We start from the raw sequence: 115,343 nt of genomic DNA on the forward strand, positions 1-115,343 counted from the left end.
CAGGTAATACAGCGGCGATTCTTCGAGCACCACCCGGGAATTCCCCTGTGGTGCATCGTTTTTCCATTTGATCAGCCGGATCGCGCCATCTGCTATTTCAATCCCCGTAATATCGCCATCATTAAAACAGCAACAGCCCGTATTGAAATAGGAGGGATGTGCCATTGTTTTTACCACCTGTTTACCGGCATATTCTGCCTGTCTGGCTGCTAATGCCTTTTGTAAGATGGCTATCTCGCCGGTGTCTCCCTGGGCGCGGGCTTTATCCAGTTGTTTCGTGAGCTTGTCGATATGATCCAGTGATGCAAACACCGGTTTGTGGGTGTGCCCGGAAATGAGGAAGGTTTTCTCGTACCGGATACTCCATTCGTACATCATGATATTGTGGCGGTCGGCCAGGTCAAAGGAATCGGAGAGAGTATCCATCCGGATATCAAAAAAGCGCTGTACGGGTGTCCATATAGCGGCTACAAACCATTTGCTGAAAGCATTGCCGTCGCTGCGCAGGTCGCCCTGGTGGCCATGTGTGAGATAAATTTTGTAGTCGTGGTCCTGGTAGCGGGTTTGCAGGATAAGTCCTTCATAAACTCTCAGTTTCTTCCCGAAGATTCCTTTCAGAAATTGCTGCCGGGGTATGGCATAATGCCATTCCAGGTCATGATTCCCGAATATCCGGAAATAACGTTGCTGCTGCAGGAACCGGGCTTCTTCCAGCAATGTGTCGCGGTTTTCCCGGATCACGGTGGCCGGCGTGCATTCCCACAATTCCTCGCAATCGCCCAGGTTAATAAACGTGTAACCTTTGTCGTAGTAATAACGGAGCGCAGCCACATAATTGGCCTCTGCGGCCATAAAGTCGTCCGCACCATCTTTACCTCCTTTATGCTGATCGGAGAAAATAATAAAGCGGCTATGCTCGTAGTCAAAAGGAACGACCAGTCCTTTTTGACGGTTGCCTTTGAGGATTTCCTCATGAAGCTGGGATAGGGAGGTAAATACCTGGGATTTGTCCGGCTGGGAAGAAAATCTGTTTGAAAGCCAGATAATAGGACGCTGGAAGAATTTTTTCACTGGATGCGGCACGCTGTATTTTTTTAGAAAGGTGGCTGAGTACCTTACCACGCACAAAAATGAGCGATTATCAATAACCGCTCAGATTTTTTTATTTCAATAAAGCCAGACCTGTTACAGTTTAGCTTTTTACTTCTTTCTTTACGTTAACCGCACTTGGACCTTTCTGTCCTCTTTCCACTTCAAAAGTTACCTTGTCTTTTTCTTTAATAAGTTCAGTCAGCTGGTTAATGTGAACGAACACACTATCCTGTGTCTGCTGATCGATAATAAACCCGTAACCTTTGGACTCATTGAAAAATTTCACCACACCTCTGCGGATCAGTTCTGCTGGTTCTTCCGGCAATTGTCTGCCTGGTCCGAGCTGAATGTCTTCCACATTGATTTCCCTTTTCCTGCTTGGATCGGGCGGAGTAGAAGAGATATTACCATTCTCATCTATGTAAGCCATCATGTCTTCCAGACTCTTTCCTTTTCCGCTTTCTCTCTTTCGTTCTTCCTTTCTTTCCTGTTTATCCAGTCTTTGTTTCGCTTTTTTCTTTTCTTTTTCTTTTTTACCAACTGTTTCCTGGGATCTAGCCATATTTATGTATATATTTTGATACCTTACAAAGATCGGCTTTTTTTGCGTAAAAGGCCCGGAATATAAAGCAGCACAGCCTTTATGCACACACATTTTGCCCCAGGACTCCCCATAGCGGCTATTCTATATTTTTTGCACATTGAAAATAATTCGCATCACGTTGCAGATTATCATGATATTTTATTTGTGACCAGGGGTAATTATGGTGTCATGGGATTTCCATAGATTAGCAAACTGGTTTTAGTGCGCAACAAAATTAACCACCTGGAAGTGGACCCGTCTAAAAAAATTTAAAACGCTTATGATGAAGAAAACGGCCCTGGTTTTCCTTGCTGCTATGGCAGGAAAACAGGCAATGGCACAGGTAGACGCCGGCCTGTTCCGCTATCCTGATGTATCCCGGTCGCAGATCGCATTTTCCTATGCCAATGATATCTGGATTGTCCCGAAAACGGGTGGCACCGCCATCAAATTGATTTCTCCGCCCGGAGTGGAGGCCTTCCCGAAATTTTCCCCGGATGGCAGTAAACTCGCTTTCAGTGCCAACTACGATGGCAACGCCGACGTATACGTATTACCGGTAGCTGGCGGCGTACCGCTGCGCCTCACGGAGTACGGCGGCAGCGACCGCGTAGTGGACTGGACACCCGACGGCAAGCAGGTGCTTTTTGCCTCCGGCCGGGAAAGCACAAAAGAACGCTTCAACCAGTTCTACACCATCCCGGAAAGTGGTGGCGCCGCCACCAAACTGCCACTGGCCTACGCAGAGTTTGGATCATGGTCGCCCGATGGCGCCAAAATGGCCCTGGTTACCCGCTCCCAGAGCTTCCGCAACTGGAAAAGATACCGCGGAGGCATGAAAGCAGATATCCATGTGTTTGATTTTGCCAAACAGCAATCGGAAAACATCTCCGCCAAAAGTGAAGCGGGCGACGAATTTCCCATGTGGCACAACAACTTCATCTACTTCCTGTCCGACCGCGGCGCAGAAAAAAGGATGAACCTCTGGCGTTTTGATGTCAATACCAAAGCCTATGAGCAAATTACCAGCTACAAAGATTATGACGTTCACTTTCCCTCCCTGGGACCGGATGATATCGTATATGAAGCCAATGGCAAATTGTTTCTCCTGTCGCTGAACACGCAACAATCTACCGAAGTGAAAATCAATATCACTACCGATCTCGCGGCACTGAAACCACGCACACAACGCACCGCTAAATATATCCAGTCCACCGCCATCAGCCCTGATGGCCAGCGCGCGCTGATAAGCGCACGCGGCGATGTTTTCTCCGTACCCGCTGTAAACGGCTATGTGAAAGATCTTACCCGCACCAGCGGCGTGGCCGAACGCTTCCCTGTATGGGCGCCGGATGGCAAAACCATCGCCTGGTGGAGCGATAAATCAGGTGAATATGAACTGTGGCTGGCTACCGCCGGTAAGGAAAATGAAGCTAAACAGATCACCCATTACGGCCCTGGTTTTCGCTACCGCCCGCACTGGTCGCCCAACAGCAAACAACTTGCGTTTATAGACCACGACCTGAAAATATGGGTACTGGATGTGACCACCGGTAAAACCACGGCGGTCGACAAAGCCCTTCACTACTCACCCGATGTGCTGGATGGCTTCCGCTTCAGCTGGACTCCCGACAGCAGGTGGCTTACCTATAGCCGCGACATGGACAACGGCCATGAAGCCGTTTTTCTCTTCGATACAAAAAATAACCAGCGCCACCAGGTCACCAGCGGCTTCTACGACGCTGCCCGGCCGGTGTTTGACGAAGAAGGCAAGTACCTTTATGTGCTTACTAACCAGTCGTTCAAACCTACTTACAGCAGTATCGACAATACCTTTATTTACGCCAATAGCACCGTGATCGGGGTTATTGGCCTGCAAAAGGAAACGCCTTCCCTGCTGGCTACCCGCAATGATGCGGTGAATGTAAAGGAAGATAAAAAGGAAGCGGAAAAGCCGGCCGCAAAAAAAGGAAAAGAGAAGAAGGAGAAACCTGCGGACGATAAGAAAGAGACGGCCACCAACATCGACCTGGACAACATGGAAGCCAGGATGGTACTGCTGCCGGTACCAGGCGGCAACTACTCCCGCCTCGGCGCCGTAAAAGGCAAAATCCTGTTTGTGAGCAGCACACCACCCAGCGACGAGGAAAGCGGCGGTGAAGCCACTTTACAATACTATGATATCGCTACCAAACAGGTAAAAACCATCATCAAAGATCCGGGCCAGTACGAACTTTCCGCCGATGGCAGTAAAATACTGGTCAATAACGGTCCCTATGGCGTGATCGACGTAGCCGAAAATCAGAAGATCGACACCGCTATGCAGGTGGACGACATGGAAATGACCGTGAACCCGGTAGAAGAATGGAAACAGCTGTTTATGGACACCTGGCGCCTGGAACGCGATTTCTTCTATGATCCCCATATGCACGGTGTAAACTGGAACGATGTAAAAGATAAATACCTGCACCTCCTGGAAGGCGCCCGCACCCGCGAAGAAGTAAGCTTTGTGATTAATGAAATGCTCGGCGAAATGAATGCGTCGCATACCTATAATTTCGGCGGCGATATTGAAGATGGCAAACATGAAAATGTAGGCTACTTGGGCGTGGACTGGCAGGCAGATGGTAAATACTACAAAGTTAAACGCATCATCCGCGGCGCCGCATGGAACGCAGAAGCCCGCAACCCGCTGGACGAACCCGGTGTAAACATCCGTGAAGGAGATTATATCCTGGCAGTAAACGGAGAGCCGCTCACCACGGCGCAGGAACCATACAGCGCATTTCAGTCGCTCGCAGGAAAAGTTGTAGAACTCACCTGGAATAGCCGTCCTTCCCTGGAAGGCGCTAAAACTACAATCGTAAAAACCATCGGCAGCGAATACCGCCTGCGCCACCTGGCCTGGATAGAAAGTAACCGCAAACGTATTGCGGATGCCACCAACAACCAGGTTGGATACATCTTTGTGCCAAGTACCGGCATCGACGGCCAGGATGAACTGATCCGCCAGTTTAATGGTCAATGGGATAAGGCGGCCCTTATCATTGATGAACGCTTCAATAACGGCGGGCAGATCCCCGACCGTTTTATTGAAATGCTGAACCGCAAACCGCTGGCTTACTGGGCTACCCGTAACGGTACGCCCATGCAATGGCCTTCTTATGCGCATTTCGGTCCGAAGGTAATGCTGATCAACGGCTGGAGCGGTTCCGGCGGGGATGCCTTCCCGGATTACTTCCGCAAGGCAGGACTGGGCCCCATCATCGGTACGCGTACCTGGGGCGGCTTGATCGGTATCAGCAACACCCCCGGCTTAATCGACGGCGGCATCATCACCGTACCATCGTTCCGCATGTTTAATAACGACGGTACCTGGTTCCGCGAAGGACACGGCGTAGATCCTGATATTGCGGTAGATGAAAATCTCGGCGATATGGCCAAAGGCATTGATCCGCAGCTGGAACGGGCCATCACCGAAATAAAGAACCTGTTGCAAACAAAGCCTTACAAGGCGCCTGCACAGCCTCCTTATGAAGTGAGATAGCGGCTTTATATAACTGACCGGTGGCTGTTTACTTAAAGCAAACAGCCACCGGTTTTTTTATTTACGCGGCTGGAAGTTCCATCGCAGTCCGCCACTGAAAAAGTAATTGGTCGCAAAACGATGCATCGGTTTATCTGCAAACATCTCAGATAAATTTTTCTCCTTAAAAGTAGCGCCGCTGTAAAGGATACTGCCCCCCGATGCCACAAAATCGATATGCCGGTTCAGGTGCCAGGTATTCTCCAGTCCTACACTTATTTCAGCATAACCCATCAGCCGTTTTTTATCCCGCGCATTCTCCACATCATACGAAGAACCGCGCATACGGAATGCCAGCGCCAGGTCCGTTTGTTTATTCAGACTGCTGGATACACTGATCTTCTCCGGGAAATTAACATCTATCCTGTACCTGCCGGCTGTTTGGTACTTAATGAGTAATGCAGGCAATATCATAGGCGTGCCAAAACTATTGGTGAGCATAGCGCCTATACCATAGGAGAACCGCTTGTTATGTTGTTTTATAAATATTACGCCTCCGTTAATAAAAATATCTTCCCCGTTGATCTTTTTCATATCAGTGAAAACCCCGGCAGATAACATACTCAGCATACCCCAACGGTTACCGATACTCCGGAAATGCAGGAGTGCCAGCTGTGTTTCCAATAGTTCTTCCGGAAAGATCCGGTGATCATAATCTTCGCTGACCAGTTTGGTATAACTGCCGGAGGCCGCGAGGTTCCAGGTACGCACCTTTCCCGTAGCGGTATCCACCTGGTTGCTCAGCATAAATACAGCGCCAAAATTATAGCGTTGCTGCGAGGTAGTGGACCTTGTTTTCACACTGTCTTCCGGCCTGATATAACGGGAGGGAGGTAAGTAATCCACGCTGATCCCAATGCCGGGACCATTGAGGGAAGTGGCGCCCAGCTGGGCCCAGAGGCGTTGCAGAGGCGCAAAGGCGAATAAGGCGAGTAACAAACAGGTATATATTTTCTTTTGTTGCGCTGGCTGTTTATGTATGCGTTGTTGATTCGTCATGAGTGATATTTATTGCTTTAGAGGAAGACACCATACACCCCATATACCCCTATGCCTTTACCGGTATTTTTTCGGGAGATAAAAAACACAATTGCCCCATCCCGTAAAATACAGGCGTCATTACAATGTCATAATTGGGCGGCAGTATTTCCGTATAACCATCACAGTAACTAAATTCAAGGTATACCACGTAGAAGAGCGTACGAAAAAATCTGTGAGCCCATTTGTCTTTTTTAACCAAACATACAGTGCAATGAAACCAAAATTATCGCTTGCGTTCGCATTCGGATGCCTCACCCTCGCGTCTTGTTCAAAGAACTATTTTGCCTCCGGCGAATCTCCGAAAGACAGCCTGTCGCCCGCCACCGTTAAAGCTTCCGGCATTACGGATGTTGCCGTGGCATTGGGCAGCAACGCCTGGTTAACACAAAGCAGCGCTGGTGCTGCAGAAGTAGTGGTGGACTATGGCCTGGCCAACTGGACCAGCAGCAGTTCTGTATTCAGCGCTTACTTTCGCACCAGCGCCACGGGCAACCTGCACCTTGCATTGCGTGGTAAAGTACCGGGTGGCAGCAGCCAGCTGAAAATAACAGCCGCGGGCCAGTCGAAAACCATTACCGCCTCCGGCGGCAACTACCACACCATTGATGTGGGCGATTTTAACCTAACGGATACCGGCTATGTGAAAGTTGATTTCCAGGGTGTATCCAAAACGGGCAGCTACTTCGCCGACCTGTCCGACCTGTACATCAGCGGCGCCGCCACCAGTGGCCGGCTCAACTACATTCAAAACGATGTATACTGGGGCAGGAGAGGTCCCTCTGTACACCTCGGCTATACGCCGCCGGCAGGTAAAAACGTTGAATGGTTTTATAATGAAGTAACCGTACCCACCGGCCAGGATCCGGTTGGATCTTACTTTATGTCCAACGGCTTTAGCCAGGGATATTTTGGCATACAGGTAAACAGTACTACGGAAAGAAGGGTGTTGTTTTCAGTTTGGAGTCCTGCCGATACAGATGATCCCAATAGCATCCCGGATTCACTGAAGATTGAATTATTGCGCAAAGGCCCTAATGTACAAACGGGTTCTTTTGGCAACGAAGGTGCAGGCGGACAAAGCTACCTGGTATACAACTGGCAGGCAGGAACTACTTATCGCTTTTTAACGCATGCCGTGCCGGTGGCCAATAACAAAACGGAATTCACTTCCTGGTTTTACGCCCCTGAAACCGGCGCCTGGCAGCTGATTGCCAGTTTCAGACGTCCGCAAACCAATACATATCTGACCGGGCTGTATTCTTTCCTGGAAAATTTCTCCACCGAAACCGGTTACATCGGCAGGAAAGCACAGTACGGCAATCAATGGGCAAGAGATACCAATGGCACCTGGTATGAGTTAACAAAGGCACAGTTTACAGGCGATGCTACTGCTGCATCCCAGTCGCGTATGGACTTTGCCGGTGGCGTGGAATCCACAAAGTTCTACCTGCGCAACTGTGGCTTCTTCTCTAACTTTGTAAAAATCAATACGCCGCTTACCCGTACCCCATCGGGTACTGCGCCGGTAATTAATTTCAATACCTTACCATAACAAATAAAAAGGGGCTGTGACTGCAGCCCCTTTTTTCAAACAATAGTAACCCTCAACGTGGCGGAGTATTATTCACGCTCTCCACCTTATCTTTAATTTCCTTTGAAGACCGGATGCTCAGCGCTTCTTTCCAGAAGATGTTAGCATTTACAGTATCTTTCCTCTCCAGGTAATAATCTCCCATACTATCATACGTATTAAAGCTTTCCGGGTAATAATCTATGTTCAGCTGAAAGAACATTTTAGATTTATCAAAATTTTTCTGTTGCAGGTGGTGGTAGCCAAGTTCATTAAAGGTAGGTTCGTAGGGGCGTACCCGGTAGCCCATGTCTTTCGACAAAATATCGAAATGCCTGGTGATAAGTGTTTTTAACGAATCCACCGGGCAGCTGTCATCAGTATAGAGATAAGTAGGAAAGCGGTGATGAGGAAACAGGAACCTTAATCCGTCGTATTCTCCCACGAGTGGTATCGAGTTATGGTCATCATCTTCATAATATTTATAACTCCACCTGAGCTGGTTACCGGGAAATTTTCTCAGGAAATCGGTTAAGTTAAGAATAGCGCTGGTATGAACAGATCCCCGATCGTTATCTTTTCTTAATTGTACAGTATCCAGTCCGGGCTTCATGGTATGGGCTACTGCGAGGTATAAGTTTTTGCCTTTAAATGACTGCTGCAGTTGCCTGTTGGCTGCTGCAAGCACCTGGCCTTTATTCCAGGAAATGCTCGGATCAATGGCGATATAACCGTTAAACAGCGCAGGATGATACAATAGCGTGTTCACCACCATCAGTCCGCCGAGGGAGTGTCCTATCAGCGTACGGTAGGGGGCCGTGGCGTATTTTTTATCGATATAGGGAATGAGTTCTTTACCAAGAAATTCCGTGAAAGCCTCGCCACCGCCGGAACCCGGATACGCGGAGTCGCGTGTGGGTGTGAGGTCGCGCATCCGGTTACCACCGGTATTCGGAATGCCAACAATGATCATCCGTGGCAGTGCCGTATTCCCATTAATGGCGCTTAGCTGCAGGATCATTGATTGCAGGGAGGAAAAGTGAAAATCACCGTCCAGCACATATACCACCGGGAACGCCGGCTTTGCAGAATAGCTGGTATCAGCCGAAGGCGTATAGATCCATAAGGGCCTATTTTCTTTTAGCACATCAGAATATATGCTATCGGGTTGCCCGAAGGAAACCAGGCCTTGGTTTGTTTGTGCCATCACACCTGCACCACCACCACATAGCACCAGGAAGGCCAGGAATACCAGAAACACCAGGAATATTTTTTTCATACCGGGTTATTATTTCCCGAAAGATGGAATTTTCCCGGCACGTATTTCCGGAGTTGTGATGCAGGCGGGGATTAATGTGACGGAGTGGGTGTTTTGCGTGATAAAGCGCGCGAAGGTTGTCTTTCTCAGGATTACACTGATTTTATTGATTTAGGGGATTTGAATACTTTGGATTTTTAAATGATTTTGGGAGATATAAGCGGGTATATCAATTATATTTTTCAAAAATCATTTCAAAAATCTTTTAAAAGATCCGCTTATATCTTCTTAAATCACTTAAAAATCCAAAGTATTCAAATCCCCTAAATCAATAAAATCAGTGTAATCCTGAGCCAAGACAACCTCCGCTAGGCTTTGCGGAAAACGACGATGCCGTTATGTCCGCCGAAGCCGAAGGTATTGCTCATGGCTACGTTCACCGTTTTTTCTATGGCGGTTCCCAGTACGATCTGTAAGGTGGAAGGGATGGCGGCATCCAGTTCCTGTGTATTGATGGTGGGAGGGATGATGCCTTTCTGAATGCTCATGACGCTGGCGATGGCTTCTATGGCGCCGGCGGCGCCAAGCAAGTGGCCGGTCATGGATTTGGTGGCGCTGATGTGCAGGTGCGACGGTGCGGCTCCGAACATTTTGCCGATAGCGGCTATTTCGCTCAGGTCGCCCACGGGTGTGGAGGTGGCGTGTGCATTCAGGTAATCCACTTCTTCTTTATTCAGCCCGGCGTCTTCCAATGCCAGCTGCATGGCCCGCAGGGCGCCCAGTCCTTCCGGATGGGTGGCCGTCATGTGATAGGCATCGGCGGTCATGGCTGCACCGGCTACTTCGGCATAAATGCGTGCGCCCCTGGCTTTGGCATGTTCATACTCTTCCAGTATGAGTGCGCCGGCGCCTTCTCCCATCACAAAGCCATCGCGGTGTACGTCGAAAGGACGTGAGGCGGTGGTGGGATCATCATTGCGCACCGACATGGCTTTCATGGCGCAGAAGCCACCTACAGATGCCGATGTAATGGGCGCTTCGGAGCCGCCGGTTACAATTACCTTCGCCTTACCCAAACGGATATACGTTAACGCATCCATGATAGCGGTATTGGAAGTGGCGCAGGCCGATACCGTTGTATAATTAATGCCCATCAGGCCATATTTAATGGAGATCATGCCTGATGCCATATTGGTGATAAGCTTGGGCACAAAATATGGGCTGAAACGGGGATTAAAATCGCCGGAAACATATTCAGTAACCTGTTCTTCGAACGTTTGCATACCGCCCTGCCCGGAGCCCCAGATCACACCGGTATCAAAAGGATCCATGGTGCTGAAGTCCAACCCCGAATCTTTCACCGCCTGGTCGGCCGCTACGAGCGCATACTGCGTAAACGGGTCCGTTTTGCGCACTTCTCCTTTGTCGAGCAACGCGCCGGGGACGAAGCCTTTCAGCTCGTGTGCAAACTGTGTGCGGAAGCGGCTGGCATCAAAGTGACTGATGGTGGCAGCGCCGCTTTTACCGGTAACAAGACTATTCCAGAAATCGGTAACATTGTTACCAATAGGGGATACGGTACCCATTCCTGTTATGACAACTCTTTTCATAGCTGGTTATTTATGACGCAGGTCGTCCAGCAGCTGCTCCGCAATGTGGCGGAAAGCCGATGGTCCCATCACCCTCGATAAAAGAAGGGAGGCCTGCAAATTGGATATGATAATGAGCGCACGCGTGTTGGCGGCGCCTTTAAAGTGAATGCGTTTCTTTTTCCGGCCTTCTTCGAGGCACCGCGTAAGCCAGGCGAGAATGCCGCTGGCCATTTCCTGTACTTTCGCCTGCATAGCCGGTTCCAGCGTCTCAAAATCCGGAGCGAGAGAGCCCATCAAACAGATATTACCTTCTTTGCTGTGCCGGCGGAATACTTCCGTCAGCTTCACCAGTTGTTCTTCTTCCGGTAAACTTTTCCACTTGTTCGTTTGCGCAATAAATTTCGCAATGTCCTGGTCTACTATTTCCACACCCAGGTCGGCTTTCGCCGGGAAATGATAATGCACCGCCGCATTTTTTATCTCCAGCGGTCCTGAAATGTCTTTGTAACTAAAGGCATTAAATCCTTTGGTCCTCACCAGGCGGTCGGCCAGCGCCACTATTTTATCTTTTGTTTCAGACATACTTTGCCGTTTGCGGCACAAATATACTTACTTAGTAGTAAGTAAACAAATGCCTTAAAAGAAAGCGGGGAGGTTTGAGATCAAACCTCCCCGCCGGAATTACTTATAGGGGCATTTGTGTTATTCTGCCTTTAAGCTGCTGACGGGATTCATCAGTGCTGCTTTTATGCTCTGGAAGCTGATCGTGAGCAGGGCAATGAGCATGGCGGCCACACCAGCCAGCACAAATACCCAGTAATGGATAGAGACGCGGTAAGGGAATTTCTGCAACCACTGGTCCATGGTGTACCACGCCACCGGGAAGGCAATCAGCGCGGCAATGCCCACCAGCTTCAGGAAATCGGCAGAAAGCAGGCGCGTAATGCCGGATACACTGGCGCCAAGCACTTTGCGGATGCCTATTTCTTTGGTTCTGCGCTCAGCGGTATATGCGGCCAGTCCAAATAAGCCCAGACAGCTGATCACAATAGCCAACGTGGCAAACAGCCGGGAAAGCTGCTGCATCAACGTTTCATTGGTAAACATCTCGTTAAACTGGTCGTCCACAAACTGGTAAGTAAACGGATAAGCCGGATTCAACTGCTTCATCACATCGCCGATTTTATGAAGCGCTGTTTCCTTATCTGTACCCGCATTCATGCGCACATACAGGAGGTTGGCGCCATCAGGGACACAATAGAACACCACAGGATCAGGTGAGCCATACATATTGCCATATACATAGTTTTTCACTACACCCGCTACACGGGAATGAATGACAGAATCGGCGCTGAATGGTGTGTTAATAGTTTTGCCTACAGCGCTTCCTTTACCCATCAGCTGTTCCAACGATTCGGTGATCAGCACATCCATGCCATTGGCAGCAGCCACCGGTTTAAAGTCGCTGCCAGCCACTATCTTCATGCCGGTAGTTTGAATAAACTCCGGGCTTATGCGCCGCTGGGAAACAAGGATTTTATCAGTAGGCGATTTTCCGCTCCAGCTGATATCGTCGGTGTTGTTGCCGCCGTATAAAGTAACCTGGTCCGCCAATGCGGCATTTTCTATCACGCCGGTAGCCAGCAAGGCTGTTTTAATGGCGGCAAAGTTCTGCTTCATCGTTCCCTGAAGCTGCATGGAAATAAGATTATCTTTATTAAGACCGAGGTTCCGCTTCTTCACATGCTGGATCTGCTGGTAAATGATAGCCGTGCAAATGATGAGCGTAATGGAAACACTGAACTGCGCAATCACCAACCCTTTACGGACAAAGGCGGCACTGCCGGTCTTCGATCTAATACCTTTTAACACAAAAACCGGGTTAAAGGAAGACAGGTACAGCGACGGATAGCTGCCTGCCAGTACGCCGCAAATCAGCGTAATCCCCAGCAACCAGATAAGATGCATCGGTTCATTCAGCCCCACGCTGAGGCGCTTATCTACCAGCGCATTAAATGCGGGCAGCACCAGGAATAGCAGCAGCACCGCCATCACCGCTGCCAGCATTGACATAAACAATGCTTCACCGATAAATTGCGTGATGAGCCTACTTTTTCCGGCACCCACTACTTTGCGGATGCCCACTTCTTTTGCACGTTTTTCACTGCGCGCGGTAGACAGGTTCATGAAATTAATGCAGGCAATGAATAAAATGATCCAGGCAATCAGGGAAAACAGACGGACATACTCTATGCGGCCACCACTTTGTTTTCCATCAGTGAACTGATCGCGCAACCGCCAGTTGTTCATACTGAACAGGAAGGCCTGGTTAATGGCGCCGGGATTGTGCGCTGCAATGAAGTTTTGAAGTTTATGGTTAATAGCGGTCAGATCTGCATGGGGAGCCAGTTCGGCATATGTGTCAACAGAATTGGCGCCCCAGTTTTTCAGATAAGGATTTTGGTTGAAAAAGATCTCAAAAGGAGCTACCCATTCAAATTTCAGTGTGGAATTTTCCGGGATATCTTTTATTACCCCGGATACCACATATGGCTGCGCATTATCGACCGTAATGGTTTTACCCACTATATTCTTTGTGTCGCCAAAAAATTTCCGGGCGGTTTTTTCAGTGATCACAATGGAGTATAACTGCGGAAACGGAACAGCAGCATTGCCTTCTGTAAAAGGAAGCGTGAAAATATTAAAGAGGCTGGCATCCACATAAATACCGCCGGCATACATTTTTTTATCTCCGAACGTGAATAACAGGTTGGTCGTCTGTTCTGAGGTACGGCAGGTTTGCGTAATACCCGGTATTTCTGTCTTCATTGCATCGGCCAGCAGGGCAGGCGTAGAGGTAAATGTGCGGATGTTACCATCATAATTCCAGTTTTCCCACACCTGGTATATCCTGTCTTTTTTTACGTGAGAGCTGTCGTAGGTAACTTCATCTTCTACCCATAAAAAAATTACACCGGCGCAGACCAGGCCAATGGCCAGTCCGAAAATATTCAGAAAGCTGTAAGTTTTGTTTTTCCAGAGATGTCTGAATGAGATCTTAATATAATTTTTTAGCATCATCATTTGTACACATTTGGGAGTAGTGCGACTAGCTCCGGCCAAGATAATGCCATAGCATTTTATATTGATAATGAGTTATTTGGATAATTAAGGTTGTCCGTTTTTACGGGAGAAGTGTTCATTTCCGGACAGGCAGCAGCACTTATTGCCAGGCGGCAGCAACTATATGCCCGGGTTCATTGTTAATTTATCCTGGTTCACACCCTCATTTGCCCGGTTCACCTAAAAATACTGGTTATGGTGAACAAGGGAATTTACTTTGCCATAAATATAAACGTCGACCTTATGAAACGGTATAAAAAATGGAAAGTAATACTGCTGGTGGCGATTGGCTGTTTTATCGCCGTACAGTTTATCCGGCCGCGTATTACCCATCCACCCGTTACAGGCGAACCGGATGTTCCGCCGGAAGTCAGCGCTGTGTTGCGGAAAGCCTGCTACGACTGCCACTCAAATGAAACACACCTGGCGTGGTTCGACCAGATTTCGCCTGCTATCTGGCTGGTGGCCGGTCATATCACGGAAGGCCGGCGGGTACTTAATTTCTCCAGCTGGGACAGTATACCGAAAGACCAGCAAAAAGGGAAACTGTTTGAATCCCTCAACCAGATGCAGTTCAATGTAATGCCACTGTCGCAATACACGGCTCTCCATCCCGCGGCACGCCTTACAAATGATGAGATCAGCATCCTGAAAAACTACCTGGCCACACAACTTGCTCCCCTGAAACCAGACAGTAATAAAGCCGCCGCCGCCAACCTTCAATATGCCGCCTGGCATCCGGATAGCCCTGTTGTAAAGGTATTGCCCGTGCCTAACGGTATCACCTATATGCCGGAGTATAAGAACTGGGAAGCTATCAGCAGCACACAGCGACTGGACAACGGCACCATGCGGGTCATCACCGGGAATGACATCGCCGTGAAGGCCATCCGGGAACACCAGACCAATCCCTGGCCCGATGGTACCGCTTTCGCAAAAATAGCCTGGGATGAACTTCCTGATGCCGCCGGGAATATTACGCCGGGGGAGTTTAAACAGGTAGAATTTATGATTAAAGACAGCCATAAATATGCTTCCACCAAAGGCTGGGGATGGGCGCGCTGGAAAGGAACCGCGCTGAAGCCCTATGGTAAAAATGCCATGTTCACCATGGAATGTGTTAACTGCCACCAACCTATGCGCAACAACGATTTTGTATTCACTACCCCTACGCAGCACACGGCTGCCTCACTGCCGGATACACTGGGCCTGAAGCTGAATGAATGGAAGGTGATCGCCAGCGGTATCCAGAAAGATCAGACCATGAGTACCCTGTATGGCAACGAACGGGCAGTAGCCAGTGCAAGAAAAGGTGCAGCCACTTATCCGGCAGACGCCCTGCTTACATTGGTCACCTGGAAACAACAACCGGACGATCATTGGTTCGGCGCAGTCATTCCGGGTATCGTGGCATCCGTAGAACAAGTGCAGTTCCAGCCGGGTAACATCTCCCCGTTATATAAAAAATATAACGGCAAAAACCTGGTGGCCGACAAAACCAGTGAAGAGGAAATAAAAAGCAGGATCGCCTACATTACCCGCCAGCGGGCATCTGTAATGCCCTAAGAAGTTTTCTTTGCTTTTTTAAGGGCTATCTTGTATTTATCTGGGGTACCGGAAATGTTGATGTTCATAAAACGCACCTTTTTATCTTTATCCCGGTATTCAATTTCATCGACCTGGTCTACGTTCACTTCTTCCTGCTTCCGGCCAAACAGCGCCTGGAAGCCTACCTGGGTCACCATCTTCATCGGGATGCGGAGGTAGTAGTTCATATTCATGTCCAGCGACTGGTTGCCCGAAACCTCGATATAGCCGAGCGAAGAATTGATGTTCATATTCGGGATAACGAGCGTTCCGTTTTTCAGGGTTAGCTTATTGCGCAGGGTATCAAAGCGTACCATGCGGAGGTTCTTATCTTTAAAGTAACCGGCCATGGCCTGCATAGGACCAAAATCCAGCAGGGTGCCATTGGTGATTTCAATATCCATCTGCGATTCCGTTTCACTCAGCACCGGCGTAAGATCGGGATGCATGCGCACATAGCTTTTGATATTCCCGCTCAGTATACCTTTCAGGTTGTTGTTGAGTACAAAGTCCTGCCCGAAGTTATCAAACTTGATGAGCAGTTTGGAGATGTCCACATTTTTGAGATAGATGCCGCTGCGAAAATACAGTTTCTTCGGGTCAGCTGCATTGAACATGCCACGCATGGCAATATGTCCGCCGGCAATATTCATCGCAATAGTGTCTACTTTTATTTTCTGGTCTTCCCGCATATGAATATTCGCAAGCACATTTTTCAGCCACAGCTTCTTGTATTTGATCTTCTTTACATCCACCTGTGTTTCAAATTCTGAAAAAGGAATATTAAATACATTGAAGCCGGTGGCATGGAGCGAGTCGTTTTCTTTTACAGTGGTACGCCGCGCAGGTGCAGCGCCGGCCACCGGGTGCTCACTAAAATCATAGTTCATCAGTTCATCAATATCCAGCATATCAGATTTAAACCGGAAGTAATTGCTGCGTTTTAACTGGCGTTTACTTTTGCCGGTAGCATAGCGCATGTTCAGGTTGAAATCGGTACGGCCTACTTTACCGGTGAGCGTATCTACCACAATAAAGCGGTTATTGCCGTAGCGTATACGCCCGGTCACATTTTCCACTTTGAAAGGATGTTGTTTCAGTGTGCCGGAAATATTGGCGATGCGGGCATCTATCCGTTTAAAAGCAGTATCATATTTTATGCTCATTTTACTCCGCAGCCACACATTGTTGGCTTCTTCATACCAATATCCCTGCGGAATGAATTTGTGTCCACGTTCACTTATCAGGTCATTTACGGCCAGGCGGTCCGACTTAAAATCGAATGCTACTTCCGTGTTTCCTTTTTTAATTTTATCAAACCAGATGAGATAGTTATTTAACCTTCCTTTGAGTGCAAAGCTGGTGCTGTCGATGTTTCCACTAAAGTTAGACACTCGCAGGCTGGTGTCGTTGATCATCACCGCCGCGTTAAAATCATGCAGGGCATGCGGGTATTGCTGGAATTGGGCGTACAGCTTTTCTACCTTGAAAGTTCCTTTGGGCAAGGGATTGGGATGCAGTAATTCTTTTACCGACGTTTCAAACGCCAGGCCGATATTAAACCCGGTAATTACTTCTTTGGATAAAATGGGGTGGGTGGAATCAAATTTATATAATTCTCCCAGCTGCAAACGCTTGCTTGAAGCACTGAAATTCACGGCCACCGGTTTATCCTGCTGGTGAAACAGCGCCGGTACATCACTGACACCGCCCTTCGCCAGTATATCGGAGCTGCCTATACGAAAAGCAATGGAATCCAGCTGCAGCCGTCCCTGCTGAATTTGGGCATGCACATTCATATTGCGTACCGGCAGGTGATAGCCGGGGATACGGAATTCAAGGTTTTTAACAGTGAGCTCACTTTGTACGCCGTCTTTCAGTTTTGCCAGGCTCTCCTCCGGTATGCGCATATCCACTATTTCCCGGAAGTTCATATTCAGCTTGATTTCACCGCTGATCTGTTCAAGGTCTTTGATGCCGAGGAACTCGCCCACGAAGCGCAGGTTCAACTCTGAATATAACTGCATCAGGATTTGCGGATCGGTGAAATTTTTCATCACAAAGTTGCCTTTGAATATGCCGCTTCCCGGTTTGGCGTTGAAGTTCAGTATATGCAGTTCGGATGTTTGCAGGTTATGTGAGGCGCCATTGGTATAAAACCCTTTGAAGCCCAGCTGGTCTACTTTCCGGTCGATCTTCTTATTCAGGAACCATACATTTTCGCAGCCAAAATTAAATTCCATTAAAGGCATGATGCCTTTGCCAATAGCGCCTTTGATAATGCCATCGAAAAAGACGCGGCCATCATGACGGTATTTATCCAGCATCATAGCCACGTTTGCCGGCACCATGGCCAGCAGGAGATTCAGATCCGGCTTATCGCCTTTCACTTTCAGGTCCACAAAATGTTCGCTGACTACTCCCTGCAGTTGCAGCGAGGCCTGTTCCAGCCGGATAGTGCCGGGAGGCAGGGTCAGCTGTTTTTGCTGCTTGTCGTAAACAGCTGCCAGTTTAAAGTTCAGTTGTTTGTGCCGGAAAAGGGTGGTATCGGATTTCCCGGTGACGTCTATTTCCAGCTTACTGTCCATATCGATGGCGACACGGGCGGAATCCATCGCGAAAGCTGTTTTTATCTTATCTATATGAGTGTTCACTTTCAGGCCGGATATGCCGTCGAAGTAACTGACATCAATATTTTTCAGGATTATTTTTTTCAGGTCCAGGCTAAGGTCTTCGCTGGAGTCGGCCGGCGCAGCCGGACCGGTACTTTTGAATTCGTGGGCTTTGATCAGGTCTACATCGCCGTTGGCATAACGGGCCACATGCACACGGCCATTGGCCAGCACAATAATGCGGGCGTTGTAGCGCTGCCGGAGGATATCCGGTAAGCTGAAGCCCACGTACAGGCGTTCTACCTGGTACAGTGGTTGCCCCTGCATTTTTTTATCTGCAAAAAAACGAACGTCGTGCAGGGCAATAGAAATATATGGGAAGTTGCTGAATGGAGAAATACTACTTTTTGTGATGACCAGCTCCCCCGCAAACTGCTTATTCAATTCCTTCACCGCCAACTGCGTAAGCCGCTCCTGTTGACTGTATAAGATACCGCCGGCTATTGTCATCACCAACAAAAAAACGCCTGTGATGATCAGGAATAGCCTGATTACTTTTTTTCCCCGCTTCATGTAAATGCCTTTCTGAACGATAAAATTATGAAAAAATATAGCAGATATTTTTCATCTCTTAAGAACGGCCAACGATTTTTATTATTTTTAACGATTCATAAAATCTGGTTACATGAAAAGATTGATAGCCCTGTTGTTGCTCGCAGGAAGTACGCATGTTACAATGGCCCAGCAGAAAAAGCTGGATAAGTTATCCGGAAACCCCGTATTCCCGGGCTGGTACGCCGATCCGGAGGGAGTGGTATTTGGTAAGGAATACTGGATTTATCCTACTTATTCTGCTGCTTACGAAAAACAGGTGTTCTTCGACGCTTTCTCGTCACCCGACCTGGTTAACTGGACAAAACACCCGCACATCCTCGATACCGCTTCGGTGAAATGGGCCAAACGCGCCGTATGGGCGCCGTCCATCATAGAAATAGCGAATAAGTATTACCTGTTCTTTGGCGCCAACGATATACAAAACAACGAAGAAACTGGCGGCATTGGCGTGGCGGTGGCCGACAATCCTGCCGGTCCGTTTAAAGACTATCTTGGCAAACCACTGGTGGATAAGATCATTAATAAGGCGCAACCCATCGACCAGTATGTGTTTCACGACAGCGACGGGAAATATTACCTGATCTATGGCGGATGGGGACATTGTAATATTGCACAGCTGAAACCCGATTTAACCGGCTTCATTCCCTTTGCAGACGGTACCACCTTTAAAGAAATCACTCCCGAAAAATACGTGGAAGGCCCCACCATGTTCAAAAAAGATGGTAAGTACTACTTTATGTGGTCTGAAGGCGGCTGGACAGGCCCGGACTACAGCGTGGCCTACGCCATCGCTGATTCCCCGATGGGCCCGTTCAAAAGGATCGGCAAAATCCTGGAACAGGACGCCACCATCGCCACCGGCGCAGGTCATCACTCGGTTATCGGTATTCCGGAGGAAAACCGCTGGTATATTGTTTACCACCGCCGTCCATTAACCGAAAAAGCGGCCAATTCCCGTGAAACCTGCATCGACCGGATGTATTTTGATAAAGACGGTTATATCAAACCGGTGAAAATCACCCGCGAAGGCGTTAGCAAAGCGGTGATCCGCTAAACATTTCCCTATTGCGTAAATAAAATTCCGGATACGATTACATTGCCGGTCTTGCCTGCTCCAATTTTGCACCATCAAAAAAAAGCAAAATATGATCAGGCAAACCGGCTTAGTTTTTTTATTTATCGTACTCCTTTTTTCACCTGTATGCCTGCGGGCAGAAGAGGAGAATGCTGGTACCATCAGGGGAAAAGTGATCACCACCGATGGTAAGCCTGCCAGCGATGTCGTCATCCTCTTACAGGAAACGAATGAAACCGCGATATCGGAAACGGATGGATCTTTCGTGTTTAACCGCATAAAACCGGGCAGTTATCACCTCACCGTAACACTGATGGGGTACACCCCCATAGAGGAACAGGTAGTGGTAAATGCCGGGAAAACCACTACCATCAGGTTGCAGCTGGCCGTTACCAGCAAAGCCCTGAAAGAAGTGGTGGTGACGGGTAACCATAACAAACTCATCAAAACCTCCAGCTATGATGTGGCAAAAATGCCGCTGAAAAACCTGGAAAACCCACAGGTATACAGCACTATCACAAAAGAACTGTTATTGCAGCAGGTGGTATTTTCAGTGGATGATGCCCTGAAAAATGCACCGGGTCTTACCCGTATGTGGGACGCCACGGGCAGAGGCGGCGATGGTGGCGGTTATTATAACCTCCGCGGGTTTATTACCCAGAGCAAATTGCGCAATGGCCTGGCAGGTAACGTGACCGCTAAAATTGATGCCTATAACCTGGAGCAGGTGGAAGTCATCAAGGGGCCGTCTGCTACCTTGTTTGGTAACAGTCTTACTTCCTACGGCGGCCTCATTAACCGCGTTACCAAAAAGCCTTATGATCATTTTGGCGGAGATATTACCTACGCAATGGGCAGTTACGGGTTTAATCGCGTAAGTGCAGACGTAAATACGCCGCTGGACAAGGAAAAGGACGTATTGCTGAGAATCAATACCGCCTATAATTACGAAGGCAGCTGGCAGGATTATGGCTTTAACAAAAACTTCTCCTTCGCGCCCAGTTTATCCTACAGGGTCAACGACCGTCTGTCTTTCCTCTTCGATGCAGAATATTCCACGGGCCAGAATACCGGTTTGGGTGTGTTTTTCTTCCCGTATATGCAACCCATGGCTGATCTGGGCACCAACCGCGCCGATGAGTTGAAGATAGATTACAAACGTGCCTATGCAAAGAATGACCTGTACCAGACTTCACGTAATACCAATATTTTCGGGCAGATGAAGTATAAGTTGTCTGACCAGTGGTCCATGAGCACCAACATCAGTTCTACCAACAGCTTTTCAGATGGGCCTTCTCCCTATTTTTATCTCCTGTCTGATGCCGCAGCTACCGGCGTAGCAGGCGCCAAAGGAAGTAATTATATTTCGCGCAACGACCAGTTTACAGATAACAGCAGGGATGCTATCCTGGAAATACAACAGAACTTTAACGGGGATTTTAACATCGGCAGCCTGAGAAACCGTTTCGTAGGCGGATTGGATTATTTCCATCATAACGCCAACCAGTTCTTTGGTGGTGGTACCTATGATACCATTCCTTCTCACGGCGATATCCCCACCTATTCCAATTTCAATCGCCGTAACCTGGATACGCTGTACAATAATCACGGTTTGGCATTTACTTTTCCTATCCGGAACCTTACCAATACCTACAGTGCTTACGTATCGGATTTGTTGAACCTGACCGATAACCTGATGATCATGGCCGCCATCCGCGTGGATTATTTTGATAACAAGGGTAGTTACAATGATGTAAAAGGTATTTATGAAGGAGGTTATAACCAAACCGCTTTCTCTCCAAAACTGGGTATCGTGTATGAGCCTTTGAAGGACAGGATTTCGATATTCGGTAATTATCAGAACGGGTTTACTAACCAGGTAGGCACCAGTGCTGCGGGGAAAGCGTTTAAGCCGGAGCAGGCCAACCAGCTGGAAGGAGGTGTGAAATTACAGTTGTTGAATGGCCGTATTAACAGTACGCTCAGTTACTATAATATCAAAGTAAAAGATGTACTCCGTCCGGATATGGCGAACCCCAATTTCTCTGTACAGGATGGAACGCAGGTGAGTAAAGGATTTGAGGCAGAAGTAATTGCCAATCCTTTCCAGGGCTTCAACATTGTGGCGGGTTTTGCCTATAATGATTCCAAATATGAGGCCGCCGCTAAAGATGTGGAAGGAATGCGTCCCGGTACTGCCGGTGCGCCGTCTGTGGCTAATCTGTGGCTCAGTTATCGTATATCCGCCGGCGTAGCTGACGGTCTTGGTTTTGGTTTTGGCGGTAATTATGCCAGTGACAATAAAATAGTGAACGACAGAACGGTAGGTACTTTTATATTGCCATCGTACACCGTGTTAAACGGTAGTATCTTCTATGATCAACCCCGTTTCCGCGTAGCGGTTAAAATGGATAACATTACGGATAAGCATTACTGGATTGGCTATACTACTGTAAACCCACAGAAGCTGAGAAGCTTTACCGGAAGTTTGTCGTTTAAATTTTAATAAGAAAAGCCTGGGCGGTGTATCCTCACAGTCCGGGCTTTTTCAGTTATGCTGCCACACCGGCGCGACGATCCCCCTGTATTTCGTAGTGGTGAAAGCGTAGTTTTTTACGATAATAAACAAATACCACTGTAGCCACGGCGCCCGCCAAACCTGCTACAAATACCGTTAACCGCGGACCTATAAAATGCGCCAGCAGCCCGGTGAGCAAACTGCCCACGGGGATAATGCCCTGAAAAGCCATGATATAATAACTGATAGCCCTTGCGCGCATGGTGGGAATAGCATGTGTTTGAATGTATGTGTTAATAGACGCGGTTTGCGCCATCATACCGACGCCGGAAAGCGCCATAAATACCAGTGCCAGCGGCAACCAGCCCGACAGCGACAATAACAGTACGCTGAGCGAAAAAATAAGACTGGCAGTAATGAGGAGCTTTACAAGATCCTTGCCCGGCTTTAGTTTGGCCATGTAAATGGCTGCGGCAATAGATCCAAGACCTGCGGCACTTTCAAACCAGCTGAATGTTTTGGCGTCGCCATTGAAAATGTCTTTGGCAAATACCGGCATCAGGGTATTGAAGGGAATCACAAACAGGCTGCTGGCTGAAAGCATGAGCAGGAGCGACGATAAGTCTTTATCACCGGCGATATAATGAAAACCCTCTTTTAGTTCGGCCCATATGCTCCGGTCCGACCGGATCACCGGCGGCAGTACAATTTTCATCATCCATAAAGAGATCAGCACCGGCACATAGCTCAGGAAATTGCTGACAAAGCAGATATCTTCCCCGAAAGTACTCAGGATAATCCCTGCCAGCGCAGGCCCCGCAATGCGGGCAAAATTAGACATCGTGGAATTCAGCGCAATGGCGTTGGGGAGGTCTTCCCTTTTTTCTACCATTTCCACCATCAGTGATTGCCGGCAGGTAACGTCAAAGGCGTTGATAACGCCTTGTATCAGCGATAATAAGATGATGCCTGGTATATTGTAGTAACGCAACAGGATCATGAGCGCCAGTGCGCCTGCCTGCAGCATGGAAATGATTTGCGTGATCATCAGGATCCGGTAACGGTTATGGCGATCGATATAACTGCCGGCGTATGGCGACAGGAGCAGGGAAGGAATTAAGCTTACAAAGCTCACTACCCCCAGCAATACTGCCGAGTTGGTGAGGCGGTATACCAGCCAGCATACGGCTGTTTTCTGCATCCAGGTACCTATGAGTGAAACTGATTGTCCGTAGAAGAATAACCGGAAATTCCGGGATTTTAAAGCACGAAAAGCATCCATTTAGAAATCATATTTAGGGTATTGATCCGTTATTGAACTGGTGCAAATTTCGGTAAGTGAAGTATATTTGTTAAATAGATTGTTTTAATGATATCCATTGATAAAAACGATTAGTGCATGGAACTCCGTCAACTGATGTATTTCGTGAAGGCCGCAGAGATGGCGCATTTTACAGAAGCGGCAGCGGCGCTGTACATTACCCAGTCTACCTTATCGCAACAGATCAAGCAGCTGGAAAATGAACTGGGCATGTTATTGTTTGACCGGATCGGCAAGCATGTTCACCTCACAGAGGCAGGCGGGGTTTTCCTGCTGCATGCGCGGCAAATCCTGCTCGATGTGGAGAAAGGCAAACAGGCGATCCAGGATTTGCAGAATATGCTGAGCGGCGAATTACGTATAGGCGTTACGTATGCCTTTACTTCGTTCCTGTTGCCGGCGCTGGCAACTTTCCCGGTAAAATATCCCGGCATCAAAATATTCGTGGAGTATGGTACTACTGAACAGCTGGAGAATAAGCTAAGAGCGTCTGAACTGGACCTGGTACTGGCTTTTCACCAGGATGCGTTTTATAAAGACCTGGAAACTCGTGAGCTGTTCCGTTCCCGGATTGTAGTGGCGGTGTCTAAAAAGAACAAGCTGGCAGGATTAAAAAAGATCAACCTGCAAAGTTTAAATGGTATGGATTTGATCTTTGCCTCGCGGGGTTTCAGCGCCCGTGATTCGCTGGATGAAGTACTACAGAAGAATAAAATTCAGCCTTCGGTGAAGATTGAAATGAATGATGTGCATTCTATTTTATCACTGGTAGAGAAAGGACATTGGGCCACCTTACTTAACGAAAGGGCCTTACTGGGATGGAAAAACCTGGTGGCTATTCCTATTGAAGGAAAAGAGTTACAGCGCCGGGCGTATATCATTTGGCAAAAAGAAACCTATCACAAAAAGGCGGCAGATCTGTTTATAAAAGAATTACTGAAGGAGTTACCACCCACAGGGAAGTAAGGCGGCGCCATATGGCACTCAGCAGCAACATAAGTGCTGCCGCCGGGTGACCACAGGTAAGGGGTTATTGTGCGGTTCGCAGTTCTGCGATATTGCATTTATAATATTTTTCAAATACATCTGACAGTTCTTCCCATCCGCTATATTGGGTGAGACTGGCAATATGCGTGAGTGTACGGTTTGTTTCAATAAGCATTTTAAATACAAAGGCCATTTTTTCCTGCAGGATCAGTTCTTCCACGGTGATAAGGAATTCCTGTTCAAATGGCGCTTCCAGGAATTCAGACGCCACGCCAAACCGGTCGCAGAGCGCTTCTTTGCAGGTCGCTTCCGCCGGATGATGAATAATGTAATTGGCTATTTCCCGCAGCTTTTCGCGGTAGTGTTCCATCAGCATCAGCGAGGGAGGGCCTTGCAGGTAACGGAGATAGGTAGCGTAAAAGTCGATGGCATTACGCCGGAAGAAAACATCCGCTGTTTCGCCCACTGCTTTGAAGCTGCGGATCCGGTGCATGATCTGGTAGTTCACTTCATTAAGATGATAAGGGGCTTTTTTAACGGGCTGTTTGTCTGCCGCCGGTTCTTTCAGATTCAACACCTTGAACAGGGGAAATTCAGAGACCAGGTGTTTCGCCGACGGCAGGTGCAGATTTACGTGAAAGTTGATCGTAAATTCCTTTTCTGTGATCAGGGTGGTGGTGTGAGTGGCGCCTTCCCGGGTATTCATTTCCTTTTTGCCCAGTTTCATTTTCATGGGAAAAGCCGCCGCATTTTCAGCAAAACCGGAAATACAAACAGGCAAACAGGTGTTGTCCGGCGCTACTGTGGTAAGTTCCACGTCCTGTTTCAGATGAACCAGGGCGTAGTAGACAGACAGCTCATTGAGCGCTATCTCCTGATCCATGATCACCCCGTTTTCATCAATATCGGCAAAGCATTTGGCATTAGGGATCAGTTGCGACTGCAGGTAGCCGGGAACCTGTTCGTACGTGGTGCAAACTCTTTTCCCCGGATTGATCAGCAGGTACTTGGTTTTCGGTTGACTCATGGTTATTTTCCTTTGATATTGCCTGTTATTTGAAATGCAATGTACTATCCGCGGTAAAATAATAATCGGTATTTGTAGTGGCTTTTATACCTTCCAGGAGGAAGCCTATCGGTGTATTTTTATCCAGCAAACCGGTGAAGGTTCTGCTGGCAAGCTCGGGATGATCCAGGGTAGCGCGAACGCCGTACCACCGGAAGATGGCATTACATATTTCGTCCAGGTGGGTATCAGAAAAGCAGTAAAGCCCTTTCTGCCAGCCCAGTTCTACAGTAGCGTTAAAAGGTTGTGTATCCAGCGTAGCGGCCTCTTTGTTGAAGATAGCCTGCTGTCCGGGTTTCATGGTAACGGTTTTTTTACCGGCTTTCATCCGCACTTTTCCGTCTACCAGGGATACTTTCACCATGCCACTGTCGTAGCTGTTGATATTAAAGCTGGTACCCAGTACTTCCACAGTGCTGTTGGGAAGATGTACGAGGAAAGGTTTACCGGCGCGCTTCGCGATATTCAGGTATGCTTCTCCATTCAGGGTAATTTCCCTGTCGGCGCCCTTAAAGGTAGCCGGGAAATCCATGGTGGTAGCAGCATTGAGCGTAATTACGGAACCATCCGGAAGCGCTACTTCATAGCTTTTCCCGTGCGGCACTATCAATGAGTGGATGCCTTGCGGCAGGTCGTCCGATGCGTTGAGATAAAGGGTATTGTTTTTATTGGGAATCGTTTTACCGCCAATAGTTACGCTGCCGGCTGATTGGGTCAGGTTGATGGTGGGCTGGCCGGTGATTTCCAGCAGCACATCTTTATTGATGGCGGCCACCGGCGCTGGTTTGGGAGAGGTGAAAAAGTCCCATTTCCAGGCCGAAAATGCCACAAGGGCCATTACCGCTGCTGCAGCTGCCCAGGGAAGTATGGTGCGGTACAGCGGCTTTTTCTGCTTAAAGTCAATCACTTCCAGCCATGGGGCAGGAGGCGCAGGGATGTGCATCATGGAGAGTTGTTCCCACTTCTCCCTTACTACTTCATCTTCTTCGATAAGTTCTTCCAGCAATTGGTCATCTGCTGCGGAAATTCTTCCCGCAAGCTTTTCCGTCATTAGCCTGTATATTTCTTCTGCGCTGTTCATGTACACTATTAACCGTTTATTTAATCTGGCGGGGTATTAAAAAAGGATTTTTTTTAAGGATGCCCTTAAAGTTTTCAGCGCGTTGGCTACCTGTTTTTTTACAGTTTCTTCAGTGGTGTCCATGAAGGCTGCTATTTCTTTTCGCGTTTTATGTTCCTGGTAAGCCAGCCGGAATGCCATCGACTGGCGTTCCGGAAGCTGACTGATGGCGGTTTCCAGCTGCTCTTTTAGCTCGTTGTTTTCCAGCCTGCTTGGAGGAATGGTGTAGGTTTCAGGCAGCATGATTTCCTTTAACCTTTTGTTCCTGGTGGCATCTTTGGCAATTTTATTCAAACAGCGGTTACGTACGCTGACGAAGAGAAAGTTTTTGAGAGAACCAGTGGCGCTCAGGTCGATCCGCGCGCTCAGGTCCTTTTGCCAGAAATCGACAAAAAAGTCCTGGACCAGCTCCTGGGCCTCAGTTTCGTTTCTGAGTATTGTGTATGCAGTCATATACAACCATTGACGGTAGCTCTCATAAAAATACTGGAAAGCGGAAACACTGCCCGATTTCAGTTGTGCAAGCAATTCAATATCGTTGATAGATGCACTCATGCTGGGATTTAGTTGATAATCGCAGGCCTGGCAACGGCTGCTGTTGTCAAATGGTTACTGATACGCGGTTAGGAAATACGTCAGACAGGGCAGGAAACAGCATGGCTATTTTAAGCAATGAGGAAAAACCACCCGTAAGACAACTGATTTTGATACAATAACATGCACACTACAGAATATATTCGATCAGGGGGTATGGGCGGATTTTTAATTAGAAGTAAAGTTTGTTAATGAATTGTTATTCCGTCATTTCCGGAAGCTGTCTCAGGTGTTTGAAAACAGGGAATGGGGAGGGGACAGGAGGAGGAAAACGGGGTCATCTTGTGCAGCCTGCACAAAATGACCCGCCGTTACTATTTCTTTTTGGCGCCCCTTTTCTTGGGTTTGCCATATTTCAGCATCATCTTTTCTTTGTGGGTCACCTTTTTGTTGGTCTTCATATTTTTAGCCAGCTTCTGGTGAAAAGCAGGGCCTACGTCTTCCCGCTTGGGCGCCTTTACCAGCGTATTCCGCATATGTACCTTCGGCTTTTCATCTTCCGTTAGTACATCAGAAATTACCAGGTCTTCCGGTAATGGCTGTACAGGAATAGCATAGTTCATCAGGCTTTCTATCCGCGCCAGGTCTTCTGTTTCTGCGTCTTTGGTAAACAAAATTGAAATACCTTTTTTATCGGCTCTACCGGTTCTGCCTATACGATGAATATAGTTTTCCGGTACTTCCGGCGTATCAAAGTTGATCACATGCGTTACCTCTGCAATATCCAGTCCGCGGGCAATGATGTCTGTGGCAATCAGGAAACGGTATTCGTTCTGCTGAAATTTGCGGACGGTATTAAAACGGTGATTCTGTTCCTTGTTGGAGTGAATAATGCCTACCTGGCCGGGGAATTCCTTTTCCAGCTGCTCATGCAGATCATCCGCCAGTTGTTTAGTAGCGGCGAAGATGAGGGTTTTGGTCATGGTTTTATCGTCCGTGATCAGCATTTCCAGGAGGTTCACCTTTGTATAAAAGTTGGGAACCCGGTACACGATCTGGTCGATGTTTTCCAGTGGGGTACCGGTTGGCGCTGCTTCTATCCTTACCGGGTTATTAAAATGCGTTTCAATCATTTTCTCCACGTCTTCCGTAATGGTAGCGGAAAACATAAGGTTCTGCCGCTTTGGGGGCAGCAGGTCCATGATATTCCTTAACTGGGTCCGGAAACCGAGGTTCAGCATTTCATCTACCTCATCAATAATAAGACGCTTTACCAGCTTCACTTTCAAAGCACCGCTGAGGATAACGTCGTAGAGGCGCCCGGGGGTAGCCACGAGGATATCCAGTTTGTCCTGCACCGCCTCCATCTGAGGATTCATATTCACGCCGCCATAGATGCCCAGCACGGATACATTCATGTAGGTAGTGAGCTTTTTAACGGATTCCACCACCTGTACTACCAGTTCACGGGTAGGCACAATGATCAGTACAGTGGGATATTTTTCTTTCGAAAATTTAAACTGCCGTAAGGTGGGCAACAGGTAGGCGAAAGTTTTACCGGTACCTGTTTGCGCAATCCCGCACACATCCTGTCCGGACATGATAACGGAAAAGGCGCGCTGTTGTATGGTGGTAGGTCTTTTATAACCTAATTCGTCTATCGCGTTTAATAATGGGGTATTCAGGTTTAAATCACCAAAAGTCATGATACTACTATAATATGAACCGCAAAGGTAAAGAATTACCAATTATGGATTTGCCCTTTGTAATTCTTATTTCAATACATTAGCATAAAAAAAGCTATGAAAAACCTCCACATACCGGCTATTAGTGTTCAAGCATATGGAGGCCCTGAGCAGTTGCAACTGCAGGAGGTGCCCGTTCCGGTGCCTGCAGAAGACCAGGTGCTGATCAAAGTGGTAGCCAGCGGTGTAAACCCGATTGACTGGAAAATAAGAGAAGGATTTATGAAACATCCGTTGCCTTACATCCCGGGCGTAGAAGCCTCCGGTATTATCACTGCAGTAGGTGAGAGTGTTTTCGGCAAGAAAATAGGCGATGAAGTATACGGCTCTGTGGATGGTTCCTATGCTGCTTATGCTATTGCGCAGGGCGAAGGTTTATTCCGTAAGCCACCCGGCGTATCATTTGAAGAAGCAGCTACCATGGCGGGCGCCAGAACGGCCTGGGGCGCAATGTTTGATGTGGCCGGCCTCGTAAAGGGACAACGCATTCTTATTCATGCGGGCGCAGGCGGAGTGGGGCATTTCGCCGTACAAATGGCCTATAATGCAGGCGCATACGTAATTGCCACGGCCAGTGCAGAGAATCTGGATTTCGTTACCTCGCTGGGCGCCAATGAAGTGATTGACTATAAGGCAGCGCCTTTTGAAACCCAGGTGGCGCCGGTGGATATTGTATTTGATACTGTTGGCGGAGATACTACGGAAAGATCGCTGGCGGTGCTTAAACCCGAAGGCGTGTTATTGTGTATTGTGCAAATGCCTGATGCCGGGAAGGTAGCTGCAGCGGGCGTTCGTGCGCTGTGGGGCGGCACCAAAACACTCGCTTCCATGAAGGAGGTGCATCAATTGCTGGATAAAGGATTGATCCGGCCTTACGTGCGTAAGGTATTTCATTCCCTGTCGGCCGCCGCTGAGGCACAGGAATACAGTAAAAACGGCGGTAGCGGAAGGGGAAAAATAGTACTGAAGATAGCGGACGAATAAACGTCAGCCGGGGGCATCCTCCGGCTGAGGTTTATTATTTGCCGAGTATTTTTTTCCGGTGCTGAATGCCCCATTTCTGCAGGGCAATGATCACACTGTCCAGTGTAGCCGCATAAGGCGTTAAAGTATATTCTACCGATACGGGCTGTGTATCATACACGGTTCGCTTCACCAGCTTATGTGTTTCCAGGTCTTTCAGCTCTTTGGAAAGCACCTTCGACGTTATTTTAGGAATGCTGCGCTCAATATCCCGGAAACGTTTATGACCCCGGGAAACAGCGATGATTATGGGCAGTTTCCATTTTCCGCTGATCACATCCAGCGCGTCCCTTACCGGCATAATCACTTTATGGCAATCGGTATGGGCGCTGCTTTCCGCTTCCGGCCGGCCACAATCAATCGTGAGTTCTTCTGTTTTCATCTGCATACGGTTGGTTACCTTTTGTAAAGCACTTACTTTAAGGAAACTGGTTACTTTCTGATAGCAAATATATTAACTTTGTTGGTGGAACTTAAATTTAAATTAATGAAAGTAGAAATATGGTCTGATATCATGTGTCCGTTTTGTTACATCGGCAAGCGGAGATTTGAGGCAGCGCTGGAGAAATTTCCGGGGAAAGACGACATCACGGTGGAATGGAAAAGCTTCCAGCTGAACCCTTCCCTCAAATCGCAGCCGGGAAAGGATGTATATGACTATGTAGCAGAAATGAAGGGGCAGTCGCGCGAATGGTCGTTAACCGTACACGAACAACTGGCAGGTACCGCCCGTGAAGCGGGTCTTACCTATAATTTTGATAAAGCAGTTATCGCCAATTCTTTTGATGCCCACCGCCTTATTCAGCTGGCGAAACAGCAAGGCCTCGGCGATGCAGCAGAAGAACGCCTGTTTTACGCCTATTTTACGGAAGGTAAAGATGTGAGCGACCATGCCACCCTGCTGGAACTGGGCCTGGAAATCGGGCTGGATAAAGCTACTGTGGAGGCTGTACTGGAAACATCAGAAATGGCCGCCGCAGTGAACAGGGATGTGGACGAAGCACAGCAACTGGGAATCCGGGGTGTTCCGTTTTTTGTACTGGACCGCAAATATGGCGTGTCAGGCGCGCAACCGGTAGACGCTTTCACACAAACACTGGAACAGGCGTTTGCAGAATGGAAAAGCACACAGCCGGTAACTGCACTGGATACCTTATCAGGCCAGGTTTGTACGCCGGAAGGAGATTGTCAATAGTTTGATTTTTTATAAGGTAATTGGCTAGTCGATTTTTATAGACGGGCGACTGTAATAAATAGAAATGGCGCAGGAGATTAAATCCTGCGCCATTTCTATTTATTGATCTGATTATAAAGACTTCAATATCGTCATAAAGATATGCGCTTGCTCCCTGGTTTTAATAACCTGGTTGAGTGAGCTTACCCCTCCGGACTTTAGGGTAACCTTGATTTTCTGATCTTCACATTGCTTTGCTTTGAGAAGAAGAGCATCTATTTTTTTTCTGGTTTCTTTGTCCAGACTAAAATCCGGCCTTAGTATTTCCGTTTCATAACAATCGCTAAAATTTATCCTTAAATTTAGTGCCATTACTTTCCTTTTCTGCAAGAAATCAAATTTTTACTTTCCAACTGTTAACCCCACCCAAACACGATCATCCTGATTCATTATTATCCTCGCATTTCTTCTTAGCTTTACACCTCAAATATCCATTTATGGCGCTTCTGAAAAGAATCAACCCTTTTTCCAGGCAAAACGACGACACCGGCTTTGGTACTAATGCAAATGGCTATGGCGGCCGGTTTATTAACCGCGACGGAAGCTTTAACATCCGCCGGGAAGGCCGTTCGTTTATGCAACGTTTTAATATTTATCACGCCTTATTAAGTGTACCCGCCTGGCAGTTTGCCCTGGTGATCCTGCTTTTTTATTTCTCCATTAACCTCCTGTATACCGGTATTTACTGGTGGATAGGCACGGAAGGATTTCAGGGGATTATCGGTAAAACCAGCTGGGAAAGGTTTAAAGAAGTCTTCTTTTTCAGTACAGAAACCTTTACTACCGTAGGATATGGCCGTGTTAACCCGGTGGGCGACGGCATCAACTTTGTGGCGGCCATTGAAGCAATGACAGGCTTCCTCTCTTTTGCGGTCGCTACGGGTCTTATCTATGGCCGCTTTTCAAAGCCACGCGCACACCTGTTATTCAGCGATCATGCGCTGATTGCTCCTTACAAGGATAAAACAGCCCTAATGTTCCGCTTCGCTTCTTACAAAGAAAATCATACCCTCACCAACGTAGAAGTGCTGGTAACAGCGGGTGTCCAGGTGCAGGAAAACGGAGAGGCGGTATACAAATTTTATAACCTGGCCCTGGAACGAAGCAAAATTGAAACACTGTCGATGAACTGGACCGTAGTGCATCCCATCGATGACAACAGTCCCTTCCTCGGTTTCACGGCCCAGGATATGGAAGTGGCTGATGCGGAAATTTATGTAACGGTAAGAGGCTTTAATGATGTGTACTCCAATACGGTATTACAGCGCACGTCTTACACTTACCAGGAAATTATTTATAACAGGAAATTTATACCGATGTACCGGGAAAGTGATAACGGGAAAACAACAGTGCTGGAGCTGCACCACCTGAATAAAACAAAAGAATTGAAATAGTTTATACCCGGATGCAGTGATCATCACTGCATCCGGATCATATCATTAGTCTTTACGGGAAATCAGCAATAATCCCAGGAAAGTAAACAGCCCGTTGATGATCAGCAGTTCCAGTCCTATCTGGAATTTACCAAAAATGTGCGATTGGTACAGATCCACCACCAGGCAAAGCAATGGCGCAGCTACACAAACAACCGGCACCAGCGCATCCTGCACTTTACGTTTGGTTAAAATGCCAAAGGCAAAAAGCCCCAGCAGCGGTCCATAGGTATAAGTAGCTACTTTCAGGATAACCCCTATCATGCTCTGGTTATTCACCCATTCAAATACCATTACAAAAAGGAGGAAGATAAACGCCATCATCAGGTGAATACGCTGACGGTACTTTTTCTTTTCTGCTTCGGACCAGTCGGTGCGCTTTTGCATGTCCAGGATGTCGATGCAGAGCGAAGAGGTGAGGGCCGTCATAGCGCCGTCGGCGCTGGGGAACAACGCGGAGATAAGCGCAATGATGAAGATCACCGAAACTACCGGTGGCATATGATGCAATGCCAGTTCCGGGAATAATTTATCGCCGGTGGCTGTTACCTGTTGCTGCGCGCCGTATAAATGAAGCAAACCACCCAGGAAGAGGAACAGGCCTATTACGATCACCATAATAAAAGCCAGCGATACCATGTTCTTCTTGGAATCTTTTAAAGTTTTTACAGAGATATTTTTCTGCATCATCTCCTGGTCAAGACCGGTCATGGTGATGGTGATGAACGCACCCGCCACAATCTGCTTTATGAAAAAGAGTTTGTCGTTTGGATCGGTGTTAAAAATTTTTGTCAGCCCCCTTTCACCCATAGCAGTGAAGCTTTCACCGAGGCTAAGGTTCATGGTATGCAGGATATAACCAACACAAATTACCAGTCCGGCCAGCATACAGGTTGTTTGCAGGGTGTCGGTATATACAATTGTTTTTACGCCGCCCTCATAGGTATACAGCAATATCATAAATAGGATGATGATGGTAGTTAACCAGAAGGGCACGCCAAAACTGGAGAGGATGGCGTCCTGCAGTATTCTCACCACCAGGTATAGCCTTGCGGTAGCGCCAAGTGTGCGGGAAAGGATAAAGAAGGAGGCCCCGGTTTTATAGGAGCTTTTGCCAAAGCGGCTGTCGAGGTAATTATAGATAGAAGTTAATTGCAGCCGGTAATAAAGCGGTATCAGCACATAGGCAATGGTAATGTACCCGATAAAATAACCCAGGGTGATCTGCATATAAGAAAAGGCGTCGCGTCCTACCGCGCCGGGCACACTTACAAAAGTAACCCCGCTCAATGAGGTGCCTATCATTCCAAAGGCCACCAGCATCCAGTTACTGTTGCGGTTACCGATGAAAAAGGAGTCGTTGTTGGAGTTCCGGCCTGTATACCAGGCAACTACCAGCAAAATGATAAAGTAGGCAATGACGAATGAGAATAATAATCCTGGAGACATAAATCAAAAATCAAATTTAATCAAGATACTACTTTCCCGCTAAGGAGCAAAGGAGCAAAAGAACAAAGGTAATCAGTATATCCCCAATCCCGAAAAACACAAAATCCGCTTAGATCTCCCCGAATCATTTAAAATCCAAAGTGATCAAATCCCCCAAATCAATATAATCAGCGTAATCCTGAGAAAGACAACCTCCGCTCAAATTACTTGACAAAGGCAAATTAATTGTTTGCTTTTGTCAAGTAATTATCTACTTTTGTCTGGAAAACAAGTAACTATGACTGTCGAATCTCCGGTTGTAGGCGATATCCGCCGCTTTAACCGTTTCTATACCGGCATGATCGGACTGCTGAACCAGCATATCCTGGACAGTAACCTGTCGCTCTCCGAAGTAAGGGTTTTATTTGAAATAGGGCAGCTTGGAAAATGTACCGCCGGGCAATTGATTGCCATCCTGAAGATTGATGGAGGATATCTTAGCCGCCTGCTGAAAAAGTTTGAAAAGAACGGGTGGCTGAACAGGCAGCAGTCTACCGCCGACGGACGTACGTTTTTTCTTTACCTCAGCGCTGCCGGTAAAAAAATGCTGGCCGGCCTGGAAGATAAGTCTAACCGGGAGATCCGGCAGATCACCGGTCATCTCTCCGAAAAACAACAACACCAGGTAGCCGGTGCTATGAAAACCATTGAACAGGTATTGTCAGCACAGCCGGGTGAGCAAACTTCGGATATCCATATCCGTTATAACCTGCTGCCGGGGGATGTAGGATACCTCATCTACCTGCATGGGCAGCTGTATGCAAGGGAATCGGGATATAACCTCGAGTTTGAGGCATATGTTTGTAAGACATTCTATGAATTCCTCCCTACCTATAACCCGGCCAAAGACCGGATGTTCCTTGCTACTGTAAACGATCAGATTGTTGGTTCAGTGGCCATCCTGGGATCTTCCCGCCACCTGGCGCAGTTACGGTGGTTCCTTATCCATCCCGACTTCCGGGGCAAAGGACTTGGAAAAAAACTGCTGCAGGAGGCCATTGCCTTCTGTAAGGAAAAACATTATCAGAAAGTATACCTGATGACGACCAGCATGCAGGAAACCGCCATTGCCCTGTATAAGAATGCCGGCTTCCGCAAAACGGGCGAAAAATATCTGCAGCTGTGGGGACAGCAACTGTATGAACAGCGTTACGACATGGATTTATTTTAAGCATACGCAAGGTATGCCCGGATTTACCCTCTGTTATGCATATTTATGCAGCAGTACAATCTGCCCCAGGTGATACGCATCATGCTCCGCTAGTCCCTGTAAATAATAAATGGCCTTGTTTTCTGTTCCGGGAAAGGTGTCAAACAATTCTTTCTCCGGGAACTTCCGGATGGTAGCGGCTATTTGCTCAAAGGAATGGGTCAGCCGGTGAATAGTAGCCTGCCAGTTTTCTTCCCCATGGTTCTCCGGCATATAAAAATCAGGCAGGTCGCCATCCTGCTCCGGCGCTTCATTGTGCATGTATCGCTGCACCCGCTGGTGCCAGAATATCACATGATTGACAATCTCCCAGATGTTATTGGATTCCCCGAAAGATTTTACCGCCTGCCGGGCGTCAATGCGCGAAAGATGTTCCTGGAAAGTAACGTCGATCCAGGGGGTGCCATTGTAAAGATTTTCAAGCGATACGGCTAAATGCTCCAGTAATAAAGACATACAATAGGATTTTTATTTTAAAAGATATCCGGCTTCAAACACCGGTAGCCTTCCCGTTAATCGTAATTTACTGAATTCTTTCCCTTATTTTTAAAGAATATAAAAACCATCGTTATGGATCAGCAGCAATTGGAAACCAACAAAAATGAAGATGCTATGCGGATGGCAATCAGCACCATGAAACAACGCCTGGGCGTAATAGAACAGGGCGGAGGAAAGAAAAGCCTGGAGAAAGTGAGACAAAGAGGTAAGCTCACTGCCAGGGAACGCATTCAATACCTCATCGATAAAGATACCCCCTTTACCGAAATCGGCGCATTCGCCGCGTACGACATGTACGAAGAATATGGCGGATGCCCCGCCGCAGGTACCGTAGGAGGAATCGGATATGTAAGCGGCCGTCAATGTATGATTGTAGCCAACGACATGACCGTAAAAGCCGGGGCCTGGTTCCCTATGACCGGCAAAAAGAACCTGCGTCTCCAGGAAATCGCTATGGAAAACAGGCTGCCGGTAATTTACCTGGTCGACAGCGCCGGCGTATTCCTTCCCATGCAGGATGAAATATTCCCCGACAAAGAACACTTTGGCCGCATCTTCCGCAACAACGCCCGCATGAGCGCCATGGGTATCACACAAATTGCTGCGGTAATGGGTAGCTGCGTGGCCGGCGGCGCTTATCTGCCCATCATGAGCGATGAAGTGCTCATGGTAGAAGGCAACGGCTCCATTTTTCTCGCCGGTCCTTACCTCGTAAAGGCCGCCATCGGGGAAGATGCAGATGCGGAAACGTTAGGAGGCGCCGTTACCCATACTGAGATCTCCGGCATCGCCGATTATAAATTCAAGTCTGATGAGGAATGCCTCGACCAGATAAAACGCATTGTAAGCAAACTGGGTCATACCGGTAATGCCGGCTTCGACCGGATAGCGCCGCAGCCACCGGCAAAGCCCGCCGATGAACTGGACAGCGTGCTGCCGGCCGACAGTACCCGGCCCTATGATATGCTGGAAGTAATAGACCGCATTGTAGATGCCAACACACTCGACCAATACAAACAGGACTACGGCAAAAGCATTATCTGCGGCTATGCACGTATCGATGGCTGGGCAGTAGGCATTGTTGCCAACCAACGTAAAATCGTAAAAAGTAAAAAAGGCGAAATGCAAATGGGCGGCGTTATCTACAACGACAGCGCCGATAAAGCAGCCCGCTTCATCATGAACTGCAACCAGAAAAAAATTCCACTCGTATTCCTCCAGGACGTAACAGGATTCATGGTAGGCAGCAGAAGCGAACATTCCGGTATTATCAAAGATGGCGCAAAACTGGTGAATGCCGTTGCTAATTCCGTGGTGCCCAAAATTACCATCATCGTTGGTAATTCATATGGCGCGGGCAACTACGCCATGTGTGGCAAAGCCTATGATCCACGCTTTATATATGCCTGGCCATCCGCTAAAATTGCGGTGATGGGAGGAGAGCAGGCCGCCAAAACATTATTGCAGATCCAGGTGGCTTCACTGAAAGCAAAAGGGCAGGTGATCACCCCGGAAGAAGAAGCCCGCCTGCTGAAAGAAATTACCGATAAATATTACGCACAAACCACTCCTTACTACGCTGCTTCCAGGTTATGGGTAGATGATATCATTGATCCCGCCGATACCCGGATAAGAATTGCGGAAGGTATTAAAGCTGCCAACAACGCACCGGTGGATCAGCCTTTTAGTGTAGGCGTATTCCAGGTGTAAAGAACGGAGGGGAAAGTGTTCGATCCCCTCCGCACTTTTCCTTATCTTCGCGCTTCTTTAAAATTGAACATGGCTGAACTGGTAGTATATACAGATGGTGCATCCCGCGGTAATCCCGGTCCGGGTGGGTATGGCGTAGTACTTATATGGGGAAATGTCAGGAAAGAATTATCCCAGGGATACCGCAAAACCACCAACAACAGGATGGAACTGCTGGCCGTTATTGTTGCACTGGAAGCACTGAAGAAAGATGGCGTAGCCGTCACCATTTTTACCGACAGTAAATATGTGGTGGATAGTATTGAGAAAGGATGGTTATGGGGCTGGGTAAAAATTAATTTTAAAGATAAAAAGAATAAAGACCTCTGGTTGCGCTTTATCCCCTTGTTTAAAAGACACCAGGTAAAAATGCAATGGGTGAAAGGCCACGCCAGCAACCCTTTCAATAACCGTTGTGATGAACTGGCCACACAGGCCGCCGACAGCGGTAACTGGCTGATTGATGAAGGTTTTGAAAAAGGATTGGCTTAAAGAATAACACACTCCTTACCGAACCAACCGGCAATCATAATTGTAATATAAGCGCAAACTTATATTCCAATGGTGCTCCCCTGGTTCACAGATACGTTGCAGAAATATCCCGAAATAGCAGTGATGCTAACCCTTCTGACGGGCTTCCTGATAGGCAGGGTGCATATAAAAGGTTTTACACTCGGCACTGTTACCGGTGTTTTATTAGTAGGCATTGCCTTAGGGAGCTTCCACATCAACATACCCTCAGAAACAAAATCTATTTTCTTTCTCTTCTTTTTGTTTTGTACCGGCTATGGTATCGGTCCGCAGTTTTTCCAGGGACTTAAAAAAGATGGATTGCCGTTGGCGCTGTTCTCATTTATAGTATGTTGCAGCAGTTTGTTGTTTTGCTGGGGACTGGCCTCCCTGCTGCGTTTTGAAACAGGTACCACTGCAGGGTTAATGTCCGGCGCCAATACCTGTTCCGCTATTATTGGCGTGGCGTCAAATACCATCGGAGAACTTAATATTACCGACGACGAAAAGAATACGCTCATCAACCAGATCCCGGTCGCTTATGCAGTCACCTATATTTTTGGTACCGCCGGTACCAGCTGGTTTCTTGCTGTAGTAGGGCCGTGGTTTATGTCCGGCAGCCGCGCAAAGCTCATAGAAGAAACCAGGGAAATGGAAGCGAAAGTAGCGGATACCAGTGCAGAAGGAGAGGAGAATATTACCAATGCCTATGATCAGGTGGCTTTCCGCGCTTACCTCGTTAGTGCAGAACTTACCGGCGATGGCAAAACTATCCGTGAAATAGAAAACATACTCCACGACAAGAAAAGGTTCCTCTATATTTTACGGGTAAGACGGGAAGGAACGCTCATGGAAGCTTCCCGTGATTTTATAATAAAGCCGGGAGATATTATTGCGGTCAGTGGCCAGCGTGCAGCGGCCATTGCGTCAGTATCTTTGTTGGGAAAAGAAGTAGCCGATGAGGAACTGCTCACGTTCCCGGTACAGTCAATCACATTGATCATTACCAGTAAAGACGCCAACAATAAGCCGCTGAAAGCATTTTCAAAACATCCCGAATTTCATGGTATCAGCGTGCGTAAAATTCTACGTTCCGGTATCGAGATGCCACTGCATGCATCTACCGTTATACAAAAAGGAGATATGGTAGAACTGGTGGGCATCCAGGAAGACCTTGATAGGGCGGTTGCGTTGTTAGGTTATAAGGAAAGCAGTGGGGTGGAAACAGATATTGTTTATCTCGCGGCAGGCATTGTTGCGGGTGCTTTATTTGGCAGTTTGAGCATACATATCGGCAATGTGCCTGTAGAGCTGAGTACCAGCGGCGGGGCGCTGATAGCAGGCCTTGTTTTCGGCTGGATGCGTGGCATTCATCCCCGGTTTGGCTACATCCCGGCTGCCTCGCAATGGGTGCTGACCAAACTGGGACTGCATGTATTTATTGCCATTGTTGGGCTGAGCGCCAGTGAAGGATTTTTGCAGGGATTGAAAGAAGAAGGCATCACTCTTTTCCTGGCGGGCGTGGTGCTAAGCCTGCTGCCCATGGTGCTGGCACTGTTCCTGGCGAAGTATGTATTTAAATTCCACCCGGCCATTGGTCTTGGGGCCTGCGCGGGAGCGCATGATGAATCTGCACCGCTGCTGGCCATACAGGATGCCATCAACAGCAAAGTGCCTGCGCTGGGCTATACCGTGGCATATGCAGTAGCGAATATTACACTCACTACCTCAGGGGTCATCATCGTGCTGCTGATGCACAAAGGCAGTTGATGTGCTCCGCTCATCACATTTTTTAACAATGAAATCCACGTCTGTATTGAAAACCTGTTCTGATGAAAAATCTTTTCCTCAACATTTTTAACAATTCTTTTGTTTTTAATTATGAAAGCATATAGCTTTGCGTCCCATTAGTCTATAGGAATTATAGGATAATAGAACGGAATTAATTTAAAGAATTGCTTATGGAGAATATTACCCAACCATATTGTTTAAGCAACTATTGTTGTTGCCATCATTAAGACGTAAGAAATATTTGTCTGCTTAACCACAGCAGGTTACAACGATCAATAACTGTTTCCGGAACTCCGTCTGTACCGGCGTTAAAAACAAGGGGATACAAAGCTGCAATGCCTGTTCAATAACAGACAGGGGCGGGTATTGCCAGGAAAAACCAGATCACTGCAAAACTCTCAACATTTTACTATGTTACAACGACTACTCCTCTTTCTACTGCTCATTGGACCCATGGCAGTATTTGCACAAACACGTACGGTGACCGGTCGTGTTTATTCCGCGAAAGATAATTCGCCCTTACCGGGTGCTTCGGTGGTGATTAAAGGCACTACCAGCGGCACGGTGAGTGATCCTGAAGGTAACTTCAGTCTCCAGGTAACTGATCCGGCCGCTACTACGCTTGTGATCCGCTACATTGGCCTGGAACAACAGGAAGTACCCATCAGCACATCTCCTATCAATGTATCACTCCGTTCTTTGGGGAAAGACATTGATGAAATTGTAGTGGTAGCTTATGGTACTGCTAAAAAGAGTTCCTACACCGGTTCTGTTTCGCAAATTAAAAGCGAGGAACTGGTAAACAGGCAGGTATCCAGCGTTACCAAAGCATTACAGGGGCTTGCAGCTGGTGTGCAAAGCACGTCTACCAGCGGTCAGCCGGGCTCTGATGCCACCATCCGCATCCGCGGTATTGGCTCCATCAATGCTTCCGCCGATCCGTTATACGTGGTAGACGGTGTGCCCTACGGAGGCAGCCTGAATGCGATCAATCCCTACGACATTGAATCCATCAGCGTACTGAAAGATGCTGCCTCCAGCGCGCTGTATGGCTCCCGTGGCGCCAATGGCGTGGTGATTATCACTACCAAGAAAGGCAAGAAGCAGGGAAGTAATATAGACGTTCGCGTTAGTCAGGGTTTTTCAAAAAGAGCCGTCGATAACTACGACCGGGTAAGCACCGATCAGTATTTTGAAATGTACTGGGAAGCTATCCGTAACGGTGGCCTTACCAGCGGCTTATCACCCGCTACCGCAGCCACCCAGGCCAGCAGTAGTCTTATCAGAAGGGTAGGGATTAACCCGTATGGCACCGCATTCCCGCAGCCTGTTGGCACCGACGGCAAACTTGTGGCCGGCGCTAAAGCCCTGTGGGACGATAACTGGGACGATGCCATGCAAAGAACCGGGAAACGTACCGAAGCAGATGTGGCCCTCAGCGGCGCTACCGAAAAATCGAGGTACTATGTTTCCGGAGGATACCTGAATGACCAGGGTATTTATCTTGCTTCCGGTTTCAAACGCTATAACCTCCGCAGCAATATTGATATTGATGCCAAGAAATGGTTAAAGGTAGGACTGAACCTGAATGGTACGCACTCCGAACAGGATGCACCTCCTTCGGAAGACAGCCGCTCCGATAACTATGTAAACTATGGCCGCCTGATGTCAAATTTCTATCCTATTTATGAGCGCGACCGGTCTACCGGCGCCTATATCCTGGATGCCAACGGCAATAAGATCTTTGACTATGGCAGTTACCGCCCCAGTGCAGCCAATACAAACACCAACCTGGTAGCCACATCCGCTATAGATAAACACCGCCTTACCCGCGACGACTTATCAGCCCGCCTGTACGGCGAAGCCACCATCTGGCGCGGACTTAAATTCAAATCAAGTTACAACGCCGATTATACCGCCAAACAACAATATGATTATACAAACCCAACCCTGGGCTTTGATGCAGAAGTGGGCGGAACAATAGAACGGTTGAACACCCGCGTATTCAGCTGGACGTTCAACAACATCTTCACCTACGAAGAAACATTTAATGAAAAGCATCACCTGAACCTGCTGGCAGGCCAGGAAGCTTATAAATACACCACTACCTTTTTAGATGGTCAGAAATCCGGCTTTTCCCTGCCAGGACTGGAAGAGCTATCGGATGCCTCTCTCATTAAGGATTTGCAGGGATATACAGATACGTACACGCTCTCCAGCTTCCTGGGCAGGGCTGAATACGACTATGTGGGGAAATATTTCTTATCGGCTTCCCTGCGTCGCGACGGATCTTCCCGTTTCGCACCTAATCACCGCTGGGGTACTTTCTGGTCCGTGGGCGCTTCCTGGAAATTAACAGAAGAAAGCGTTCTTAAGAACAGTTCCTGGCTTAACCTGCTCACACTCCGCGCCAGCTACGGCGGACAAGGCAACGATAACCTCGGTGATGACGCATTTTACAACTACTACCCGCTGCTGAATGTAAACAGCAACCTTGGAGAAGGTGGTACCTATCGCCGCCAGGTATACAATCCGAACCTGCAATGGGAAACCAATCTGAACCTGAACATCGGTGCGGATTTCAGCATGTTTGAAAACCGTTTGGGCGGTACTATCGAATACTTCCAGCGTAAATCACAGGACCTGTTGTATTCCAGGCCCATGGCGCCTTCAGTAGGTTACTCCGCAGTAGATGAAAATATCGGCGCGCTGAAAAATACCGGGTGGGAAGCTTCCATACACGCAGTGCCGGTGAAAACAAAAGATTTCAGCTGGTCCATTGACCTGAACGCCACTCACTATAAAAATAAGATCACGGAGCTGCCGCAGAAAGAAATTATCAGCGGCACCAAGAAACTCATGGTAGGCAAATCTATCTATGATTTTTACCTGAGAAAATGGGCAGGTGTAAACCAGGAAACAGGTTTGCCAATGTGGTACATCGATAATGCAGATGGCACCAAAGGCACTACCGGCAACTATTCTTCGGCTACACAGTATTATAACGGTTCCTCCCTGCCGGATGTATACGGCGGTTTCACCAACACATTTACCTACAAGGGATTTTCACTGTCGTTCCTGGTAGCGTATAGTCTTGGTGGTAAAGTACTGGACCAGGATTACCTGTTCCTGCTCGGCACAGGTACCTCTGCAGGCCGCCCTTTCAGCACTGAAATGCTGAACCGCTGGACGCCCAACAACAAGGTAACGGATGTGCCTAAACTCACCACCGTACAAACCAACTGGACCTCCGTTTCCGACCGGTTCCTGTACGATGCCAGCTATGCCCGCCTGAAGAGCCTGAACATCAGCTATAACCTTCCTAAATCATTAATGGATAAAGCACATCTTAATAACGTACTTGTATATGTGCAGGGAGAAAACCTGTTCACGATCTATAACCACCAGGGCCTGGATCCGGAACAATCAGTAGGAGGTACTACCTACTATCGTTACCCGGCCATCAAATCCATTTCTGCAGGTATTAATCTGAGCTTCTAAAAATTACGACCATGAAAAAGAATATATTCTTAATAATAATCGCAGCTTTGGTATTAGGCGCCTGCAACAAGGATTTCCTGGATACCAAACCAACCAATGCCGTACCCGACGACCAGGTGTTTAATACCGCCGATAACGTGGAAACGGTGATCAACGGTACCTGGGCATATATGTTTGAAGAATTCTTCACCTTTGCAGTGCCAGGTTACAAATCCATTCATCTCACCAGCGACGCCATGGGCAGCGATGTAGCGGTAACGCAATCGTATGGCCTGCGTGATTCGTATGGATATACTGAAATGACGGACAATACGAAGAACCGGGTAAATGCTTTCTGGACCATTCTTTACAAGGTGATCGATAACTGTAATAATGTAATTGCGAAAGTAGATAATGCCACTGGCGATGAAGACAAAAAGAAACGTCTTAAAGGCCAGGCATACGCCCTGCGCGCCAATTGCTACCTCACGCTCGCATCTTTTTACCAGTTTAACAGAACCGGCACAGAAAAAGCCATCCCGATTTACACAGAACCATCCGGCCCGGCCACTGCCGGAAAGGCGAAATCAACCGTAGCAGAAGTATACAAACAGGTAATTGACGATCTGCAGAAAGCACTGCCGCTGTTGCAGAACTACCAACGCAACGCTACCCAGAAATGGAAAATTGATCTCAACGTAGCCAATGGCCTGCTGGCCCGTGCGTACCTTTACAACCGCCAGTGGACAAGCGCTGTCACCGCTGCTGTAGCGGCCCGCAACGGTTATCCCCTGATGTCGGGCGATGATTATAACAAAGGATTCAGCGATATCAATAATGGGGAGTGGATCTGGGGACATGCACAAACGCCTAATCAAAGCAACGCCAGCTATAACTTCCATTTCCTGGATGTTTCCAGCCCGGCTTCTTACTACCAGAGCTTTATGGCAGATCCATACTTTAAGAATTTCTTTGATAGTGCAGACGTGCGTTTCCGTTTATTCGACTGGGATACCCTGCCTGACCAGGAAGGCTACCTGCGCTATAAAAAATTCCGTTTCCGTGATGCCGGCGCACTGGTGGGCGACCTGGTGCTGATGCGCTCCGCAGAAATGTACCTGATTGAAGCAGAAGCCTATGCACAAAGCGGCAACACTGTCAAAGGTGCGGAAGCCCTCAACGTATTGCGTGCAGCACGCAACGCTACGCTTTATAAAGGTGGCGGCAGCCTGGTAGATACCATCCTGGTGGAAAGAAGAAAAGAGCTGTGGGGAGAAGGATTTTCATTGTCTGATATTATTCGTACAGGCGGCACCGTAGTAAGGAAGCCATTCCTTTCTTATAACGGGCAGGATAGTATTATCAGCGTGCCTAGAGGGGATGGTACCTTTGTAGAAGTGCCTGCACAGGGGCATCTTACGCTGAAACAACCGGATGGAACGCCGTTTGTGCCATACAGTAAATATTACCTCTTTGCCATTCCGATTACGGAGTTGCAGAACAATCCGAATATCAATAATTAAAGCATATAAAAACGCCCCCGGAATTTCCGGGGGCGTTTTTTATGAATGTAAGGCTGTTATTTATTGAGATCTGTGTATTTGTAGGCAGAAATATAATCCGCTTTGGCGGTGCTCTCCGCCGGCGTTTTATGCCACATGGTATCAGCTACGGTGAGGCCTTTATCATTTACGGACCTGGTATAGCTATAAATATGAGACACTACATTCTGCGCATTAGCTACCGTATAGGATGTTTGCTCATTGGCAGAAAGCAGCGGAATATCAGGATTATCCCCTTTCAGCAGTAAAAAGTTGGCCAGTGGTTTGTAGGGATTAGCCACGGTATTATAAGTGTATTTTTCGATAGATGCCAGCTCCAGCTTATAAGTTACAGGGTTAGCCTCGAATTCCCTTACCTCTGTTACGTTGTTATTCTGCCAGGTATATTCCCATGATTTATTGTTGCGTTTGTCCGCTCTTACCTGGAAAACTTTTACCACTTTATTATTTTCATATACGAGGGAATCATAACTGGTAGCAGCAAAGCCCGGTTCAAAAAAGCGAATCAGCTGATCGCCGGAATAGGTGCACTCATAGATAGTTTCAGCTGCCCCCGTTTTTGATTCCTGCAGGGTTACTTTTGTGATTTTCTGCTGATTGTATACCAGTTTCACCAGCGCATAATAAGCGGCATTTTCACCGGTAATTTCTTCCAGGGTGCTAAATGTTTTGTCGGTATTATACGTTATTGTCATGCTGTCTTTGTCGGCAGAAATACCTCCGCTGTTGTCAATATCCCTTACAACAATGCCGGTAAGGTACCATTCTTCGGTTTTAGGAGGATCAGGTGTAACAACGTCGGATTTATCTGTACAGCTGGCAGCAAAAAATGCCAGGGCAGCCATGCCCAGGAGAACTTTTTTCATAGGATAATCTTAGGTTTGGATATATGTTTTGATTTATCGTGTATAGATGACAGTTAGGTTCGCGGCTGCAATTTAGAATCAAACTTTTTAATTAAAGTAAGAATTTTTAACATGAAAAGAATTGCTAATAGATCCAGGGAATAACCCGGCTGGTATGCTTCATATAGTTGGTGTATTCTTCTCCAAACTGTTCGCTCAGTACTTTTTCTTCTATATTCATCCGGTAAGCAAATGCTATAAAAACCGGGATGAACACGATGGCTAATCCCAGCCAGTTATTCTGTGATAACCCGAATCCCAGGAAAGATAACAGGGAACCGGCATAGGAGGGATGCCGCAATATGCTGTACAGTCCATCCTTTTTTATGTGATGGTCCTTCCGGATCGTTACATTTACGGTAAACAACCTGCCCAGCTGCGCAATGGCCACAAAGCGAAACACCATTCCCAGCAGTATAACGCTAAGGCCTATACGGTTCATATCAGGGCCGGGAAGAATAGGGTAAGCTGTTTTTGCAGAAACCAGTACCGAAATATTGATGAACACAATAATCACGATCCAGATAAGCGCCAGGCTGCCCTGGTCCTTTTTCTTCTTGTCTTCTTTGTCCTTGCCGCGGAGAATGCGGTGCAGCAGAATCTCAGAGAGGAACCAGGCAAAATAGATAATAGTGGATAGCACGTTCATATGCAAATAAATAAGACGGGTTATATTGGTAATATATGTTATATTTTCTGATTTTCAAAAAGTCGTAATTTGTGATTGGAATTAAAACTTGTGCTATGGAAAACCTGCAGGCAATACTCGCTTCATCAACCCCGGTACTGATCGATTGTTTTGCCACCTGGTGTGGTCCCTGCCAGATGGTGCCGCCTATTCTGAAAGAAGTAAAGGATAAAATGGGGGAACAAATCAGGATCATCAAGATAGATATAGACAGAAACCAGCAACTGGCTGCTCAGTGGCAGATTGCCAGCGTGCCTACTTTATTGCTTTTCCGGGAAGGGAAACTCATTTGGCGGCAGAGTGGGGTAGTGCCTGCGCACCAGCTGATACCGCTGCTAAAGCAAAAGATATAATCTCCATTACTTCATGGATACTTCATCCATGCCTAAAACCTGCGTATACCATGGACCATCCATGCACTTCTCATGCACTTACCATGGACTTCCCATGCACTATCCATGCACTATCTATACACTATGTCCCTTAAATCCTGTTATAAAAACTCTGCAGGTCCCTTGCCAGCTGATCATAAATAGGCCGGGTAAATTCCATAAATAAGTCTGTAGGCGGCGGTGGCGGCATGTCCCGTCCTCCCATCAACTGCTTGTCTTCATCGCTGAGGGCCCTTTCGTCGCCTTTAAAGGTACCAAACTGGTTGAGCCAGGTATAGCTGCCGGGGATGCGGTCGGTGCGCAGTAATTGACCGTTGCCGGTATTGGTGATGCGGTAATCGAGTAAGCCTTTCGATACCACCGTTTTTTTAGTGATAAAAAGTGTGGCCTTCACCGTTTTGTAGATATTAAACTCCTTACCGGTGGAGTCCTTCGTGGTACCAACCACAATTTCTTTTGAAACATCCCGCTGGATACGGTCTACATATGTTTGACCCACCACGAAGTCAAAAAAGCGCAGTTCAATATATTCATCGGGGCGGAGATTTTCATTACGAACCACCCGTTCGTCGTAAAACTGTACAAACTGGTTGATACTACGCTGCTGAAGGTTGCGCACCAGGTAGTCGCGGAACTGATCGGCGCTGAACTGATAATAAGGCGAGCGTACTTCAATTTCACTGACCACCACATTGATCACGCCCATCTGGTAAGCTTCATCCCGCCGTTGCTTGGTATCCCGGTAATCGGGGATCAGCTTCAGGGCGGCGTTAAATTCATCAAAGGCCTGGCGTGCACTGGCTTTATCGCCTTTGTCGAGCAAAGCCATGCCCCGGTCGTATCGCATTTCTGCGGCGTTTTCCTGGGCGCCGGTGATCGCATCGCGGTAGTCCTTCGGCTGCACCAGTTTAAGGGCGGCCGGGGAGCTGTGAATGGCATTGTAGAGCGTTTGTAAAGCCCTGTACTCGTTCCGTATATTTTCCCACTTGAGTTGATTATTGGAGCGAAGGTATTCGTTAACGCGGTCTTCCCGCACCAGTTGCCCCTGTTTATAGGCGTCCGGCAGCATCCGCGTGGCGGTGGCATCCTGCGGTTTACGTTGCAGTTTTTTCACAAAAGCGGTTACCGCTTCGTCGTATCTGCCTTTATTGTATAATTTTTCACCCGATTTACAGGAGAGAATACAGGTGTAGAGAAGGATGGCGGAAATACTCAGTAGCCGCCTGAATGCTAGCTTTTTCAATGGGGAACTGTTTTATAAGGATATGCTTTGCCTGCCGGGGCTATGTTTATTTAAATTGTCGTCTGAGCTCCCTGTCTGCTTCCCTGGCCTTGATAGAGTCGCGTTTGTCGTGCAGCTTTTTACCTTTACCGATACCAATTTCCATTTTTGCCAGGCTCTTATCGGTAATAAACATGCGAAGTGGTACAATGGTATAGCCACGTTCTTTCATCTTGTTTTCCATCTTTCTCAGTTCCCGCTTGGTAAGCAGCAGCTTGCGTTCACGCAGCGGATCATGATTGGAGGAGGTACCATGCGAATATTCTGCGATATGCAGGCTCTTCACGTATAATTCTCCTTTGGAAAAATAGCAGAAAGAATCATTGAAGCTCACCTTACCGGCGCGGATCGATTTGATCTCCGTACCCAGCAACACCATCCCGGCAATAAATTTATCTTCTATTGCGTACTCAAAATATGCCGATCTGTTCTTTAACTCTGCCATTTGCGCTTTAATATGAGCTGTTAGTTTTTAGCCTTCAATTGTTAGCAGCTGCAGGAAAGATCCATGCCGGTACTAACAATTGAAGGCTAAAAGCTGTTTTTCTAATTTTTAAAGATGGTCAGCAAACCTGCTAACTTCGTCTTCAATTCTTTTCTATCCATGATGAAATCCAGGAAGCCATGTTCCAGCAGGAACTCAGCGCTCTGGAAACCAGCGGGGAGGTCTTTTTTAATCGTTTCTTTAATGATCCTGGGACCTGCAAACCCGATGAGCGCGCCTGGTTCAGCAATGTTGAGGTCGCCCAGCATTGCGTAGGAGGCGGTTACACCACCGGTGGTGGGGTCAGTCATTAAAGAGATGTAGGGGAGTCTTGCATCCGCCAGCTGCGTGAGCTTGGCCGATGTTTTCGCCATCTGCATCAGGGAGAAGGCACTTTCCATCATGCGGGCGCCTCCGGATTTGGAGATGACCATCAGCGGCATCTTGTGCAGTATGCAGTAGTCGATAGACCGGGCTATCTTTTCACCTACTACAGAGCCCATAGACCCCCCGATAAAGTTAAAATCCATACAGGCTACTACCAGGTCGTTTCCCAGCACCTTGCCGGCTCCTACGGTCATTGCGTCTTTCAGCCCGGATTTCTTCTGCGCATCCTTCAGCCTGTCGGCGTAAGGTTTCAGATCCTTGAATCCCAGGAAGTCGGTCGGGTATATATTTGGGAACAGTTCCTCGAACTGATTGTTATCAAATATGATCTCAAAATACTCTGCAGAGTTAATACGGTTGTGATAATTACACTTATCGCAAACATAGTAATGCTCTTTCAGATCCTTTACGGTGGTGGTTTTTTTACAGTTAGGACACTTGTGCCACAAACCATCCGGTGCTTCTTTCTTTTCACTGGTGGTGGTAGAGATGCCTTGTTTAATTCGCTTAAACCAGCTTGACATATTTTACTATTAGATTAGAAAATAGTGGTGCAAGATACGAATTATCGCATAAAGCCAAAAACATATAGGGAAAAGTATAAAGTTTAAGTCAAAAAGCAAAAAGCCATTGTAGCGGAGATAATAACATATACATATAATATATGATCGCTTTTATCTCCGTTACAACAGCTTTTTGCCTTTATATCTTAAGCTGAATGCTTAATTATGCGTTCCTGTTAATACAGTTCAGATCCCTGAATGCTTCTTCCAGGCGCTTAACAAAGGTTTCTTCGCCTTTGCGCAGCCATACGCGCGGATCGTAGTATTTTTTATTTGGCTTGTCAGCACCCTCGGGGTTACCCAGCTGTCCCTGCAGGTAATCTTTCTTGGCTTCGTAGAAATCGTGAATACCTTCCCAGAATGCCCACTGCATATCGGTATCGATGTTCATTTTGATAACGCCGTAACCCAGTGCTTCTGTGATCTGGTGCTTTGGAGAACCGCTACCACCGTGGAATACATAGTAAACAGGTTTAGCAGCAGTTTTATATTTCTCCTGGATGAATTCCTGGCTGTTATGCAGGATCACCGGGCGAAGTTCCACATTACCTGGTGAGTATACGCCATGAACGTTACCGAAAGCGGCAGCTACCGTGAAACGGGGACCTACCGTTGATAAAATTTCATACGCATAAGCTACTTCTTCTGGCTGGGTATACAGCTTGGAGTTGTCCACACCGGAATTATCCACGCCGTCTTCCTCACCACCGGTTACGCCCAGTTCGATTTCGATGGACATACCCAGTTTGTTCATTCTCTCAAAATATTTATGAGAAATTTCAATGTTCTCTGCAATTGGTTCTTCGGAAAGATCCAGCATGTGAGAGCTGTACAGCGGTTGACCGGTTTGTTTAAAGAACTGCTCACCTGCATCCAGCAAACCGTCGATCCATGGCAACCATTTTTTAGCAGCATGGTCGGTATGCAGTACTACCGGAACACCGTAATATTTAGCTACTTCATGTACGTGTTTAGCACCGGAAACGCCACCTGCAATGTTCGCCTGCAGCTTGTCGTTCGGCATGCCTTTACCGGCAAAAAATTGTGCACCACCGTTAGAAAACTGAATAATAACCGGTGAATTTACTTTAGCAGCTGTTTCCAGTACCGCATTCACGGAGTTAGTTCCCACAACATTTACGGCAGGCATAGCAAATCCGTTGTCTTTGGCATCGTTATACAGCGCATCCAGCTCTTCGCCGAATAATACGCCAGCTCTGTATTTTCCCATACTCTGATATGTGTTTTATTTTTTAGGAAAGCAAATATAAGGAGTTAAATAGAAGATTTATAGCGAAAAGTAAGCGCTTACGTATTAATTCTACCAACAGAAAAATGTATTTTAACCGATCTCAATCCGGTTTTGTATGAAACTATTTCTGTTTTTCCTCGCAGGTATATTCCTGAAAGTGTCTGCTGCTGGTGCATTTACAGCCAATGTGGCGGACTCCCTGCTATATTATACCTCCTTCGACAGCACCCGAATTCATTACACCATTATAGGTACCGGCGCCCCGGTATTATTGGTGCACGGTTTTATTGTGAACGGGGATTCCTGGAAGAAAACAGCTTTGTACGACTCCCTGCTGGCGCATGGGTATCAGGTGATCACCCTTGATCTGAGGGGAAATGGCGCGTCGGATCATCCGCACGACAGCCTCGCCTATCTTAATGATGCGGAAACAAAAGATATCATGGGGCTCATGACCCATCTTAATATTAATAATTACCAGGTAGTGGGCTATTCAAGGGGCGCTATTATTGTTTCCCGCCTGCTGGTGCTGGACGCCAGGGTGCGCAGCGCCGTTATGGGCGGTATGGGTATGGCTTTTACAGATCCTGCATGGCCGCGCCGCCGGCAGTTTTACGAAGCGCTTTCTGGGAAAGACGTGCCGGAACTGGCCGCGATGGTTAAATATGTACAACAGGCCGGACTGGATCAGCGGGCCCTTGCCATGATGCAGTTGGGCCAGCCCTCTACTACACCACAGGAGCTGGCCGGCGTGCATCAGCCGGTATTGGTTATCGGTGGGGATAAAGACGAAGATAATGATACCGGAGGCTCTCTCGCGGCTATGATGCCGGCAGGAATGCACGGCACAGTAGCCGGAGATCATAATTCAGTAGTGCGCACGGTACCCTTTGCAGAATGGGTACTCGATTTTCTGCAAAAACATTAACTAACGCTGAGCACATTGCCATCTACCTTGATGGTGTAGGCCGTCAACGCAGCGGTAGCGGGCCCTGTATTCACCGCGCCGGTGGTGGTATACCGGCTGCCATGACCGCAAGGCGCATTACATTCTATTAATTTGGACGAGTTGTTAAAGGTGGCTACGGTACATCCCTGGTGGGTGCAGGTACTGGAAAGGGCCGTGAAAGCCGCTGCTGTATTGCCGGAACCGGTACGGATAATGATTACCCCGTTGGAGATCCTGAAATCGCCCACATTGGTGAGGTCACTGCCGAGGTTCAATGTTAGCTTTGCATTGCCGCCACCGGGAGGTGTAGGGTCGGGATCATTACTGCCTCCCTTGCTGCAGGCAGCCAAACCGGCTGTACATACCAATGCCAGCGTTAATCCAATGTTGGAAACAAAATCTCTTCTTTCCATAAAATGCGTTTTAGTTGATCGTTATCCTGTTTACGCAAGTGAAAAGAAGAAAGTTGCCTCGGGAACATTTAATTTTCTATCACTGATTGAAAATAGGCAGGCGCCTCAATTAAACGGCTGCCATACCAGGAAAACATTTCACCGTCTACCAGCTGGATTCGGGCGTCCGGCAAAACAGCCTGCAACTCCGCTATATGTTTTTCTTTGAAAGGATAAGGTTCAGACGAAAGCAGCAACCTGCGGCACCCGCTGGCGGCCAGCTCGGCGGCGGTAACAGCCGGATAACGGGGCAGATGGCCAAATACATTATGGAACCCGCATAACTGCAACATCTGGTGGATGAAGGTGTCGCCACCGGCAACCATCCAGGGATCGCGCCAGATGAAATAAGCGGTGGGAGCAGCTTCCTGAAGCGGGTGCAGCGATGCAAAGCCGGCTTTGATCTGCGAAACCAGGTCAGCGGCCGCTTGCACCCGGTGGGTGATAGCGCCAATGCCGGCAATCATGGCATAAGCATCTTCCAATGTCTGGATATTACTCACCCACACCGGGTAATCTTTCATCAGCAGCTCCACATCAGCGGCCAGGTTTTCTTCCTTGTTGGCAATGATCAGATCCGGTGAAAGCTGCCGTATAATACCGGCGTGAATATTTTTGGTGCCACCCACCCGTGTTTTTTCCCTGAACCACGTTAACGGATGTACGCAGAATTTGGTAATGCCCACCACTTCCTTTTCAAGTCCGAGGGAATATAATAACTCTGTTTGGGATGGCACCAGTGAAACAATCCGCCGCGGCGGATGTTCAATTGTTATCTGCCTGTTGAGCTGATCGGTAAACAACATGTGGTACTTTTATCTGCCCAATGCCTGTATAATATCGTATTTCGTAACAATGTGGTGATTGCCGCTGTCATCTTTTGTAAGTACGGCGCCGTTTTCCCGGTTGATATATACCGAAAGCTTTTCGATAGGCGTGTCCTGGCTTACCAGCGGGAACAACGGCTGCATTACCTGGCTTATCTGCGCATCTTTCAGGTTGGCATCATCGATCAGGCGGTTAAACAACCCGTTTTCGGAAATAGACCCGATCAGTTCCCCGCCCTGGTCCACCGGTATATGTTCGATGTCATATTTTTTCATCCGGGCAATGGCTTCACTTACTTTTTCATCGGCGCTGATGGTGACCAGTGGCTGGTTACGGCGGCCGTTCACTACATCTTTCACTGTTTTTACATCGAGGAAACCACGTTCCAGCATCCACTGGTCGTTATAAATTTTACCCACATAGCGGCTGCCATGATCATGAAAAATAACGACCACCACATCGGTTGGCTTCAGTCCTTCTTTCAGCTGCAACAGCCCGGCTATGGCGGATCCGGCGGAATAACCAACAAAAATACCTTCTTCTTTGGTGATGCGTCGCGCCATCACGGCAGCATCTTTATCCGTTACCTTTTCAAATTTGTCGATCACCTTCATATCATAATTCTCCGGCACAAAATCTTCCCCGATACCTTCTGTAATATAAGGATACACCTCGCTCATATCCAGCTCGCCGGTTTCAAAATACTTCTTCAGTAAGGAACCATAACTGTCGATCGCCCATACTTTAATATCCGGATTTTTTTCTTTCAGGTATTTCCCGGTGCCGGTAACCGTACCACCGGTACCAGTAGCCACTACCAGGTGGGTAATTTTACCCTCCGTTTGTTCCCATATTTCAGGACCGGTTTGTTCGTAATGTGCATCGCGGTTAGCCAGGTTATCATATTGATTCACATAAAATGAATTGGGCACTTCTGTGGCGAGTCTTTTAGACACAGAATAATAGGAGCGTGGATCTTCGGGTTCCACATTGGTAGGACAAACAATTACTTCGGCGCCTACCGCCTTCAGGATATCCACTTTTTCTTTGGACTGTTTATCGGTAGTGGTGAAAATACATTTGTATCCCCTGATAATGGCCGCCAGCGCCAGCCCCATACCTGTATTGCCGGAAGTGCCTTCAATGAGGGTACCGCCGGGTTTCAGTAATCCTTTCTCTTCCGCTACATCCACCATTTTCACCGCCATGCGGTCCTTAATAGAATTGCCGGGGTTAAAAAACTCCACCTTCGCCAGCACAGTGCAAGGGAGGGAAGCCGTTACGCGGTGCAACTTTACCATCGGGGTATTGCCTATCGTTTCAAGTATATTATCGCAGTATTTCATAAAAAATGAAGTTGTATTGTTACGAAAATACGGAATTGCGTCGAATCGCCTTCGGCGATGCGAATTTTGTCTTTCCCGCTGATTACGCTGATTATACTGATTTAGAGATTTGATCACTTTAGATTTAAAATGATTTGGGTAGATGTAAGCGGGTATATCCGCTTACATCTACCCAAATCATTTTAAATCCTTATAAAATCCAAAAAGTAAAATCAAGATAATCAGTATAATCAGCGTAATCAGCGGGAAAGACAACATCCGCGAAAGACAACATTCGCGTATATTTGCGCCAATGAGCGAAAGGATTTTTATTACAGGAATAGGTACAGGCGTGGGTAAAACCATTACCGCTGCCTGTATCACGGAGGCGCTAACGGCCGACTACTGGAAGCCGGTGCAAACGGGTTTGATGGAAGGCACAGATACAGATACCGTATCATCCCTGTTGTCAAATAAGGTGTCAGTTTGTCACCCGGAAGCGTGGCGGTTGCAGGCGCCTGCCTCTCCGCACCTGGCGGCACGGCTGGAACACTGTACTATTGATGCGGAGCGTATCCTGGAGCTGGCAGACCAGTACCAGCCGGTTGACCGGCCGTTGGTAATGGAAGGCGCCGGGGGACTGATGGTGCCGGTAAATGAAGAGCTGTTTACGCTGGACCTGATAGTGGCGCTGAAAGCCAGGGTGGTGATTGTGGCGCAGAATTACCTGGGCAGCATCAACCACTCGATGCTCACTGCAAGGATGCTGCAACATACAGGCGTGCCCGTTATCGGATGGGTGTTTGGCGGAGATTATCACAGCAATGAAGACGATGTGGTAAAATGGAGCGGGTACCCGAAAATTGGCCGTATCCCGCTGACAGATACGGTAGATAAGGCATTCATTCAACAACAGGCACAGTTGTTGTCAGCCTCGCTGCATAGTTTACTGGCATGACCACTAAAAAGGATATACGAAAACATTTCCTGGAGCTGCGGCTTAACCTGGACGAACCCACCGCCCTCGCCCTGAATGAGCGGTTACTGGCGAATACCCGTCAGCTTGATTACAGCAACGTCAGGAATGCGCATATCTTTCTTCCTATCTCTGAAAAAAAAGAAGTGGATACCTGGCCCCTGGTAAAATGGGGGAGAACCCAATGGCCGGAAATGGAATGGGTGCTTTCCCGCTCGGATATGAAAACCGGCGAGATGAATCATTATCTCTGGAAAACCAATACCGTACTGGTGAAGAACAGGTTCGGCATCCCGGAACCGGATCATGGGGAAGTGATATCAGTGGAAAATATAGACCTTGTATTTGTACCTTTACTGGCTTTCGACCGGCACGGGCAGCGGGTAGGATATGGCAAAGGTATGTACGACCGTTTTCTGAAACAATGCCGGCAGGATGTGCGTACCATCGGCCTGTCGCTGTTTGAACCCGTTCTGCAGATAGAAGACGTGGATTCGTGGGATGTGCCGCTGCATACGGTGGTGACCCCGGATCACATTTATCAATTTAAATAAACAACAGTGCTTAAATACCTGAATATTCTTTTATATCCTTTTTCCCTGCTGTATGGCCTGGTGATGTGGTTGCGGAACCGGTTTTACGACAAAGGGCTGCTCACCGCGGTGGAATTTGATCTTCCTGTGATCGCCGCGGGCAACCTGTCGGTAGGCGGTACCGGGAAAACCCCGCATGTAGAATATATGATCCGCCTGCTGAAGGATCATCTGAAAGTTGCCACGCTCAGCCGGGGTTACAACCGCCGTACCAGCGGCTACATCCTGGCAGATGAAAGAAGCACTGCCGCCGATATCGGGGACGAACCCATGCAGTTTCACGATAAATTCCCGGATATCAAGGTTTGCGTAGGAGAAGAACGGATGCTGGCCATCCCGCAGCTGCTCGGAGATGAGCCCGATACCCAGGTGGTACTGCTCGATGATGCCTTCCAGCACCGCTCCATAAAGCCCGGTCTTAATATCATGATCACCGATTACAGCCGATTGTTTACCCGGGATCATGTAGTACCTTTTGGCCGTTTAAGGGAAGGCAGACAGGGATATCACCGGGCCGATTGTATCATTGTATCGAAGTGTCCGCCCGCCATGAGCAAGGAAGAGAAGCTGGCCCTGGAAAAAGAAATTAAACCATTGCCACATCAGCGGCTCTTTTTCACTACCTTGCAATACGGCGCCTTGTCCGATATGATCACCCATCACCCGGTGGCCGTCCCTAAATCAGCAACCGTATTGCTGGCATGTGGTATAGCAAGGCCCGAACCATTGCTCGAAGAATTGAAACGACGTTACGAACAGGTATACCTCTTGTCTTTTCCCGATCATTATTATTATACGGAAAAGGATATACTAAAAATAAAAAAGGAATGCAGCGACCTGCCCGGCACAGAAAAGATTGTCATTACCACAGAAAAGGATGCGGTAAGATTACATCTGCTCAAAGGAATGCTGGCAGAACAAAACCTGCAGATGGCTGTTATTCCAGTAGAGATTGCATTCCTCTTCGGGGAAGCAGAATTATTTAATAACTTTATTTTTGACTACATAGGCCGGCACCTGCCAGCGCCCGGTCAACAATAACTTACGACTAACATGAGTAGAAAAAAGAAAAATAAAAAAGGCGGTAATCATAACCCTAACAACCCCCAACAAAGCCATAGCCAGAAGAAAACCTTTAAAGGCGTATTGGAAGTAACAAGGTCCGGAATGGCCTTTGTGATCGTGGATGGCCTTACAAAAGACATCATGGTGAAGCAGAAAAACCTGCATACCGCCCTCGATAAAGATGAAGTGCTGGTGGATGTACTGAAAGCAGCCCATAACGAAGGCCGTATGGAAGGCATCATAACGGACATCCTTAAACGAAATAAAACCGAATTCACCGGTACCCTGCAGGTCAGCAAAAGCTTTGCTTTCCTGATCCCTGAAAAGGGATTGTTTATGCCGGATATTTATATTCCCGCCAACTCCCTCGGAGAAGCTAAAAGCGGCGATAAAGCCGTGGTGAAAATAGTAGCCTGGGGAGAAAAATCCCGTAAACCCGTAGGAGAGATCGTGGAAATCCTGGATGCCAGCGATACCAACGACCTGGCTATGAAGGAAATCCTTATAGAAGCAGGATTCCCGCTCAGTTTCCCTAAAGAAGTAATAGCCGAACTGGATACCATCCAGGAAAATATTTCTGAAGAAGAAGTAGGTAAACGGAAAGATATCCGCAAAATCCTCACCATGACCATCGACCCGGTGGATGCCAAAGATTTTGATGATGCCATCTCTATCCGCTTGCTGAAAAACGGTTTGTACGAACTGGGGGTTCATATTGCTGATGTAAGCCATTATGTACTGCCCGGCACCGAACTCGATAAAGAGGCGGATAAACGCGCTACCTCCGTGTACCTGCCAGACCGCGTGTTGCCCATGCTGCCGGAAAAGATCTCCAATGAGCTTTGTTCCCTGCGCCCGCATGAAGACAAGCTCACCTTCTCCGCTATGTTCCAGATGAACGAAAAAGGAGAGGTGAAGCAACACTGGATCGGCCGCACCGTGATCCATTCGGATCACCGGTTTACCTACGAAGAAGTACAGGAAATTATAGAAGGCAAATCTGAGGGTCCGTATAAGAACGAAGTGATGCTGTTAAACCGCATCGCCCAAACTTTGCGCAAACAACGTTTTGTACATGGCGCCATTAACTTCTCCTCGCAGGAAGTACGCTTTAAACTCGATGAAACCGGCAAGCCGATTGGCATCGTTATTAAAGAAAGTAAAGAAGCGCACCAGCTGATCGAGGAATTTATGCTGCTGGCCAACAAAACCATTGCGGCATACGTGGGCAAGCTGCGGATTAATAAACAGCCCATCCCGTTCCCTTATCGTGTGCATGATACGCCGGACCCGGAAAAGCTGAAAGTGTTCGCCCTGTTCGCCGGAAAATTCGGGTATAAGTTCGATCTCACCACACCGGAAAGCATCGCCAGCTCCTTCAATAAAATGCTGGCAGAGGTAAAAGGCAAACCGGAGCAACCAGTGCTGGAAACGCTGGGCATCCGTACAATGGCCAAAGCCATTTACACGGTGAATAATGTGGGACACTATGGTCTTGGTTTTGAAGACTACTGCCATTTCACTTCCCCTATCCGCCGTTACCCCGATGTACTGGTACACCGTGTACTGGCTGAATGTCTTGCCAACAGCGTGCGTCCCGACAAGCAAATGGAGCAGAAATGCAAACACAGCTCTGAAATGGAACGCAAGGCGATGGAAGCTGAACGCGCCGGTAACAAATACAAACAGGTAGAATATATGCAGCAGTTCATCGGTCATACCTTCGACGGTGTGATCAGCGGTGTGGCGCATTTCGGCTTCTGGGTGGAAACAGTGGATACCAAGTGCGAAGGACTGATCAGCATTCATAATCTGAATAAAAGAGAAGAATTCCAATATAATGAAGGGGAGTATTCCCTGGTTGGCCAAAGCACCGGCCGCAAGTTTCGTATAGGCGAAAAAGTGAGCATCCGCGTGGTGGCTGCCAGCCTGGCCAAACGCCAGCTGGACTACGACCTGGAAGATGAACTGACCGGCACGGGCACACCTGCTGCTGCACCGTTCCAGCATAAACGCCGCGAAGACCGCCGCGACGACCGTAAAGGTGATCAGCGTCATGGTGATCGTCGTGACGACCGGAAAAAGAAGAAAGACAAACAACGTCCGTATAAACCCTGGGAACAGGAAGGAAAAGCGCCTCACAGGGCGCCGGAAGTATCGCTCGGCGAGCCTAAACCATTACCGGTTGTTGACCAGGTGATAGTGGAAACGCATGTGGTACCGGTAACACCGGATGCACCTGTAAGGCCTGCCGTACCAGCAACACCAGTACCAGCGCCTGTGCATAAAAAGAAACCGAAGAAAGAAGTGGCGGAAGAAAAACCAGCTCCTGCACCGGTTGTTGAAAAAGAAGTGGTGAAGAAAACACCTGCACCAGCAGTTAAAGCGCCTGTGAAGAAAGCCGCTGCTAAACCAGCACCAGCAGCTAAGAAAGCAGTACCCGCGAAGAAAGCTGCTGCTGAACCGGTAGCGAAGAAAGCAGTACCCGCGAAGAAGGCTGCTGCAAAACCAGTAGCTAAGAAAGCAGTACCTGCGAAGAAAGCCGCTGCAAAACCAGTAGCTAAGAAAGCAGTACCGGCAAAGAAAGCCGCTGCAAAACCGGTAGCGAAGAAAGCAGTACCTGCGAAGAAGGCCGCTGCAAAACCGGTAGCAAAGAAAGCAGTACCTGCGAAGAAGGCCGCTGCAAAACCAGCAGCGAAGAAAGCAGTACCTGCGAAGAAGGCCGCTGCAAAACCAGCAGCGAAGAAAGCAGTACCTGCGAAGAAAGCTGCTGCCAAACCAGCAGCTAAGAAAGCGGTACCTGCGAAGAAAGCTGCTGCAAAACCAGTAGCCAAGAAAGCAGTACCCGCTAAGAAGGCGGCCGCTAAACCGGCCGCTAAAAAAGCCACTGCTAAAAAGGCCGCACCAGCAAAGAACAAAAAGAGTAAAAAATAAAACACGAGCCACCAGCAATGCATTCATTCAAAGATTTAACAGCGCAGTTTAGTCAGCATTTTGAAAAACAACAGTTTCCGGAACAACCCAGTAAGTTATACAATGCAGCGTCCCACATCCTGGGAATAAGCGGAAAAAGAATCCGCCCTGTACTATGCCTGATGGGGAACGAGCTATTTGATAACCTGCGCCCGGATGCATTTGAGGTGGGCAGTGCGATAGAACTTTTTCATAATTTCACTTTATTGCATGATGATATCATGGATAAAGCGCCGATCCGCCGGGGTAAGCCTACCGTTCATACGGTATATGGCGAGCCGGCGGCGATTCTTGCCGGTGACGTAATGCTCATTTATGTATATGAGCGCCTGAACAAAATAGAACCGCATTATAAACAAAAGATCATCTCCGTATTTAATAAAGCCGCCATTGAAGTATGTGAAGGGCAGCAGCTCGACATGGACTTTGAAGGCATGGACCCCGAAAAGGTGCAGTACGACGATTATGTGCATATGATCGGACTGAAAACCTCCGTTTTACTTGCTGCCAGCCTGCAGCTGGGCGCCATCATTGGCGGCGCCGGCGAAGGTAACCAGCAGCACATTTATTCCTTTGGTAAAAATGTGGGTATTGCTTTCCAGATCCAGGACGACTACCTCGATGCATTTGGTGATCCTGAAAAATTCGGTAAGCAACAGGGAGGGGATATCCTCGTCAATAAAAAAACATTCCTGCTCCTGAAAGCGCTGGAACTGTGCAACCCCGAACAACGTGCAGAACTGAAAATGCTCATGGAAACATCCCCCGCTGATAAAGTAGAACGGGTGCTGGCATTATTCCGCAGCTGTAAAGTGGATGAATGGGCGGAGAAGGAAAAAGAACGCTTCCAGCAACTGGCGTTCCAGAGCCTGGATAACGTGGCGGTGCTGTCTAACCGCAAGGCAGCGCTGATGGAAGTGGCTAACTACCTCTTAAACCGTCAGCAATAAGGTTCGTATTTAAATTCGCATTATATTCGCGCTCGTCTAAACGTAATTCCTTAGCCAATGTCGTCAAACTCGCTGTTTCGGAAAAAATCACTTACTGCCATTATTAAAGATGCCAAAGACGGTTTGTCGGATGGTCATGAAACAGGGGGAATGAATAAGGTGTTGAAGGTGAAAGACCTTACTGCTATGGGAATTGCGGCGGTTATCGGAGCCGGGATCTTTTCCACTATCGGGGAAGCTTCCTTCCACGGCGGGCCAGGCGTTTCCCTGCTCTTCGTTATTACAGCGGTTACCTGCGGATTCTCCGCCCTCTGTTATGCAGAATTTGCGTCCCGTGTACCGGTGTCCGGCAGCGCCTATACTTACTCTTACGTTACTTTCGGAGAACTGGCTGCCTGGGTGATCGGCTGGGCGCTGATCCTGGAATACGCCATTGGTAATATCGCCGTAGCCATTTCATGGAGCGGCTACTTCAACAACCTGTTAAGCGGTATCGGTCTCAGTTTACCTGACTGGCTGGCCAGCAATTACGACAGTGCCACCCCGGAAACCATTGCGGCAGCACCGCATATTGCCGGCATACCCTTTATCGTGAACCTCCCGGCCTTCCTCATCGTACTGCTGGTAACCTACCTGGCGTATGTAGGTATCCAGGAAAGTAAGAAAAGCGCCAACTTTATGGTAGCCCTGAAGATCCTGGTGATCCTGTTTGTGATTGTGGTAGGCTTTTTTTACGTAAATAAGGCCAATTGGCACCCTTTTATGCCCAACGGCTTCTCAGGTGTGCTGAAGGGGGTATCGGCCGTATTTTTTGCTTATATCGGCTTTGACGCTGTGAGCACCACTGCCGAAGAGTGTGCTAATCCACAGCGGGATCTGCCCAAAGGCATGATCTATTCCCTGATCATCTGTACGGTATTATATATCCTGATCTCATTGGTGCTCACCGGTATGGTGCCGTATTATAATTTAAAGGTAAATGATCCCCTGGCATATGTTTTCACACAGGTAAACCTGCCCTGGATCAGTTACCTTATTTCTGTAAGCGCCGTGGTGGCTACTACCAGCGTACTGCTGGTATTCCAGATAGGCCAGCCGCGCATCTGGATGAGCATGAGCCGCGATGGCCTGCTGCCAAAACGCTTCAGTAAAATACATCCCCGGTTTAAAACACCTTCTTTCGCTACCATCATCACCGGTTTCCTCGTAGGTATCCCGGCGCTTTTCCTGAACCTGACCATCGTTACGGACCTGACCAGCATTGGTACCCTGTTTGCCTTTATCCTGGTATGCGGAGGCGTACTCATTCTGCCAAGAGAGGAGAAATCAGTGGTGAAACGGTTTCAGCTGCCATATATCAACGGGCAGTTCATTGTGCCTGGCATTGTAGTGCTGCTTGTTTTCCTGTTCAGCAAAGAAATCCTGGCAAAACTCTCTCCCGCAGGCGGCTGGGAGGTATGGAAACATAATATTCCCTTCTACATATTTGTGGTGGTTACCATCGCCCTTTCTTATTTCTCACTCACCCGCAAGCTCTCCCTGATACCGGTTTTAGGGATGCTCAGCTGTTTTTACCTGATGACAGAAATCGCCCTTAAAAACTGGATCGTTTTCTCGGTGTGGCTGGCGGTAGGCTTAACCATCTATTTCCTCTACAGCTATACCAACAGCAAGCTGGCCACAAAAGCATAAATCTTCGTAACTTCAGGGTAGCTCTTTGATCTTAAAATTTATATTTTATGAACATGCTACAACGGGTTGAACACTGGGGTGACACACATCACCCAAATTGGCTGAGTGTGGTTCGCATTCTGCTGGGGATATTTATCATGTATGTAGGCATCCGGTTTGTACAGGACAGGGACGCGCTGATTTCCATGATTAATCAAAACCCGGCTTTGGCCACACTGTCCATATTCCTGGGACATTATGTTGTATTTGCACACACGGTAGGTGGGTTATTCATTGCGATGGGACTGTTTACCAGGATCGCCGCATTCCTGAATATTCCCGTATTGCTGGGTGCTGTATTTTTTGTTCATTCTCCCACCGGGCTGTTTACAGTATACCCCGTAATGGGCATCTCCTTACTGGTGCTGTTCCTGCTGATCGTTTTCCTGATTGAAGGCAGTGGCCGCATTTCGGTAGATGACTACATGCGGCGGCATCCTGAAAAAGCAAGGTCCAGGAAGTACGCGGAATAACATTTTCTTCATATAGCCGTGCAGGTGAGTACTACCATTTTTAATGGCAATAAAGAGCCATGTCTCCGCCGGATCGGGCAAATCTTCAAATCTCTTCCACGCATATCCCTTCAATATTCTATTTTTGCAGTTGAAGAATGCAATTATGAAATACCAAAAAGGCGACAACATCTTGTTGTTGAGTTCAAAAGAAGAAGGAACGGTTGTTGACATTGTGAATGATAATATGGTCATGATAGAGGTGAAAGGAACGTCTTTTCCGGTGTACCTGGATCAGATCGACTTTCCCTATTTCCATCGTTTTACCCAGCAGAAACTGGTCAAGGAAAAACCCAAACTGATTCCCGGCGACGAAATCAAGGTAGACAGAAGCAAGTATGAAGTGTTTAAAACAGATAAGGGAATGTTCCTGTCTGTTTTGCCGGTATACCAGATGGATGGATACGATGAAACCGTGAAGCTGATGAAGTTTCACCTGTTTAATGATACGCCGCATGCGATGCGTTTCTATTTCCAGATATGGCTGAATAACCAGCTGGACCTGGAAATCAAGAATGAAATACATCCTTATAATCACTTTTATCTCGCTGATCTCATCTTTGAATCATTGAATGATAATCCGCGGTTTGAGTTTACTTTTTTCCTGAAGGAGCCACAGCCGAAACTGGCCACTTCTGTAAAGAAAACCTGGAAGATCAAGCCCAAACAGATGTTTGTGCAGCTGGAGCAGCTGCGCACCAAAGCAGAAGCGACCATTACTTACCCGCTGTTTGATAAATTTCCGGAGAAAGAACCCGAGCCGCCGGCCCCGGCAGAACAACCGAAAAAGAAGGCGCCTGTTACTACTATTGGCGGCGGAAATTTCGCCAGCCTGTTAAGTAAAATACAGCTGCAGCCCGAAACGTCGCTGGATCCTAAGCATGAAGTAGACCTGCACATCGAAGCACTTGAGAAAAACTGGAAAGGGCTGAGCAATATTGCCATCCTGGCTATACAGCTGAATGCTTTCCAGCGTTACCTGGAACTGGCTATCAGTCATCATCAGCACAACCTGATCGTGATTCATGGTGTCGGGAAGGGAAAGCTCAAAGACGAAATACACCAGATCCTGAAACAAACGCCGGAAGTAGCCAGCTTTGTGAATCAATATCACGCCAAATACGGCTATGGGGCTACTGAAATAACGTTTAGGTAATATTTTTATTTACCTTCGCGCTTCAACTACAAACCGTGCTATCGTTCCGCTAACTTGTTGGCGGGAAGGAAAGTCCGGACAGCGCAGAGCAACGCACCACCTAACGGGTGGGGCCTGGTGCAAACCGGGAACAGCAAGTGCCACAGAAAATAACCGTCCGCTTCGGCGGATAAGGGTGAAAATGTGGGGTAAGAGCCCACGGTGCAGGCAGGTAACTGTTTGTGCGGGTAAACCTTGCGTGCTGAAATGCCATGTATACGGTCGATTGAGGGCTGCTCGCCCGATGACCGAGGGTAGGCAGATACAGACAACGTGCGAACGTTGTCGCAGATAAATGATAGCAGTCTGTCCCGGCTTGCCGGGGCAGAAACAGAATCCGGCTTACAGGTTTGTAGTTTTTTTTCTTCTCTTTTTTGATATCCTAAAATAAGCTGTTAACTTCCCGCATTATATTTAATCTATATTTTATGAATCAGAAAGATGAACGAACCTGGGGAGCGCTTGTTCACCTGGGAGGAATTATCGGGATGCTGATATTACCTACCGTCGGCAACATCCTTGGCGTACTGATCTTTTGGCTTATCAAAAAGAACGAATCTGCTTTTGTAGACAGCCAGGGCAAAGAAGCCATCAATTTCCAGATCACATTGAGCATTGCTGCTGTCATTGTAAACCTGGTCAATAATATTGTTACCGGTTTCTGGTCACTCACCAGCTTCTGGCGCCATGCAAGAGGAGATTTTTATAACGCCTGGGGCTGGACAAACCTGCTCGGTGTATTATGGCTGCTGAATGTTATCTTTAGCATTATTGCTGCCACAAAAGCCAGCAATGGCCAGTCTTACAAGTATCCGCTGAGCGTTCGTCTCGTTAAATAATTGCATAAAAAAGGGCGGGAATTTTATCTTATGAAGATAAAATTCCCGCCCTTTTTTATATACTGAATCAGTTCTTTTTGATGGCTTTTATTTTTGCCTTGTGTTGTTTTTTACCTTTCACATTTTCGCCTTTAACAGTAGCCGCCAGCTTTAATGCTTCATAGGCATTGATCATTCCACCGGTGATGGACAGATCCGAAAAATTTACTTTTTCATCCGCAGCACCTGGTTTATTTACTTCCGTTATACCAGGTAATGGTGTTGCGCTTTTTTCCAGCACATATTTCAACTGCTTTGCACTGAGCTCAGGATAATAGGAGAGTACCAATGCTGCTACACCTGCTACTACAGGGCTGGCCATGCTGGTACCACTGGCGCTGCCGTATTTATTGCCACCGGGAATGGTAGAGTAAATTTGTACACCGGGAGCAAAAAGATCCACGCTTTTCTTACCATAATTGGAGAAAGGAGCCACCTTATCATTGCCCAGGCCGGTATTGCTGGCGCCTACAGTGATGACGTTGGAAGCAACCGTGCCGTCCAGGTAATTCGGGTTGGGGTAGTTGGCAACAGAGTCGTTGTTGCTGCCGTCATTACCTGCCGCATGTACCAATAAAACGCCCTTTTCTTCTGCATATTTAAAAGCCGCATCCACCCAGTCTTTATGAGGTGAAAACGGTTTACCAAAGCTCATGTTGATGATCTGCGCGCCGTTATCAACTGCATAACGGATGGCCAGGGCCACATCTTTATCTCTTTCATCGCCATCAGGAACGGCTTTTACCGCCATGATGCGCACATTATCGGCGATGCCATCCATGCCTACGCCGTTGTTTCTGGCCGCCGCAATGATACCGGAAACGTGCGTGCCATGGAAACCAAAGGTGCCCATCACATCGTTGTTGCCGTATTTGTTGTCGTTGATGTCGTCGAGGTTGTCGCCTACAATCCTTTCCCTGTTGGCATTTGGCGCTACTTCTGTGCTTTCTGCCTTACGCTTCAGTTCATTCATGTACTCATCAAACTCCATTTTGAACTCGCCGAAAGTGGCTGGTTCATCACCGGCGCTTTTCAGCAAACGGCTCATGAAATTACGTGCCAGCAATACATCCTGGTTAGTCGTTTGAATGCTGTCCAGCTGCGCCACATTAAAATCATCCTTACCCAGGTAGGTTTTCAGGATAGATTCACATTTATTCACGTTTTCCTGGAGCTTCGACATGCTTTTGTATTGCATCTTGAACTGGGAATTGGGCTTCTCCACTTTCGACTGTAACTGCTGCCAGATGGCATATTCTTTGGAATCCTTTGCGAGTGCGGAATCCGGGTTGCCATAAAGGTTTTTATAGCGGTAGTATTCGCGGGCGGCTTCTTCAGAGTCTTCTTTCAGGCTGCTGCCGTCTTTACCACCCAGGAAGTTCCAGCCATGAATATCGTCCACATAGCCGTTGTGATCGTCATCCTTGCCATTACCGGGAATTTCACGGGTATTGGTCCACAGGATACTTTTCAGATCCTCATGGGTAGTATCAATACCAGAGTCGATCACCGCCACAATAACGGGCGTACTTTTTTTCCCTTTTAACAATTCCTTGTAGGCTTTTTCCGTTGACGTACCCAGTATACTGTCGGTATCGTAACTCAGTAACTGCCAGTTTTTAGGTATCTGGGGTTTACTCTGCGCTGTAGTATTTGTTGTAAATGCAGTCATCAATGCAACACACCCTGCCAGGACTGCAACCTCTCGGCTTAACAATTTCATGTTCAATAATTTTCCCTATAAAAAACAACTAAAAATATCATGATGATAAGATTAAAGGTATAGAAAAAGCGGTATAACATTAAATATTAATGATAAACGCGCTATATATTGGTTGATTGGGAGATTGAATGGATTTCTGCCCATTCCGTGCCGCCTTTTTCCGCAGGCCACTGTTACCGGTTACTTATCCTGATTTGCTTGCCAGCCATAGCCGGTAACCACCTGTCACAATCCCTTTTGTAATTGTTGCCAGCTATCTTAGCTTTAACCTGTTCTTATTCCTCATACCCCTCATCCGCCAGATCTACGTTCGGGATTTTTACAGGTATCGTATTTCATTTACTTAAATTTACCAATCATGTTAAAAGCTGTTCTCATGGCCACTTTGCTGGCTACCGGCACACCTGTGTCTGCCGCTGAACCTGAAGTAACCACACTCATTTTTGTGAATGCTGCGGAAATGGAATCATCACCATCAGCAGATCCCGGTTTGAGCACCACCGGGCAGGAACAGGCCAGCCAGCTGGCATCTTCCCTGGAAGGAATGGAAATTTCCGCTATCTACACTACCTATCTGAACCGTGCGGTGCAAACGGTGACCCCGCTCTCTAAAGCCCACCAGCAGCAGCTGGACTACTTCCGGTTAAACGGCGATCCGGAGCAAACAACCGCCACCCTTAAAGACATGATAAAGAAAAATAAGGGTAAAACAATTGTTATTTGCAGCGTTCCTGAAAATATTACTGCTATGTTGCAGCATGCGGGCGTAAAGGGGAAAATCATGAAAACCCTGTATGATAAAGGATCCGGACAGGTTTTAGTAGTGAAACACAGTGGTAATAATGCGGCAGTAGCACAAAAGTTGAATATGAATATTCAAAAAAAAGTCTAATATTTATATCCGGAAGAGTTTCTAATGGCTTCCCGCCATTTCTAACTTTTCTCATAAGCATGGTTTCCGTTTAACGAAAAGCGGGGTTCTCTAACCTCGCTACTATTTTTAAAACCTTGCCGCCGTCGGTGTATGTAGAGAAAAGCAACATAGGTTGCAAAACATTTTTGACGTGTAGTTATTTTATCAACCGCTTTTAAAAATCTGATCGGGTAGCATCTCCTGTCACGAAAATTAAAAGCTCCGGGGCAAGCGCCTCGGAGCTGGATGATCCGGAAAAATTTACAGTAAATATATGGTTATCAGCTATCCGTTTTCAGGTATTTGTACCTGCAAAACAGATAGCTGATTTATTATTATCAGAGATCAAATTTGATGCCCTGCGCCAATGGGAGACTGTTGGAGTAGTTGATGGTATTGGTTTGCCGGCGCATGTAAGCTCTCCATGCGTCAGAACCGCTTTCACGGCCGCCGCCTGTTTCTTTTTCACCACCGAAAGCGCCGCCTATTTCAGCGCCTGATGTGCCGATATTTACATTGGCAATGCCACAGTCAGATCCGGCATTGGAAAGGAACTGTTCTGCCTCGCGGAGGTTCAGCGTCATGATGGCGGAGGAAAGTCCCTGGGGCACATCATTCTGCATGGCAATGGCTTCGGCCAGCGTGGCGTATTTCATTACATACAAAATGGGCGCAAAGGTTTCGTGCTGTACAATATCGTAGGTGTTTTCCACCGCTGCGATGCAGGGTTTTACATAGCATCCGGATTCATAACCCGGACCGGATAATACACCGCCTTCCACCAGGAAAGAACCGCCCTGCTGCTTTACCTGTTCTATTGAGTTGAGATACGCATCCACAGCGGCTTTGTCGATCAGCGGGCCCACGTGGTTGTGCTGATCCAGCGGGTTGCCGATACGCAACTGCGAGTAAGCTTTTACCAGCCTTGCGGTAAACGCATCATACACGCTTTCGTGGATGATGAGCCGGCGGGTAGAAGTACAGCGCTGCCCGGCGGTACCTACGGCGCCAAACACAGCGCCAATAAGCGACATATCCAGGTCGGCATCCTGCGTAATAATGATGGCATTATTGCCGCCCAGTTCCAGCAGAGAACGCCCCAAACGCTCGCCTACGGCAGCACCTACGGCTTTACCCATCCGGGTGGACCCGGTGGCCGAAACGAGGGGAATACGCTTGTCGTGCGCCATCCATTCACCTGCATCACGCTGGCCGGTTACCAGGCAGCAAACACCTTCCGGTACTTTGTTGGCGGCAAATACACTGGCCGCAATATGTTGACAGGCTAATGCCGTCACCGGCGTTTTTTCAGATGGCTTCCAGATACACACGTTGCCGCAAACCCATGCTAGCATGGCGTTCCAGCTCCATACTGCTACCGGGAAGTTAAAGGCGGAAATGATACCTGTAATACCCAGCGGATGCCATTGCTCATACATCCGGTGCCCCGGCCGCTCGGAGTGCATCGTTAAGCCGTGCAACTGCCTCGACAGACCCACTGCAAAGTCGCAGATGTCGATCATCTCCTGCACTTCTCCATATCCTTCCTGCAAACTCTTTCCCATCTCATAGGAAACAAGTTTGCCAAGATGTTCTTTATGTTCACGGAGCGCTACCCCGATTTGCCGTACGATTTCGCCTCTTTTGGGCGCAGGCCATGTACGCCATTCTTTGAAAGCTTCCTGGGCCACGGCTACCACCTGGTCATAATCTTCCCGGCTGGCGCTTCTGACAGTAATAATCTTCTTATTATTTACCGGCGAAACCGAGGTAATTTCCTCCCCGTGAGCCGGTAACCAGTGCGTGCCCGTACTGATACCACTTTGTGCCGCAGTGATGCCAAATGCTTTTAAGATGTCTTCCATTGTTGGTGTATTAATAAACTAAATTAGGAACTTTTTTTTGTTTGGGCGGCGTAGGTGCTTTCAAAGATCTTATCGGCATTGCCGGCTTCAAACCCCTCGCGCCGGTGTTCCCGCCGTATTTCACTGGCAGGTAAATGCGCAAAGGCAGGAAGCACCTTTCTTTCAGCAAACTCCACATAGGAACCGGCAATGGGGAATTCTTCCCCGCCGGAAAAGGTAGCGGTGATCATTCCGGCTACCGTGGCGCTTTGCAGCAGTCTGCCATCCGGACTGGTTTTAATTTTACCTCCTGAATCATTGAGATGAAAACCATGTTTTTCCAGGAACTGGTTGAAATCGGCCACCGTATTATATCCCGTGGGCAGATTATGTACGCTCACGGTAAAATGATTGAGGTAATAACGGTTATAGATCACCCAGGCGGCGTATTCACTTTCCGCGGCCAGCACTTTGTAATCGGCCAGGGTAGGGGTTTGCCACAGCGCGCTGTGAAGGAAAGCATCTACGGCTTTGCTATCGTCGAGGTTCAATGCATTCACCGGGTCCGACTTCACTTCATCCGTATAATGATGAATGATGGTTTGCGTAGCAGGACTTAATTCGACCACCCGTAACTCACTGATGAAGATACGCGGATATTGCGGCTCGGGGGGAGCATACCACCATGCATCCAGCTTCTTGGCAGGAAAGTGGTAGTGATCCATTTTCGTATAGCCGTAGTGGAGAAAAATTTTCTCGAGCGACTGCACGCCAAGCTGTGGAACGCCCATCGTCCGGAAGGCGATGTGGTCATTTTCGATATCATCTGCCTGTGCAATAATGCCTTCCTTTATCATGGCGGCAATAACGGCTCCAACGTCCGGAACCCTTTGCTGATAGCGTTCCATCAGCCCGTTTAAAACATCTTTTAACATGACATACAGCTTTTAGGGCTAGTTATAATATACCGCAAAGCGGTTGTTGATCAGGTCAGTAAATGCTACATCTTCCTGGCGCAGAAAGCCATTCGCCGGTAGCAGTCCTTTTGCATGCAGGTCTATTACTGCACAGGCAGCGCCCGCAGTGGTGAGTTGTATGGCGGTAAAGTCCCTGCCGGCTACCGCCTGGTTGTAGATCTTACGGGAATAGGAGCGTTGCACAGAGCGGCCGTTCACCATTCCGGATACAGACACAAAAACCAATACTACATCCTGCTGGGTGAAAGGTATGCTATCTTCCATAATCTCCTTCAGCATTTCTCTTTTTTTATTGAGTTTCAGCTCATTTAAAAGGATTTTCATCAGGTGGCAGTGGCCGGGATAACGTACCGTTTTATAGTCCAGGTTGTACACTTTATGGTCCAGGATTTCAGCGAGTGCTCCGAGTCCGCCGGAGGTATTAAACGCCTCATATTCCACACCATCGAGGGCGAAGCGCTCGTAGCCTTCCATCGGCATTACTTCTTTGCGTTCGCCTTCGTAAATGGCATCGCAGGGATTGCAGTACTCGTTGATCAGCCCGTCGGTGCTCCAGGTAAGGTTATACATGAGACTGTTGGTAGGAAACTGTGGCAGGGCGCCTACACGCAGCCGTACCGCGTCCAGCGAATCAAACTGTTTGGCAATATCATGGGCGGCAATGCTGATGAAACCAGGCGCCAGTCCGCATTGTGGCATGAAGCTAACATTGGCCTGCGCCGCTATTTCGCGGATCGCGTTGGTAGTAGCTACATCTTCAGTTAAATCAAAATAGTGGGTGTTGGCTTTAGCTGCTGCGGTAGCAATTTTTACGTTGAGGAAAAAGGGGCAGGCGCTCAGCACCATGTCCTGGTCCTGCAATGCATCCTGGAGCGAGGTGGCGTTGTTTACGTCCAGCACTGTTTTGTGGATCGCAGTGTCGGTGCATTTCTGCAACAGGGCGTCGTTGCTGTCGGCCAGCGTTACTTCATAGTCGCCGGACTGTTGCAATAAGAAGGCAGCGGTTTCGCCGATCTTACCGGCGCCAATAATCATTACACGTTTCATAATCTGTTTGGAATTATAGTGAAGAGGGAAGCAGGTGTTGCTCCCGGATAAATAATAATAAATGACGCTTCCCTCAGCTACGTATATACGTTACTGTTATACACGAACCTGGGCATTTGCGGATTGGTTAAAAACAAACCAATGCAAATCATCTGTCGTGATGAAAGTCAGTATGGCAGATACAATAGCATTACAAGCCGCTAAACGGCCTACAGGAAAGAAAAAGAAGGGAAGTGCTACCTATGGCACATGGGAGCAGGTGCTCCGCAGATAGGAGAGTAGAGAAAGCTGTATGTTTAACAGGTAGTTCATTCAACTTATAAAGTGCGAAGCGAATATAGGGAATTTATATTAAATGCAAATGACGAATTTGTATGGAGATATTAATCTCTCTACAAATCCGTCATGCTTATTATTTAATCAATACTGATCAGTACTGTTCATTTTCATTCGGGAAATCTTTGGATTTTACATCATTGATGTATGCCTGGGTGGCGCCAAAGATCTGGTTGTAAAGGTCGAGGTAACGACGGAGGAAACGTGGTTTGAACTCCTTATTAATGCCAAGCATATCGTGCATGACCAGTACCTGTCCGTCTACATACCTGCCTGCACCGATGCCGATGATGGGAATTTCCACGCTTTCGGCGACGATCTTCGCCAGTGATGCCGGAATTTTTTCCAGTACAATGGCAAAGCAGCCGGCTTCCTGTAACAGTTTCGCGTCCTTGATCAGCTTATTGGCTTCTGCTTCTTCTGTGGCGCGTACGGCGTAGGTTCCAAACTTATAAATCGACTGCGGCGTAAGTCCGAGGTGCCCCATGACCGGCACACCGGCGGAGATAATACGTTTTACAGATTCAATGATTTCTTCGCCACCTTCAATTTTAATACCATGGGCGCCTGTTTCTTTCATAATACGGATGGCAGATCCCAGGGCTTCTTTGGAGTTCCCCTGGTAGGTACCGAAGGGCAGATCCACGATCACAAAGCAGCGTTTAATTGCCCTGACCACCGAAGCGGCATGATAGATCATCTGGTCCAGCGTAATGGGGAGGGTGGTTTCATGACCGGCCATTACATTGGATGCGGAATCTCCCACCAGCAGGATATCAATGCCGGCATCATCAAAAATGCGGGCCATGGAATAATCATACGCAGTAAGCATGGAGATCTTTTCCCCGTCTACTTTCATCTTCTGCAGTATATGCGTAGTGACACGCTTTATTTCTTTATTCACAGACATAAGCAGTGAGCTTTTAGCATTTAGCTGTTAGCAATAACCGCAAAGGTGGTAATATAAAAAGATAAAAGGAAATGTTTTTTATGTACGGCCGGGGATCAGGAACTCACTGCGATTTCCTCATAGAGGGCATGGATAAGACCATCTGCCAGCCCGATCTTGGGTACATATATCTCCGGGGTATCTGCCCAGCGCATGATGTTAACATAGATCTGCAGGGCTGGAACAATCACGTCGGCGCGGTCTTCCCGCAGTCCGTACAGGTGAATACGTTCTTCCACGGTGAAGGCGCTGAACTCCTTGTAATAGTCTTTCAGCGTATCCAGTGAAAGGGGTTTGCCTTCTTTTCGTTTGGAGAGAGAGAATATTTTATTGATGTTGCCGCCGGAACCAATCGCAATCACGGCGCCGATGCCTTTGAGCTGATGTTTCAGGAAATCTTTCAGTTGCTGCCAGTGCGCTTCGGTAACCTGTTGCTGCAGCAGGCGGATAGTGCCAATATTAAAGGACTCCTTGAAGATCTGTTTGCCTGCGCTGAAAAGGGTGATTTCCGTGCTGCCGCCGCCTACATCGATGTAGAGGTACGACTTTGTTTTATCCATGTTTTCCGCCACATGGTTTTCGTAGATAAAAGAAGCTTCTTCCTGACCGGTAATGATCCGGATATCAATGCCGGTTTGTGCTTTTACCTGCTGGAGGATGTCCGTGCCGTTGCTGGCATCGCGCATGGCAGAGGTAGCGCATGCTTTGAGGTATTTCACCTCGTACACGTCCAGCAGCAGCTTATAGGCCCGGATGGTATCAATAAGGTGTGCCGCCTTTTTGTCTGAAATAACATGGTGGTTAAATACATCAAAGCCCAGCCGTAGCGGTACTCTTACCAGGTTTAGTTTGGTAAAGTCCATTACGCCGGCAGCATTGGGCGATGCCTCAGAGATGAGCAGTCTGGCAGCATTGGAGCCTATATCAATCGCAGCTAATTTCATCTGTCAGTCTTTAGATCAAAGGGCAAAAGTATAACTTTTTAGAGTTAATGGTATTGTTTTTCGTGCAGGTATTTATAGATCTCCATTTGTGTACGGATCTTTTTATCACCGGCTTTCTTATATTCATTTTTCTGCTCGTTATCCAGTATACGGGCCTTCACATTGCCGCTCAGCTGAATATTCATAATATCGATCAGTTCTTTGCGTATAGCCGGGTCCGTTATAGGTGCAGCCGCTTCCACGCGATGATCGAGATTACGTATCATCCAGTCGCAGGAAGCAATGTATACCTTTTCCTGGCCGCCGTGGTGAAAAATAAATACGCGTGCATGTTCCAGGTATTCATCCACGATGCTTACCGCGGTGATATTCTTTTTCCATTTTTTATTTTCCGTATAGGCACAGCAGATACCTCTTATCACCATCTTCACGTCCACACCGGCTTTGGCGGCTTCATACAGCTTGGCAATAAGCGCTGCATCAGAAAGCGAGTTCATTTTAACAGTAATAGCCGCTTTCTTTTTGTGTTTTGCATTCTTGATTTCACGGTCCATCAGGCGAAGGAAGGTATCGCGCATGTTAAACGGACTAACCGGCAGGGTTTTGCAGCCCTCCAGTATTTTGATATCATGACGGGTGTTTTCCAGGTAGGAAAAGATACGGTTCATATCGGCAATGATAGCGCGGTTGGTGGTGAGCAGGCAGTGATCACCGTAAACCCTTGCCGTTTTTTCATTGAGGTTACCGGTGCTTACAAAGCCGCACTGCAGCGTTTTAGTGCCGATCCGTTTTTTGATGACGCACAGTTTGGCGTGGATCTTCATATTTGGTATACCCAGTAATACTTTCACGCCTTCCTCTTCCAACCGCGATTTCCAGTCGAGGTTGGCGGCTTCGTCAAAGCGGGCGCGCAGCTCCAGCACCACGGTTACCTGTTTACCATTACGTACGGCATTCACCAGCGCATTCACTATTTTGGAATTACGGGCAAGCCTGTACGCAGTTATTTTTATAGAAGATACGTTCGGATCTATTGCCGCTTCCCTTAACAGGTCGATGATGGTATCAAACGAGTGATAGGGGAAGTGCAGCATTACATCCTGCTGTTGTATTACATGCATTACGCTGGGCGCATTGAGGAACAGCGGATGGGTGAAGGTTTTACGGTGTAAATGAGGGGGGAAGATGGATTCCGGGAAATCCATAAAGTCTTTGAAGTTATGGATACGTGCGCCGGGGATCAGGTTATCCTTTCCGGAAAGGCCTTGTCTGCGCATGAGATATTCCAGCAGCAGCGGGTCTATGTCCTTGTCATATACAAACCTTACCGGCTTGCCTTTGCGGCGGTCTTTCAGGCCTTTTTCAATCTGGTGAATAAGGCTGTCGGAGATATCGTTATCAATATCCAGTTCCGCATCGCGTGTTACTTTAATAATGTGTGCGGAGAATTTATCGTAACCGAAATAGGAAAAGATATTGGGTAAGCAGAAGCGCACCAGGTCTTCCAGCAGGATGATATCATGTTCTCCGGGTTTGGAGGGCAGGATAATAAAGCGGGGAAGTACCGTGGTAGGTATTTCTATGAGTGCAAATTTTTGTCGTACGGAATTATCCTGTCGGGCCAGTACAATAGCCAGGTAAATAGATTTATCGCGCAGGATAGGGAAGTGTTGTATGCTTTCAATCATCAGGGGAATGATGTTGGTGCGTACCTGTTCGTTGAAGTAGTTGAGTACAAATTTCTGTTGCTCGCGGTTGAGTTGTTTTTCTGTTCGCAGGAAGATGTGCTGGGCTTCCAGTTCTTCCGCAATATCTTTCCATACCAGGTCAAACTCGCGTTGTTGCTCAATTACACGGATTTGTATTTCGTCCAGTATTTTATCCGGATTTTCTTCCAGATGCATTTTACCGGCTTTGCCGAAAAACATCATGCGTTTAAGGGTGGCTACCCGGACCCTGAAAAATTCATCGAGGTTATTGGAAAAGATGCCTAAGAAGCGGATACGCTCATGGAGTGGAACGGTTTTATCGGCTGCTTCCTGTAAAACCCTGGCATTAAAAGAGAGCCAGCTGATATCCCTGGCAATCATTTTTTTCTTCTCTGCAGGGGCCTTCTTGGTTGTTTTCTTTTGTGCTGTTACATCGGGCATTGTCATAATATCAAGGTTCTCACCATTCGGCAAACGCATACGAACTTATTTACATTCAAAAAAATCACATCGTCTAAACCACGATGATACGGCTTTCGCTTTAATTGAAGTATTAAATTAAAGTTAAAGAAAATCGGGGAGATGATCGCCTTCGGCGATGCGGATTTTGTCTTGGCCCAGGATTACGCTGATTTTGCGGATTAACTGGATTTTTACTTTTGGATTTTATAAAGGATTAAGGGAGATAATAGCGAATATCCGCTTCTATCTCCCTTAATCCTTTATAAAATCTAAAAGAATAAAAATCCAACATAATCAAATCAGTGAAATCAGTATAATCAGCGTAATCCTGAGCCAAGACAATTTAAAATCGCCGAAGGCGATCCCTCCGCTCTACCCGCGCTTTTTGTTGTAAACAGGCAACGCCACCAGGCTAATAAAGCCGAGCAGGATCACGAGCACCGTTTGCGCCACCCAGATGATCCAGCCAAAGGCGAAGCCGATGGCCAACGGAATGCCATACAGTTCCAGCGATTTCTGTACCAGGGGCTGGTAGGCGCCGATACCGCCGGGGGTAACGATCATGCCTACACTACCGATCATCAGTACCGCGAGAGCGGCGCTGATACCCAGGTGGCTGGTTTCTTTCAGGCAGAAGAAGCCGATGTATACCTGCGACAGGTAGCAGGACCAGATCAACACCGTATGTAACAGGAACCAGCCTTTCTTTTCCATTTTGCCGATAGAAAGAATGCCTTCCATGATGCCTCTGGCGAGAGTTTTAATAGTGATGGCTACTTTGGAGCGGGCAAACCTTTTCAGCAGCCAGAGTAACAGCAGCACTATACCGGCGAGGATTAAAATGCCTATGAGCAGCTGTATGCCATTGGCATGCGCTATTTTATTGGATAATGGAACAAAGATCGATTCATTGACATAGGAGCCGAGAACGTCCAGTTGGGTCAATACCGTGAGGGCCATCAGCAGGAGCAGGCAAACCATGTCTACCGCGCGTTCTGCGATCATGGTGCCTACGAGCTTATCGGCAGGCACTTTTTCATATTGCGCCAGTATCCCGCAGCGGGTCACTTCTCCCAGGCGGGGTACAGCGAGGTTGGCCAGGTAGCCTACCATCACCGCAAAAAAGGTGTTCAGGGTAGTGGGTTGATGCCCCAGTGGTTTCATCAGCAGTTTCCATCTTATGGCCCTGAACCAGTGACTGGCAATACCGATGGTCATGGTGGGGATCAGCAGCCAGTAATTGGCTTTACGAAAGGCAGTATTGATCTGTTCCCACTGTGCCGTGGTGATATCTTTGGTAAAAAGCCATATCAACAGCACCCCAATGCCGAAAAAGCAAATAAACTTAATGACGTTCTTAAGCATTTTGGGCATCATCCAAAGTTGTTTAGGGCGTTAATTAAAAACAGGTACAGATACGGGCTTACAGTTTATTTCCTTCCTTGGGGAAAATGGCGATAGGCGTATATTTTTTAGCTTCTTCAAAATCCATAGTGGCGTAGGAGATAATAATTACAATATCACCGGGGGCAACAAGACGGGCAGCGGGGCCATTCATGCAGATCACACCGGAGCCACGTTTTCCTTTGATCACATAGGTTTCCAGGCGTTCTCCGTTATTTACGTTTAATACCTGCACTTTTTCATATTCGATTAAACCAGCGGCGTCCATCAGGTCTTCGTCAATCGTAATACTTCCAACATATTGCAGATTGGCTTCCGTAACAACCGCGCGGTGAATCTTACACTTTAAAATTTCGATTTGCATAATTATACTGGCTTAGCGCTATAGAGCGTTTGCAAAGCTAGGAAAAAAATATGGAAGATCGAACAGGGGATGCAGCAGTAATGCAGTGCCTGCCGCATCCCTTGCGGAATGGGGCTAGAGGCTGCCCTGCAGCACCATATTATCGATGAGCCTTACACCATCCAGCCAGGCAGCAACGGCCACAACTACCGTGGCGTTTCCGGGTGGTTGATCCAGGTGAACGAGGGTGTCGTTATCCAGCTGGAGGATATCTACATATTCGGGCTCGAAGCCTTGTGTTTTGAGTGCATCAAAAGCTTCATGGGCGCCTTCCATAAAGTGGAGGCCTTTACCGAAATTGTTTTTTATGTGAAGAAGTGCCTGGTAGATGCCCACTGCCTTTTTCCGGGCGGCGGGAGAGAGGCGCGCATTGCGACTGCTCATGGCCAAACCGTCTTTTTCCCTTTCCGTTGGACATACCACCAGTTTTACCGGGGAATGGGTAATCACGAGGAGCCGGCGGACGATCAGGCATTGCTGCAGATCTTTTTGTCCCATAAAAAGCTGGTCAGGTTGCACAATATCCAGTAACTTGTGAACAATACGACCCACGCCCTGAAAATGCCCCGGGCGGAATTTGCCTTCAAGGATAGTTTCCAGGTCGCCGAAGTCATAATGCAGATCACTTTCCAGGCCTTCCGGATACATTTCTTCCACGGATGGTAAAAAAAGTATATCTGTCGATACATTATTTAATTTTTTGATATCCTCCTCTATAGTGATGGGATATTTTTCAAAATCTTTTGGATCATTAAACTGAGTTGGATTGACAAAGATGCTGCAAACGACCACATCATTTTCTTGCCTGGCAGCCTGAATAAGTGACAGGTGACCGGCATGCAGGGCTCCCATAGTGGGCACAAAACCAATGCTTTTGTTACTTTTTCTTACCAGGTCCAGGTGCTTCTTCAGGTCCGTGCTGCGCTTAAATAGATACATAAATCATTGCTTAAAAGGATGTTAAAACTGACAGATTGACCAATATTCCGTAAAAAATCCGTAATTTTGCAAGCCAAATTAAAAATTACTGCATTAATAATCAGCGTTAAATGTCCACAAAGAAAAGAATTCTTTTTATTGCCCAAGAGATGTCGCCGTACCTGGAATTGAGTGATTACGCGGCAATGGTCAATAAAATGGCAATTAAGTCCAATGAGGCTGGCCTGGAAGTGAGAGTGATCATGCCTAGATTTGGAATTATTAATGAGAGAAGACATCGTTTGCACGAAGTCGTAAGATTGTCGGGGATCAACATTGTGATTGACGGGGATGATTACCCGTTGATTATCAAGGTGGCTTCGCTTCCAAACGCCCGGTTGCAGGTTTACTTCCTGGATAATGAAGATTATTTTAAGCGCAAAACGGTGTTTGCCGATGAAAACGAAGAGTTTTTCGACGACAACGCGGCGAGAGCTGTCTTCTTCTGCAAAGGAGCCCTGGAAACTGTCAAAAAGTTCGGATGGCCTCCTGACATCATTCATTGCAGTGGCTGGATGACCTCTCTGATACCTATGTATCTGAAAACGGCTTATAAAAAAGAGCCGGTCTTTGCCAATTCAAAGATCATATATTCGCTGACCCCCAATACGTTCAAGGAAAAGTTAGGCACTACCTTTGTTAAGAAAGCCACCATCAGTAACCAGATCAAGGAAAAAGATATGGAACTGTTTAAGGAAGGTACCAACACTGCACTGAACAGGGGAGCAGCAAAATACGCGGACGCGGTTGTACTGGCCGGTGATAAACTGGAAAAGAAAGTAGTGGATGAAGTGAAAGCGGAAAAAGGAAAGATCATTCTGCCGTTCAAAAAAGACAACGATGATCTGGGCGATTACCTTCAATTGTATAACCAATTGCTGGGTAAATAGCCATCAAGTCCACCTTTAAAGCGTGGTTGAAGCGTATTTAAAGCGTATTAAAAGCATGTTCGGGCAGTAAAACCAATACTCACTAACAACATAACGCGTGAAGATCAATTTCAGGAACCTTAGCTTCTTAGCTATCTATATTACTCTGCTGTACGGAGCAACCGGTTGTAACAAATCCACTATCCTGGGAAGTGGCTTAATCCCTCCCGGTGATTTTGTGAATGCACAGGACACAACGCTCACAGGTATTATTGCCAACAACATACTCCGGTATGACTCCTCCATTTTAAACGGACAAAACGCTTATAACAAAATCCTGGGATCTGTTACCACTGATCCTGTTTTTGGCAGAACTCACGCTTTCGTATACACGCAGGTATCATTGCCCAAAAGTGCCTTTACCTTTGAAGGTACCGGGCAAACACTGGATTCTGTTGTGTTGTCGCTGGCCTATACCGGCTATACCGGTGATTCTTCGTCGCCTCAAACCTTCCGGGTGTACCGGATGGCCGAACCGGGATTTACGATCGACTCCAACTACGCTTATAACAAAGCACTGGCTTATAACCCCGGAGAGTTACTGGGTACAGCTACCGTTACGCCACTGTCGCTCCGCGACTCCGTAAGCATTTACGGCACCAAAGAAACTGCCCAGCTGCGTATTAAACTGAGCACTGCCTTCGGTAATCAGTTGCTGAGCCAGAAGTCGGATGGCGCTTTTGCCACAGATTCCTCTTTCCGTGCTTACCTGAAAGGTTTCGCTATTGTACCGGATACCAATCTGGGTACTAACAGGAACATGATCTATCTGAACCTGAGCAATAGCAACACCAAGCTGACGGTATTCTATAAAAACACTACAGATGATTCGCTTCGGGCCACTATGGCGTTTGACCAGTATGCCAGCGCCCATGCCAATTACTTTACCCGTAATTACAATGGTTCTCAGGCATCGAGGTTTATCAATACCAACAACCCCAACGGGGACAGTATCCTGTTCCTGAACGCCGCACCGGGCCTGTTTACGAATCTGACTATACCCGGACTGGAAAACTTCCCGAATGTACTGATCAATAAAGCTGAACTGGTAATTACACAAATAACTTCCGGTCCAAGTGATATGAATAATATATTTATTGAACCAGGAAGCTTATCTTTACGACAGTATACAAACGGTGATACCACCAAGATCCCCGCAGATTATTATACAAACGGAGGCGCAGCCTATTTTGGCGGCACCCGCCAGGTAATTACCAACTTTGGAGGCGTACAGGTTGTTCAATACACCTTTAATCTCGCCAATACCATGCAGCGGTTTATCAGGAAACTGGACCTCAATAAGGGTTTCAGGCTCGAAGGATATTCGCCTTTATACATGGATATGAATCGTGTGAAAGTGGGTGGTAGTAACCTGTCACAGTATAATATCAAGCTCAGAATTATTTACACTAAACCATAAAACTACTAATCCCAGTTTTTTATGCCTTATTTATTTACATCTGAATCCGTTTCAGAAGGACATCCTGATAAAGTAGCTGATCAGATCTCTGACGCTTTGATCGACAACTTTCTGGCATACGACGCAAAATCTAAAGTAGCTTGTGAAACGCTTGTAACTACCGGCCAGGTTGTTTTGGCAGGTGAGGTGAAATCAGAGGCATACCTTGATGTGCAGGATATTGCAAGAGAAGTAATCCGTAAAATTGGTTATACCAAGAGTGAGTACATGTTTGAAGCGAATTCCTGTGGAATTCTATCTGCTATACATGAGCAATCTCCGGATATCAACCAGGGCGTAGATCGTAAATCTCCCGAAGAACAAGGTGCAGGAGATCAGGGTATGATGTTCGGTTATGCTACCCGCGAAACCGATAACTACATGCCGCTGGCCCTCGATCTGGCACATAAACTGTTGCTGGAACTTGCTGTTCTCCGTCGTGAAAATAAAGAAATCAAGTACCTGCGTCCGGATGCCAAATCCCAGGTAACTATCGAATATTCTGATGATAATAAACCGGTAAGAATTGATTCTATCGTGATTTCTACCCAGCACGACGATTTTGATGAAGATGAGAAAATGCTGGCAAAGATCAAGGAAGATATGATCAAAATCCTGATCCCCCGCGTAAAGGCACAGCTGAAACCGGAATTACAAAAACTGTTTGAAGGTTTCGATATCAATCACCATATCAACCCAACCGGTAAATTTGTAATCGGCGGTCCTCACGGTGATACCGGCTTAACCGGCCGTAAGATCATTGTAGATACCTACGGTGGTAAAGGTGCTCACGGTGGTGGCGCTTTCTCCGGTAAAGATCCTTCCAAGGTAGACCGTTCCGCTGCTTATGCAACCCGTCATATCGCCAAGAACATGGTGGCTGCAGGTGTATGCGACGAAATACTGGTACAGGTATCCTACGCCATCGGCGTTGCTAAGCCCTGCGGTATTTATGTGAATACCAACGGTACCTCCAAAGTGAAACTGAACGATGGCGAAATCGCTAAAAAGATTGAAGAAATCTTTGACCTGCGCCCTTATGCGATCGAACAAAGATTGAAACTGCGCAATCCTATTTACAGCGAAACCGCCGCCTATGGCCACATGGGTCGCGAACCTAAGGTGGTGACCAAGGTATTCAACAAAGGCAAGAAACACGAGAAAAGTGTGGAAGTTGAGCTGTTTACCTGGGAGAAGCTGGATTATGTTGATAAAGTAAAAGCAGCTTTCGGCTTGTAATCACTCCGGAAGCATATATAATTACAAAAGGGCCGTTTCAACTTTTGAGACGGCTTTTTTGTTTAGAGCCTTGTACCTTTTTATTCATTCGTGCTTCATTTTTTCGCATTCCCCTGATGTGGGAAAAGTTTTTCAATTTTATTAAAAAAAAGTTCAAAAAAAGTTACATATTACTGTTAAAATTATAGTATATTTAATAGTAATATTATTGATTGGCCTGCGTTTCAGGACTGGCAAGCGCATTATGGGCTTGGTCTATTTCGGAATAAATGCATAAGGACTTCAGTGGTTTTCCAGAAATCCGTTATAACTCATATAGCCCTGTTTCTGGCGTATAATATTTCGCGGAGGACGTCCGTTAAGATGCTGTTTTATATCCAAAAATCTGGATATTCGCAGCCATAAATTAAAATGGACCGTTAAATTGTTTCCGGAGACAATTGTATGCAGTGCATTATTTATTGAATGACCGAATCCATATCACTTGAATCAATTTGCAATTTACCAGATGGGTAATTGTGAGCTTTTTATTGAAACCATATAATATCTGAAAAACCATGAGGCACTACATCACCGCACGATTGTCTATGTTTACATTCGTATCCTTTGCCCTGGCTTTAGCGATCACAACAGAAAGTTGCAACAAGGATCAACTAAGCCAGGTATTACCAGAAAACAATCCAGCTGAAACAGCCGTTAAGCCTACTGTGGGCGGGAAGCAATACACACTTGTTCCCGACAAGGATGGCAGGTTAGTAGTGGATGGAAGCATCTACAAAGCAGGGGAAATTCTGAATCTGAAAGGAACATTTTCTGCCGTCGTTTTTAACAACCTGAAAGGCGCGTCAGGCAGCCCTATCATTGTTAAAAATGCCAGCGGCACCGTAGTTAAAATAGGTAATCCATCCTGGAGCGGTGGTTCCTGGGCTACAGCCATCAGTTTCGTGAACTGCCATTATGTGAAAGCAGGTGGTGAAAAATCAAAATCCGAATTTGTAGTAGAAGGAAGCACCCAGGCAGGCAAGGAAGCGTATTTCGACTTTACGCTGAGCCAGCATACCGATAATTTTGAAATCGCCAATGTTACCATACATAACGGCGGTACAGGTATATGGGCTAAAACCGACCCGGTAAAGGGCGACTTAAGCACCCAGTATCCTAACTCTTACATGGACAACCTGCTTATCCACGACGTGGCGATCAGCGGTACCAACAACGAAGCATTTTATATTGGTCACACCGCCCTTTACTGGAACCTCACTGCCAATGCACCTTACTATGGTGATCCGTCAGGGTTTACCAGCGGCCAGCAGTATGTACAGCCCATTAAATGGCGTAATGTAAAGATCTATAATAATTCCGTTTCAAATGGGGGAGCAGATGGTATCCAGACTGCGGCCATCGACAAGCTGGAAATATATGGCAACACCGTTACCAGCTGGGGCGGTCAGCATAATTCAGGTCATAACGGCGGCATCCTGATTGGTGGCCGTACCACCAATACCAACGTCCACGATAACTATGTGCACGATGGATGGGGTGAACTGATCCAGTTTTACGGGTCCGGTGAAAATGGCGCAACGCACATTATCCGTAATAACCTGTTAAGAGATAACCAGGGAGATGGGGTGAGCCTGAGAGGAACTGACAAGGCAGTGGTTCAGATCACCAATAACACCATTGCAAGAACAGGTGGCGTGTCTCTCCGTATTAACGGTTATTTCGGTATGACTGCCGCGCAGATCGTGAAAGATAACGCGTTCATTCAACCACGTGTAAGTGGCGGTACTATTGCGCCTAACGCTTACATATACACTGAAAATGGCGGCTCTGTTATAGAAGGAACAGGCACAGAAGCCAATTCCAAATTTGTATCAGTAGCAGCAGCTGGTGTGGATACCAACAATTTCTATCAGCCTAAATCAGGTTCAGCATTGCTGACCACCGGCTATAGAACAAACTAAGCCGTACTATTCCGCAACAGGCGATAATAAAACAGCCGCCCTGGTTATCCGGGCGGCTGTTTTATTTTTTCACCGGGCATTACTTTTTTTCTTCGAGATACTTCCACATCATTTCATTCACTTTCTGTGGTTGTTCGTAATGGGGCATGTGCCCGGCGCTGTCTACTTCATGTACTTCTAAAGTTGGGTATAAAGCAGTATAAGAACTTAATTTCTCTTTTGGGAAAAAGGGGTCTTGCTTACCATAGATGAGTAACATTTTTCCGGCGGATATTTTTTCCAGCAAATAAAGCTGGCTCTGATTCAGCATATGCATCCAGGACGATAGCGTGATACGCTTATAACCCCTGAAATTCATAAAATATTTTAACCGTTCTGCGTAGTTGTTGAACAGTGGCTGATTCACGAACTCTTTCCGCTGATTCTCCACCGAACGGGGATACCAGTAGCCACTCATTAAAACGTCTCTTACAACCGGGATGCGCAGCAGTTTGCTGGGTTGAAGATCTCCGCTGGCAGCCGGTCCGAGCAATATAATCTGTTTCACCCGTTCGGGGTGACTGGCCGCATAGTCCAATCCTATAGGCGCTCCCATGGACATAGCGATCATATCAAATGGCTGACGGAGCTGCAGTCTATCCAATAAAGCGATCAGTTGCTCCCTGTACAGGCCGAGATCATAGGCCGTTTCCGGCCTGTCGGAATAGCCCCTGCCGTAAAGATCATATGAAAGCACCCGGTAACCTTTGGACAGGAGATAGGGAATATTGTATTTCCATACCTCCATGCCGCTGCAGCCGCCTCCGTGGATTAATACCAGCAGCCGGGCAGTGTCGGGGCCAGCCAGGCTATAATGTACATTTCCCTGTGCCAGGCGTATAAACTGCCCCGGGGCAGATTTACGCGTACGCTCATTAAGCGGCGCGGTTTCCTGCCCTTGTTTGATGAACAGGAAAGCCGCTGTCAGCAGCATTATAATGCCGCCCACCAGTGTTAATAGCCATTTCATGCGCCTGGACATACCTGGTTATCTTTTGAATTGCAACAGCCACTCGTAAATATTCATACCATCTTCCCGGTAGGAAGGGTTGTAGTATTGTTCCCAGCAGCAATGTTTATGATCGCCAATGCTCAGTTTGGTGAGCCCTGGTTTGTATTTATTGGTACTGTCCGCATAAAGTTTACAGTTGCCAAGAAACACCGGTTCATCACTACCACCGAAATACCACACGTGGATATTGTTCTGGGCAGTTAACTGAAAGTTTTTCAGGTTCTCGGCATCGATAGTAGCCGGCGACATGTTCACGGCAGCAGCCACCCGCTTTGCCGTTCTTTTATCGGTAACGGCCATTCCCACTGACCATCCGCCTGCACTGTATCCTGTGATGTAAATACGGGAAGAGTCAATCGGATATCTTTTCAATACATCCGTAATGGCAGCATCCAGGTGTTCCGGGCCAAGCGACCAGCTGGTGGCCAGCGGCGCCAGCACAATAAACTCATATTTCTTGCCGTCCACTTTATTGACAGCATCAATATTCTTTCCTTCGTGCATTTGTCTTGCTACACCCTGTCTGAAGATCTTGGTAAGATCAGTACCGGCGATACTTCTGCCATGAAGACAAATAAGCAACGGGTATCTTTTCCCGCTTTTCAGATTGTCCGGCAGCTTCAGCAGCGCCGGAATATGGTGCCAGGGCGTAATCTGTACCTCAATCTGTTTAAATGGTTTCAAGTCCTGTGCAGACAATAACGCCGTCTGCAGCATTAGCGTGATAATAAGAAATACTCTCATCCTTGATTTTAATTTTCAGTAATCCGCGTTGCCGGATACCATGTTCACAATCCCCGATATTATAAATGCAGCAGCACTTCCTCCAATGATGTACCGATAATTGCTTCCAGTACCAGCTTCGATTGTCTTACATCTCTTTCAAGATTTACCTTACGCACCATTTCTGCATTATAGATGCGGTAAGCATCATTCAAACCTTCCACAGCGGTGTTTTGATCTCCTTTGGAGAAACGCTGTTCCACCTGTTTGTAATGATTGTAGGAATCTTCCAGCAAAGGCATTTGCAGCTCATATAACTGTTTGTTTGCTGCATAATCTTCATAGGCACGCAATACAGCAGATTTTAAAGCCAGCTTTTCGCCTTCTTTCTGCTGCTCGAACACTTTTCCGTTCGCCTTTGCAGTTTTTACTTCGTTAGGAATGCTGATCAAATGACCAAGTGGCACATTGACACCAAAGTTGTACCTGGGGTATAACGTGTTGTTGCTGGTGGTGCCGCTTCCTTTTATGGTAAATTCATTCAGGTTACCCGAAGCAACGATCATGTCGAGCCAACCGGCTTTAGCCCTGTTTTCATCGTATTTTGTAATCTGTTTTTTTATGTCCAATGCTTTGATCTGCGGATTTTCCATGGCAAGTTCCACCAGTCTTGCTTTTAGCCTGGTCACTGTCGGCAAATCTGCTGGCAGGCGCAGCACAATACTGGTATCGGCTCTTTGCGCCTTTGCCATTGTACCTGTTAATGCTACTAATAAAAAGAATAGTACTCGTTTCATGTTGTGATATTTGGAGATGATAATAAATATTTTAATTTTATAGAGATGCCGTTAAGGGCATAATAAAGCAACGCTGATTCAATAAGGCCGGACGATTCCTGTGCGTAAATACTTACTACCAGTGCGAACATCACACATAGGATGACCAGTGTAAACTGCTTTTCCACTTCTGTTCTGCTGGCAAAATAATTGGCAACCATGTATTGCATTACCAGGTAAATATTGACCATGATCAGTATTAAGCCTATCCATCCCTGCTCCAGCGCCGTACGTAAATAACCGCTGTCGGGGGGAAAGCCATCCAGCTCGCTGCCCGAACCCGGTTCGCAGCTGAGGAATCCGCCACCGATAGGATGGCTGTAGATGTAAGGTTGTATACGATGCCTGTTCACTTCCCGCACATTCAGGGAGGCATCCTCTGAACCGGAAAAGGCTGTTCTCATCCTGATAACTGTTGAGTTGCCGTGAAACGGCCCAAACATCAATACCAGGAAAGCAAATACAAATACCAGCGCACCAATCACTGTATTCCTGTTCCGCAGGTTTACAAACAACATGATGATAAGCCCCATCGGAACCATGATATAAGCCGTACGGGTACCGGAAAAGCCCAGTGCCATAAACTGAAGTGCCAGCGATATCAGCAAAAACACTTTTTTGGGTACTGATATCATTTTATTGGAGCTGGTGAGCAATACAATATTCATGATACAACCGCAGGCCATGATAACGCCGAACACCGCAGGATCCGACACAAAGGAGAAAATCCGGATGCCGGTGAGGATAATCACGGTCTTGAATTTCTCCGGGTATTTGGCGATGTATGCTTTTTCAAACGGCATTAATCCAAACCACTGCTGAATACACGCATAAAAGGCCGCAACAGTAAGTATGATGATCCAGAATTTCAGGAATACTTTCAGGTCATTCATGTTACGGATCATTTTCATGACCAGGTACATAAAGATCATATTGCGGACAAATACCCTCGCAAAGGTGGTCCAGCCATGCCGGTCGTATACAAAGGCGGGATTAAAAAACTGCAACAACACATAGCCGCCGTAGATGTAAAAAGTGATCAGCACCGGGTCCCGGAGAAAGTTAACTTTCTTGATACTATCGTCTCCGGCCTTTAATAAACTACCGAGTAATGTGATCAGCAGAATGGCATCTATTAATACGCCCACGGGTATTTCCGTGCCGGACATCCTTTCGAGCAAACGCACGGTCAGCGCCACTGTACAGGAGATGAAATAACCTGCACGGTAGTTCAGAATGGAAATCGCCGCAACAGTGATCCCTATCACCAACCCGATCAGCAACGCAATGTATTTTACCTCCTGGGCGCCGATGTAGGCTATTGCCGGAATCAGCAGCACCCAACCGATAATAATAAATATGTTGAAAATATTTTTCTTCGCAATTTCCACTTAGGTCAATTTATAAGAATACTATTTTAATACCCATAGCGATAATAGTAAGCGCTATAAAGATGAGAATCAGCATCTGGTGAAGATGTTGGTCTATTGGCTTTTTCTTTGGTTGTGTTTTCATATAAAACTATACGTCATGATTTTTCCATTTGAAGAGCTGGTACCAAACTTTCCCGTAAACAGGAAACTGCATCCTAATTTTACCAGTAAACGGTAAGCAATAATTGAAAGCAATATTGAGGATGGTATACAGATCAGGAGCAACACGATTCCGTTGGTTATCCCTATGCCCAGCAGTACCGCGCGTAACCCCGCAAAAACAGTAATGTGCAGGAGATAGATGTACAGGGAATAGTGGCCGGTTATGCTCAGGAACTGCAGCTTGTGCAGCTTCGCAAGCCAGGATGCCAGCATGATGACAAATAAACAGCCATTGAGTGCAATGAGCATTAACAGGTACAGGTTCATTTGTTGATGATACAGGTAATACCATTGCAGCACACAAAACACCGGCGTCAGCATCAGCAGGTTCACCGGGTTGGATAACTGTTGCTGTATTTGTGTACGGAAAAAGTAAACCGCGGTAATATCCCCGATAGCAAAGTAGATGTAGTGCAGTGCAATGTCATAAAGCGCGCTGCTGCTGTGCACATATGGCGCTACGCCAAGCAGTACCAATCCTGCTATCACCTGCCAGTACTTTTTCTCTTTGAACACCCGTGATGTGAGCAGATACAACATGGTAACATTAAATAATGCAAACAGGTACCACAACTGATCCAGCGTTCTGGGCTGAAGCAGTATATTCAGGAAATCCGTTGCAGACCGTTCCGCATTTGCGTATTTCGGAAATAAGATCTGCAAACTGATTTGTATGACTGCCCAAAGTATATAAGGATATAATAGCGTATTGATCTTCGATATCCCAAAGTTCCTGGCACCTCTTTTAGCAACACTTCTGCTGAAAAAAAATCCGGAAAGCAGGAAAAATAAAGGCATTCTGAAACTGTAAAGCATGTCGTTTGTGGCAAGCACTTCTTTAGGAAGAGATACGCCCCGCGCAACCAGACCATATGCCAGATGACGGTAAACCACCAGTACAATGGCTATTCCCTTGGCATAGTCGATCCAGGCATAACGCGAATCATTTTTTTCGGGCCGCAAACTAAATATGTCTTTAAAGATCCGTTGATGCATATTTTAAAGATCAAAGCTCAATAAAATCTTCTTTTACATTATTCAAAACCACTCCCAGGAACTTATCGCCGAGAGACTCCAGGAACTCGGAAGATTCTCTGTCAATTTGTTTCATCTTCAAGCGGGAGGAGAAAATTGCTACCACACCTTCCGCATAGGCAGCCAGTTCCCGGCTGTCCGTGAAATCGTTCAGTGGGGCACCTTCCATCAAAATATAATCGTAATGTTTTTTCAGTTCAGGCAGGTAATTAAGCAGGTGGTTTGCCGGTAAAATTTCTGACGGCGTATAGTCGCCACCTTTACATCCAATAATTTCAATACCCGGTGTTTCGTAAGTAGTAACAATCTCTTTTACTTTTTCAATGGAAAACTCTTCCGGTGGTACAGAGAAATACTCCAGGGTTGGTTTCGCTTCCATTTGCACGCTTACATCATTGTTACAGAAGTTGGTATCGATGATCAATACTTTTTTGTTGCTCAGGCTAAGGCTGTATGCCACTGCCTGCAGCAGTGTGGTTTTACCCTGCTGGGGTTCTGTACTGGTAAACAGGAATATTTTTTTGCCACTGCTTTCCAGCTCATACCTGAGTTTACGTAAAAGTTCACGGAAAACATTTTGTCTCTTCAGCCATTGTGCCTCATCCGTTTTACGTTGTAATATTTCCAGCAGTTTATATCTCTGAAGATTAGTATGATTGATGGTAGCAATCAGCTTCAGGTTGGAGCTGCGGTTAAATACAGAAGGGGATTTCAGTGAGTTGTCCATAAACTCCCTGAAAAGGATACCGATGCAGGAGATCATAAAAACAGCCATACCGGACATGCCCATAATGACGAGCCGTTTGGATGATTCTGGTGTGAAAGCCGGTTGTCCTTTTAATGTCTGACGGAAATTATCCTGTGGCACATTCCGGTTATCTAAGGCGGAGCCAAGTTTTTCTTTCAGCTTATTATATTCATCCTGTGCCAGTTCCACTTCCTGTTGCAGGGAAGTAACCGTAGCTTCTTTATTGGCATAAGAACCAACGGAAGAACGGAGATTACGGATCTTTGCTTCCAGGGTACTGATATTTAATTTAGCGGCGCTTACCTGTGCTTCCAATGCATCCCTGCTTTGGATCAGCTCTTCACGAGTACTTACTTTGCCTGTGGTAGAGGAAGCATCCAACAATACCTTTTGCAGTTTGGCGCGCTGCGTTTTTATTTTTTCTGCCAGTGCATTGTCAGTGGAACCGGAATTTACATATTGGTCGTTCAGATCGTTGATCTGTTTTCTCAGCGTAACTATTTCTCCATTTGAATTGGAGTAGGCCGGTTTGCCACTGGTTGCCTGGGCCAACTGTGCGTTCACATTGTCAAGGGAAGCCTGCAGGTTATTGTAATTCGCTCTTTCGTCTGATACAGATTTCTCAAACTGTTTGATCAGATCCCATTCGTTACCGCTGGCGGTTTCTACGTTTAACACACCCTGCTGTGTTTTGTAACCTCTGAGCGCTTCTACTTTCTGGTCCAGTTCCTGTTTCTTTTGGTTTACCAGTGATTCAAATGTTTCTACGTTTTCAACGGAGCGTTCGGAACGGGAGCTGCGGTAAAAACGGATAAACTCTTTGTAAAGGGTATTAACAGTGTACGCAGATAATTCAGGATTATCTGAATAACAAATGATATTGATATAATCCGTACGGGAAAGACGTGCGGCATACAACATTTTACGGATAGACTCAAAGTCGTACCGGTAAATCTTCATGAACTCCAGTATTTTTCTTTCTTCCGGCTGGGAAGAAGAAAGTATCTGCAGCGAATCAATTTTCTGACGGCAGATGCGCACAATTTCTTCCTTGTTGGCACTGGTATAATGAGGATCTTTCAGATCTTTTTCTGAAAGATGTCTGAAAGGTTTAGTGGAGGTGAGATCGTGCACCATGAGGTCACAGGCCAGCAATCCGATCACCAGCGGGGAATTCATGGTTTCGATGACGTTATCGAATTTAACGTCTGCTTCAAAGAGGTTCAGATTTTCGTCCCGCAGTTTGATTTGTTCATTCGTTGTAAAACCTGTCGCCATCTGGGCGGTAGAGGCATAAAGTTTGGGTTTGCCGATGGTAAAGGCAAATGCAGCTGCAACAGCGGCAATGGTGCTGAACAGGATCCACCATTTCTTTTTAAGCAATGCCTTTATAAAATACACAATGTCCATATAGAATTTTTCCTTTAAGCTTTAATTGATACGCAGGGGTAGGTATACGTAAATACACGTACATCGGCCTTGTCCCGGCGTGGTAACTGGTATGTCAGAGGAGATGGTAAAAAATAAGATGATAATGTCAGGCAAGAAGCCCTACAATATATCAGGTTTTTGGCTGAGGATGAGGTTAATGGGGAGATATCCGGGGAGCAAAGCTATCCTGGTATATCCGGTTATGGCTCAAAGGTAAAAGATTATATTAAAACACACTTTATTTTTAAGCGAAACATAAAAATTAGTTGGTAACCGCTGAAGTTTGGCGGGTAAAGCGATTATTTTATAAAAAAACCGTTCCGGAACATTGCCCGGAACGGTTTTACTTTTATAGTAATCATTCAGTTACAACTCAGTTCTGCCTGATAAGTTTAACGCTCTTTGTTTCACCGGTAGAAGAAGTGATCCTCAGGATATATACACCCGGCAGTGTCACTGTACGCTGTGTATTGATCCTTATCAGGTTTTTACCCTGTGGTACTTCTTTCCTGGTTTCGCTGTAGAGGCGCTTACCACTCAGGTCATTGATTTCAATGAGCATTACAGGTGCTGTTTTCTGCAGTGTCATATCAATGGCCAGGTTATCTATATAAGGGTTTGGATAAACGTTCACCAGCATACTGCTTTTTGCAGTATTTGTGGTGGTGATCATTGAATTACCCGTTCCCATCAGCTGCGTATTATTGCCCAGGTTCTGAATGTTGGTGGTCGCTACAATTTCCATTGCATTGAGATAGCCTACCTGACCGCCCGGAGGGATACTGAGCGTAAACGCAATTTCACCGTTAGCGTCTGCTGTAAGGTTCGCGAAATCTGCGGTAGTGCTGGTATTGTTTTGCGCATTCAATGTTTTGCTTACACCATTGATGGTGAACTGGGTGCTGCCGTTATCCGGCTGCGGCGCCCACCATTTACTGTTCGACAGGAACTTGATGGTATAAGTAGTGTTAGCGCTTAACCCGGTAAGGTGACCGTGCATAACCGGCGCGCCTGTAAAGAAGCCGGACAATGAACCGAAGTACAGGTATTCAGCCAGTACTGCATCAGGATATACACCGCTGTTATTACCGGTGGTAGCTCCTTCAACGCCGGCAGCCCACCATGTTTCGTCAAATCTTAATCCTACGGAAGTGGTTTGTCCCTGATCGTTCTTCAGGTTAGACGTTGCGCCTGTAATGTTATTCCACGGCGCAGGTACCGTATTATTGAGCTTGAAGTTCAGTAACAGTTTGTAGCTGCCACTGGTGTTAGGCGCCTGGGTTACCGTGATATTGAATGTAGTGGTGTCGGCAGCGCCGTATGTATCCTTCACAATAACTTTTACATTATTGTAAGTACCTGCATCGCTGATAGTTGGCGCTACAGAAAGGGATACACTACCACCTGATTGTACCAGGGTAACAAAAGAAGGCAGGTTGACGGTGCTATACGTAATCGGGTTGTTGTCCGCGTCCGTTGCCGTCACCGGAACATTCAGACTGGAACCTGCCTCCAGACTCTGGTTGGTAATATCTGTTATTACCGGTGCGTGATTGACTGCCGGTGCTGAGGAAGTACCTGCAACCACTTCGATGGCATTCAGGTAACCTACCTGTCCGCCTGCAGGAATACTCAGCGTAAATACTATTTCACCATTTGCGTCGGGGCTGAGGTTTGTGAAGCTCACCACGCTCGCAGAATTGTTTTGTACATAAAGCGTCTGGCTAACGCCGTTAACAGTGAACTTCGTGCTGCCATTGTCCGGCTGCGGCGCCCACCATTTACTGCTGGAGAAGAACTTAACGGTAAACTTCTTACCGGCTTCCAGGCCTGTAATGTGGCCGGTCATGCTTGGCGCTCCTGTGAAGAAGCCCGGCAATGAACCAAAGTAGAGGAAGTCGTTGATCACCGCATCGGGGTATACGCCACTGTTATTACCGGTAATAGCGCCTTCACCGTTGGTAGCCCACCAGGTTTCATCAAACACCAGGCTTGATGCAGTTGTCTGACCCTTGTCGTTTTTCAGGTTGGTGGTCACTTTTCCGGTAACATTATTCCACGGTGCTGGTGCTGTGCTATTTTGTTTGATACTGAGGAGCAGTTTATATCCGCTGGTATCTCCACCTGCCGGTGCATTTACGGTGAGGTTAAATACCACCGTGTCGCTGTTGCCATGCGTATCAGTACCAATTACGCCGATGTTATTAAACTGGCCGGCATTGCTGGTAGCAGGAGCCACCAGGAGGTAAGGATTACTACCTTGTGCCTGTACTACTGAAACAAAGGCAGGGAGGTTATAACCGGTGTAAGTAATGGCATCATTTTCAGGATCGGATCCCTGGATCTGCACATGCAGGGTATCTCCGGCTGCCAGCGTTTTATTCGGAATAGCCGCAATTACAGGGGCTTTATTTACCACGACGGTAGTGTCGCCGGCTCCGCCTGCGTTTATTTCCATCGCATTGATGTAACCTACCTGTCCGCCTGCAGGAACGCTGAGGGTAAATTTAATTTCACCGTTAGCATCTGCTGTCAGGTTTTCGAAAACTGCTGTATTCGTAGTATTATTCTGAACGTTCAGGGCTTTGGTTACACCATTAATTGTGTACTGCGTACTGCCGTTGTCCGGCTGCGGCGCCCACCATTTGCTGCTGGAGAAGAACTTAATGGAATAAGTCCTGTTTGTTTCCAGGCCGGTGAGATGTCCGTGCATAGCCGGCGCACCTGTAAAGAAGCCGGGAAGCGAACCAAAGTAGAGGTACTGGCTCATTACGGCGTCAGGGTATACACCACTGTTATTGCCGGTGGTAGCACCTTCTGTGCCGGCCGCCCACCAGGTTTCATCGAACGACAGGCCAACGCTGGTGGTTGTTCCGTTGTCGTCTTTCAGATTGGCGGTAGGTCCGGTAATGTTATTCCACGGTGCAGGCGCCAGGCTGTTCAGTGTGAAGTTGAGGAGCAGCTTATAATTAGGCGTTGGTTTATCTACCACCGTTAACAGGAAGCTGCGTACATCAATGCCTCCCTTGTTGTCGGCTGCCTGTAACTTAACAGTATAGGTACCGGATGCACCAAATCCTGGTTGCAGGTTGATGACACAGGTATCATTATTACTGGTGATGGTGGCAAAAGACGGGATCTGGAGTGCTGTCCAGGTGTAGGTATTACCCGGATTCAGATCATGCAGGGATACCTTTACGTTTCTCTGCGTTCCTTCATCCACGCTCCATCCTGCAACAGAATCTATTACCGGAGGATAGTTATCATTTACGATGATATTAAACAACGCGGTGTCCTTTCCTCCGTTAGCATCTGTAGCAATCACGCCAACACCGTTATAGGTGCCCTGCTGCGCTGCTGTTGGCGCCAGGATCAGGGAAGTGGTACCTGCGTTTTGCTGCAGGGAGAAGAATGCAGGTGCGTTATAAAGACTAAAAGTAATCACATCATTATCCGGATCGGTAGCTGACAACGGTATGCTCTGGGTAGTACCATAGCGGATCGTCTGACTGATGATGTCGGCTATCACCGGTGGATTGTTCAGTGATTTTGCGATCACTGCTTTGGTAAATGCAGAGTAACCACCTTCCCCAAAAGCTCTTACCTTATAGTATACAATTGTATTGGCGACGAGGGAGGAGTCATTGAAAGTTCCCTGTCCGGAAGCCACAGGACCAAGGCTTTTCAGCACGCTGAAGTGCAGGCTGTCTGCCAGGGAACGTTGAACTTCGTAGCCTGTTTCAATGGTGCTGTTATCGGTCCAGGTTAATTTTACTACCTGGGTGGAAAGCGCCTGTGTAACCAGGTTGGTGGGTACTGCCGGTGGTAATGGTTTAGCTGCCGTGGTAGCATTGGCTACCGAAGTATAAGCAGATTCACCATAAAGGCCGATAGCCCGTATCTTATAATAATAAGGAGTGGAGGCGTTCAGCGCGGTATCTGTATAGCTTACCGCGTTGGCAGCAGCTGTAGCCACAATGGTATAAGTGCCGCCGCTGCTGGTGCTCCTGTAAATTTCAAAGCCTGTTTCATTATTGCTCTTGTCTGCCCATGTCAGGTTCAGTTTACTGTAGTTGTTTACAGCTACTGCGAGAGTAGTTGGGGCGGTAGGAGCGGTACCGTTCACGACGGATGTATCCACAAAGGCCTCTGCAGGTATCAGCGTGCGGGTATTAATGCCTGCCGCGCTACTGGTCCAGTATACGCCCATTGCAGAACCGCCGCTACCCTGGAAGTAAGTAACGGTGATAGGATACACACCCGCATTGACAATTACAGTGCCAGCTGCATAAGCCGCCGCATGTGCGCCATCGTTGTTTACGGTAGCAGTAGCGGAGTTAGTATATGCTTTATTGAAATACAGCTTACTGCCATCATCTGAATACGTTTCAAATTTATAGGTACCGGTAACAGGGATACGGATATAACCTGTCCACATTACGGCGTAGTTGGTGGCAACACCGGCTGGTACGATACTCTGGTCAGGCACATAAGCCTTGCCTGTTTGCGCAGGCGTAAGATTGGTGAAGTTGGGCAATGTGCTGTAAGAACCGGTATAATATTTATAATTAAGATTTGCCTTTTTGGTTCTCACCGTTACCTGGTTACTTGGTGTAGATGATTTTCCCGACACATCTTTTGCCTTCACGTAGAAGTTGTACAAGGTACCATCTGCGAGACCGGTTACGGTTCCAGTAAGTACTTTGCCTACGGAGGTTACCAACACATTGTTTGCATAGATATCATAGCCGGCGATACCTGCATCATCTGTAGCGGCCAACCAGTTTAGTATTACCTGGTTGTTGGTGTAGCTACCGAGGGTTAAAGACGGAGGGGCAGAAGGAGCAGAGCTGTCTGACGCAGTGGTGCCTTTCACTTCCGCAGAAAGAGGCCCGGCTGCATTGTCGTTTACAGGACGTACTTTATAGAAATAGTTGGTATTTGGAATGAGATTGTTATCAGTAAAAGTAACTACGTTGGCATTGTTTTTACCAACAAGCACATACGGGCCACCCGCCTGGGTTGCGCGGTATATTTCAAAGTACTTTTCGTTGTAGGCCGGTGTGGCATTTTCCACCCACGACAGTACGATCTGTGTTTTGGTGAAACTGTTTATAGCCAGGCTGCTGATAGGATCAGGCCCGTTTACACCAGTACTGTTTATGATCCGGAAAGTATCGGAGTAAGTACCGATGCAATAGTTGGGTGCTGTAACCCGCACTACATATGCTCCGGGAGTAGAAGTAGTTAAAGTGTTAGTGGTGCTGAGAACGGTAGCGCTGCCTGCACGTATCCATTCATAGTTGAGCATACCGGCCGGTACCTGCATGGTAAGACTGGTAGTGCCATCTGTAGCCGGAAGCACATTGCTGGCAAGGGCAGGGGAGGTAGTAATGGTTTGCGCAGGAGAAGCAGGTTTATAGCTGATCACCAGCGGGGTAACTGACCAGCCGGTCCAGCCGGTAGGGAGTTGTCCTCTAACGCGATAGGTACCGGGAGTGGTAACCACGATCGAGTTGGATGTGCCGGTAGATATAGTGACGCCATCTTTCTGCCATTCATACTGCGAAAATCCCGGCGCTATACCTATGGTAATAGTCTGACCAGGACAAAAAGTGGATGAACCATATAATGGATAAGGATTCAGCCTGTTGGCTCTCAGCATGAAGGGAACAAAATCTGCTTCATTCCATGCATCGTTCCAGGTATTGTGTTCATCGTTGGGATAAGTAGTAAGTTTAAAATTAGCACCGGCGGCATTAATCAATGCCACCACCTGGTTGGTCGTATAAGGAGCCGGGTTGCCATCCAGGCCACCCTGGAAAAGCCACATCTGCGTAAATTTGTAGGTATCAATATGATTGCCGTAGTCTATGGCCATCGCACTCATTGGCAACGAAGCCGCCGTTAACTGGGGATAGCGCATGGTGAATTCCCATGTGCCCCATCCGCCACCGGACAATCCATTTACGATCAGGCGATCGGGATCACCTTTCGCACTGGTAACAATGGAATCGATTACTTCTTTCAGGTTATCGTAATCGTTCGGACCCCAATAGCCGCCCTGGCTTTGAGGATATATTAAGTAGCCGTCGAATTGACCATTATCAACGCGGTTGGCCCATGTCTGGCCTCCCCATAATAAATGGAATTCGTTATCATAGATGGTGCCTTTTTCACCTACACCATGAAAGAACAGGTAGATGGGATATTTTTTTCCATCATTCACGCCAGGAGCGTACGTTTTGGGGAATTTCAGGCGAAACGCCATGTTCTTATAAATGTAGCATTTATAAGAATCCGTGTTATAACTCATCCTGACTGTTCTCACCCATTTGGTGATCTTATCATACTGTGGATCCGCTGGGGGATTGGCTGGATTGTAAGTGATAACGGGATCACTGGGGTTTAATGCTGTTTGTGCCTTCACTGCTGATAGACAGCAGAGACCTAAGAGCATTAAAAGGAGCATGCGGTGTAAAGTTCGATTCATGGAAGTATGTTGTATGTTATGTTATCTGACAGTCATTCGGCTTTAACTGCAGAAAAAAAAGTATAACAAGCACTGATCCGGAAAGCCGGATATACTTGCAATTCAAAGGAGATGGTAAAAATTAAATACACTCCGGATATCTATCCAAAGGTGACGTGGCTTTATCGAAGGATGAGGTCTTAGAAAAAAATGGCTGTAGGTAAATCATCAATTCACTGATGGTGCATTTGTATTCTCAGCTCATTTGTGACAAAAAATGATTCTACAATTGGTTTTTATATTCACCGCTAAAGTAAATAACTGTATCTATATATAAGGATTTTTTTTGCAAACGGCGTTTTTTTGCTGGTAAACGCAAATTTTTATCGGGTGAAATAAACCGGCGCCCCACTATTGAACGGCAATACTACGTTGTGCCCGTTCCCAAACAGCAGATTGCCGCTTCCTGAAGAAGCGTATGCAACCGATGTAAACGGCTACGTTCATAAACACAAAGTAAAAAGGGATATAGAAGTATTTCGCTTTGATCTGCTTTTGGGCAAGTACGTAACCGGTAAATGCGGCCATATAGAAAAGCAGCTGTAATACACCGGTAATTATATATACAGGGCCGCCATTGAACACGATAAGAAGAATATTGGCAACCAGGGCCAGTAGCAGTGACAAAGGGGCAAGCGTCCAGCGCAGCACCCGGTGGGAGATATACTGCCAGGTAATTTTAGGGTACCTGAAAGGATTCAGGAGCGGGAGCAGCCGGCCCATCGACTGAAATCCGCCTGCGCTGATCCTTACTTTACGCTTATACTCTTCCTGTAGGGAAGCAGAGGAGGTTTCCATGGCGTAGGCGGCAGGTTCATACATTACCCGGTAACCTTTCATGTTTATTTTAAATGAAATCATGAAGTCGTCCAGTATGGTATCTTCCCGGGGCTGCTCATAAAGCGCAGTACGGATCGCTATCAGTTCGCCGGCAGCACCCATTACACTATACAGTTCTGCATCCCATTTTTTCAGTAAGGATTCATATTTCCAGTACATGCCCTCGCCCTGGGCTTCTGCACCGCCGGTGGTAGCCATTACTTTCTTTTCGCCGGCCACCACGCCCACCTGGTCATCTGCAAAGTGCTGCATAAGCAGGGATACCGCGGCAGGATTCAGCAGGGTATTGGCATCAGACAATACTACAAAGGGAGTGGTAACCATTGCCATGGCCCGGTTTACCGCGGCCATTTTTCCTTTGCGCTGCGGATCATATAATAAGGTGATCCGGGGATGCCGCGAAATGATCTCATTGGTGTTGTCGGAAGATCCGTCCGTCACAAAAATGAACTGTATTTTCCCCGCAGGGTAGTCCATTGCGAGGCTGTTTGCTATCTTTTCTGCAATAAAATCTTCTTCGTTATAAGCAGCTACCAGGAAAGTAACATCGGGTGCAAAAGGTGCGGCCGCATCAGCTTTTTTGCCCTGTAATAGCCGTTTGACGCGGATTACAAGATAAAGCAACAAACCATATCCTACGTAACTATAGCATACTATAAAAATGCTCAACCAGAAAATCACAGACAAAATTGACATAGAGGATAATACATTTATGGGGATACGTATCTTTTCAGTGCAAAAGTATCATAATTTGCATCATACGCAATTGTATTTTTATATTAGATCGTTGTTTCATATCGTTTTATTGACATCATTCCGACCGTTTACAGTAAAAATTGCAACACTTACCCTCCAAATTAAGTCGTTTACCAAAAAAAGTATCTATGATATCCTGAAAATAATACTTTTGCTTCATGTTCATCAGATAACAGATCTGGTAACGAACAGCAAAAATGTAAAAACCATCTTTCCTCTCTCATATCCCCATGTTAAAACCGCAGAAGGTAATTTACCTGACTAATAATTGACCACATCCCATCAAAGGCCTTCGGGAGTTTGCAAAATAATTTGCACGTCCCATATTAACGGTTTTAATAATTGTTTGTAAAGAAGGTATAAATGAAAAAGAAAATTTTAGTAATAGACGATAGCATGCCGATGCGTTATTTGCTGGAGGCAGTTTTAGGAAAAGAATATTCGGTAGTTTCCGCACAGGATGGACTGGTGGCAATCACCTGGCTGCTGAAAGGAAACAAAGCGGATCTTATCATCACCGACCTGCAGATGCCGAATATCGACGGCTGGGAACTGCTGGATTATCTGTCAGGCAGCTATCTCTACCAGGATACGCCGGTAGTGGTACTTTCGGGATTCTATGCCGATAAAATGAATGATCTTTCAACAAAATATAATAGTGTGAGGGAAGTGCTGCAAAAGCCTTTCGACCCGATGCAATTGTTAAATAAAGTGGATTACATACTTGAGAAACAATTGAGTGCTGCTGCTGTATAATAAATGATATTGTCACCTACGAATACACTACTAATTTTTAACCGATGGATACCTTTACTCAAAATTTACTGCAGGTAGAAAGCATCAGAGGAGTAGATACCGGTAAAAGCTCCCTGTTTACCAAAATGCCGGACGCTGAAAGTATTTTGCTTTTTGTTGGCGCCCCGCATAAGGGAATGCTGACAGAAAACGATCAGTTCAGATGCATAGTGACCGAGAACGTAGAAGATGCGCAAAAAGTGATCAGTCAGTTGCAGCACGTTTTTAAGAAAGTGCCTGCGGCAATTATTTACCGGTTCGACAGTGCCTATGAATCGGCCCTTTCTGAATGGGACAGCTATTTTAAAACACACCAGTTTCTTTGCTCCATTCCTTTTTTCGTTTACACAGAAAAAGGATTTGATGAAATGAAATCGCTGGTGACCAGGCATTCATTTATTGATGACATCATCACAATGGAGGCATGGCATATGCTGGGTAACAAAATTGCCATCGTGAGCAAGTTTAAACGCATGCGCACCTTCCCGGTATATAAAAGTAGCAGTCTCCGTACCCGGCTATACAGCCGCAAATTTTACAGCAATTTCCTGAAACGTACGCTCGACGTAACACTGGCAGGCAGCGGCTTAATATTGCTGAGCCCTGTATTGCTGACGATTGCTGTATTGATCAGGATGGAATCCAAAGGCCCCGTGTTCTACGCCGCCAAGCGCGCCGGAAGAAATTACCGCGTCTTCAAATTCTACAAGTTCCGCACAATGGTACCTGATGCGGATAAGCAGCTGGATAAAATTAAACACCTCAACCAGTACGACGGACAGACGGACGGACCGGTTTTTATAAAAGTATCCAACGACCCACGGGTAACCAAACTCGGCAGTTTCCTGCGCAATACCAGTTTAGATGAGATTCCTCAACTGCTGAATGTACTGAAGGGAGATATGTCGCTGGTAGGTAACCGCCCTTTACCTTTATATGAAGCTACCACGCTTACTACAGACGAATGGGTGGAAAGATTCCTCGCACCGGCTGGTATCACAGGTTTGTGGCAGGTTAGTAAAAGGGGAAAGAAGGATATGTCCGTAAAGGAACGGATTGACCTGGATATCAATTATGCCCATAAACGCTCACTCAGGTATGATATGTGGCTGATGGCCAGTACGCCGTTCGCGCTTGTTCAAAAAGATAATGTATAATGATAACGATTATTGAAGTAATACTGTTTGTTTACCTGGCCGGTTGTGTATTGTACAATCTGTTGTTAGCCATAGCCGGCCGTTTGAGCCGGAAAAAGAAGATTGCATACGAGGAAACTGTTAATTACGCGAGGATTGCCATTCTCATCCCGGCATATAAAGAAGACAGTATTATTTTATCTACTGTAAACAGTTATAACCGCCTGCGTTACCCGTCAAAGCATTTTGAAGTGGTAGTCATTGCAGACTCTTTACAGCCACGGACCATGGCAGAGCTGGCAGCAACAGGCATAAATGTAATGGCCGTTAAGTTTGATAAAAGTACCAAAGCTAAATCACTGAATACCGCTTTTGAAAGGTTGGGAGATAATTTTGACCTGGCCCTTATCTGTGATGCAGATAATATGCTGGAAGCAGATTTTCTTTTAAAGATCAATCACGCTTATCAGCAGGGGCATCACGCCATCCAGGGACAAAGAGTAGCCAAAAACCTTAATACGCCTTTTGCCATCCTGGATGCAGCCAATGAAATCATCGCCAATCACCTTTACCGCAAAGGCGCCAATGCGCTTGGATTGTCCTCTTCGGTAATTGGCTCAGGCATGGCCTTTCACTATCCGCTCATCAAACAGATCCTTAGTGAAGTACAGGCCACCGGCGGATTTGATAAGGTACTGCAACTGCTGGTGATCTCAAAAGGACACAGCATTTTATACCTGGAAGACGCCTATGTGTATGATGAAAAGATTACGCATGCAGCCGTATTTGAAAATCAGCGGAAACGCTGGATGTCCAGTCAGCTGGTATACCTGCGCACGTTCTGGAGTAAAGGATGGTCGGCTTTATTCAAAGGCGATATCAATTATTTCAATCTTGCGGTGTGCCAGAATGCGTTGTTGCCGCGGATGCTGCTGTTGGCAGCGTTAACGGTTTGTACCGCGCTTTCATTGCTGCTGGAGCGCTTTGTACCGGTTTCAGTTTACTGGTGGAGCGTGTTGTTTATATTGAATATAGTGAGTTTGCTGTTGCCTATCCCGGGGAAATTTTTTACAAAATATCTTTTCACTGCGGTGGTTACGTTACCACGTGCTATCGGTATCATGATATTATTGTTATTCCGCCTGAAAGGTGCAGATAAAACTTTTATACATACTACTCATACCCAAACAGGTATTGACAATCCTTTATTAGATGCAGCCAGAAAGTAATACATATTATCCGCTGGTATCCATTATAACTGTTAATTATAACAATGCCAAGGTAACCGCGGAACTCATGGCCTCCCTTAACAGGATCAGCTACCCCAACCTGGAGATTATTGTAGTGGATAATGCCTCTGCAGAAAGCCCGGTTGAGGTGATAAAAAGTGAGTATCCGTCTGCCATCGTCATTGAAAGTAAAAGTAACCTGGGCTTTGCAGGAGGAAATAATCTCGGTATCAAAGCTGCTTCCGGTGAATATCTTTTCCTGGTAAATAATGATACAGAATTTACCGAAGGATTGATAGAAGGCTTACTGGAAGTATTTGGCAAACATCCGGATGCCGGTGTGGTAAGCCCCAAGTTCCATTACTTTTTTCAGAAAGGAACTATAGAATATGCCGGGTACAAGGCAGTGGATACACTCACCGGAAGGAACAGTATGATTGGTTGCCGGGAAGAAGATAAGGGCCAGTACGATGCAGTATCAGAAACACATTACGCCCACGGAGGCGCCATGATGGTATCTGCCCGGGCCCTTGCCAAGGTAGGCCTGATGCCGGAAGTATATTTCCTGTATTATGAAGAATTCGATTGGTGCGAACAATTCAAACGCCAGGGATATAAGATATACTACCAGTACAAATCGCTGATCTATCACAAGGAGTCCATGACCACCGGAAAGAACAGCCCGCTGAAAACGTATTATATTACACGTAACAGGATATTATTCATGCGCCGGAATGTAAAGCTTCCTGCCAGAATGTTTTTCATGCTGTATTTTACTTTTCTTACCATTCCCAAAAATACCCTTCAGTTTTTACTAAAAAGGGAATCGGTTCATATGAATGCATTCTGGAAGGGAATTTTCTGGAATCTTAAACACCCTAAACCAGATAACATATGTGTGGCATAGCAGGGTTTATTGATTTTACCCAAAAATCAGACGCAGACATCCTGCGTAGCATGACAGATGTGATGGCGCACCGCGGCCCGAATGACGCCGGATATGAAGTGTACGAACATCCACAGGCATCTGTTGGCCTCGGTCAGCGGCGTTTATCCATCCTGGATCTTTCGAAGTCCGGCCACCAGCCAATGCACTACGAACAATATTCCATTATTTTCAATGGAGAGGTATATAACTTTAAAGAAATCCGCACGGAGCTGGAAAAACTGGGTCACCACTTCCATTCCGGTGCTGATACTGAAGTATTGCTGAAAGGCTATGCGCAATGGGGTGAAAAGATCCTGGATAAATGCATCGGTATGTTTGCCTTTGTTATTTATGACCGCACCGCAGAGGAAGTAACGCTGTTCCGCGATCGCGCGGGGGTTAAGCCTTTATACTACTACTGGCATGATCGCACCTTGCTTTTTGCATCAGAGTTAAAAGGGATTTGTGAACATCCGGCTTTCCGGAAAGAGATTGATGAGAAGAGCTTGTCCCTGTTCCTCCAATACAGCTACATTCCGGCGCCGTACACTATTTACAAGAATACCCATAAGCTGAAACCGGGGCATCTCCTTAAATTATCGCTCCGCGACGCTGCTATCCGGGAAGTCCAATACTGGAATGTACTGGATGCTTACCGTCAGCCGCTTACAGGATTATCTGAGCATGATGTCATCAAGCATACAGAGGAACTGATGCATAGCGCTTACAGTTACCGCATGGTATCTGATGTGCCGGTGGGCGTTTTCTTAAGCGGGGGATACGATAGTGCCAGCGTTGCGGCACTGTTGCAGTCCAATACTTCCAGCCGCATCAAAACCTTCACCATTGGGTATAAGGAGCCGCAGTGGGACGAATCAAAAGAAGCGAAGAAAATAGCGATGCACCTGGGCACCGAGCACTACGAATGGATAGTAGGAGCCAACGATGCAAAAGACGTGTTACATCACTTACCGGAAATATATGACGAACCATTTGCAGATAATTCCACCGTACCCACTACGTTGGTCAGCAGGTTTGCCAGTAAAGAAGTAAAAGTGGTCCTCTCTGCTGATGGAGGCGACGAAGTATTTGCGGGGTATAACAAGTTTAACCAGTCGCTCCGTTATACCGGGAGCTTTCCAAAGCCCTTACAACGCACGCTCAGTGCGGCCATGTCTGTGGTATCGCCGGAAATTATCCCTTACTTTAACAAGCAATATAATTTCGCGTCCCGGTACGAAAAAATGAAACTGATATGGGCCAGCGGTAAACCACAGCACGCGCTCAAATACATCAGCCAGTACCTGACAGAAAATGAAGTTAATTATTATACCGCCGTACCGGCAGATGGTTATAAAACCAACTTCGATATGAACGGGGAGCTGGATAATATGAATGATCCCCTGAACAGGTTGCTGGCAGTGGACTATAAAACTTTCCTGGTGGATAACAACCTGGTGAAGGTGGACAGGGCCACGATGTCGGTGAGTATTGAGGGACGGGAACCTATGCTGGATCACCGTTTGGTGGAGTTCCTTGCAAAAGTGCCTGCTGGTCTTAAAGTAAAGGATGGTATCAATAAATATATATTGAAAACCATTGTACATAAATACATTCCCAAAACCTTGATGGAACGTCCGAAAAGACCTTTCATTGCTCCTTTGCAGGAATGGTTTAAGGACGAGCTGAAAGAACAGATGCAATATTATCTGTCAGGTGAGCGCCTCGCAAAATCAGGGCTTTTCAATGTGCCTCATGTGGAGCAGCTGTTGGAAACTTATTTGTCCGGAGGAAAGGTGAGTCACCAGAAATTATGGAATATGCTGGTTTTCCAGTTGTGGTATAGTCGCTGGATAGAAAAGTTATAGTATGGGCAAAACAAATGGTAAAACACGGGTACTTGAAACCATCCGCCAGGGTAAAATTGGCGGGGGAGAGAGTCATGTACTGGACCTGGTAGCCTCGCTGGATAAATCCGCGTTTGATCCCATTGTGCTTTCTTTCACAGAAGGCCCTATGATAACGGCTTTACAGAAAATGGATATTCCCGTCTTTGTAATCGAAAGTGAGAAAGCATTTGATATCAGCGTCTGGAAAAAAGTAAAAAAATTCATGCAGGACCAGCGGATAGATATTGTGCATGTGCATGGTACCCGCGCAAACACAAATGTGTTGTGGGCTGCACGCCGCCTGGGCTTACCGGTGGTATATACCATTCATGGCTGGTCTTTTCATGACGGACTGCATCCACTGGCCAAACGTCTGCGTATTGCTGCTGAGCGATTTATTACCGGTAAAACTCAGGTGAATATCTGCGTGTCGGAATCCAACCGGCAAACCGGCGTGAAAGCGTTTAAAGATTTTACCGGTATCGTGGTTCGAAATGGGGTGAACCTGCAGAAGTTTAATCCCGATCAGTCTTACCCGGACCTGCGCGCGGAATATGGCATACCGGGAGATAAACTCCTGGTTTGTTTTATAGCGCGCATGACCTATCAAAAAGACCCGGTATGTATGATCAGGGGTTTTGCGGCAGCGCTGCAACAAGCGCCGCAGCTGCATTTGCTGATGATAGGAGATGGAGAACTGATGGATGCTGCGGTAAGCGCCGCTGCGGAAGCAGGCGTGGAGAAGCAGGTAACTTTCGCCGGCTTCCGTCAGGATGTACCCGCAGTGCTGCATGCAGCGGATATTTACTGCCTGCCCTCTTTATGGGAAGGCTTTCCTATCGGCGTATTAGAGGCCATGGCAATGGGGAAAGCCGTTATTGCCAGCGATGTTGACGGTACCAAAGAAGCGGTGAAAGACGGCGAGAACGGACTGCTAGTGCCATCAGCTAATCCCGCGGCATTGGCTGAGGCCATTGTGAGGGTAGCAAAGGATAGTACCCTGAGGGCTACATTGCAAAGTAATGCTAAAGCGGCCATTGCGGCGAATTTCAATGTGGCGGGCATGACAGAGAAAATTGCGGCTGTATATCAACAGCTTTGTAAATAATAACATTTTATCAATTTCAATATGACAAACACCGTAATCACCTACGAATATGATCGGATCACCGATATAAAAAGACTCAACTTTATAACGGATAGTTTGAAAAGTAACATTCCGGATGGGGGACGTGTATTGGATGTAGGATGTGGTAATGGCGTTATCAGCCGGCATCTCGGACAGTTTGGCTATGAAGTGCTGGGGATAGATATCAGCGAGAAAACCATTGCCGTTGCCCAACAGCGCAATACTTATCCTAATGTGAAGTTTGCAGCCATCAGCGCGGAAGCGCTTACTGCCCAGGGCGAAACGTATGATGCCGTAATATGCAGCGAAGTACTGGAGCACCTGGATCACCCGGGGCTGCTGCTGAACACCATTCACGCATCACTGAAAGACGATGGATTATTGGTTGTAACGGTTCCCAATGGTAATGGCCCCAGGGAATTGTGTGTAACAAGACCCATGCTCAAAGCGCGCAATAACCCCGTTTTGTGGAAGAACATTAATAAAGTAAAAAGTGCACTTGGGTTTAAAGGTACCACTGCACAATCCCAGGCAGATAACCTGGATCACGTGCAGTTCTTTACGCGTAAAGACTTACAGGAGCTGGCACAGGCGAGTGATTTCAAAATTGTGAGGTTTGCGAAAACGAATTTTGTGGAAGATGTATTTCCTTTTTCCCTGTTGACAAAGCGCCTTAAATTCCTGCAAACGCTCGATTGCCAGGTAGCAGAAATATTGCCGTACAATTTTACCGGTGGCTTTAACACCTTATGGAGAAAAAGTGCCGGTTGATTTTTGAATGTTGGTACAAATAGAGAAAGGCTGATCACGGTGATCGGCCTTCTCTTTTTACAGGCGGTTGGCCGCCGCATCTATTTTATCCAGTAGCTCCGGCGTTTTATCCATATCAAATTTGCGGGCCAGTAATTTACCCGACCGTAGTATAGCAGGAAGGTCACTCATGGTAAACGTTTTGGGATGCGCATGTCCTTCTGACCAGTCGATATACCGCTGGTAGTTATTTTGCACGCTGTTCTTAAAGGGCCCGTTCATAATGATGGTCTGGAAAATGAATTCATCTCCTCCCCAGGTATATTTGTAAAAGCGCTCAATTTCCGGGTGATCCTGGATATACCGCAGGCACCAGGTGGCACATTCCTGTGTGAGGCTCCACCAGAGCGATCCTCCATACACTCCCAGGTTCAGGGGGTGACGCCTGTGGGGCAATATTTTATTGATCCATGCCGTGATCCTGTATTTCCCCGGCAGGCGGAGATCTTCAAAATGATAGGAGGTAATTTTGGGCATCATCTTTTTCAGTTCATCCGCAGGAAGCAGATCCAGGAATTGTTGTCCTGCGCGGTTGCTGAAAAAATCATAGAACATATTCATATCCGTAAGCGGATAATCCTGTGCACTGATGAGATGAATAAAGCCATATTGACTGCCTGAGCCGGCAATAAATTCGATTCCGTTCAATGCTGCCTGTATGGTTCCATATCCCGCCCAGGTAACATTTACCCGTTTTTCAATAAAGTATACCTGCGGCATATTCATCGCCTCCTGCCAGTCATTGATATCAGATTTGGCATCGAGGTGTATATAACAATCAATGGCAGGGTGTTGCAGCCTGTTCAGCAACCGGCATAGTTGCGCCGGGTTTTTATGACTCAGTATAATAAAAGCGAGTTTCATAAACTGAAGATTATTTATACTGTAAACGGAACAGTTTTATTTTTGACAATAACATTTTGCATTCAAACCAGCCGTAGTGCCATATACTTTTCAGGTTCACCGCGGGAAGATAACGCCGCAGGAAAATATATCCGAAGATGACCGCAAATAAAAGGTTCAGGGAAGAAGCAACAGCCACCGCACGGATATCTGCAAAAAGCAATACCAGCGTGATATCCAGCACAATATTCAGGATCAGTTTAATGAGATTTTTGTAGAAGTTGATCAGCGGTTTGTTGATCATATCCAGTGTAACCCCGATAAAGCGGTCGATAGGATAGAGGATAGCCGAGAACAGGAATATCCGTACAATATCGGTAGCCGGCAAATAGGCTTTGGCGGCCAGTAAAAGGATCAGCGGTTTGGTAAAGAGTAGCAGTCCCACCACAAAAGGAAGAATGAGAATGGTAACCGTACCGGTATACCTGCAAAAGGCACGGGATACTTCTTTCCAGTCGTTCCGGTTGGCAGCGGCAGAAATAGTAGGCTGCGAGGTGGCTACAAAACTTCTCAATATAATTTCAATTACCTCCATGAATTTCTGGGGAATACTGTAAACCGCTACCGCCGCAGGATTGAGCATTGTTCTGAGCACCAGGTTATCGGAATAATTCAAAAAGGCAGAAGAAACCATACTGCCTACTATCAGCCGCCCGTAATGGTACAATTCTTTTACCTGGACTTTCGTTCTGGCAGCCATCGTTGTTAAAGCTGTCCACCGGAATATCATGCAATAAATGCTGGTGATCAGCAGCGATAATGAATAGGTATACAATACGTTATGAAGTGTTACCTGTTTCATGAGGAACAGGCCGCCGAGTAAAACCAGGAAGGACCCGTTTTGCAGCATACGTATCTGTACAATTTTATCAAACCTGTGCGCAGCCTGTAATACCCAGGTGGCAAAGTTAAAAGGCAGCGAAAATAAAGTCATGACTCCGAGCCATCCCAGGAAAAAGTGCCAGGTGGCGCTGAAATACGGATAAGCAACAGCGTATACCAGGAGAGACAGCAGGATGAAAGAGATAGTGAGTACCAGGGAAATGTACCAGGCAGCCCCGGTAACCTGTCTGCTAACAGCAATATCTGTTCCTGCGCTGAACTTAATAATGCCGGATTGCAACATGGCGGTGCGTATCTGATCCAGGATATTGTAAGTGGCCAGAAATAATACCCATTCTCCGAAGGCGCTCAGGGAAAGCATCCTCACCAGTAATGCAAAGGAAAGTACGTTGAAAAAAGCCATTATGACGTTTCCTAGAAGGGAATGGAAATGCCTGTTACGGACAACAGCTAAAAGTTTAAATGCCATGAACCATTAATTACATTCAAATTGTATGAAAAACAATGGTCTTTTACAGGATGAGGCTAAAAAAAAGAGGAATATTAGATGCTCAGAATAACAAAGGTAGTTTTTTTATTTAGAATAAATAGCATCGCAACGGGGATAGATTGAAAACAAACAAATAAATATAGATATAAAATATTTATACTTTATTTATTGTAATGATATATGTTAATTTTTTTCATTATGTGAATTAAAAAAAAGCTTTCTTTGCAATAATAAAAACCCCTTTTTTCGGGAACTTTTAAGTATTGACTATGAGGATAGACTTTTAAAAACCATTGCACAAGCCATATATTTATATGATAAACCATCTGCTATTGCTAAGGCAATTTTTTTGCCGCAGTATTTATAGGCTAGGCGCTGTTATATTATTAATATCCTGTTTTGGATCGGTCCCTGTTTTCAGCCAGGTTCAGACAGCGCGTTCATTTAGTGATCCTACGATGTCCAATATCAAAGGCTTCTATGAATATCTTCCCGCCGGCTATACGCCCGGGAGTGGAAAGAAATATCCCCTGATTATTTTCTTTCATGGCAACGGGGAACTGGCCAGTTATGGCTCTCCGCTATCTGCAGTACTCAGAAATGGTCTGCCACGGGTAATCAACGATGGTAAATTTCCCACCACCTTCACCGTAAACAATCAAACTTTTTCATTTATAGTGATATCCCCCCAGTTTAACACCTGGCCGGGATCCGGAGATGTGACACTGTTTAAAAATTATCTTCTTACAAAATATGATATAGATCCTTCCCGCATTTATATCACAGGCCTGAGCATGGGAGGCGGATTAACGTGGGGGGCGCTCTGTGAAGATAAAACCAAGGCCAAAGCTTTTGCAGCAGCCGCTGTTGTTTGCGGCATGTATCCACCCACCACCGCCTATGCCGCGGTAGTGGCCTCAAACAATACACCTGTATGGGCTTTTCATAACGATGCTGATCCAACAGTGCCTTCCGATTATTCAAAGAACTGGATAAAATATATTAATGCTACTGTGCCGGCGCCGAACCCGCTGGCAAAACTTTCTATCTACAGCGCCGCTTCCCACGACGCGTGGACCAGGGCTTACGATCCTGCCACAAAGGAAGATGGCAAAAATATGTATGAGTGGATGCTGCAGTATACGCAGGGTGGAACAGTACCCACCACACCGCCACCCGTTACAGGAGGGAAGCGTATTGTTGTACCAATGAGCAATACCGCCAACGGACGTGCAGAAATGTATTATCCGGACGCAATGAAAACATTTAACGTAAATCCCGGTGACACGTTATGTATTCCGGCCGGAGAATATGAATACCTGCATCTCGGCAACCTGACTGGAACTGCAGCGAAACCTATTGTTATCATCAACTGTGGCGGACAGGTAAAGCTGGGCGTAAAGAACCAGGGCACTGCAGCTGTATTCAATGCGCCAACCTGCCGGTTCGTAGAGATCAGCGGGAGCGGAGATAAAAATTATGAATTTGGTTTTGACCTGAATGGTACAAATATAACAGGACTTAAAATATTCGGTCTTACACTGGGTATGGGCGCCTCCGATTTTGATGTGCATAATGTCTATATCCACGATGGCAACATCCTGTTACAGGCAAAAACCCTGCAAACCTGTGCGCAGCCTCAATACCTCGAAGGCAGCTTTGTAATGAAGAATGTGAAACTCCATCACATTAAATGCCGCAACTCGACCGGTGAAGGTTTTTATATCGGTAACACGCATTACTACTGGACAGAAGGTACCTGCGTTGATATGAAGTCGCACTGGATTGAAAACCTCTGGGTATACGACAACGACCTGGAAAATATTGGCAGCGACGGATTACAGATCTCCATGGCCAAGAATGGCGACAACCGCGTATTCAATAACCGGTTGGTAAATTATGCCACTTCAAAGAACTCTGCACATGGTTATGGAATCCTGATTGGTTCCGGTTCCGCCCTGAAAGTTTATAATAATACCATCACCACTGGCTATATGCCAGGAGTTACGGTTTTCGGTTCGGGCGTAAGCGAAATATATAATAATGTGATCTCTGATATTTTTTATGAAGGAATCAACGTGGCAGATAAGATTCCGGAAAACACGACTCCGGATGTTTTTCCTCCTCCTGCTGCTATTATCTACAATAACACCATTGTTAATACAGATGCGGGTAAGAACGGTATAAAAATATTTGCCTACCAGACACCCATCGGGCACCAGGTGTATAATAACCTGCTGGTGGAAACAGGAACAGCCTACGATTATCCTTCAAAGGGAATGTATATTAAAGGAGACCTGCCTATAAAGCTGACCGCCAGCAATAACCTTTGTTACACAGATGTGGCCTCCGCCAAATTTGTGGACGGAGCCGCAAAAAACTACCGGCTGACATCTACTTCGACAGCGGTAAACACCGGCAGGGATATGACAGACTTTTCCCTGAAAACAGATTTCGACAATACCGCCCGTCCGCAGCAGAGCAAATACGATGTGGGTGCTTTTGAGTTGAAAACCGGCACCACTTCACCACCCGTTTCAAATGCAGGTGGCGACCTTACCATTACCTTACCAATAGATTATGTAACCCTGGACGGCGCATCATCGGCCGCTTCAGGCGGCAGCACCATTCAAAGCTATGTCTGGAAGAAGATCAGTGGTCCCACCGCCGGCACCATTGTGAGCCCGAACGTCATTAAAACAAATGTAACGGGACTTACACAGGGAACCTATGTATATGCTTTGACCGTCACCGACGATAAGGGGCTGACAGATAGCGACAGCATCACGGTTACCGTGAAACCCGCTACTAATAAGCCACCGGTGGCCAATGCCGGAAGTAACATCCAGGTACAGTTGCCCGTAAACAGTGCGTCACTGGACGGCAGCGCCTCTACGGATGCTGATGGACAAATAACCACCTGGGCCTGGACGAAAACCGCCGGTCCCGCCGGGGGCGATCTTTCCGCCGCCAATGCCGCTAAAACAAATGTAGCCAACCTGGTGGCAGGTACCTATACTTACCGTCTCATCATCACAGATAATACCGGCGCCAAGGATACGGCCACCGTAAACGTTACCGTAACCGCCGCTACCAATAAACCGCCGGTGGCCAATGCCGGAAGTAATATCCAGGTACAGTTGCCCGTAAACAGTGCATCACTGGACGGCAGCGCCTCTGCGGATGCCGACGGACAAATAACCACCTGGGCCTGGACGAAAACCGCCGGTCCTGCCGGGGGCGATCTTTCTGCCACCAACGCTGCTAAAACAAATGTAGCCAACCTGTTGGCGGGTACTTACACTTACCGTCTCATTATCACAGACAACACCGGTGCAAAGGATACGGCCACCGTAAATGTTACCGTAACCGCTGCTGCCAATAAACCACCGGTAGCCTATGCCGGGAAAAATATACAGATCCAATTGCCGGTAAACACCAGTGCGCTCGACGGCAGTAGTTCCACCGACAGTGACGGACAAATCGTTACCTGGTCATGGCAGAAAACCGCCGGCCCGGCAGGCGGAGACCTGGCAAGTGCCGGCGCATCCAAAACAACGGTGAGTAACCTTTCTACCGGTACCTATACCTACCAGTTAACGGTTACTGATAATAATAACGCCACTGCCACAGCCACCGTAACCATCCTTGTACTGGCAGCAGCGCCTAATCTTTCGCCGGTAGCAGATGCGGGCAATGATATAGCTATCCAGTTACCGGTAAGCAACGCAGCACTGGATGGCAGTGCCTCTACGGATGCCGACGGACAAATCGTTACCTGGCTATGGGAGAAAACCGCAGGTCCTGCGGGAGGAAATCTTTCAGCCACCAACGCTGCAAAAACAAATGTCACCAACCTGCAGGCGGGAACTTATACGTTCCGGCTGACAGTCACCGATAACGATGGCGCTACCAGCAACGCCACTGTGAACATTACAGTGACCGCAGCGCCGGTGAATAATCCACCGGTGGCCGTTGCAGGGAATGATATACAAATCCAGTTACCGGTAAGCAGCGCAGCCCTGGATGGCAGCGCTTCCACAGATGCCGACGGACAAATCGTTACCTGGCTATGGGAGAAAACTGCAGGTCCTGCGGGAGGAAATCTTTCTGCTACCAATGCCGCCAAAACAAATGTCACCAACCTGCAGGCGGGAACTTATACGTTCCGGCTGACAGTCACCGATAACGATGGCGCTACCAGCAATGCCACTGTGAACATTACGGTATCCGCAGCACCGGTGAATAAACCACCCGTGGCCGTTGCGGGAAATGATATACAGATCCAGTTACCGGTAAGCAGCGCAGCCCTGGATGGCAGCGCCTCCACGGATGCCGACGGACAAATCGTTACCTGGCTGTGGGAGAAAACCGCTGGTCCTGCGGGAGGAAATCTTTCCGCTACCAATGCCGCCAAAACAAATGTCACCAACCTGCAGACGGGAACTTATACGTTCCGGCTGACGGTGACCGATAATAATGGCGCCACCAATTCTTCTTCAGTAAGTATTATGGTACTGCCTTTGGAAAATAAAGTGCCGGTAGCCCAAACACAGGGTGATAGGAGCATTCAGCAGCCAATGAATTCGTTCATTGCAGATGGCAGTTCATCTTATGATCCTGATGGTAATATTGTGAAGTATGAATGGACGCAGGTAGAAGGACCCGCCACCGCCAATTTAAAAAGCCCTGACCAGGTACAAACACTGATCAACGGCCTCCACGCAGGCAAATACGAATTCAAACTTACGGTTACGGATGACAGGGGCGGTACGGCTACCAGCACCTTTACCTTAACCGTACTGGGCAATGATATTATCACGCATGAGGAAGATTCATTGGGTATATTCCCCAACCCGGCCACACAATACATCCGGTTACGGATCGTGCGGAGCGGCGCAACGCCTTTGCAGGTGAGGATTTTCGACATGAATGGCCGTATGCAGCAACAGCTGAGATATACAACACCTGATTCATTCCA

The 115,343-nt window shown here is 47.1% G+C and carries 84 protein-coding genes and 1 other RNA gene (2 of these 85 running past the window's edge); 40 read left to right on the forward strand and 45 right to left on the reverse strand.

What is annotated here, in order from left to right; genetic code table 11:
• Together AB6805_RS15240 and AB6805_RS15245 are read right to left on the reverse strand one after the other, a co-directional pair.
• A protein-coding gene (locus tag AB6805_RS15240) for a metallophosphoesterase (protein WP_370910286.1) crosses the window boundary here: on the reverse strand, nucleotides 1–1,083 show its 5' portion. 18 nt of this gene lie to the left of the window's left edge; the window shows 1,083 of its 1,101 coding nt (coding positions 1–1,083); it begins with the start codon at nucleotides 1,081–1,083; its stop codon lies off the left edge, out of view.
• A gap of 109 nt (nucleotides 1,084–1,192) precedes the next feature.
• The gene (locus tag AB6805_RS15245) at nucleotides 1,193–1,654 is read right to left on the reverse strand and encodes a cold-shock protein (protein WP_079469927.1); all 462 of its coding nucleotides are present in this window, start codon (nucleotides 1,652–1,654) and stop codon (nucleotides 1,193–1,195) included.
• 301 nt (nucleotides 1,655–1,955) lie between these two features.
• Between AB6805_RS15245 and AB6805_RS15250 the strand changes: the two genes are divergently transcribed.
• Nucleotides 1,956–5,222, forward strand: coding sequence for a PDZ domain-containing protein (locus AB6805_RS15250; protein ID WP_370910287.1), 3,267 nt, complete (start codon nucleotides 1,956–1,958; stop codon nucleotides 5,220–5,222).
• A gap of 57 nt (nucleotides 5,223–5,279) precedes the next feature.
• Here the strand turns inward: AB6805_RS15250 and AB6805_RS15255 are convergent, their stop codons facing one another.
• A complete protein-coding gene (locus AB6805_RS15255; protein WP_370910288.1) occupies nucleotides 5,280–6,260 on the reverse strand; it encodes a DUF6268 family outer membrane beta-barrel protein in 981 nt (326 codons plus the stop codon).
• Nucleotides 6,261–6,513: 253 nt separating this feature from the next.
• Between AB6805_RS15255 and AB6805_RS15260 the strand changes: the two genes are divergently transcribed.
• Nucleotides 6,514–7,854 carry a DUF3472 domain-containing protein gene (locus AB6805_RS15260; protein WP_370910289.1) on the forward strand — a complete coding sequence of 447 codons (1,341 nt, stop codon included), beginning with the start codon at nucleotides 6,514–6,516 and terminating at the stop codon, nucleotides 7,852–7,854.
• Nucleotides 7,855–7,906: 52 nt separating this feature from the next.
• Here AB6805_RS15260 and AB6805_RS15265 read toward each other — a convergent pair whose 3' ends face one another.
• The 4 genes from AB6805_RS15265 to AB6805_RS15280 all read right to left on the reverse strand — a co-directional run bounded on the left by AB6805_RS15265 (nucleotide 7,907) and on the right by AB6805_RS15280 (nucleotide 13,806).
• Entirely contained in the window at nucleotides 7,907–9,151 is a 1,245-nt protein-coding gene (locus AB6805_RS15265) for an alpha/beta hydrolase-fold protein (protein ID WP_370910290.1), read from the reverse strand.
• A 347-nt stretch (nucleotides 9,152–9,498) separates the two neighbouring features.
• Nucleotides 9,499–10,740, reverse strand: coding sequence for a beta-ketoacyl-ACP synthase II (gene fabF, locus AB6805_RS15270; protein ID WP_370910291.1), 1,242 nt, complete (start codon nucleotides 10,738–10,740; stop codon nucleotides 9,499–9,501).
• A gap of 6 nt (nucleotides 10,741–10,746) precedes the next feature.
• Nucleotides 10,747–11,304 (reverse strand): TetR/AcrR family transcriptional regulator, encoded by a 558-nt coding sequence (locus AB6805_RS15275; RefSeq protein WP_370910292.1) that lies wholly within the window; start codon nucleotides 11,302–11,304, stop codon nucleotides 10,747–10,749.
• Between the two features lie 120 nt (nucleotides 11,305–11,424).
• Nucleotides 11,425–13,806 carry an ABC transporter permease gene (locus AB6805_RS15280; protein WP_370910293.1) on the reverse strand — a complete coding sequence of 794 codons (2,382 nt, stop codon included), beginning with the start codon at nucleotides 13,804–13,806 and terminating at the stop codon, nucleotides 11,425–11,427.
• 282 nt (nucleotides 13,807–14,088) lie between these two features.
• Between AB6805_RS15280 and AB6805_RS15285 the strand changes: the two genes are divergently transcribed.
• The gene (locus AB6805_RS15285) at nucleotides 14,089–15,411 is read left to right on the forward strand and encodes a cytochrome P460 family protein (protein WP_370910294.1); all 1,323 of its coding nucleotides are present in this window, start codon (nucleotides 14,089–14,091) and stop codon (nucleotides 15,409–15,411) included.
• On the opposite strand, the gene AB6805_RS15290 is transcribed toward AB6805_RS15285, so the two are convergent.
• Complete coding sequence (locus AB6805_RS15290) at nucleotides 15,408–18,617, reverse strand: AsmA-like C-terminal region-containing protein (protein ID WP_370910295.1); 3,210 nt, start codon at nucleotides 18,615–18,617, stop codon at nucleotides 15,408–15,410. The two genes, AB6805_RS15285 and AB6805_RS15290, sit on opposite strands and share 4 nt — an antisense overlap.
• 112 nt (nucleotides 18,618–18,729) lie before the next feature.
• Here AB6805_RS15290 and AB6805_RS15295 point away from each other — a divergent pair, with 112 nt between their 5' ends.
• On the forward strand, nucleotides 18,730–19,713 hold the full coding sequence (locus AB6805_RS15295; RefSeq protein ID WP_370910296.1) for a glycoside hydrolase family 43 protein: 984 nt from the start codon (nucleotides 18,730–18,732) through the stop codon (nucleotides 19,711–19,713).
• Between the two features lie 91 nt (nucleotides 19,714–19,804).
• The gene (locus AB6805_RS15300) at nucleotides 19,805–22,240 is read left to right on the forward strand and encodes a TonB-dependent siderophore receptor (protein WP_370910297.1); all 2,436 of its coding nucleotides are present in this window, start codon (nucleotides 19,805–19,807) and stop codon (nucleotides 22,238–22,240) included.
• Between the two features lie 46 nt (nucleotides 22,241–22,286).
• Here AB6805_RS15300 and AB6805_RS15305 read toward each other — a convergent pair whose 3' ends face one another.
• On the reverse strand, nucleotides 22,287–23,534 hold the full coding sequence (locus tag AB6805_RS15305) for an MFS transporter (protein ID WP_370910298.1): 1,248 nt from the start codon (nucleotides 23,532–23,534) through the stop codon (nucleotides 22,287–22,289).
• A gap of 117 nt (nucleotides 23,535–23,651) precedes the next feature.
• Between AB6805_RS15305 and AB6805_RS15310 the strand changes: the two genes are divergently transcribed.
• A complete protein-coding gene (locus tag AB6805_RS15310; protein WP_370910299.1) occupies nucleotides 23,652–24,539 on the forward strand; it encodes a LysR substrate-binding domain-containing protein in 888 nt (295 codons plus the stop codon).
• Between the two features lie 64 nt (nucleotides 24,540–24,603).
• On the opposite strand, the gene AB6805_RS15315 is transcribed toward AB6805_RS15310, so the two are convergent.
• From AB6805_RS15315 to AB6805_RS15330, 4 genes are all read right to left on the reverse strand, one after another.
• Nucleotides 24,604–25,587, reverse strand: coding sequence for a hypothetical protein (locus AB6805_RS15315; RefSeq protein WP_370910300.1), 984 nt, complete (start codon nucleotides 25,585–25,587; stop codon nucleotides 24,604–24,606).
• 25 nt (nucleotides 25,588–25,612) lie between these two features.
• Nucleotides 25,613–26,707: a FecR family protein gene (locus AB6805_RS15320; protein WP_370910301.1), complete on the reverse strand. Its 1,095-nt coding sequence runs from the start codon at nucleotides 26,705–26,707 to the stop codon at nucleotides 25,613–25,615.
• Nucleotides 26,708–26,743: 36 nt separating this feature from the next.
• Nucleotides 26,744–27,301: an RNA polymerase sigma factor gene (locus tag AB6805_RS15325; RefSeq protein ID WP_370910302.1), complete on the reverse strand. Its 558-nt coding sequence runs from the start codon at nucleotides 27,299–27,301 to the stop codon at nucleotides 26,744–26,746.
• Between the two features lie 353 nt (nucleotides 27,302–27,654).
• Nucleotides 27,655–28,986, reverse strand: coding sequence for a DEAD/DEAH box helicase (locus tag AB6805_RS15330; protein WP_370910303.1), 1,332 nt, complete (start codon nucleotides 28,984–28,986; stop codon nucleotides 27,655–27,657).
• Between the two features lie 96 nt (nucleotides 28,987–29,082).
• On the opposite strand from AB6805_RS15330, the gene AB6805_RS15335 reads away from it, so the two are divergent.
• Nucleotides 29,083–30,009: an NADP-dependent oxidoreductase gene (locus AB6805_RS15335; RefSeq protein ID WP_370910304.1), complete on the forward strand. Its 927-nt coding sequence runs from the start codon at nucleotides 29,083–29,085 to the stop codon at nucleotides 30,007–30,009.
• A 34-nt stretch (nucleotides 30,010–30,043) separates the two neighbouring features.
• Here the strand turns inward: AB6805_RS15335 and AB6805_RS15340 are convergent, their stop codons facing one another.
• On the reverse strand, nucleotides 30,044–30,430 hold the full coding sequence (locus AB6805_RS15340) for a winged helix-turn-helix transcriptional regulator (protein ID WP_370910305.1): 387 nt from the start codon (nucleotides 30,428–30,430) through the stop codon (nucleotides 30,044–30,046).
• Between the two features lie 105 nt (nucleotides 30,431–30,535).
• Between AB6805_RS15340 and AB6805_RS15345 the strand changes: the two genes are divergently transcribed.
• Both AB6805_RS15345 and AB6805_RS15350 read left to right on the forward strand, forming a co-directional pair.
• Nucleotides 30,536–31,243: a DsbA family protein gene (locus AB6805_RS15345; RefSeq protein ID WP_370910306.1), complete on the forward strand. Its 708-nt coding sequence runs from the start codon at nucleotides 30,536–30,538 to the stop codon at nucleotides 31,241–31,243.
• Nucleotides 31,244–31,719: 476 nt separating this feature from the next.
• Nucleotides 31,720–32,676, forward strand: coding sequence for an ion channel (locus tag AB6805_RS15350; RefSeq protein WP_370910307.1), 957 nt, complete (start codon nucleotides 31,720–31,722; stop codon nucleotides 32,674–32,676).
• Nucleotides 32,677–32,721: 45 nt separating this feature from the next.
• Here AB6805_RS15350 and AB6805_RS15355 read toward each other — a convergent pair whose 3' ends face one another.
• Nucleotides 32,722–34,164 (reverse strand): sodium:solute symporter, encoded by a 1,443-nt coding sequence (locus tag AB6805_RS15355; RefSeq protein ID WP_370910308.1) that lies wholly within the window; start codon nucleotides 34,162–34,164, stop codon nucleotides 32,722–32,724.
• Between the two features lie 277 nt (nucleotides 34,165–34,441).
• Here AB6805_RS15355 and AB6805_RS15360 point away from each other — a divergent pair, with 277 nt between their 5' ends.
• Nucleotides 34,442–35,374: a GNAT family N-acetyltransferase gene (locus AB6805_RS15360; RefSeq protein WP_370910309.1), complete on the forward strand. Its 933-nt coding sequence runs from the start codon at nucleotides 34,442–34,444 to the stop codon at nucleotides 35,372–35,374.
• Between the two features lie 33 nt (nucleotides 35,375–35,407).
• Here the strand turns inward: AB6805_RS15360 and AB6805_RS15365 are convergent, their stop codons facing one another.
• Nucleotides 35,408–35,869, reverse strand: a complete 462-nt coding sequence (locus tag AB6805_RS15365) for a DinB family protein (protein WP_370910310.1) — start codon at nucleotides 35,867–35,869, stop codon at nucleotides 35,408–35,410.
• Nucleotides 35,870–35,983: 114 nt separating this feature from the next.
• Here AB6805_RS15365 and AB6805_RS15370 point away from each other — a divergent pair, with 114 nt between their 5' ends.
• The 5 genes from AB6805_RS15370 to AB6805_RS15390 all read left to right on the forward strand — a co-directional run bounded on the left by AB6805_RS15370 (nucleotide 35,984) and on the right by AB6805_RS15390 (nucleotide 44,964).
• Nucleotides 35,984–37,621 (forward strand): acyl-CoA carboxylase subunit beta, encoded by a 1,638-nt coding sequence (locus AB6805_RS15370; RefSeq protein ID WP_370910311.1) that lies wholly within the window; start codon nucleotides 35,984–35,986, stop codon nucleotides 37,619–37,621.
• 69 nt (nucleotides 37,622–37,690) lie between these two features.
• Entirely contained in the window at nucleotides 37,691–38,152 is a 462-nt protein-coding gene (rnhA, locus tag AB6805_RS15375) for a ribonuclease HI (RefSeq protein WP_370910312.1), read from the forward strand.
• 69 nt (nucleotides 38,153–38,221) lie between these two features.
• The gene (gene aspT, locus AB6805_RS15380) at nucleotides 38,222–39,940 is read left to right on the forward strand and encodes an aspartate-alanine antiporter (RefSeq protein ID WP_370910313.1); all 1,719 of its coding nucleotides are present in this window, start codon (nucleotides 38,222–38,224) and stop codon (nucleotides 39,938–39,940) included.
• A 432-nt stretch (nucleotides 39,941–40,372) separates the two neighbouring features.
• A complete protein-coding gene (locus tag AB6805_RS15385) occupies nucleotides 40,373–43,462 on the forward strand; it encodes a SusC/RagA family TonB-linked outer membrane protein (RefSeq protein ID WP_370910314.1) in 3,090 nt (1,029 codons plus the stop codon).
• A gap of 11 nt (nucleotides 43,463–43,473) precedes the next feature.
• Nucleotides 43,474–44,964, forward strand: coding sequence for a RagB/SusD family nutrient uptake outer membrane protein (locus AB6805_RS15390; RefSeq protein ID WP_370910315.1), 1,491 nt, complete (start codon nucleotides 43,474–43,476; stop codon nucleotides 44,962–44,964).
• A 56-nt stretch (nucleotides 44,965–45,020) separates the two neighbouring features.
• Here the strand turns inward: AB6805_RS15390 and AB6805_RS15395 are convergent, their stop codons facing one another.
• A complete protein-coding gene (locus tag AB6805_RS15395; RefSeq protein WP_370910316.1) occupies nucleotides 45,021–45,869 on the reverse strand; it encodes a hypothetical protein in 849 nt (282 codons plus the stop codon).
• Nucleotides 45,870–45,993: 124 nt separating this feature from the next.
• Complete coding sequence (locus tag AB6805_RS15400; protein WP_370910317.1) at nucleotides 45,994–46,557, reverse strand: isoprenylcysteine carboxylmethyltransferase family protein; 564 nt, start codon at nucleotides 46,555–46,557, stop codon at nucleotides 45,994–45,996.
• A 95-nt stretch (nucleotides 46,558–46,652) separates the two neighbouring features.
• On the opposite strand from AB6805_RS15400, the gene trxA reads away from it, so the two are divergent.
• Nucleotides 46,653–46,949 carry a thioredoxin gene (gene trxA, locus AB6805_RS15405; protein WP_370910318.1) on the forward strand — a complete coding sequence of 99 codons (297 nt, stop codon included), beginning with the start codon at nucleotides 46,653–46,655 and terminating at the stop codon, nucleotides 46,947–46,949.
• A gap of 130 nt (nucleotides 46,950–47,079) precedes the next feature.
• Here trxA and AB6805_RS15410 read toward each other — a convergent pair whose 3' ends face one another.
• The 4 genes from AB6805_RS15410 to fbaA form a co-directional block, all read right to left on the reverse strand.
• Nucleotides 47,080–48,231 (reverse strand): hypothetical protein, encoded by a 1,152-nt coding sequence (locus AB6805_RS15410; RefSeq protein WP_370910319.1) that lies wholly within the window; start codon nucleotides 48,229–48,231, stop codon nucleotides 47,080–47,082.
• A 46-nt stretch (nucleotides 48,232–48,277) separates the two neighbouring features.
• Nucleotides 48,278–48,715, reverse strand: a complete 438-nt coding sequence (smpB, locus tag AB6805_RS15415; protein ID WP_079467455.1) for an SsrA-binding protein SmpB — start codon at nucleotides 48,713–48,715, stop codon at nucleotides 48,278–48,280.
• A 101-nt stretch (nucleotides 48,716–48,816) separates the two neighbouring features.
• On the reverse strand, nucleotides 48,817–49,665 hold the full coding sequence (accD, locus tag AB6805_RS15420; protein ID WP_370910320.1) for an acetyl-CoA carboxylase, carboxyltransferase subunit beta: 849 nt from the start codon (nucleotides 49,663–49,665) through the stop codon (nucleotides 48,817–48,819).
• A gap of 202 nt (nucleotides 49,666–49,867) precedes the next feature.
• Nucleotides 49,868–50,935: a class II fructose-bisphosphate aldolase gene (fbaA, locus tag AB6805_RS15425; protein WP_370910321.1), complete on the reverse strand. Its 1,068-nt coding sequence runs from the start codon at nucleotides 50,933–50,935 to the stop codon at nucleotides 49,868–49,870.
• A gap of 136 nt (nucleotides 50,936–51,071) precedes the next feature.
• On the opposite strand from fbaA, the gene AB6805_RS15430 reads away from it, so the two are divergent.
• Nucleotides 51,072–51,884, forward strand: coding sequence for an alpha/beta fold hydrolase (locus tag AB6805_RS15430; RefSeq protein ID WP_370910322.1), 813 nt, complete (start codon nucleotides 51,072–51,074; stop codon nucleotides 51,882–51,884).
• On the opposite strand, the gene AB6805_RS15435 is transcribed toward AB6805_RS15430, so the two are convergent.
• The 3 genes from AB6805_RS15435 to AB6805_RS15445 all read right to left on the reverse strand — a co-directional run bounded on the left by AB6805_RS15435 (nucleotide 51,881) and on the right by AB6805_RS15445 (nucleotide 54,531).
• Complete coding sequence (locus AB6805_RS15435) at nucleotides 51,881–52,318, reverse strand: ubiquinol-cytochrome c reductase iron-sulfur subunit (protein ID WP_370910323.1); 438 nt, start codon at nucleotides 52,316–52,318, stop codon at nucleotides 51,881–51,883. The two genes, AB6805_RS15430 and AB6805_RS15435, sit on opposite strands and share 4 nt — an antisense overlap.
• 68 nt (nucleotides 52,319–52,386) lie before the next feature.
• Nucleotides 52,387–53,163 (reverse strand): helical backbone metal receptor, encoded by a 777-nt coding sequence (locus AB6805_RS15440; protein WP_370910324.1) that lies wholly within the window; start codon nucleotides 53,161–53,163, stop codon nucleotides 52,387–52,389.
• A 9-nt stretch (nucleotides 53,164–53,172) separates the two neighbouring features.
• On the reverse strand, nucleotides 53,173–54,531 hold the full coding sequence (locus AB6805_RS15445) for a pyridoxal-phosphate dependent enzyme (RefSeq protein ID WP_370910325.1): 1,359 nt from the start codon (nucleotides 54,529–54,531) through the stop codon (nucleotides 53,173–53,175).
• A 292-nt stretch (nucleotides 54,532–54,823) separates the two neighbouring features.
• On the opposite strand from AB6805_RS15445, the gene bioD reads away from it, so the two are divergent.
• From bioD to AB6805_RS15495, 10 genes are all read left to right on the forward strand, one after another.
• Nucleotides 54,824–55,468, forward strand: a complete 645-nt coding sequence (gene bioD / locus AB6805_RS15450) for a dethiobiotin synthase (RefSeq protein ID WP_370910326.1) — start codon at nucleotides 54,824–54,826, stop codon at nucleotides 55,466–55,468.
• Nucleotides 55,465–56,040 (forward strand): 5-formyltetrahydrofolate cyclo-ligase, encoded by a 576-nt coding sequence (locus tag AB6805_RS15455; protein ID WP_370910327.1) that lies wholly within the window; start codon nucleotides 55,465–55,467, stop codon nucleotides 56,038–56,040. The genes bioD and AB6805_RS15455 overlap by 4 nt, the downstream gene beginning before the upstream one ends.
• Nucleotides 56,041–56,046: 6 nt before the next feature.
• Nucleotides 56,047–57,120, forward strand: coding sequence for a tetraacyldisaccharide 4'-kinase (lpxK, locus tag AB6805_RS15460; protein WP_370910328.1), 1,074 nt, complete (start codon nucleotides 56,047–56,049; stop codon nucleotides 57,118–57,120).
• A gap of 12 nt (nucleotides 57,121–57,132) precedes the next feature.
• Nucleotides 57,133–60,078 (forward strand): ribonuclease R, encoded by a 2,946-nt coding sequence (gene rnr, locus AB6805_RS15465; protein WP_370910329.1) that lies wholly within the window; start codon nucleotides 57,133–57,135, stop codon nucleotides 60,076–60,078.
• 17 nt (nucleotides 60,079–60,095) lie between these two features.
• On the forward strand, nucleotides 60,096–61,067 hold the full coding sequence (locus AB6805_RS15470) for a polyprenyl synthetase family protein (protein ID WP_370910330.1): 972 nt from the start codon (nucleotides 60,096–60,098) through the stop codon (nucleotides 61,065–61,067).
• Between the two features lie 57 nt (nucleotides 61,068–61,124).
• Nucleotides 61,125–62,759, forward strand: a complete 1,635-nt coding sequence (locus tag AB6805_RS15475; protein WP_370910331.1) for an amino acid permease — start codon at nucleotides 61,125–61,127, stop codon at nucleotides 62,757–62,759.
• A gap of 47 nt (nucleotides 62,760–62,806) precedes the next feature.
• Nucleotides 62,807–63,271 carry a DoxX family protein gene (locus tag AB6805_RS15480; protein ID WP_370910332.1) on the forward strand — a complete coding sequence of 155 codons (465 nt, stop codon included), beginning with the start codon at nucleotides 62,807–62,809 and terminating at the stop codon, nucleotides 63,269–63,271.
• Between the two features lie 145 nt (nucleotides 63,272–63,416).
• Nucleotides 63,417–64,466: a Smr/MutS family protein gene (locus tag AB6805_RS15485; protein ID WP_370910333.1), complete on the forward strand. Its 1,050-nt coding sequence runs from the start codon at nucleotides 63,417–63,419 to the stop codon at nucleotides 64,464–64,466.
• Between the two features lie 25 nt (nucleotides 64,467–64,491).
• Nucleotides 64,492–64,866: RNase P RNA component class A (gene rnpB / locus AB6805_RS15490), an RNA gene on the forward strand.
• Nucleotides 64,867–64,933: 67 nt separating this feature from the next.
• Entirely contained in the window at nucleotides 64,934–65,344 is a 411-nt protein-coding gene (locus tag AB6805_RS15495) for a DUF4870 domain-containing protein (protein WP_370910334.1), read from the forward strand.
• Between the two features lie 67 nt (nucleotides 65,345–65,411).
• Here the strand turns inward: AB6805_RS15495 and AB6805_RS15500 are convergent, their stop codons facing one another.
• Nucleotides 65,412–67,106 carry a S8 family peptidase gene (locus AB6805_RS15500; RefSeq protein ID WP_370910335.1) on the reverse strand — a complete coding sequence of 565 codons (1,695 nt, stop codon included), beginning with the start codon at nucleotides 67,104–67,106 and terminating at the stop codon, nucleotides 65,412–65,414.
• A gap of 358 nt (nucleotides 67,107–67,464) precedes the next feature.
• Here AB6805_RS15500 and AB6805_RS15505 point away from each other — a divergent pair, with 358 nt between their 5' ends.
• On the forward strand, nucleotides 67,465–67,998 hold the full coding sequence (locus AB6805_RS15505) for a phosphoglycerate mutase family protein (protein WP_370910336.1): 534 nt from the start codon (nucleotides 67,465–67,467) through the stop codon (nucleotides 67,996–67,998).
• Between the two features lie 359 nt (nucleotides 67,999–68,357).
• On the opposite strand, the gene AB6805_RS15510 is transcribed toward AB6805_RS15505, so the two are convergent.
• From AB6805_RS15510 to panC, 9 genes are all read right to left on the reverse strand, one after another.
• Entirely contained in the window at nucleotides 68,358–69,884 is a 1,527-nt protein-coding gene (locus tag AB6805_RS15510) for an aldehyde dehydrogenase family protein (protein ID WP_370910337.1), read from the reverse strand.
• A gap of 23 nt (nucleotides 69,885–69,907) precedes the next feature.
• The gene (locus AB6805_RS15515) at nucleotides 69,908–70,798 is read right to left on the reverse strand and encodes a DUF1338 domain-containing protein (RefSeq protein ID WP_370910338.1); all 891 of its coding nucleotides are present in this window, start codon (nucleotides 70,796–70,798) and stop codon (nucleotides 69,908–69,910) included.
• A gap of 18 nt (nucleotides 70,799–70,816) precedes the next feature.
• Nucleotides 70,817–71,887 carry a saccharopine dehydrogenase C-terminal domain-containing protein gene (locus tag AB6805_RS15520; protein WP_370910339.1) on the reverse strand — a complete coding sequence of 357 codons (1,071 nt, stop codon included), beginning with the start codon at nucleotides 71,885–71,887 and terminating at the stop codon, nucleotides 70,817–70,819.
• 430 nt (nucleotides 71,888–72,317) lie between these two features.
• Complete coding sequence (panB, locus tag AB6805_RS15525; protein ID WP_370910340.1) at nucleotides 72,318–73,133, reverse strand: 3-methyl-2-oxobutanoate hydroxymethyltransferase; 816 nt, start codon at nucleotides 73,131–73,133, stop codon at nucleotides 72,318–72,320.
• 95 nt (nucleotides 73,134–73,228) lie between these two features.
• Nucleotides 73,229–74,116, reverse strand: coding sequence for an exopolyphosphatase (locus AB6805_RS15530; RefSeq protein WP_370910341.1), 888 nt, complete (start codon nucleotides 74,114–74,116; stop codon nucleotides 73,229–73,231).
• 44 nt (nucleotides 74,117–74,160) lie between these two features.
• The gene (gene ppk1 / locus AB6805_RS15535) at nucleotides 74,161–76,305 is read right to left on the reverse strand and encodes a polyphosphate kinase 1 (RefSeq protein WP_370910342.1); all 2,145 of its coding nucleotides are present in this window, start codon (nucleotides 76,303–76,305) and stop codon (nucleotides 74,161–74,163) included.
• Between the two features lie 354 nt (nucleotides 76,306–76,659).
• A complete protein-coding gene (locus tag AB6805_RS15540; RefSeq protein ID WP_370910343.1) occupies nucleotides 76,660–77,661 on the reverse strand; it encodes a lysylphosphatidylglycerol synthase transmembrane domain-containing protein in 1,002 nt (333 codons plus the stop codon).
• A gap of 49 nt (nucleotides 77,662–77,710) precedes the next feature.
• On the reverse strand, nucleotides 77,711–78,055 hold the full coding sequence (gene panD / locus AB6805_RS15545; protein ID WP_133811105.1) for an aspartate 1-decarboxylase: 345 nt from the start codon (nucleotides 78,053–78,055) through the stop codon (nucleotides 77,711–77,713).
• Nucleotides 78,056–78,169: 114 nt separating this feature from the next.
• Nucleotides 78,170–79,033 carry a pantoate--beta-alanine ligase gene (panC, locus tag AB6805_RS15550; protein ID WP_370910344.1) on the reverse strand — a complete coding sequence of 288 codons (864 nt, stop codon included), beginning with the start codon at nucleotides 79,031–79,033 and terminating at the stop codon, nucleotides 78,170–78,172.
• Nucleotides 79,034–79,143: 110 nt separating this feature from the next.
• Here panC and AB6805_RS15555 point away from each other — a divergent pair, with 110 nt between their 5' ends.
• The 4 genes from AB6805_RS15555 (at nucleotide 79,144) to AB6805_RS15570 (ending at nucleotide 84,663) form a co-directional block, all read left to right on the forward strand.
• Nucleotides 79,144–79,962: a glycogen/starch synthase gene (locus AB6805_RS15555; RefSeq protein ID WP_079467430.1), complete on the forward strand. Its 819-nt coding sequence runs from the start codon at nucleotides 79,144–79,146 to the stop codon at nucleotides 79,960–79,962.
• A gap of 97 nt (nucleotides 79,963–80,059) precedes the next feature.
• A complete protein-coding gene (locus AB6805_RS15560) occupies nucleotides 80,060–81,421 on the forward strand; it encodes a DUF4270 family protein (protein ID WP_370910345.1) in 1,362 nt (453 codons plus the stop codon).
• A gap of 21 nt (nucleotides 81,422–81,442) precedes the next feature.
• Nucleotides 81,443–82,699, forward strand: a complete 1,257-nt coding sequence (gene metK / locus AB6805_RS15565) for a methionine adenosyltransferase (protein WP_370910346.1) — start codon at nucleotides 81,443–81,445, stop codon at nucleotides 82,697–82,699.
• Between the two features lie 557 nt (nucleotides 82,700–83,256).
• On the forward strand, nucleotides 83,257–84,663 hold the full coding sequence (locus AB6805_RS15570; RefSeq protein ID WP_370910347.1) for a right-handed parallel beta-helix repeat-containing protein: 1,407 nt from the start codon (nucleotides 83,257–83,259) through the stop codon (nucleotides 84,661–84,663).
• Nucleotides 84,664–84,742: 79 nt separating this feature from the next.
• Here the strand turns inward: AB6805_RS15570 and AB6805_RS15575 are convergent, their stop codons facing one another.
• The 8 genes from AB6805_RS15575 to AB6805_RS15610 form a co-directional block, all read right to left on the reverse strand.
• Nucleotides 84,743–85,672: an alpha/beta fold hydrolase gene (locus tag AB6805_RS15575; RefSeq protein WP_370910348.1), complete on the reverse strand. Its 930-nt coding sequence runs from the start codon at nucleotides 85,670–85,672 to the stop codon at nucleotides 84,743–84,745.
• 18 nt (nucleotides 85,673–85,690) lie between these two features.
• Nucleotides 85,691–86,458: a prolyl oligopeptidase family serine peptidase gene (locus AB6805_RS15580; RefSeq protein ID WP_370910349.1), complete on the reverse strand. Its 768-nt coding sequence runs from the start codon at nucleotides 86,456–86,458 to the stop codon at nucleotides 85,691–85,693.
• A 59-nt stretch (nucleotides 86,459–86,517) separates the two neighbouring features.
• Nucleotides 86,518–87,234 carry a TolC family protein gene (locus AB6805_RS15585; RefSeq protein WP_370910350.1) on the reverse strand — a complete coding sequence of 239 codons (717 nt, stop codon included), beginning with the start codon at nucleotides 87,232–87,234 and terminating at the stop codon, nucleotides 86,518–86,520.
• Nucleotides 87,231–88,664 carry an O-antigen ligase family protein gene (locus AB6805_RS15590; protein WP_370910351.1) on the reverse strand — a complete coding sequence of 478 codons (1,434 nt, stop codon included), beginning with the start codon at nucleotides 88,662–88,664 and terminating at the stop codon, nucleotides 87,231–87,233. The genes AB6805_RS15585 and AB6805_RS15590 overlap by 4 nt, the downstream gene beginning before the upstream one ends.
• Before the next feature lie 120 nt (nucleotides 88,665–88,784).
• Nucleotides 88,785–89,864, reverse strand: coding sequence for an acyltransferase family protein (locus AB6805_RS15595; protein WP_370910352.1), 1,080 nt, complete (start codon nucleotides 89,862–89,864; stop codon nucleotides 88,785–88,787).
• A 10-nt stretch (nucleotides 89,865–89,874) separates the two neighbouring features.
• Nucleotides 89,875–92,061, reverse strand: a complete 2,187-nt coding sequence (locus tag AB6805_RS15600) for a GumC family protein (RefSeq protein WP_370910353.1) — start codon at nucleotides 92,059–92,061, stop codon at nucleotides 89,875–89,877.
• Nucleotides 92,062–92,455: 394 nt separating this feature from the next.
• The gene (locus tag AB6805_RS15605) at nucleotides 92,456–98,575 is read right to left on the reverse strand and encodes a fibronectin type III domain-containing protein (RefSeq protein WP_370910354.1); all 6,120 of its coding nucleotides are present in this window, start codon (nucleotides 98,573–98,575) and stop codon (nucleotides 92,456–92,458) included.
• Between the two features lie 390 nt (nucleotides 98,576–98,965).
• Nucleotides 98,966–100,150, reverse strand: coding sequence for a glycosyltransferase family 2 protein (locus AB6805_RS15610; RefSeq protein ID WP_370910355.1), 1,185 nt, complete (start codon nucleotides 100,148–100,150; stop codon nucleotides 98,966–98,968).
• A gap of 423 nt (nucleotides 100,151–100,573) precedes the next feature.
• On the opposite strand from AB6805_RS15610, the gene AB6805_RS15615 reads away from it, so the two are divergent.
• From AB6805_RS15615 to AB6805_RS15645, 7 genes are read left to right on the forward strand one after another with little or no spacing between them, the layout of a single operon-like run.
• Entirely contained in the window at nucleotides 100,574–100,966 is a 393-nt protein-coding gene (locus AB6805_RS15615; protein WP_370910356.1) for a response regulator, read from the forward strand.
• A 44-nt stretch (nucleotides 100,967–101,010) separates the two neighbouring features.
• Complete coding sequence (locus tag AB6805_RS15620; protein ID WP_370910357.1) at nucleotides 101,011–102,162, forward strand: sugar transferase; 1,152 nt, start codon at nucleotides 101,011–101,013, stop codon at nucleotides 102,160–102,162.
• A complete protein-coding gene (locus tag AB6805_RS15625) occupies nucleotides 102,162–103,370 on the forward strand; it encodes a glycosyltransferase family 2 protein (RefSeq protein ID WP_370910358.1) in 1,209 nt (402 codons plus the stop codon). The genes AB6805_RS15620 and AB6805_RS15625 overlap by 1 nt, the downstream gene beginning before the upstream one ends.
• Complete coding sequence (locus AB6805_RS15630) at nucleotides 103,354–104,277, forward strand: glycosyltransferase family 2 protein (protein ID WP_370910359.1); 924 nt, start codon at nucleotides 103,354–103,356, stop codon at nucleotides 104,275–104,277. Before AB6805_RS15625 ends, AB6805_RS15630 begins: the two co-directional genes overlap by 17 nt.
• Nucleotides 104,265–106,166 carry an asparagine synthase (glutamine-hydrolyzing) gene (gene asnB, locus AB6805_RS15635; protein ID WP_370910360.1) on the forward strand — a complete coding sequence of 634 codons (1,902 nt, stop codon included), beginning with the start codon at nucleotides 104,265–104,267 and terminating at the stop codon, nucleotides 106,164–106,166. Before AB6805_RS15630 ends, asnB begins: the two co-directional genes overlap by 13 nt.
• 1 nt (nucleotide 106,167) lies before the next feature.
• A complete protein-coding gene (locus AB6805_RS15640; RefSeq protein ID WP_370910361.1) occupies nucleotides 106,168–107,295 on the forward strand; it encodes a glycosyltransferase family 4 protein in 1,128 nt (375 codons plus the stop codon).
• A 21-nt stretch (nucleotides 107,296–107,316) separates the two neighbouring features.
• Nucleotides 107,317–108,087, forward strand: coding sequence for a class I SAM-dependent methyltransferase (locus tag AB6805_RS15645; protein ID WP_370910362.1), 771 nt, complete (start codon nucleotides 107,317–107,319; stop codon nucleotides 108,085–108,087).
• 57 nt (nucleotides 108,088–108,144) lie between these two features.
• Here the strand turns inward: AB6805_RS15645 and AB6805_RS15650 are convergent, their stop codons facing one another.
• Nucleotides 108,145–108,990, reverse strand: a complete 846-nt coding sequence (locus tag AB6805_RS15650; protein WP_370910363.1) for a beta-1,6-N-acetylglucosaminyltransferase — start codon at nucleotides 108,988–108,990, stop codon at nucleotides 108,145–108,147.
• A 10-nt stretch (nucleotides 108,991–109,000) separates the two neighbouring features.
• A complete protein-coding gene (locus AB6805_RS15655) occupies nucleotides 109,001–110,341 on the reverse strand; it encodes a lipopolysaccharide biosynthesis protein (protein ID WP_370910364.1) in 1,341 nt (446 codons plus the stop codon).
• 479 nt (nucleotides 110,342–110,820) lie between these two features.
• On the opposite strand from AB6805_RS15655, the gene AB6805_RS15660 reads away from it, so the two are divergent.
• Nucleotides 110,821–115,343, forward strand: the 5' portion of a protein-coding gene (locus AB6805_RS15660) for a PKD domain-containing protein (protein WP_370910365.1). 109 nt of this gene lie beyond the right edge of the window; 4,523 of the gene's 4,632 nt are visible here — the first part of the coding sequence; its start codon is at nucleotides 110,821–110,823; its stop codon lies off the right edge, out of view.

The sequence above is a fragment of the Chitinophaga sp. RCC_12 genome, from assembly GCF_041360695.1.
Classification (GTDB): domain Bacteria; phylum Bacteroidota; class Bacteroidia; order Chitinophagales; family Chitinophagaceae; genus Chitinophaga.

What these genes read in the sequence shown, in the direction of transcription:
- AB6805_RS15245 (WP_079469927.1), bottom strand. Translation starts at nt 1,654, where the DNA reads ATGGCTAGATCCCAGGAAACAGTTGGTAAAAAAGAAAAAGAAAAGAAA.
- AB6805_RS15250 (WP_370910287.1), top strand. Translation starts at nt 1,956, where the DNA reads ATGATGAAGAAAACGGCCCTGGTTTTCCTTGCTGCTATGGCAGGAAAA.
- AB6805_RS15255 (WP_370910288.1), bottom strand. Translation starts at nt 6,260, where the DNA reads ATGACGAATCAACAACGCATACATAAACAGCCAGCGCAACAAAAGAAA.
- AB6805_RS15260 (WP_370910289.1), top strand. Translation starts at nt 6,514, where the DNA reads ATGAAACCAAAATTATCGCTTGCGTTCGCATTCGGATGCCTCACCCTC.
- AB6805_RS15265 (WP_370910290.1), bottom strand. Translation starts at nt 9,151, where the DNA reads ATGAAAAAAATATTCCTGGTGTTTCTGGTATTCCTGGCCTTCCTGGTG.
- fabF (WP_370910291.1), bottom strand. Translation starts at nt 10,740, where the DNA reads ATGAAAAGAGTTGTCATAACAGGAATGGGTACCGTATCCCCTATTGGT.
- AB6805_RS15275 (WP_370910292.1), bottom strand. Translation starts at nt 11,304, where the DNA reads ATGTCTGAAACAAAAGATAAAATAGTGGCGCTGGCCGACCGCCTGGTG.
- AB6805_RS15280 (WP_370910293.1), bottom strand. Translation starts at nt 13,806, where the DNA reads ATGATGATGCTAAAAAATTATATTAAGATCTCATTCAGACATCTCTGG.
- AB6805_RS15285 (WP_370910294.1), top strand. Translation starts at nt 14,089, where the DNA reads ATGAAACGGTATAAAAAATGGAAAGTAATACTGCTGGTGGCGATTGGC.
- AB6805_RS15290 (WP_370910295.1), bottom strand. Translation starts at nt 18,617, where the DNA reads ATGAAGCGGGGAAAAAAAGTAATCAGGCTATTCCTGATCATCACAGGC.
- AB6805_RS15295 (WP_370910296.1), top strand. Translation starts at nt 18,730, where the DNA reads ATGAAAAGATTGATAGCCCTGTTGTTGCTCGCAGGAAGTACGCATGTT.
- AB6805_RS15300 (WP_370910297.1), top strand. Translation starts at nt 19,805, where the DNA reads ATGATCAGGCAAACCGGCTTAGTTTTTTTATTTATCGTACTCCTTTTT.
- AB6805_RS15305 (WP_370910298.1), bottom strand. Translation starts at nt 23,534, where the DNA reads ATGGATGCTTTTCGTGCTTTAAAATCCCGGAATTTCCGGTTATTCTTC.
- AB6805_RS15310 (WP_370910299.1), top strand. Translation starts at nt 23,652, where the DNA reads ATGGAACTCCGTCAACTGATGTATTTCGTGAAGGCCGCAGAGATGGCG.
- AB6805_RS15315 (WP_370910300.1), bottom strand. Translation starts at nt 25,587, where the DNA reads ATGAGTCAACCGAAAACCAAGTACCTGCTGATCAATCCGGGGAAAAGA.
- AB6805_RS15320 (WP_370910301.1), bottom strand. Translation starts at nt 26,707, where the DNA reads ATGAACAGCGCAGAAGAAATATACAGGCTAATGACGGAAAAGCTTGCG.
- AB6805_RS15325 (WP_370910302.1), bottom strand. Translation starts at nt 27,301, where the DNA reads ATGAGTGCATCTATCAACGATATTGAATTGCTTGCACAACTGAAATCG.
- AB6805_RS15330 (WP_370910303.1), bottom strand. Translation starts at nt 28,986, where the DNA reads ATGACTTTTGGTGATTTAAACCTGAATACCCCATTATTAAACGCGATA.
- AB6805_RS15335 (WP_370910304.1), top strand. Translation starts at nt 29,083, where the DNA reads ATGAAAAACCTCCACATACCGGCTATTAGTGTTCAAGCATATGGAGGC.
- AB6805_RS15340 (WP_370910305.1), bottom strand. Translation starts at nt 30,430, where the DNA reads ATGAAAACAGAAGAACTCACGATTGATTGTGGCCGGCCGGAAGCGGAA.
- AB6805_RS15345 (WP_370910306.1), top strand. Translation starts at nt 30,536, where the DNA reads ATGAAAGTAGAAATATGGTCTGATATCATGTGTCCGTTTTGTTACATC.
- AB6805_RS15350 (WP_370910307.1), top strand. Translation starts at nt 31,720, where the DNA reads ATGGCGCTTCTGAAAAGAATCAACCCTTTTTCCAGGCAAAACGACGAC.
- AB6805_RS15355 (WP_370910308.1), bottom strand. Translation starts at nt 34,164, where the DNA reads ATGTCTCCAGGATTATTATTCTCATTCGTCATTGCCTACTTTATCATT.
- AB6805_RS15360 (WP_370910309.1), top strand. Translation starts at nt 34,442, where the DNA reads ATGACTGTCGAATCTCCGGTTGTAGGCGATATCCGCCGCTTTAACCGT.
- AB6805_RS15365 (WP_370910310.1), bottom strand. Translation starts at nt 35,869, where the DNA reads ATGTCTTTATTACTGGAGCATTTAGCCGTATCGCTTGAAAATCTTTAC.
- AB6805_RS15370 (WP_370910311.1), top strand. Translation starts at nt 35,984, where the DNA reads ATGGATCAGCAGCAATTGGAAACCAACAAAAATGAAGATGCTATGCGG.
- rnhA (WP_370910312.1), top strand. Translation starts at nt 37,691, where the DNA reads ATGGCTGAACTGGTAGTATATACAGATGGTGCATCCCGCGGTAATCCC.
- aspT (WP_370910313.1), top strand. Translation starts at nt 38,222, where the DNA reads ATGGTGCTCCCCTGGTTCACAGATACGTTGCAGAAATATCCCGAAATA.
- AB6805_RS15385 (WP_370910314.1), top strand. Translation starts at nt 40,373, where the DNA reads ATGTTACAACGACTACTCCTCTTTCTACTGCTCATTGGACCCATGGCA.
- AB6805_RS15390 (WP_370910315.1), top strand. Translation starts at nt 43,474, where the DNA reads ATGAAAAAGAATATATTCTTAATAATAATCGCAGCTTTGGTATTAGGC.
- AB6805_RS15395 (WP_370910316.1), bottom strand. Translation starts at nt 45,869, where the DNA reads ATGAAAAAAGTTCTCCTGGGCATGGCTGCCCTGGCATTTTTTGCTGCC.
- AB6805_RS15400 (WP_370910317.1), bottom strand. Translation starts at nt 46,557, where the DNA reads ATGAACGTGCTATCCACTATTATCTATTTTGCCTGGTTCCTCTCTGAG.
- trxA (WP_370910318.1), top strand. Translation starts at nt 46,653, where the DNA reads ATGGAAAACCTGCAGGCAATACTCGCTTCATCAACCCCGGTACTGATC.
- smpB (WP_079467455.1), bottom strand. Translation starts at nt 48,715, where the DNA reads ATGGCAGAGTTAAAGAACAGATCGGCATATTTTGAGTACGCAATAGAA.
- accD (WP_370910320.1), bottom strand. Translation starts at nt 49,665, where the DNA reads ATGTCAAGCTGGTTTAAGCGAATTAAACAAGGCATCTCTACCACCACC.
- fbaA (WP_370910321.1), bottom strand. Translation starts at nt 50,935, where the DNA reads ATGGGAAAATACAGAGCTGGCGTATTATTCGGCGAAGAGCTGGATGCG.
- AB6805_RS15430 (WP_370910322.1), top strand. Translation starts at nt 51,072, where the DNA reads ATGAAACTATTTCTGTTTTTCCTCGCAGGTATATTCCTGAAAGTGTCT.
- AB6805_RS15435 (WP_370910323.1), bottom strand. Translation starts at nt 52,318, where the DNA reads ATGGAAAGAAGAGATTTTGTTTCCAACATTGGATTAACGCTGGCATTG.
- AB6805_RS15440 (WP_370910324.1), bottom strand. Translation starts at nt 53,163, where the DNA reads ATGTTGTTTACCGATCAGCTCAACAGGCAGATAACAATTGAACATCCG.
- AB6805_RS15445 (WP_370910325.1), bottom strand. Translation starts at nt 54,531, where the DNA reads ATGAAATACTGCGATAATATACTTGAAACGATAGGCAATACCCCGATG.
- bioD (WP_370910326.1), top strand. Translation starts at nt 54,824, where the DNA reads ATGAGCGAAAGGATTTTTATTACAGGAATAGGTACAGGCGTGGGTAAA.
- AB6805_RS15455 (WP_370910327.1), top strand. Translation starts at nt 55,465, where the DNA reads ATGACCACTAAAAAGGATATACGAAAACATTTCCTGGAGCTGCGGCTT.
- rnr (WP_370910329.1), top strand. Translation starts at nt 57,133, where the DNA reads ATGAGTAGAAAAAAGAAAAATAAAAAAGGCGGTAATCATAACCCTAAC.
- AB6805_RS15470 (WP_370910330.1), top strand. Translation starts at nt 60,096, where the DNA reads ATGCATTCATTCAAAGATTTAACAGCGCAGTTTAGTCAGCATTTTGAA.
- AB6805_RS15475 (WP_370910331.1), top strand. Translation starts at nt 61,125, where the DNA reads ATGTCGTCAAACTCGCTGTTTCGGAAAAAATCACTTACTGCCATTATT.
- AB6805_RS15480 (WP_370910332.1), top strand. Translation starts at nt 62,807, where the DNA reads ATGAACATGCTACAACGGGTTGAACACTGGGGTGACACACATCACCCA.
- AB6805_RS15485 (WP_370910333.1), top strand. Translation starts at nt 63,417, where the DNA reads ATGAAATACCAAAAAGGCGACAACATCTTGTTGTTGAGTTCAAAAGAA.
- AB6805_RS15495 (WP_370910334.1), top strand. Translation starts at nt 64,934, where the DNA reads ATGAATCAGAAAGATGAACGAACCTGGGGAGCGCTTGTTCACCTGGGA.
- AB6805_RS15500 (WP_370910335.1), bottom strand. Translation starts at nt 67,106, where the DNA reads ATGAAATTGTTAAGCCGAGAGGTTGCAGTCCTGGCAGGGTGTGTTGCA.
- AB6805_RS15505 (WP_370910336.1), top strand. Translation starts at nt 67,465, where the DNA reads ATGTTAAAAGCTGTTCTCATGGCCACTTTGCTGGCTACCGGCACACCT.
- AB6805_RS15510 (WP_370910337.1), bottom strand. Translation starts at nt 69,884, where the DNA reads ATGGAAGACATCTTAAAAGCATTTGGCATCACTGCGGCACAAAGTGGT.
- AB6805_RS15515 (WP_370910338.1), bottom strand. Translation starts at nt 70,798, where the DNA reads ATGTTAAAAGATGTTTTAAACGGGCTGATGGAACGCTATCAGCAAAGG.
- AB6805_RS15520 (WP_370910339.1), bottom strand. Translation starts at nt 71,887, where the DNA reads ATGAAACGTGTAATGATTATTGGCGCCGGTAAGATCGGCGAAACCGCT.
- panB (WP_370910340.1), bottom strand. Translation starts at nt 73,133, where the DNA reads ATGTCTGTGAATAAAGAAATAAAGCGTGTCACTACGCATATACTGCAG.
- AB6805_RS15530 (WP_370910341.1), bottom strand. Translation starts at nt 74,116, where the DNA reads ATGAAATTAGCTGCGATTGATATAGGCTCCAATGCTGCCAGACTGCTC.
- ppk1 (WP_370910342.1), bottom strand. Translation starts at nt 76,305, where the DNA reads ATGCGTTTGCCGAATGGTGAGAACCTTGATATTATGACAATGCCCGAT.
- AB6805_RS15540 (WP_370910343.1), bottom strand. Translation starts at nt 77,661, where the DNA reads ATGCCCAAAATGCTTAAGAACGTCATTAAGTTTATTTGCTTTTTCGGC.
- panD (WP_133811105.1), bottom strand. Translation starts at nt 78,055, where the DNA reads ATGCAAATCGAAATTTTAAAGTGTAAGATTCACCGCGCGGTTGTTACG.
- panC (WP_370910344.1), bottom strand. Translation starts at nt 79,033, where the DNA reads ATGTATCTATTTAAGCGCAGCACGGACCTGAAGAAGCACCTGGACCTG.
- AB6805_RS15555 (WP_079467430.1), top strand. Translation starts at nt 79,144, where the DNA reads ATGTCCACAAAGAAAAGAATTCTTTTTATTGCCCAAGAGATGTCGCCG.
- metK (WP_370910346.1), top strand. Translation starts at nt 81,443, where the DNA reads ATGCCTTATTTATTTACATCTGAATCCGTTTCAGAAGGACATCCTGAT.
- AB6805_RS15570 (WP_370910347.1), top strand. Translation starts at nt 83,257, where the DNA reads ATGAGGCACTACATCACCGCACGATTGTCTATGTTTACATTCGTATCC.
- AB6805_RS15575 (WP_370910348.1), bottom strand. Translation starts at nt 85,672, where the DNA reads ATGAAATGGCTATTAACACTGGTGGGCGGCATTATAATGCTGCTGACA.
- AB6805_RS15580 (WP_370910349.1), bottom strand. Translation starts at nt 86,458, where the DNA reads ATGAGAGTATTTCTTATTATCACGCTAATGCTGCAGACGGCGTTATTG.
- AB6805_RS15585 (WP_370910350.1), bottom strand. Translation starts at nt 87,234, where the DNA reads ATGAAACGAGTACTATTCTTTTTATTAGTAGCATTAACAGGTACAATG.
- AB6805_RS15595 (WP_370910352.1), bottom strand. Translation starts at nt 89,864, where the DNA reads ATGCATCAACGGATCTTTAAAGACATATTTAGTTTGCGGCCCGAAAAA.
- AB6805_RS15600 (WP_370910353.1), bottom strand. Translation starts at nt 92,061, where the DNA reads ATGGACATTGTGTATTTTATAAAGGCATTGCTTAAAAAGAAATGGTGG.
- AB6805_RS15605 (WP_370910354.1), bottom strand. Translation starts at nt 98,575, where the DNA reads ATGAATCGAACTTTACACCGCATGCTCCTTTTAATGCTCTTAGGTCTC.
- AB6805_RS15610 (WP_370910355.1), bottom strand. Translation starts at nt 100,150, where the DNA reads ATGTCAATTTTGTCTGTGATTTTCTGGTTGAGCATTTTTATAGTATGC.
- AB6805_RS15615 (WP_370910356.1), top strand. Translation starts at nt 100,574, where the DNA reads ATGAAAAAGAAAATTTTAGTAATAGACGATAGCATGCCGATGCGTTAT.
- AB6805_RS15620 (WP_370910357.1), top strand. Translation starts at nt 101,011, where the DNA reads ATGGATACCTTTACTCAAAATTTACTGCAGGTAGAAAGCATCAGAGGA.
- AB6805_RS15625 (WP_370910358.1), top strand. Translation starts at nt 102,162, where the DNA reads ATGATAACGATTATTGAAGTAATACTGTTTGTTTACCTGGCCGGTTGT.
- AB6805_RS15630 (WP_370910359.1), top strand. Translation starts at nt 103,354, where the DNA reads ATGCAGCCAGAAAGTAATACATATTATCCGCTGGTATCCATTATAACT.
- asnB (WP_370910360.1), top strand. Translation starts at nt 104,265, where the DNA reads ATGTGTGGCATAGCAGGGTTTATTGATTTTACCCAAAAATCAGACGCA.
- AB6805_RS15640 (WP_370910361.1), top strand. Translation starts at nt 106,168, where the DNA reads ATGGGCAAAACAAATGGTAAAACACGGGTACTTGAAACCATCCGCCAG.
- AB6805_RS15645 (WP_370910362.1), top strand. Translation starts at nt 107,317, where the DNA reads ATGACAAACACCGTAATCACCTACGAATATGATCGGATCACCGATATA.
- AB6805_RS15650 (WP_370910363.1), bottom strand. Translation starts at nt 108,990, where the DNA reads ATGAAACTCGCTTTTATTATACTGAGTCATAAAAACCCGGCGCAACTA.
- AB6805_RS15655 (WP_370910364.1), bottom strand. Translation starts at nt 110,341, where the DNA reads ATGGCATTTAAACTTTTAGCTGTTGTCCGTAACAGGCATTTCCATTCC.